The sequence below is a fragment of the Streptomyces luteosporeus genome (assembly GCF_039532865.1).
GTDB lineage: Bacteria > Actinomycetota > Actinomycetes > Streptomycetales > Streptomycetaceae > Streptomyces > Streptomyces luteosporeus.
In genome coordinates this window covers 283,851-399,193 of sequence record NZ_BAAASL010000003.1, presented here as the reverse complement: position 1 = coordinate 399,193, position 115,343 = coordinate 283,851, and the positions used below count along the sequence as shown (strand labels likewise).

General features: G+C 74.3%; 95 protein-coding genes and 1 riboswitch (2 of these 96 cut by a window edge). Of the genes, 43 read left to right on the top strand and 52 right to left on the bottom strand.

What is annotated here, in order from left to right; translation table 11 throughout:
* On the top strand, window positions 1-12 hold the final stretch of the coding sequence (locus ABD361_RS05705) for a peptidyl-tRNA hydrolase (RefSeq protein ID WP_344433616.1). The gene continues 705 nt to the left of window position 1, outside the view; 12 of the gene's 717 nt are visible here — the last part of the coding sequence; its start codon lies beyond the left edge, outside the window; the stop codon is at window positions 10-12.
* 39 nt (window positions 13-51) lie between these two features.
* Here the strand turns inward: ABD361_RS05705 and ABD361_RS05700 are convergent, their stop codons facing one another.
* Window positions 52-396: a MerR family transcriptional regulator gene (locus ABD361_RS05700; RefSeq protein ID WP_344433615.1), complete on the bottom strand. Its 345-nt coding sequence runs from the start codon at window positions 394-396 to the stop codon at window positions 52-54.
* Between the two features lie 693 nt (window positions 397-1,089).
* On the opposite strand from ABD361_RS05700, the gene ABD361_RS05695 reads away from it, so the two are divergent.
* From ABD361_RS05695 to ABD361_RS05680, 4 genes are all read left to right on the top strand, one after another.
* Window positions 1,090-1,293, top strand: a complete 204-nt coding sequence (locus ABD361_RS05695; protein WP_073934532.1) for a cold-shock protein — start codon at window positions 1,090-1,092, stop codon at window positions 1,291-1,293.
* Window positions 1,294-1,508: 215 nt separating this feature from the next.
* Entirely contained in the window at window positions 1,509-1,823 is a 315-nt protein-coding gene (locus ABD361_RS05690) for an SCO5918 family protein (protein WP_344433612.1), read from the top strand.
* Window positions 1,824-2,039: 216 nt separating this feature from the next.
* On the top strand, window positions 2,040-2,390 hold the full coding sequence (locus ABD361_RS05685; protein ID WP_344433611.1) for a MerR family transcriptional regulator: 351 nt from the start codon (window positions 2,040-2,042) through the stop codon (window positions 2,388-2,390).
* 155 nt (window positions 2,391-2,545) lie between these two features.
* On the top strand, window positions 2,546-3,727 hold the full coding sequence (locus ABD361_RS05680; RefSeq protein WP_425583155.1) for a polysaccharide deacetylase family protein: 1,182 nt from the start codon (window positions 2,546-2,548) through the stop codon (window positions 3,725-3,727).
* Window positions 3,728-3,765: 38 nt separating this feature from the next.
* Here ABD361_RS05680 and ABD361_RS05675 read toward each other — a convergent pair whose 3' ends face one another.
* The 8 genes from ABD361_RS05675 to ABD361_RS05640 form a co-directional block, all read right to left on the bottom strand.
* A complete protein-coding gene (locus ABD361_RS05675; protein ID WP_344433608.1) occupies window positions 3,766-5,832 on the bottom strand; it encodes a transglycosylase domain-containing protein in 2,067 nt (688 codons plus the stop codon).
* 95 nt (window positions 5,833-5,927) lie between these two features.
* Window positions 5,928-6,620, bottom strand: coding sequence for a nuclease-related domain-containing protein (locus ABD361_RS05670; protein ID WP_344433606.1), 693 nt, complete (start codon window positions 6,618-6,620; stop codon window positions 5,928-5,930).
* A gap of 177 nt (window positions 6,621-6,797) precedes the next feature.
* Window positions 6,798-8,927 (bottom strand): 3-hydroxyacyl-CoA dehydrogenase NAD-binding domain-containing protein, encoded by a 2,130-nt coding sequence (locus ABD361_RS05665; protein WP_344433605.1) that lies wholly within the window; start codon window positions 8,925-8,927, stop codon window positions 6,798-6,800.
* Window positions 8,924-10,144, bottom strand: coding sequence for a thiolase family protein (locus ABD361_RS05660; RefSeq protein ID WP_344433604.1), 1,221 nt, complete (start codon window positions 10,142-10,144; stop codon window positions 8,924-8,926). Before ABD361_RS05660 ends, ABD361_RS05665 begins: the two co-directional genes overlap by 4 nt.
* 294 nt (window positions 10,145-10,438) lie before the next feature.
* Window positions 10,439-11,056, bottom strand: a complete 618-nt coding sequence (locus tag ABD361_RS05655; protein ID WP_344433603.1) for a DsbA family protein — start codon at window positions 11,054-11,056, stop codon at window positions 10,439-10,441.
* 104 nt (window positions 11,057-11,160) lie between these two features.
* On the bottom strand, window positions 11,161-11,655 hold the full coding sequence (locus ABD361_RS05650; protein ID WP_344433602.1) for a MarR family winged helix-turn-helix transcriptional regulator: 495 nt from the start codon (window positions 11,653-11,655) through the stop codon (window positions 11,161-11,163).
* Window positions 11,656-11,723: 68 nt separating this feature from the next.
* On the bottom strand, window positions 11,724-13,313 hold the full coding sequence (locus tag ABD361_RS05645) for a DHA2 family efflux MFS transporter permease subunit (protein ID WP_344433601.1): 1,590 nt from the start codon (window positions 13,311-13,313) through the stop codon (window positions 11,724-11,726).
* Window positions 13,310-13,891, bottom strand: coding sequence for a gamma carbonic anhydrase family protein (locus tag ABD361_RS05640; RefSeq protein WP_344433600.1), 582 nt, complete (start codon window positions 13,889-13,891; stop codon window positions 13,310-13,312). Before ABD361_RS05640 ends, ABD361_RS05645 begins: the two co-directional genes overlap by 4 nt.
* Before the next feature lie 148 nt (window positions 13,892-14,039).
* Here ABD361_RS05640 and ABD361_RS05635 point away from each other — a divergent pair, with 148 nt between their 5' ends.
* Window positions 14,040-21,482: an SDR family NAD(P)-dependent oxidoreductase gene (locus tag ABD361_RS05635; protein WP_344433599.1), complete on the top strand. Its 7,443-nt coding sequence runs from the start codon at window positions 14,040-14,042 to the stop codon at window positions 21,480-21,482.
* A gap of 204 nt (window positions 21,483-21,686) precedes the next feature.
* On the opposite strand, the gene ABD361_RS05630 is transcribed toward ABD361_RS05635, so the two are convergent.
* Complete coding sequence (locus tag ABD361_RS05630; protein WP_344433598.1) at window positions 21,687-22,967, bottom strand: cytochrome P450; 1,281 nt, start codon at window positions 22,965-22,967, stop codon at window positions 21,687-21,689.
* 114 nt (window positions 22,968-23,081) lie between these two features.
* On the opposite strand from ABD361_RS05630, the gene ABD361_RS05625 reads away from it, so the two are divergent.
* The 6 genes from ABD361_RS05625 to ABD361_RS05600 all read left to right on the top strand — a co-directional run bounded on the left by ABD361_RS05625 (window position 23,082) and on the right by ABD361_RS05600 (window position 35,711).
* Window positions 23,082-25,262, top strand: coding sequence for a hypothetical protein (locus ABD361_RS05625; protein ID WP_344433597.1), 2,181 nt, complete (start codon window positions 23,082-23,084; stop codon window positions 25,260-25,262).
* A gap of 113 nt (window positions 25,263-25,375) precedes the next feature.
* Window positions 25,376-29,152: an nSTAND1 domain-containing NTPase gene (locus ABD361_RS05620; protein ID WP_344433596.1), complete on the top strand. Its 3,777-nt coding sequence runs from the start codon at window positions 25,376-25,378 to the stop codon at window positions 29,150-29,152.
* 7 nt (window positions 29,153-29,159) lie between these two features.
* Window positions 29,160-29,729 (top strand): hypothetical protein, encoded by a 570-nt coding sequence (locus tag ABD361_RS05615; protein ID WP_344433595.1) that lies wholly within the window; start codon window positions 29,160-29,162, stop codon window positions 29,727-29,729.
* 376 nt (window positions 29,730-30,105) lie between these two features.
* Window positions 30,106-30,591 (top strand): hypothetical protein, encoded by a 486-nt coding sequence (locus tag ABD361_RS05610; RefSeq protein ID WP_344433593.1) that lies wholly within the window; start codon window positions 30,106-30,108, stop codon window positions 30,589-30,591.
* A 57-nt stretch (window positions 30,592-30,648) separates the two neighbouring features.
* Window positions 30,649-32,253: a S1 family peptidase gene (locus ABD361_RS05605; RefSeq protein WP_344433592.1), complete on the top strand. Its 1,605-nt coding sequence runs from the start codon at window positions 30,649-30,651 to the stop codon at window positions 32,251-32,253.
* Window positions 32,254-32,315: 62 nt separating this feature from the next.
* Entirely contained in the window at window positions 32,316-35,711 is a 3,396-nt protein-coding gene (locus ABD361_RS05600) for a hypothetical protein (RefSeq protein WP_344433591.1), read from the top strand.
* Here the strand turns inward: ABD361_RS05600 and ABD361_RS05595 are convergent.
* A complete protein-coding gene (locus tag ABD361_RS05595; protein ID WP_344433590.1) occupies window positions 35,689-36,717 on the bottom strand; it encodes a hypothetical protein in 1,029 nt (342 codons plus the stop codon). The genes ABD361_RS05600 and ABD361_RS05595 overlap by 23 nt on opposite strands.
* Before the next feature lie 51 nt (window positions 36,718-36,768).
* Window positions 36,769-37,287, bottom strand: coding sequence for a hypothetical protein (locus ABD361_RS05590; RefSeq protein WP_344433589.1), 519 nt, complete (start codon window positions 37,285-37,287; stop codon window positions 36,769-36,771).
* A 215-nt stretch (window positions 37,288-37,502) separates the two neighbouring features.
* On the opposite strand from ABD361_RS05590, the gene ABD361_RS05585 reads away from it, so the two are divergent.
* Complete coding sequence (locus ABD361_RS05585; protein WP_344433588.1) at window positions 37,503-37,925, top strand: YchJ family protein; 423 nt, start codon at window positions 37,503-37,505, stop codon at window positions 37,923-37,925.
* Here ABD361_RS05585 and ABD361_RS05580 read toward each other — a convergent pair.
* Both ABD361_RS05580 and ABD361_RS05575 read right to left on the bottom strand, forming a co-directional pair.
* Window positions 37,870-39,150 (bottom strand): hypothetical protein, encoded by a 1,281-nt coding sequence (locus ABD361_RS05580; protein ID WP_344433587.1) that lies wholly within the window; start codon window positions 39,148-39,150, stop codon window positions 37,870-37,872. The genes ABD361_RS05585 and ABD361_RS05580 overlap by 56 nt on opposite strands.
* Window positions 39,151-39,269: 119 nt before the next feature.
* Window positions 39,270-39,719 (bottom strand): GNAT family N-acetyltransferase, encoded by a 450-nt coding sequence (locus ABD361_RS05575; RefSeq protein ID WP_344433586.1) that lies wholly within the window; start codon window positions 39,717-39,719, stop codon window positions 39,270-39,272.
* A 125-nt stretch (window positions 39,720-39,844) separates the two neighbouring features.
* On the opposite strand from ABD361_RS05575, the gene ABD361_RS05570 reads away from it, so the two are divergent.
* A complete protein-coding gene (locus tag ABD361_RS05570; RefSeq protein WP_344433585.1) occupies window positions 39,845-40,210 on the top strand; it encodes a DUF6355 family natural product biosynthesis protein in 366 nt (121 codons plus the stop codon).
* A gap of 63 nt (window positions 40,211-40,273) precedes the next feature.
* Here the strand turns inward: ABD361_RS05570 and ABD361_RS05565 are convergent, their stop codons facing one another.
* On the bottom strand, window positions 40,274-41,182 hold the full coding sequence (locus ABD361_RS05565) for a carbohydrate-binding protein (protein ID WP_344433584.1): 909 nt from the start codon (window positions 41,180-41,182) through the stop codon (window positions 40,274-40,276).
* A 905-nt stretch (window positions 41,183-42,087) separates the two neighbouring features.
* On the opposite strand from ABD361_RS05565, the gene ABD361_RS05560 reads away from it, so the two are divergent.
* The 9 genes from ABD361_RS05560 to ABD361_RS05520 all read left to right on the top strand — a co-directional run bounded on the left by ABD361_RS05560 (window position 42,088) and on the right by ABD361_RS05520 (window position 52,476).
* Window positions 42,088-44,250, top strand: a complete 2,163-nt coding sequence (locus ABD361_RS05560) for a hypothetical protein (protein WP_344433583.1) — start codon at window positions 42,088-42,090, stop codon at window positions 44,248-44,250.
* A gap of 68 nt (window positions 44,251-44,318) precedes the next feature.
* Window positions 44,319-45,836, top strand: coding sequence for a GT4 family glycosyltransferase PelF (gene pelF, locus ABD361_RS05555; protein ID WP_344433582.1), 1,518 nt, complete (start codon window positions 44,319-44,321; stop codon window positions 45,834-45,836).
* Entirely contained in the window at window positions 45,833-47,284 is a 1,452-nt protein-coding gene (locus tag ABD361_RS05550; RefSeq protein ID WP_344433581.1) for a hypothetical protein, read from the top strand. The genes pelF and ABD361_RS05550 overlap by 4 nt, the downstream gene beginning before the upstream one ends.
* Window positions 47,285-47,350: 66 nt before the next feature.
* Window positions 47,351-48,352: an SDR family NAD(P)-dependent oxidoreductase gene (locus ABD361_RS05545; protein ID WP_344433580.1), complete on the top strand. Its 1,002-nt coding sequence runs from the start codon at window positions 47,351-47,353 to the stop codon at window positions 48,350-48,352.
* Between the two features lie 75 nt (window positions 48,353-48,427).
* Window positions 48,428-49,141 (top strand): sugar phosphate nucleotidyltransferase, encoded by a 714-nt coding sequence (locus ABD361_RS05540; RefSeq protein WP_344433579.1) that lies wholly within the window; start codon window positions 48,428-48,430, stop codon window positions 49,139-49,141.
* A gap of 8 nt (window positions 49,142-49,149) precedes the next feature.
* The gene (locus ABD361_RS05535) at window positions 49,150-50,067 is read left to right on the top strand and encodes an NAD-dependent epimerase/dehydratase family protein (RefSeq protein WP_344433676.1); all 918 of its coding nucleotides are present in this window, start codon (window positions 49,150-49,152) and stop codon (window positions 50,065-50,067) included.
* Entirely contained in the window at window positions 50,064-50,771 is a 708-nt protein-coding gene (locus ABD361_RS05530) for a spherulation-specific family 4 protein (protein ID WP_344433578.1), read from the top strand. The genes ABD361_RS05535 and ABD361_RS05530 overlap by 4 nt, the downstream gene beginning before the upstream one ends.
* Window positions 50,768-51,625: an endo alpha-1,4 polygalactosaminidase gene (locus tag ABD361_RS05525; protein ID WP_344433577.1), complete on the top strand. Its 858-nt coding sequence runs from the start codon at window positions 50,768-50,770 to the stop codon at window positions 51,623-51,625. Before ABD361_RS05530 ends, ABD361_RS05525 begins: the two co-directional genes overlap by 4 nt.
* A 223-nt stretch (window positions 51,626-51,848) precedes the next feature.
* Window positions 51,849-51,999, top strand: a riboswitch (cyclic di-AMP (ydaO/yuaA leader).
* A gap of 3 nt (window positions 52,000-52,002) precedes the next feature.
* Entirely contained in the window at window positions 52,003-52,476 is a 474-nt protein-coding gene (locus tag ABD361_RS05520) for a C40 family peptidase (RefSeq protein WP_344433576.1), read from the top strand.
* 35 nt (window positions 52,477-52,511) lie between these two features.
* Here ABD361_RS05520 and ABD361_RS05515 read toward each other — a convergent pair whose 3' ends face one another.
* On the bottom strand, window positions 52,512-53,438 hold the full coding sequence (locus tag ABD361_RS05515; RefSeq protein WP_344433675.1) for an NADP-dependent oxidoreductase: 927 nt from the start codon (window positions 53,436-53,438) through the stop codon (window positions 52,512-52,514).
* Window positions 53,439-53,531: 93 nt separating this feature from the next.
* Window positions 53,532-54,071 carry an SRPBCC family protein gene (locus ABD361_RS05510; RefSeq protein WP_344433574.1) on the bottom strand — a complete coding sequence of 180 codons (540 nt, stop codon included), beginning with the start codon at window positions 54,069-54,071 and terminating at the stop codon, window positions 53,532-53,534.
* A gap of 135 nt (window positions 54,072-54,206) precedes the next feature.
* Here ABD361_RS05510 and ABD361_RS05505 point away from each other — a divergent pair, with 135 nt between their 5' ends.
* From ABD361_RS05505 to ABD361_RS05490, 4 genes are all read left to right on the top strand, one after another.
* Window positions 54,207-54,953 carry a DUF2334 domain-containing protein gene (locus ABD361_RS05505; protein WP_344433573.1) on the top strand — a complete coding sequence of 249 codons (747 nt, stop codon included), beginning with the start codon at window positions 54,207-54,209 and terminating at the stop codon, window positions 54,951-54,953.
* Window positions 54,950-56,032 carry a glycosyltransferase gene (locus ABD361_RS05500; protein WP_344433572.1) on the top strand — a complete coding sequence of 361 codons (1,083 nt, stop codon included), beginning with the start codon at window positions 54,950-54,952 and terminating at the stop codon, window positions 56,030-56,032. The genes ABD361_RS05505 and ABD361_RS05500 overlap by 4 nt, the downstream gene beginning before the upstream one ends.
* A gap of 211 nt (window positions 56,033-56,243) precedes the next feature.
* Window positions 56,244-57,509, top strand: a complete 1,266-nt coding sequence (locus ABD361_RS05495) for a serine/threonine-protein kinase (protein WP_344433571.1) — start codon at window positions 56,244-56,246, stop codon at window positions 57,507-57,509.
* A 31-nt stretch (window positions 57,510-57,540) separates the two neighbouring features.
* Window positions 57,541-58,698, top strand: a complete 1,158-nt coding sequence (locus ABD361_RS05490; protein WP_344433570.1) for a DUF6777 domain-containing protein — start codon at window positions 57,541-57,543, stop codon at window positions 58,696-58,698.
* Here ABD361_RS05490 and ABD361_RS05485 read toward each other — a convergent pair.
* From ABD361_RS05485 to ABD361_RS05470, 4 genes are read right to left on the bottom strand one after another with little or no spacing between them, the layout of a single operon-like run.
* Window positions 58,649-58,939 (bottom strand): hypothetical protein, encoded by a 291-nt coding sequence (locus ABD361_RS05485; protein WP_344433568.1) that lies wholly within the window; start codon window positions 58,937-58,939, stop codon window positions 58,649-58,651. The two genes, ABD361_RS05490 and ABD361_RS05485, sit on opposite strands and share 50 nt — an antisense overlap.
* A gap of 50 nt (window positions 58,940-58,989) precedes the next feature.
* Window positions 58,990-59,922 (bottom strand): serine/threonine dehydratase, encoded by a 933-nt coding sequence (locus ABD361_RS05480; protein WP_344433567.1) that lies wholly within the window; start codon window positions 59,920-59,922, stop codon window positions 58,990-58,992.
* Between the two features lie 54 nt (window positions 59,923-59,976).
* Window positions 59,977-60,522 carry a cupin domain-containing protein gene (locus tag ABD361_RS05475; RefSeq protein ID WP_344433566.1) on the bottom strand — a complete coding sequence of 182 codons (546 nt, stop codon included), beginning with the start codon at window positions 60,520-60,522 and terminating at the stop codon, window positions 59,977-59,979.
* A gap of 46 nt (window positions 60,523-60,568) precedes the next feature.
* Entirely contained in the window at window positions 60,569-61,786 is a 1,218-nt protein-coding gene (locus ABD361_RS05470) for a cytochrome P450 (RefSeq protein WP_344433564.1), read from the bottom strand.
* 206 nt (window positions 61,787-61,992) lie between these two features.
* On the opposite strand from ABD361_RS05470, the gene ABD361_RS05465 reads away from it, so the two are divergent.
* A complete protein-coding gene (locus ABD361_RS05465; protein WP_344433563.1) occupies window positions 61,993-62,997 on the top strand; it encodes a DUF6528 family protein in 1,005 nt (334 codons plus the stop codon).
* A gap of 147 nt (window positions 62,998-63,144) precedes the next feature.
* Here the strand turns inward: ABD361_RS05465 and ABD361_RS05460 are convergent, their stop codons facing one another.
* From ABD361_RS05460 to ligD, 3 genes are all read right to left on the bottom strand, one after another.
* On the bottom strand, window positions 63,145-64,353 hold the full coding sequence (locus ABD361_RS05460) for a hypothetical protein (protein WP_344433562.1): 1,209 nt from the start codon (window positions 64,351-64,353) through the stop codon (window positions 63,145-63,147).
* A gap of 114 nt (window positions 64,354-64,467) precedes the next feature.
* Complete coding sequence (locus tag ABD361_RS05455; RefSeq protein ID WP_344433561.1) at window positions 64,468-64,929, bottom strand: SH3 domain-containing protein; 462 nt, start codon at window positions 64,927-64,929, stop codon at window positions 64,468-64,470.
* Window positions 64,930-65,004: 75 nt separating this feature from the next.
* Complete coding sequence (gene ligD / locus ABD361_RS05450; RefSeq protein ID WP_344433558.1) at window positions 65,005-66,018, bottom strand: non-homologous end-joining DNA ligase; 1,014 nt, start codon at window positions 66,016-66,018, stop codon at window positions 65,005-65,007.
* 79 nt (window positions 66,019-66,097) lie between these two features.
* On the opposite strand from ligD, the gene ABD361_RS05445 reads away from it, so the two are divergent.
* Window positions 66,098-67,162: an ATP-dependent DNA ligase gene (locus ABD361_RS05445; protein ID WP_344433556.1), complete on the top strand. Its 1,065-nt coding sequence runs from the start codon at window positions 66,098-66,100 to the stop codon at window positions 67,160-67,162.
* Between the two features lie 95 nt (window positions 67,163-67,257).
* A complete protein-coding gene (locus tag ABD361_RS05440; RefSeq protein WP_344433555.1) occupies window positions 67,258-68,295 on the top strand; it encodes a glycoside hydrolase family 6 protein in 1,038 nt (345 codons plus the stop codon).
* A 24-nt stretch (window positions 68,296-68,319) separates the two neighbouring features.
* On the opposite strand, the gene glxA is transcribed toward ABD361_RS05440, so the two are convergent.
* Both glxA and ABD361_RS05430 read right to left on the bottom strand, forming a co-directional pair.
* Complete coding sequence (gene glxA, locus ABD361_RS05435; RefSeq protein ID WP_344433554.1) at window positions 68,320-70,248, bottom strand: radical copper oxidase GlxA; 1,929 nt, start codon at window positions 70,246-70,248, stop codon at window positions 68,320-68,322.
* Window positions 70,249-70,260: 12 nt separating this feature from the next.
* Entirely contained in the window at window positions 70,261-72,024 is a 1,764-nt protein-coding gene (locus ABD361_RS05430; protein WP_344433553.1) for a glycosyltransferase family 2 protein, read from the bottom strand.
* Between the two features lie 272 nt (window positions 72,025-72,296).
* Between ABD361_RS05430 and ABD361_RS05425 the strand changes: the two genes are divergently transcribed.
* The 3 genes from ABD361_RS05425 to ABD361_RS05415 all read left to right on the top strand — a co-directional run bounded on the left by ABD361_RS05425 (window position 72,297) and on the right by ABD361_RS05415 (window position 74,064).
* On the top strand, window positions 72,297-72,527 hold the full coding sequence (locus tag ABD361_RS05425) for a hypothetical protein (protein ID WP_344433552.1): 231 nt from the start codon (window positions 72,297-72,299) through the stop codon (window positions 72,525-72,527).
* 235 nt (window positions 72,528-72,762) lie between these two features.
* Window positions 72,763-73,092, top strand: a complete 330-nt coding sequence (locus ABD361_RS05420; RefSeq protein WP_344433551.1) for a DUF6233 domain-containing protein — start codon at window positions 72,763-72,765, stop codon at window positions 73,090-73,092.
* A 66-nt stretch (window positions 73,093-73,158) separates the two neighbouring features.
* Window positions 73,159-74,064, top strand: a complete 906-nt coding sequence (locus tag ABD361_RS05415) for a hypothetical protein (RefSeq protein WP_344433550.1) — start codon at window positions 73,159-73,161, stop codon at window positions 74,062-74,064.
* Between the two features lie 60 nt (window positions 74,065-74,124).
* On the opposite strand, the gene ABD361_RS05410 is transcribed toward ABD361_RS05415, so the two are convergent.
* Together ABD361_RS05410 and ABD361_RS05405 are read right to left on the bottom strand one after the other, a co-directional pair.
* Window positions 74,125-74,556 carry a hypothetical protein gene (locus ABD361_RS05410; RefSeq protein ID WP_344433549.1) on the bottom strand — a complete coding sequence of 144 codons (432 nt, stop codon included), beginning with the start codon at window positions 74,554-74,556 and terminating at the stop codon, window positions 74,125-74,127.
* Between the two features lie 124 nt (window positions 74,557-74,680).
* Entirely contained in the window at window positions 74,681-76,108 is a 1,428-nt protein-coding gene (locus tag ABD361_RS05405; RefSeq protein WP_344433548.1) for a HEAT repeat domain-containing protein, read from the bottom strand.
* 245 nt (window positions 76,109-76,353) lie between these two features.
* On the opposite strand from ABD361_RS05405, the gene ABD361_RS05400 reads away from it, so the two are divergent.
* Window positions 76,354-77,652 carry a PP2C family protein-serine/threonine phosphatase gene (locus tag ABD361_RS05400; protein ID WP_425583154.1) on the top strand — a complete coding sequence of 433 codons (1,299 nt, stop codon included), beginning with the start codon at window positions 76,354-76,356 and terminating at the stop codon, window positions 77,650-77,652.
* A 22-nt stretch (window positions 77,653-77,674) separates the two neighbouring features.
* Here the strand turns inward: ABD361_RS05400 and ABD361_RS05395 are convergent, their stop codons facing one another.
* Window positions 77,675-79,156, bottom strand: a complete 1,482-nt coding sequence (locus tag ABD361_RS05395) for a DNA-binding protein NsdB (protein WP_344433546.1) — start codon at window positions 79,154-79,156, stop codon at window positions 77,675-77,677.
* A 234-nt stretch (window positions 79,157-79,390) separates the two neighbouring features.
* Here ABD361_RS05395 and ABD361_RS05390 point away from each other — a divergent pair, with 234 nt between their 5' ends.
* The 3 genes from ABD361_RS05390 (at window position 79,391) to ABD361_RS05380 (ending at window position 83,995) form a co-directional block, all read left to right on the top strand.
* Window positions 79,391-80,494 carry an aminoglycoside phosphotransferase family protein gene (locus tag ABD361_RS05390; protein ID WP_344433545.1) on the top strand — a complete coding sequence of 368 codons (1,104 nt, stop codon included), beginning with the start codon at window positions 79,391-79,393 and terminating at the stop codon, window positions 80,492-80,494.
* A 305-nt stretch (window positions 80,495-80,799) separates the two neighbouring features.
* The gene (locus ABD361_RS05385) at window positions 80,800-82,812 is read left to right on the top strand and encodes an N-acetylmuramoyl-L-alanine amidase (protein WP_344433544.1); all 2,013 of its coding nucleotides are present in this window, start codon (window positions 80,800-80,802) and stop codon (window positions 82,810-82,812) included.
* 145 nt (window positions 82,813-82,957) lie between these two features.
* Entirely contained in the window at window positions 82,958-83,995 is a 1,038-nt protein-coding gene (locus tag ABD361_RS05380) for a serine protease (RefSeq protein WP_344433543.1), read from the top strand.
* On the opposite strand, the gene ABD361_RS05375 is transcribed toward ABD361_RS05380, so the two are convergent.
* The 7 genes from ABD361_RS05375 to ABD361_RS05345 form a co-directional block, all read right to left on the bottom strand.
* The gene (locus ABD361_RS05375; RefSeq protein WP_344433542.1) at window positions 83,992-84,492 is read right to left on the bottom strand and encodes a hypothetical protein; all 501 of its coding nucleotides are present in this window, start codon (window positions 84,490-84,492) and stop codon (window positions 83,992-83,994) included. The genes ABD361_RS05380 and ABD361_RS05375 overlap by 4 nt on opposite strands.
* Before the next feature lie 80 nt (window positions 84,493-84,572).
* Window positions 84,573-85,418, bottom strand: coding sequence for an aminoglycoside 6-adenylyltransferase (locus ABD361_RS05370; RefSeq protein ID WP_344433541.1), 846 nt, complete (start codon window positions 85,416-85,418; stop codon window positions 84,573-84,575).
* A 67-nt stretch (window positions 85,419-85,485) separates the two neighbouring features.
* Window positions 85,486-85,725, bottom strand: coding sequence for a DUF397 domain-containing protein (locus ABD361_RS05365; protein WP_344433540.1), 240 nt, complete (start codon window positions 85,723-85,725; stop codon window positions 85,486-85,488).
* Window positions 85,726-85,802: 77 nt separating this feature from the next.
* On the bottom strand, window positions 85,803-86,969 hold the full coding sequence (locus tag ABD361_RS05360) for a thiolase domain-containing protein (protein WP_344433539.1): 1,167 nt from the start codon (window positions 86,967-86,969) through the stop codon (window positions 85,803-85,805).
* Window positions 86,966-88,048 (bottom strand): lipid-transfer protein, encoded by a 1,083-nt coding sequence (locus ABD361_RS05355; RefSeq protein WP_344433538.1) that lies wholly within the window; start codon window positions 88,046-88,048, stop codon window positions 86,966-86,968. The genes ABD361_RS05360 and ABD361_RS05355 overlap by 4 nt, the downstream gene beginning before the upstream one ends.
* Window positions 88,045-89,001 carry a Zn-ribbon domain-containing OB-fold protein gene (locus ABD361_RS05350; protein ID WP_344433537.1) on the bottom strand — a complete coding sequence of 319 codons (957 nt, stop codon included), beginning with the start codon at window positions 88,999-89,001 and terminating at the stop codon, window positions 88,045-88,047. The genes ABD361_RS05355 and ABD361_RS05350 overlap by 4 nt, the downstream gene beginning before the upstream one ends.
* 31 nt (window positions 89,002-89,032) lie before the next feature.
* On the bottom strand, window positions 89,033-89,833 hold the full coding sequence (locus tag ABD361_RS05345; RefSeq protein WP_344433536.1) for a crotonase/enoyl-CoA hydratase family protein: 801 nt from the start codon (window positions 89,831-89,833) through the stop codon (window positions 89,033-89,035).
* 192 nt (window positions 89,834-90,025) lie between these two features.
* Here ABD361_RS05345 and ABD361_RS05340 point away from each other — a divergent pair, with 192 nt between their 5' ends.
* Together ABD361_RS05340 and ABD361_RS05335 are read left to right on the top strand one after the other, a co-directional pair.
* Window positions 90,026-91,666: an acyl-CoA synthetase gene (locus ABD361_RS05340; protein ID WP_344433535.1), complete on the top strand. Its 1,641-nt coding sequence runs from the start codon at window positions 90,026-90,028 to the stop codon at window positions 91,664-91,666.
* A 40-nt stretch (window positions 91,667-91,706) separates the two neighbouring features.
* Window positions 91,707-92,408: an alpha/beta fold hydrolase gene (locus tag ABD361_RS05335; protein ID WP_344433533.1), complete on the top strand. Its 702-nt coding sequence runs from the start codon at window positions 91,707-91,709 to the stop codon at window positions 92,406-92,408.
* A gap of 91 nt (window positions 92,409-92,499) precedes the next feature.
* Here the strand turns inward: ABD361_RS05335 and ABD361_RS05330 are convergent, their stop codons facing one another.
* Complete coding sequence (locus ABD361_RS05330; RefSeq protein ID WP_344433532.1) at window positions 92,500-92,934, bottom strand: peptidoglycan-binding domain-containing protein; 435 nt, start codon at window positions 92,932-92,934, stop codon at window positions 92,500-92,502.
* Between the two features lie 210 nt (window positions 92,935-93,144).
* Here ABD361_RS05330 and paaK point away from each other — a divergent pair, with 210 nt between their 5' ends.
* Window positions 93,145-94,443 carry a phenylacetate--CoA ligase PaaK gene (gene paaK / locus ABD361_RS05325; RefSeq protein WP_344433531.1) on the top strand — a complete coding sequence of 433 codons (1,299 nt, stop codon included), beginning with the start codon at window positions 93,145-93,147 and terminating at the stop codon, window positions 94,441-94,443.
* A gap of 87 nt (window positions 94,444-94,530) precedes the next feature.
* On the top strand, window positions 94,531-96,975 hold the full coding sequence (locus ABD361_RS05320; protein WP_344433530.1) for a penicillin acylase family protein: 2,445 nt from the start codon (window positions 94,531-94,533) through the stop codon (window positions 96,973-96,975).
* 33 nt (window positions 96,976-97,008) lie between these two features.
* Here ABD361_RS05320 and ABD361_RS05315 read toward each other — a convergent pair whose 3' ends face one another.
* The 4 genes from ABD361_RS05315 to ABD361_RS05300 form a co-directional block, all read right to left on the bottom strand.
* Window positions 97,009-98,562, bottom strand: a complete 1,554-nt coding sequence (locus ABD361_RS05315; protein WP_344433529.1) for an acyl-CoA synthetase — start codon at window positions 98,560-98,562, stop codon at window positions 97,009-97,011.
* A gap of 54 nt (window positions 98,563-98,616) precedes the next feature.
* Window positions 98,617-99,729 carry an NAD(P)H-dependent flavin oxidoreductase gene (locus tag ABD361_RS05310; RefSeq protein WP_344433528.1) on the bottom strand — a complete coding sequence of 371 codons (1,113 nt, stop codon included), beginning with the start codon at window positions 99,727-99,729 and terminating at the stop codon, window positions 98,617-98,619.
* Between the two features lie 111 nt (window positions 99,730-99,840).
* Window positions 99,841-102,090: a serine/threonine-protein kinase gene (locus ABD361_RS05305; RefSeq protein ID WP_344433527.1), complete on the bottom strand. Its 2,250-nt coding sequence runs from the start codon at window positions 102,088-102,090 to the stop codon at window positions 99,841-99,843.
* 161 nt (window positions 102,091-102,251) lie between these two features.
* Entirely contained in the window at window positions 102,252-102,704 is a 453-nt protein-coding gene (locus tag ABD361_RS05300; protein ID WP_344433525.1) for a DUF5997 family protein, read from the bottom strand.
* Window positions 102,705-102,762: 58 nt separating this feature from the next.
* Here ABD361_RS05300 and ABD361_RS05295 point away from each other — a divergent pair, with 58 nt between their 5' ends.
* A complete protein-coding gene (locus tag ABD361_RS05295) occupies window positions 102,763-103,515 on the top strand; it encodes a LysR family transcriptional regulator substrate-binding protein (protein WP_344433524.1) in 753 nt (250 codons plus the stop codon).
* A 24-nt stretch (window positions 103,516-103,539) separates the two neighbouring features.
* On the opposite strand, the gene ABD361_RS05290 is transcribed toward ABD361_RS05295, so the two are convergent.
* From ABD361_RS05290 to ABD361_RS05280, 3 genes are all read right to left on the bottom strand, one after another.
* Complete coding sequence (locus ABD361_RS05290; RefSeq protein WP_344433523.1) at window positions 103,540-104,727, bottom strand: acyl-CoA dehydrogenase family protein; 1,188 nt, start codon at window positions 104,725-104,727, stop codon at window positions 103,540-103,542.
* A 138-nt stretch (window positions 104,728-104,865) separates the two neighbouring features.
* Window positions 104,866-105,657 carry a phosphatase PAP2 family protein gene (locus ABD361_RS05285; protein WP_344433521.1) on the bottom strand — a complete coding sequence of 264 codons (792 nt, stop codon included), beginning with the start codon at window positions 105,655-105,657 and terminating at the stop codon, window positions 104,866-104,868.
* 144 nt (window positions 105,658-105,801) lie between these two features.
* The gene (locus ABD361_RS05280; protein ID WP_344433520.1) at window positions 105,802-106,860 is read right to left on the bottom strand and encodes a CapA family protein; all 1,059 of its coding nucleotides are present in this window, start codon (window positions 106,858-106,860) and stop codon (window positions 105,802-105,804) included.
* Between the two features lie 124 nt (window positions 106,861-106,984).
* On the opposite strand from ABD361_RS05280, the gene ABD361_RS05275 reads away from it, so the two are divergent.
* On the top strand, window positions 106,985-107,359 hold the full coding sequence (locus ABD361_RS05275) for a DUF488 domain-containing protein (protein WP_344433519.1): 375 nt from the start codon (window positions 106,985-106,987) through the stop codon (window positions 107,357-107,359).
* Here the strand turns inward: ABD361_RS05275 and ABD361_RS05270 are convergent.
* The 8 genes from ABD361_RS05270 to ABD361_RS05235 all read right to left on the bottom strand — a co-directional run.
* Entirely contained in the window at window positions 107,330-107,944 is a 615-nt protein-coding gene (locus ABD361_RS05270) for an HD domain-containing protein (protein ID WP_344433518.1), read from the bottom strand. The genes ABD361_RS05275 and ABD361_RS05270 overlap by 30 nt on opposite strands.
* Window positions 107,941-109,137: a M6 family metalloprotease domain-containing protein gene (locus tag ABD361_RS05265; RefSeq protein WP_344433517.1), complete on the bottom strand. Its 1,197-nt coding sequence runs from the start codon at window positions 109,135-109,137 to the stop codon at window positions 107,941-107,943. The genes ABD361_RS05270 and ABD361_RS05265 overlap by 4 nt, the downstream gene beginning before the upstream one ends.
* A gap of 40 nt (window positions 109,138-109,177) precedes the next feature.
* Entirely contained in the window at window positions 109,178-110,545 is a 1,368-nt protein-coding gene (locus ABD361_RS05260; protein ID WP_344433516.1) for an aldehyde dehydrogenase family protein, read from the bottom strand.
* Window positions 110,542-111,546, bottom strand: coding sequence for a proline racemase family protein (locus ABD361_RS05255; protein ID WP_344433514.1), 1,005 nt, complete (start codon window positions 111,544-111,546; stop codon window positions 110,542-110,544). The genes ABD361_RS05260 and ABD361_RS05255 overlap by 4 nt, the downstream gene beginning before the upstream one ends.
* A gap of 32 nt (window positions 111,547-111,578) precedes the next feature.
* A complete protein-coding gene (locus tag ABD361_RS05250; protein ID WP_344433513.1) occupies window positions 111,579-112,487 on the bottom strand; it encodes a dihydrodipicolinate synthase family protein in 909 nt (302 codons plus the stop codon).
* Entirely contained in the window at window positions 112,484-113,980 is a 1,497-nt protein-coding gene (locus tag ABD361_RS05245) for an FAD/NAD(P)-dependent oxidoreductase (protein ID WP_344433511.1), read from the bottom strand. The genes ABD361_RS05250 and ABD361_RS05245 overlap by 4 nt, the downstream gene beginning before the upstream one ends.
* The gene (locus ABD361_RS05240; RefSeq protein ID WP_344433510.1) at window positions 113,961-114,275 is read right to left on the bottom strand and encodes a (2Fe-2S)-binding protein; all 315 of its coding nucleotides are present in this window, start codon (window positions 114,273-114,275) and stop codon (window positions 113,961-113,963) included. The genes ABD361_RS05245 and ABD361_RS05240 overlap by 20 nt, the downstream gene beginning before the upstream one ends.
* A gap of 94 nt (window positions 114,276-114,369) precedes the next feature.
* Window positions 114,370-115,343, bottom strand: partial view of an NAD(P)/FAD-dependent oxidoreductase gene (locus ABD361_RS05235; RefSeq protein ID WP_344433509.1) — the 3' portion only. 175 nt of this gene lie beyond the right edge of the window; 974 of the gene's 1,149 nt are visible here — the last part of the coding sequence; the start codon falls outside the window, past its right edge — the gene reads right to left on this strand; its stop codon occupies window positions 114,370-114,372.

The window sequence follows — 115,343 nt, the reverse complement described above, 5'->3', positions numbered from 1 at the left end:
CGACGCCCGTAGCCGGGAGCCGGGAGCTCGCAGCGTCCTCGGCGGCAGCACTCAGGGTGAGGTCTTCGGCTGCGGCTCGGTGCCTTGGGCGCGCAGGTGCTCGTTGATGCGCCGGGCCTCGTCGAGTTGGTCTTCGAGGATGACGATGCGGCAGGCGGCCTCGATCGGGGTGCCCTGGTCGACGAGTTCGCGGGCTCGGGCCGCGATGCGCAGCTGGTAGCGGGAGTAGCGGCGGTGGCCGCCTTCGGAGCGCAGGGGGGTGATCAGACGGTGGTCACCGAGGGCGCGGAGGAAGGCGGGGGTGGTGCCGAGCATGTCGGCGGCCCGGCCCATGGTGTAGGCGGGATAGTCGTCATCGTCGAGGTTGTCGGCGGGGCGGGTACTGCGAGGGGGCATAGGCCTCTTCTTCCGAGGACGCGTCCGGGGGCCCGGGCGCCGTACGGCACCCGGGCCCCGAGCTTTCAACACCATCTACCGGCCTGCTGTGCCGGCCTTCTTTGTCCGCAGGGTCCGCCTGGGAGGGCGGGACTGCGGGGATCGCGTATGCGTAACCAGGGACCACCTTCCAATCCGGGCCTGCGGCACCCGGGCGGACACCTTCCTCGCCCGGGCGGTCCTGATGGCCTGCTCTTGTGGGTCGCGTTTCCGTTTGGCCTGCTCGCACGGCAGTTCGTCCTCTGCCGTGCCCACTTCGACTTCCTGGGTACAACGAAACCGTAGCCCCGCGACAGGCGACTGTCTACTGTCGCCACGACAGATTTGAGCCGACCTGCAGGGGTACCCGCAGGTACCCCTGCAGGTGCCCGCACCGGCGCGGGCTGCGGGCGGAAGGCCCGCAGGAAAGGCCGCACGCACGGGGGGTCCATATCTGTTCCCGCGACATGAGAAATAGGGGTGGGCTCCGGCGAGTATTCCTCAATCGCCGAACGGAGCGGAATTATTTACCGTGCAGGGCCGATCGCATCGTGCTACTGTCGATCGCGGTTGCAGGTGTGGTTGCCAGAAGGTTTTTCCGACGGGGTGATCATCACGGCGACACGGAATTCGCACAGGGTGAATTCCCGACACCGTCTCCCAAGGAGAAATGACATGGCCACCGGCACCGTGAAGTGGTTCAACGCGGAAAAGGGCTTCGGCTTCATCGAGCAGGACGGCGGCGGCGCCGACGTCTTCGCCCACTACTCGAACATCTCCGCCCAGGGCTTCCGCGAGCTCCTGGAAGGCCAGAAGGTCTCGTTCGACATCGCGCAGGGCCAGAAGGGCCCGACGGCCGAGAACATCGTTCTCGCCTGACATCGGCGCTGACGCATACTTCGCAGCTGGGGCCCGCACCTGTGGGGTGCGGGCCCCGGCTCGCTGCTTTTCGGGGCTCGGCCCACTTCGTATCCGGCTCGTCTCTCGAAATTCTCTGCGCCGCTCATCTGCCGCGGAACACGGGAATTCCTTGCTGCCCTCCTCGCCCCGGGCTCGCCCGTTCGGCCCGTCGTACATCTTCGCTGTGAGGCATCATGCGCTGTGTCATCGCCCGGTACCCGTTCGATCTGACCAAGAGCGGGGTGGTGGCCTCGATGAAGGGCGTCACGCCCGAGATCGTCACGGGTGAGTCCGTGACCATCGGCCGCCGCCGCTACCCGGTCAAGCAGGTGGGCCAGGTCATCACCCGGCAGGACCGCCGCGACTTCACCAGCGGCGAAGTCGTCCGGGCCATGACCCGTCTCGGCTTCACCTGCCACGAGCATCCCGAGGCTCTCCCGGCGGATGTCCCCACTCCGCTCGAAACCGCGTCGAGCCTGCTCGGTGGCATCGTCCCCCCGGAGGCGTGAGCAGGCGGAAGGCCGCCATCCGGGACCCGGCAAGGGCCCTGCCGACGCGCGTCGGCAGGGCCCTTGCCGCCGTTCCGCCTCCTTGCCGCCCGCAGCCGGGGCGAGAAGGCCGGCGCCGCGTGGGGGCCGGCCGATGGTGTTGAATTTCCTCCGGGGCCCTGGTGCCGCACGGCGCCGGGGCCCCTCGACGCGTTGCACAACGCACAACGAGGTGACATGACAGCAGACACACCGCTCAGCGATCGCCTGGACGACGACGACTACCCCGCGTACACCATGGGCCGGGCCGCCGCCGTGCTCGGCACGACCCCCGCCTTCCTCCGTGCCATCGGTGAGGCTCGTCTGATCACCCCGCTGCGCTCGGACGGCGGGCACCGCCGCTACTCCCGCTACCAGCTGCGGGTCGCCGCCCGCGCCCGCGAGCTCGTCGACAGGGGCACCCCGATCGAGGCTGCTTGCCGCATCGTCATCCTCGAGGACCAGCTCGAGGAGGCCCAGCGCATCAACGCCGAGTACCGCCGTGCCGCCCAGGAGGCGTCCGGCGATCGCGGTCCCGGTCCGGGCTGACCACCCTTCCCTGCGGGGTTGTCGCACCGGCCTGTGATACTGGCGGCCTGAACACCTGTACCGTCGCCAGGGAGTGCGAAGTTGTGAAGAGGTCTGTCTACGTTCCGACGGCTCTGGGCTCCCTGTGCGTCGTGACGGCCCTGGTGGTCGGCCTGATGCGCGGTGACGGCGACGGGGACGGTGCGCGTGCGGCGGGGGCGTCGGCCTCCGCGCAGCCGGGGGCGAACAGCGAGGCCAACGGGGGCAAGAAGCCGGAGGAGGTCTGGGACGGCAAGGTCCACGTCCTCGGTGACGGGTCGACGTCCTACACCGGCCCGCAGCCGAACGTGACCAAGCCGGAGAAGCTCAAGCCGGGCGAGAAACCGCCGCAGTTCGTGGTGTTCTCGTGGGACGGCGCACTGGAGGGCGACGACCACCTGTTCTCGCACTTCCGCCAGGTCGCCAAGGCGAACAACGCGCAGATGACGTTCTTCCTGACCGGCATGTACCTGCTGCCGAAGTCGAAGGCGACGCTGTACAAGCCGCCGCAGCACAAGCCCGGCGAGGCGGCGATATCGTACGCGACCGACGAGCACATCAAGGACACCCTGGGGGAGCTGCGCACGGCCTGGCTGGCCGGCAACGAGATAGGCACCCACTTCAACGGGCACTTCTGCGGCGCCAAGGGCGGCGGGGACTGGAGCCCGCAGGAGTGGAAGAGCGAGATCGAGCAGTCGTACGCGTTCGTGGAGAACTGGAAGACGAACACCGGCTACAAGGACCTGCCCCCGCTGCCCTTCGACTACAAGAAGGAGCTGGTGGGCGGCCGCGCGCCGTGTCTGGAGGGGCAGAAGAACCTGCTGACGGCGGCCAAGGAGTTCGGCTGGCGGTACGACGCGAGCTCGCCCGGCGACTTCCAGCTGTGGCCGTCGAAGGTCGATGGCATGTGGAACTTCCCGCTGCAGCTGCTGCCCTACCCCAAGAGCGACAAGCAGGTCCTGTCCATGGACTTCAACTTCCTCTTCAACCAGTCCGGTGACAACACCAAGGGCGATCCGGCGAAGTACGAGGAGTGGCGGAAGCTGACGCGGGACGGCTACCTCAACGGTTTCGAGCGCGTCTACAACGGCAGCCGGGCGCCCCTGTTCATCGGCAACCACTTCGAGGACTGGAACGACGGCATCTACATGAAGGCCGTGGAGGACGTCATGAAGTCGGTGTGCAGGCGGGACGGGGTGCGCTGCGTGTCCTTCCGGCAGGTCGCCGACTGGATGGACGCCCAGGACCCGAAGGTGCTGGCGAAGCTGCGCACCCTGGACCCGGCGCAGGCGCCGGACTGGAAGACGTTCCTGAAGTAGACCTGAAGTAGACCTGAAGTGGACCGCCCCGGCGAGCCCTACGGCTTGCCCATGCAGGCCGTCCAGATCTGCAGCGGGTACGGGCTGCCCTGTGCGGCCTTGACCCCGCCCAGCCCGTCCAGCGGCAGCAGCTCCTGGCTCTTGGGGTCGATGCGGGAGAGGGAGACGGCGGTGGAGACCGTGCCGCGGTAGCCGGCGAACCAGGCCGACTTGTTGTCCGGTCCGGTGCCGGCCTTGCCGGCCGCTCCGGGGCCGGCGGCCTTGGCGGCGACGGCGCTGCCGCGCTGGACGGACTCGTGCAGGGCGTCGTCCACGGCGCCGGCCGCGCTCGCGGGCAGGGCCCGCTGTGCGGCGGGCTTCTCCACGGGCACCGGGTCGCCGTTGCGGCTGAGCGCGGAGACGGAGTACGGCTCGGTGTGCATCCCCTTGCCGGCGAACGTGGCGTAGGCGCTGGCCATGCGGATGGCGCTGGGCCGGGTGGTGCCCAGGGAGAAGGCGGGCACCTGGGGGCCGAGGCTCTCGGGGAGCAGTCCGGCCTGGACGGCGGTGCGGCTGACGCGGTCGAGTCCCACGTCCATGCCGAGCTGCATGATCGGGGAGTTCACCGACTGGGCGACCGCCTCCTTCAGGGAGATCTTCCCCCACGACTTGCCGTCGTCGTTGCGCGCCTTGACGATCTTGCCGGAGCGGTCCCAGTAGGGGCCCTCGGGCGTGCGCACGGCGATCTTGTCGTTGCCGTCGTAGATGCTGGCGGGGGTCACGGGGGTGCGGGTGGCGCCGCGTTCGCGCTGGATGCCGTTGGTGAGGGCAGAGGCGTAGACGAAGGGCGCGAAGGCGGTGCCGGCCGGGACGACGGTGGAGTTGGCGTCGTTGAAGCCCTGCTTGAGGTAGTCCGGTCCGCCCTGGAGGGCGACGATGCGCCCGTCGGTGGTGACGGAGGCGGCGCCGATGCGCACGTCGCGGTCGGTCTCGCGGTTGGCGGGGTCGAGCTTCTCGCGCACCGCGGCCACCGCCTTGTCCAGCGCCTCGACCTTGGGCTTCTCGAAGGTGGTGCGGATCTGGTAGCCGCCGAGGTCGAATTCCGCGTCGGAGACGTCGCTGTGGGCGCTGACGTAGGCGCGGGCGGTGTCGACGAGGTAGCCGACCTGGCCGGTGAGCCCCTCCGGCCTGGGCGGCGCCTTGGGCTCGGGGAAGGTGGTGTAGGTGGCACGCTCGGCGGGCGAGAGCCTGCCGATGGCGACCATGCGGTCGAGGATCCACTTCCAGCGCTCGACGGCGCGCGCGTGGTTCTTCGGGCCCATGGCCGGGTCGTAGAGGGCGGCTCCCTTGAGGAGGGAGGCGAGGAAGGCGCCCTCGCTGGGGTTGAGCTGGGAGACGTCCTTGCCGTAGTAGGCGTGGGCGGCGCGCTGGATGCCGTAGCTGCCGCGCCCGTACCAGCTGGTGTTGAGGTAGCCCTGCAGGATGTCGTTCTTGCTCAGCTTGTCGTCGAGCTTGATCGCGATGATCATCTCGGTGAGCTTGCGGGTGAGGGTCTGCCGCTGGTTGAGGTAGGCGTTCTTGACGTACTGCTGGGTGATGGTGGAGCCGCCCTGGGTGTCGCCGCCGGTGAGCATGCGGGTGGCGGCACGGGTCATGCCGCTGACGGAGACGCCGTCGTCGGAGTAGAACGTCTCGTTCTCCGCGGCGAGCGCGGCCCAGCGGACCTTCTCCGGGATCTTCTCCAGGGCGGTGTCCTGGCGGTCGACGGGGCCGGTGCGGGCCATCTCGGTGCCGTCGGCCCAGTAGTAGACGTTGTCCTGCTGGGTGGCGAAGGCGTTGAGGTCCTCGGGTATGTCGGTGGTGGCGTAGAGGATGCCGAAAAGGGATATCGCGGTGCCGGCGAAGGCGCCGAGGAGCCCCAGGCTCTGACGCCACGACGGCACCCAGCGGCGGAAGCCCTTCTTCCCCGGGCGGGGGTAGGCGGGCCTGAGGCGCTTCCAGAAGCCCAGCGCGGCGAACCGTTTCAGCCACTGCAGTGCGGGCGGGTCCGTACGGGGCCGGGCGCGCCGGCCGCGCGAGCCGGTGGAGTGGTTGCGGCCGTGCGCCCTGCCCTGTTCTGCCACCACCGGTTGAACCTGCCCTCGCCCGAACATCCATCGCTGGATCTCTTACTCGATTTCGGGCCGAGTCTGCCACAAGCGGAATATGCGGGCCCCACCCCTCAGGCGGCGAACCACACCCGGCGGTTGCGCGCCACGGTGTGGATCCGGTCCACCCGGTCCGGGCGCAGCACCCCGCCCAGGCCGCCGAGGCCGGCCGCCACCTCGTCCTCGCGCAGCACCCGTACGTCCCGCAGCGCCGGCGCCACCCGCGTCTCGGCCGCCCCGGACAGCACCAGCACGGCCCGCACCGGCACCGGATAGCCGCAGCAGCGCGAGAGCACCGGGGCGCAGCGCTGCGCGCCGCGCCGGGCCCGCCGTACGCACGGGCGCGGCTGTCGCTCGCGCCCCACCCGTACCTCGTCCTCACCCACCTCGACGCGCGCCGCCGGCACCGGCTCGGTCTGGACGCAGAAGACGCCGCCGGGGCCGATCAGCAGGTGCGGGATGACGGCGTCCCCGGGCAGCACGATGGAGTGCACCACCTCCCAGCCGCCCGGTGTGAGCCCCTCCAGCTGTGCCCCGACCCGCATTTCGGCGGCCAGCGACCTTCGCCAGGAGTCCTCCACCGGCCGCCGGCCCAGCAGCCGGGCCAGGGCCAGGGACAGCCGGCCCCGGCGCGAGGCGTCCAGCCGGGCGCGCAGGGTCTCGCCCGGCCGGTTCGGGGCGAGGTCGTCGTCGGGTGGCAGGAAGAGCCTGTCCGGGTCGTAGGCCCTCCCGTTGGCGCTGCGCTTCGCTTCCGGCCGCTCTCGCACGCCCATCACCCCCACCCGCCATACTGCCGCAGAAGTGCGGGAACCAACCCATTCGCCCACCCGTTGAACGCGGTGAGGCCCCGCGGCATCCCCCCGACCGCGGGGCCTCACCAGTGTTCGGGTACGGGACGGGGCCCGGTCGCCGCGCGACCGGGCCCCGTCCGGGTACCACTTCGGCTACGCCGGGACGCTCGCCACGCCCTGCGGCAGGAAGCGCTTGCCGTTCACGCGCTCGGAGACGCCCTCGCGGTCCAGGTACGGCGTGACGCCACCCAGGTGGAAGGGCCAGCCGGCGCCGGTGATCAGGCACAGGTCGATGTCCTGCGCCTCGGCGACGACGCCCTCCTGCAGCATCAGGCCGATCTCCTCGGCGACCGCGTCCAGGACGCGCTCGCGGACCTGCTCCTCGGTCAGGACGACGTCGCCCTGCTGCAGCAGCGCCGCCACCTCGGGGTCCAGCTCCGGCTTGCCGGAGTCGTGGACGTAGAAGCCGCGCTTGCCCGCCTTGACGATGGCCGCCAGGTTCGGGGAGACCTTGAAGCGGTCGGGGAACGCGCCGGCCAGCGTCTCGGAGACGTGCAGGCCGATCGCCGGGCCGACCAGCTCCAGCAGCACCAGCGGCGACATCGGCAGGCCGAGCGGCTCGACGGCCTTCTCGGCCACCGCGACCGGGGTGCCCTCGTCGATGACGTTCTGGATCTCGCCCATGAAGCGGACCAGGATGCGGTTGACCACGAACGCCGGGGCGTCCTTGACCAGCACCGCGGTCTTCTTCAGCTTCTTGGCCACGCCGAAGGCGGTGGCCAGCGCGGCGTCGTCGGTCCGCTCGCCGCGGACGATCTCCAGCAGCGGCAGGATCGCGACGGGGTTGAAGAAGTGGAAGCCCACGACCCGCTCGGGGTGCTTGAGCTTGGAGGCCATCTCCGACACCGACAGCGAGGAGGTGTTGGTGGCGAGGATCGCGGTCTCGGGGACCACCGCCTCGACCTCCGCGAACACCTGCTGCTTGACGCCCATCTCCTCGAAGACGGCCTCGATGACGAAGTCGGCGTCGCCGAAGGCGGCGGCCTTGTCCAGGGAGCCGGTCACCGCGGCCTTGAGGCGGTTGGCCTTGTCCTGGTTGATGCGGCCCTTGAGCAGCAGCTTGTCGATCTCGCCGTGGACGTAGGCGACGCCCTTGTCCACGCGCTCCTGGTCGATGTCGGTCAGCACGACCGGCACCTCCAGGCGGCGGGCGAACAGCAGCGCCAGCTGCGAGGCCATCAGACCGGCGCCGACGACGCCGACCTTGTTGACCGGGCGGGCCAGCGACTTGTCCGGGGCGCCGGCGGGGCGCTTGCCGCGCTTCTGCACCAGGTTGAAGGCGTAGATGCCGCTGCGCAGCTCGCCGCCCATGATCAGGTCCGCGAGGGCCTGGTCCTCGGCGTCGAAGCCCTGGCGCAGGTCGCCGTTCTTGGCGGCGGCGATGATGTCGAGGGCCCGGTAGGCGGCCGGGGCCGCGCCGTGCACCTTGGAGTCGGCGAAGGCGCGGCCGCGCTCGACGGCCCGGTCCCACGCCTCGCCGCGGTCGACCTCGGGCCGCACGACCTCGGTGTCGCCCTTGAGGACGGAGGCCGTCCACAGCAGCGACTGCTCCAGGAAGTCCGCGCCGTCGAAGAGCGCGTCGGCGATGCCGAGCTCGAAGACCTGCTTGCCCTTGAGCTGGCGGTTCTGGTTGAGCGAGTTCTCGATGATGACCGAGACCGCGCGGTCCGCGCCGATGATGTTCGGCAGCAGGGTGCAGCCGCCCCAGCCCGGGACGAGGCCCAGGAAGACCTCGGGCAGGGAGAAGGCGGGGATCGCCTTGGAGACGGTGCGGTAGGTGCAGTGCAGGCCGACCTCGACGCCGCCGCCCATGGCCGCGCCGTTGTAGTACGCGAAGGTGGGCACGGCCAGCGAGGACAGGCGCTTGAAGACGTCGTGGCCGCCCTTGCCGATGGCCAGGGCCTCCTCGTGCTTCTTCAGCAGCTCGACGCCCTTGAGGTCGGCGCCGACGGCGAAGATGAACGGCTTGCCGGTGATGCCGACGCCGACGATCTCACCGGCCGCGGCCTCCGCCTCGACCTTGTCGATCGCCGCGTCGAGGTTGGCGAGGGACTGCGGGCCGAAGGTGGTCGGCTTGGTGTGGTCCAGGCCGTTGTCGAGCGTGACGAGCGCGAAGCGCCCGGCGCCGCCCGGCAGGTCGAGGTGGCGCACGTGCGCCTGGGTGACGACCTCGTCGGGGAACAGCTCGGCCGCGCCCTTCAGGAGCTCAGTGGTGGTGCTCACTTGGTGCCTCCGTCGAAGTGCGGGTTCTCCCAGATGACCGTTCCGCCCATGCCGAAGCCCACGCACATCGACGTGATGCCGTAGCGGACGTGCGGCTGCTCCTCGAACTGGCGGGCCAGCTGCGTCATCAGGCGGACGCCGGAGGAGGCCAGCGGGTGGCCGAAGGCGATGGCGCCGCCGTACTGGTTGACGCGCGGGTCGTCGTCGGCGATGCCGTAGTGGTCCAGCAGCGACAGGACCTGGACGGCGAAGGCCTCGTTGATCTCGAAGAGACCGATGTCCTCGATCGTCAGGCCGGCCTTGGCCAGGGCCTTCTCGGTGGCCGGCACCGGGCCGATGCCCATGACCTCCGGCTCCACGCCGGCGAAGGCGTAGGAGACCAGGCGCATCTTCACCGGCAGGCCCAGCTCGCGCGCGACGTCCTCGGCGGCGATCAGGGAGGCGGTGGCACCGTCGTTCAGACCGGCCGCGTTGCCCGCGGTGACCCGGCCGTGCGGACGGAAGGGGGTCTTGAGGTTCGCCAGGTTCTCCATCGTGGTGCCCGGGCGCATCGGCTCGTCCGCCGTGGCCAGGCCCCAGCCCGTCTCGCCGCCCTCGGGGGACGTGCGGCGGACGGAGATCGGCACCAGGTCGGCCTGGATCTTGCCGTCGGCGTACGCCTTCGCGGCCTTCTCCTGGCTGCGCACCGCGTACGCGTCGGCGCGCTCCTTGGTGAGGTGCGGCAGGCGGTCGTGCAGGTTCTCCGCGGTCATGCCCATGAACAGGGCGGACTCGTCCACCAGCTTCTCGGAGACGAAGCGCGGGTTGGGGTCGACGCCCTCGCCCATGGGGTGGCGGCCCATGTGCTCGACACCGCCGGCGAGGGCGATGTCGTACGCGCCGAGGGCCACGCCGCCCGACACGCTCGTCACGGCGGTCATCGCACCGGCGCACATGCGGTCGATGGAGTAGCCCGGCACGGACTGCGGCAGGCCCGCGAGGATGCCGGCGGTGCGGCCCAGGGTCAGGCCCTGGTCGCCGATCTGCGTGGTCGCGGCGATGGCGACCTCGTCGATGCGGGCCGGGTCCAGGTCCGGGTTGCGGCGCAGCAGTTCCCGGATGCACTTGACGACCAGGTCGTCGGCGCGGGTCTCGTGGTAGATGCCCTTCGGGCCCGCCTTGCCGAACGGGGTGCGGACGCCGTCGACGAAGACGACGTCCCTAGCGGTACGAGGCACGTTGGCTCTCCTCCAGGTGGATCGCTGCGCGCGGGCATGCCGATACGGCTCCGCCGCGGTGCGGGCTGACACCGTCATGCTACTTGCGGGTAACCACGCTGCACAGCCCCCCTGGCGGGGCGTCGAAGGTCACATTCCACGAGGCGGGGGCGGTGCCGCGACGCGAACGCCGGACGGGCTGCACCGCAGCCCGTCCGGCGATTGAGGACACCGGGCGAAGCCCGGTCCGGGGTCCGGGGCGGAGCCCCGGGGAACGGTGGAAGGGCGGGACGGGGGCCGGCCGCCCGCAGGGCCCTACGCCGCACCCAGCGCCCGCTCCACGGCGGCAGCCGTCGCGTGGCCCACGGCCAGCACCGTCACCCGGTCGCCGTCGACCGCCAGCAGCGTCGGGAAGCCCTGCACCCCGTACCCCGCCGCCCGCCGGAAGTCGGCCTGCGCCTCGGCCGCCGCGTCCGGGCCGGTGAACGCGGCCGCCACCGCCTCGGCCTCCTCGGCCGGCAGGCCGGCCCGCCCGGCGACGGTGCGGTACGTCGCCGCCTGCGACAGGCTCAGCCCGTCCACGTAGAACGCCCGCTGCAGGGCCGCCGCCAGTTCCGCCGCGCGGTCCGGTGCGGCCGCGCGCAGGGCGGCCATGCCGCGGGCGGCGGCCTCGGAGTCCATGACGAAGGAGCCGTCGGCGATCAGCCGCTCGTACGCGGGACCGAATTCCGCGCCCGTGAGCTCGGCGATCTTGGCGTTGGCGCCCTGGACGTAGCCGAACTCGCGGATCGGCACCCGCCGGGCGCCGGTGAACAGGCCGCCGGAGACGACCTCGACCGGCAGGTCGGGATGGCGGCGGGTGATCTCGGTCAGGGTCGGCGAGAAGCCGTGGGACCAGCCGCAGTAGGCGTCGAAGACGTAGACGAGCTTCATGGGGGGACCTGCCTCCGGGGGACGAGCCCGCCGGACGCGGGCATTCAGCTGAGACAACAGTATCTGCTCTCTCAGGTATTCCTGCAGCAGGCTTCCCGCCGCCCTCAGCGCAGCTTCGGCAGGGCGTCCCGCGCCGCATGGCTGAGGGTCTTGAGGTCCTCCGCGAAGCGGTCGCGGTGCTCCTGCGGCAGCGGTTCGAGGAAGTGGCGGCGGATGTTCTCGCGGTGGACGCGCGCGGCGCGCACCACCGTCTCCTCCCCCTGCGGGGTCAGCCGCACCAGGCGGCCGCGCCGGTCGCCGGGGTCCGCGGCCCGCCGTACCAGGCCGGCCGCCTCCATCCGGTCGACGAGCCGGGTGACCCCGCCGGTGCTGAGCACCCGCTCCTGGGCGATGGCCCGCATGGGCAGTCCCGCCTCCCCCGCCCGGCCCAGGATCAGCAGCACCTCGAACATCAGGTGGCTGATGCCGCACTCCTCCTCGATCGCCCGGCCCAGGATGTACTCGAGCCGGTTCGCGGCCCCCTGCAGGCGCCCGAACGCCAGCACGAGGCCGTCGTTGGCCGCCTGCTCTGCCGTCGCGATCTCCTTCTCCCGCGCCACGTGGCCTCTCGCCCCTCTCACCGCACCCGGACGGCGCCCTGCACGCCTCGCCAGGAGCCTACGCGCCGTCAGCCGCCGGGCAGTGGCGCCCTGTCGCGGCGCAGCAGCACGGCCACCACCAGAGCCGCAGCGGCAATGCAGCCGGCCCCGCACAGCAGTGCGGGGCCCAGGCCGTCGACGAACGCCCGCTCGGCCCACACCGGGGCCTGCCCGGCCGCGCCCGGGGCCGCGGCGGCCTGCCCGAGGCTCGCGGCCGGGCCGTGCCGGAGCACCGAGGCGGCCAGGTCGCGGGCGGCCGGCTGCGGTACGCCCTCGGCGGTGGCGTACGTCACGAGGGCGGAGCGCATCCGGGCGGCCAGGACGACGCCGAGCACGGCCACGCCGATCACGCCGCCGAGTTCGCGCAGGGTGTCCATCAGGGCAGAGGTCATGGCGGTCCGCTCGGCGGGGGCGCGCTGCACGGCGGCGATGACGGCGGTGACGAAGGTCAGCCCGACGCCGGCGCCGAGCACCGGCAGCAGCCAGCCGTACCCGGCGTAGGCGGCGCCGCGGCCGTAGCGGGAGAGGCCGGCGAGGGCGACGGCGCACAGGGCGAGCCCGCCCAGCAGCGGCAGCCGTGCCCCGCGCCGGGCGCACAGCAGCCCGGCGGCCGGGGCGGCGGGGACGATGACGCCGGAGGCCGTGAGGAAGACCGCTCCGGCGCCGGCGGCGGACCAGCCCAGGACGTCCTGCAGGTACAGGGTGAGGAAGAAGACCCCGCCGAAGAGGCCCAGGCTGGCGGCGAACAGGGCCAGGCAGGCGGCGGCGGTCACGCGGTCGCGCAGCAGCCATACGTCGAGCATGGGGGCGGCCGTGCGCCACTCGGTCACGACGAAGGCGGGCAGGGCCACGGCGGCCGTGGCCAGCGCGGCCAGGACGCCCGGTGCCGTCCAGCCGTCCACCGGCGCCTGGACCAGGCCGTACACCAGGCTGCCCAGGCCGACGACGGCGAGCACTTGACCGGCCGGGTCCCAGCGCGTGGGGGCGGGGGGCACCCGCGGCAGGGCGCGCAGGCCGAGCAGCACCATCGCGGCGCCCACGGGGAGGTTGATCCACAGGACGCTGCGCCAGCCGAGGGCGTCGACGAGGGGCCCGCCGATCGTGGGGCCGAGGGCGACGCCCAGGCCGCCGGCGCCGCCGCGCACGCCCATGGCCCGGGTGCGCCGCGTCCCGTCGGGGAAGGCGTGCCGCAGCAGGCCCATGCCGGCGGGCATGAGTGCGGCCGCCCCCGCGCCCTGCACCAGGCGCCCGGCGAGCAGCCAGGCCCAGCCGGGGGCGAGGGCGCCGGCGGCGGAGCCGGCGCAGAAGGCGAGCACGCCGGCGAGGAAGACCCTGCGCTGCCCGAACCGGTCGCCCAGGACGCTGCCGGAGAGCAGGAAGGCGGCGAAGACCAGGGTGTAGCCGGCGACGACCCATTGCAGGCCGCTGATGCCGAGGCCCATTTCGGCGCCGATGTGCGGCAGGGCGTTGTTGAGGGCGAGGTTGTCGAGCATGGCCATGAACACCGCGCCGGCGACGACCGCCAGCGCGCGTCGCTGCCGGGTCCGGGTGCGGCGGGGTCCGGGCACGGCCACCTCCGGCCGGGGGGTGCCGCGGGGGCGGGCGTGGGCGCCGGTCACGGCGGGCCCGTCCCGGAGGCCCCGGCGGGCCGGTACAGCCGCACGAGGGCCCGGTAGTTGCGGGCGTGGGCCTCGACGAGGGCCTCGTCGTCGGGGGTGAGGGCGCGCACGAGGTGGGCGTGCGGCCCGGCGACCAGGGAACCGGCGGGGACGGTCCGGTCCTGGGGGACGACGGTGCCGGCGGCGACGATGCTGCGCGCACCGATCCGGGCGCCGTTGAGCACGATCGCGCCCATGCCGACCAGGACGTCGTCGCCGAGGTCGCAGCCGTGCAGGACGGCGTTGTGCCCGACGGAGCAGCGGGCGCCGATACGGACGGGGAAGCCGGGGTCGGTGTGGACGACGACGCCGTCCTGGAGGTTGCTGCCGGTGCCGACGGTGATCTCGTCGCCGTCGGCGCGCAGCACGGTGTGGTACCAGACGCTGGCGCCGGCGGCGAGGTGCACCGGCCCGATGAGGACGGCGGTGGGGGCGACGTGGGCCGCCGGGTCGAGGACCGGTGCGCGTCCCAGGACGGGGACGGTGAGCACGCCGGGCGGCGCGGGTGCGGGCGGACCGTGTCCGGCGGCGGTGGTCATGGTGGCGCGGTTCCCCGGACGGCCGGCGGCGACACGCGTCCGTCCCCCACATGGATGGAGCGTGAGATCTTTCGCCCCGGGGCGGGCATCGACTGCCAAGAGAGCGCAGTGCGGTTTCTGCCGTCGCGAATTCGAGGAGTTGTTCGCCATGCCACCCTCCTCCGATGCCATCGCCGTCGTCGGTGCCGCGTGCAGACTGCCCGGCGGCATCACCACGCCCGCCGAGCTGTGGTCGGCCCTGACGGAGGGCCGCTGCCCGCTCGGGCCGGTGCCCGCCGACCGGTTCGACGCCGAGCGGTGGGTGGATCCGGATCCGGGACGTTCCGGCAAGACGTACACCGCCACCGGCGGCTTCCTGGCGGACGTGCGCGGTTTCGACTGCGACTTCTTCGCGCTCTCGCCGCGCGAGGCCCGGCACATGGACCCGCAGCAGCGGCTGCTGCTGGAGCTGGCCGTGGAGGGCCTGGACGACGCGGGGATCCCGGCCGCCTCGCTGGCGGGCTCGGACACCGCGGTGTACGTGGGCGCCTCCAACCAGTCCTTCGCCTTCCTGCAGGGCCTGGCGCCGCGGTCGGCCGACGCGTACACGATGACCGGCGGCGCGGTGTGCAACGTCGCCAACCGCGTCTCGCACTTCCTCGACCTGCGCGGGCCGAGCCTGGCCGTGGACACGGCCTGCTCCTCGTCCCTGGTGGCGCTGCACCACGCCTGCGAGGCGCTGCGCTGCGGCCGCAGCGCGCTGGCGCTGGCCGGGGGCGTCAACGTGCTGCTCAGTCCCTTCGAGTTCATCGGTTTCGCAAAGGCGTCGATGCTCTCCCCGACCGGGCGCTGCCGGCCCTTCTCCGCGGAGGCGGACGGCTACGTGCGCTCCGAGGGCGGCGGCCTGGTGGTGCTCAAGCCGCTGGGCGCGGCGGTGCGCGACGGCGACCGGGTGCTGGCCGTCGTCCTGGGCAGCGGCATCAACGCCGACGGGCGGACCCCGGGCCTGGCCCAGCCGAGCGCCCGGGCGCAGGAGAGCCTGCTGCGGGAGGTGTACGAGGCGGCCGGGGTCGACCCGCAGGAGCTGGTGTACCTGGAGATGCACGGTACGGGCACGCCGGTGGGCGACCCGGTGGAGTGCCGCGCGGTCGGCCGGGCGCTGACCGCCCGGCGGGCCGCGGACCGGGCCCTGCCGGTGGGGTCGGTCAAGGCCCACCTGGGGCACCTGGAGCCGGCGTCGGGCATGGCGGGGCTGCTCAAGGCCGTGCTCGTGCTGCGGCACGGCCGGGTGCCGGCCAACCCCGGTGCGCTGCCGCTGAACCCGGCCATCGACTTCGACGCCTGGCGCCTGGCGCCGGTCACCGAGACCCGCCCGCTGCCGGCGCCGTCCGGCGGCCGGGCGGTGGCGGGGGTCAACTCCTTCGGCTTCGGCGGTGCCAACGCGCACGTCGTCCTGGCGGCCGCGCCGGGGCCGGACGGGCCGAGCACGCCGCCCACCCGGGGCGGGCCGCTGCCGGTGGTGGTCTCGGCGCGCACGCGCACGGCGGTGGCCGAGGCGGCCCGGCGCATGGCGGACCGGCTGGAGGGCTGTGCCCCGGGCGACTTCTACGACGTGGCGTACACCTCCTGCCGGCGGCGCGGGCGGCACGAGGAGCGGATCGCGGTGCTCGCGCCGGACGCCGCGACGGCGGCCGAGCGGCTGCGCCGGGTGGCGGACGGCGAGGTGGCGGCGGGCGCGCTGACCGCGGGGGTCGAGGGCGGCACGGTGGCCTTCGTCTTCTCCGGCAACGGCGCGCAGTGGCCGGGGATGGGCGCGCGGCTGATGGAGGAGGAGCCGGTCTTCCGGCGGGCGGTGGCCGAGGCGGACGAGGCGCTGCGCCCGCTGCTGGGCTGGTCGGTCTCGGCGGAGCTGGCGGCCGCCCCCGGCGCGCGCCGCCCGGACACCACCGATGTGGCCCAACCCCTGCTGTTCGCGGTGCAGGTGGGGCTGGTGGCGCTGCTGCGGGCCCGGGGCATCGAGCCGGCCGCGGTGGCCGGGCACAGCGCCGGCGAGATGGCCGCGGCCTGGGCGGCCGGCGCGCTGGACCTGCCGGCGGCGGCCCGGGTGGTCGTCGCCCGGTCGCGGGCGCAGGCCTCGACCGCCGGCGACTGGGGCATGGCCGCGCTCGGCGCCGACCCGGTGCGGGCCAAGGCGCTGCTGGCGCCGTACGAGGGCCGGCTGGAGCTCGCGGGCGTCAACACCGCGCAGGACGTGACGGTCGGCGGGGACGCACCTTCGCTGGCCCGCCTGGGCGAGGACTGCCGCGGGCAGGGGGTGTACTTCCACGACCTGGGCCTGCCGTACGCCTTCCACAGCCGGGCCATGGACGGCCTGGAGGAACAACTGGCCGCCGACCTCGCGGACCTCAAGGCGCGGCGCGCCGCGGTGCCGTACGCGTCGGCGACGACCGGCGGCGTGCTCGGCGGCGAGGAACTGGACGCCGGCTACTGGTGGCGCAACCTGCGCCGGCCGGTGCAGTTCGCCGCGGCGGTCGGGCAGCTGGCCGACCTGGGCTGCGACCTGTACGTGGAGGTGGGTCCGCACCCCGTGCTGCGCGGCTACCTGCGCCGGCTGACCTCGGCCGGCCGGAGCCCGGCGCTGGTCGTTGCGACCCTGTCGCGGGAGCAGCCGGGCGCGGACGCGGTCGACTCGGCGGTGGCCCGTCTGCTGGCCGGCGGCGCCCGGCACCGCGACTCCGTCTTCTTCCCCCGCCCGGGCCGCGTGGTGGACCTGCCGGCCTACCCCTGGCAGCGTGAACCGCACTGGAACGGCGATCCCGGCGCGTGGTCGCGCACCTGCGGGGACGGGCGCGTCGACCACCCGCTGCTCGGCGAACGGGCGGCGACGGCCGAACCGGTCTGGCACGGCCCGTTCGAACCGGCGCGCGTGCCCTGGCTGGACGGGCACCGGGTCGGCGGCGCGGTGCTCATGCCGGCCACCGGCTACCTGGAGATGATGCTGGCGGCCGGGCGCCGGGTCCTGGACGGGCCCGTCGAGATCGGCCGGCTCGCGATCCCGGCGGGCCTGGTGCTGCCCTTCGACGAGGACCGGCAGATCGAGCTGCAGACGGCCCTGGCGCCGGACGACGGCGTGGTGCACATCGCCAGCCGTGGCGGGAGAGAGGACACCTGGCAGCAGCACGCCCGGGGCCGGCTGCGCCGGCTGTACGCGCCGGTGCCGCCGCTGACCGACCTCGACGCCCTCGCCGCGGCCCTGCCCGGGCGGCGCACCGCCGAGGAGCACTACCGCCTCGCCGGCGGCAAGGGCCTGGACTACGGCCCGGCCTTCCGGGTCCTGACGGACTTCCGGGTCGGCGACGACCAGGTGCTGGCCGACTACGCGGGCGGCGGCGACCTCGCCGGCTACGAGGCCCACCCCGCGCTGCTGGACGGCGCGCTGCAGGCGGCCTCCCCGCTGCTGGAGGACGCCACCGCGGACGGCGGCGCTCCCTTCCTGCCGGTGGCCGTCGAGCGCGTACGGGCCTGGCGGCGGATGCCCGCCATCGGGCACGTGCACGTGCGCGCCCGCACGGTCACCCCGCGCGAGGCCCTGCTGGACATCGCCGTCCTCGCCCCCAACGGGCTGACCTGCCTGGCCCTGGAGGGCTGCCGGATGCGGCGCGTCGAACAGCAGGCGCGCGTACCGGTGCGGCTGCACACCACCGTCACCCGGGCCGCGCCGCTGCCCGGCCCGGCGGGCACACCCTGCCCGCTGCCGTCCCCCGCCGACGCCCTGGCGGCCTGCGCGGCGGACCTGGTACGGGACCGGGAGCACGCCGACCGCGAGGGCATGGACCGGCTGCGGGCCCTGACCGCCCACTTCGGCGCGGCGGCCCTGGCGAGCGTGCTGGGCGACCGGCGGCAGGAGCCCTTCGCGGTGACCGACGTGCTGGCGGCGGGCGTGCCGGCCGACTACGCGCCGCTGGTCGAGACGCTGCTGCGGGCCGCGCACGACCACGACCTGGCGGAGGCCTGCGGCGAGGGCTGGCGCGCCACGGGCACGCCCGCGCCACTGGAACGGTTCCGTGCCGCGCTCGCCGACTGCCCGCACCTGGCGGTCGAGCTCGCGCTCGCCGGAGCCGGCGCCGGGCAGCTGGTGCAGATCCTGCGCGGCCAACGGGACCCGGCCGAGGTGCTGCCGGCGGAGGCCAATCGCCACCTGCTGGAGGAGCTGCGCACCGACGGCTGCACCAGCGGCTTCGCGGGCCGCGCCGCCCGCACCGTGCTGCGCGCCCTCGTCCGCGACTGGCCCGCCGACCGGCCGCTGCGCGTGCTGGAGGTCGGTGCCGGCACCGGCGGCACGACCGCACACCTGCTGCCGGTGCTGCCCCGCGACCGTACCCACTACACGTACGCCGACGCCTCGGCCGCCTGCCTGCCGCGGGCCCGCAAGCGCTTCGCCGGTCACGACGTCCTCGTCCCCCGCGTGCTCGACCTCGACCGCGACCCGGCCGGGCAGGGTTTCGCGCCCGGCTCCTTCGACGTCGTCGTCGCCCCCGCGGCCCTGCACACCGCCCGCGACGTGCGGCGCGCCCTGGAGCACGTGGCCGCTTTGCTGGACGACGGCGGGCTGCTGCTGGCCACCGAGCCGCACGACGTCACGGCGCTGGCCCTGCTCGACGGGCTGCTGCCGGCCTTCTGGCAGCGCGGGGACCACGAGGTGCGCCGCCGCGGCCCGTTGCTGCCGCCCGACGGCTGGCGGCGGGTGCTGGACGGTGCCGGCTGGCAGGAGGTGGCCGTCGCCGGCGACACGGAGGACGGCGCGCGCTGCGACGTCTCGCTGCTGCTGGCCCGGCGCCCGGAGCGCACCGGGCCGCGGCCGGCCGCGCCGGCCGCCCGGCACACCGGCACCTGGCTCGTGGCGGCCGAGCGGGAACAGGACGCGCTGGCGGGCGCCGTGGCCGAGCTGCTGACGGCCGCGGGCGCGAGCGTCCGGCGCGTCGCGCCCGGTGACGACCCCGGACAGTGGTCGGCGCTCCTCGGCAGCGGGGCGGGCACGGCCGGTGGGCCGCAGACGCACGTGCTGCTCCTGCTGGGCGGGGACGCCGGCGACGACGAGGGCGAGCTGGACCGTGCCGTGGGCCGTACGGCCGTGCTGCGGGCGCTGGCCGCCGCGGCGGGCGCCGGGGGCGTGTCGCTGTGGCTGGTCACCCCGCCCACCGGCGTCCTGCCCGCGCCGGAGCGTCCGCTGGCGCCGGGCACCGCCGCCGCCTGGGGCGTGGCCCGCACTCTGGCGGGCGAGCACCCGGACGTGTCCGTGCGGCGCATCTCGCTGGACGCCACGGGCCGCACCGGGGCGGACGCCGCCCGCCTCGTCGCCGAGCTCACCGGGGCGGGCGAGGAGGACGAGGTGCTGCTCACGCCGGCCGGACGGTTCGTCACCCGGCTGCGCGAGGACAGGGATCCGGACCCCGCGGCCGGTACGGAGCCCGGCGAGGAGCGGCCCTTCGCGCTGCGGGTGCACGACACCGGCCCCGCCCACCGGCTCGTGTGGGCCCCGGACACCGTGCCCGAGCCCGGCCCCGGCCAGGTCGTGGTCCACGTACGGGCGGCGGCGCTGAACTACCGGGACGTCCTGCAGGCCCTGGGCACCGTGCCGCTCGATGCGGGCGCGGGCGGGCACCGGCCCGGCATGGAGTGCGCGGGCGTGGTCACCGCCGTCGGCCCGGGCGTTGCGGACCTCGCTCCCGGCGACCGCGTCCTGGCCTTCGGCTCCGGCACGCTGCGCTCCCACGTCGCCGTCCCCGCGGCCACCGCGGCCCGGATGCCCGAGGGGATGGGCTTCTGCGCGGCCGCCACGCTGCCGGTGGTGTTCCTGACCGTCCATCACAGCCTGCACCACCTGGCCCGGCTGGCGCCCGGCGAGCGGGTGCTGGTGCACGGCGGGGCGGGCGGGGTGGGCCTGGCCGCGGTGCAGTACGCCCGGCGGGCGGGCGCCGAGGTCGTCGCCACGGCCGGCACTCCCGCCAAGCGCGAGCTGCTGCGCCTGCTGGGCGTCGCCCACGTGCTCGACTCGCGCTCGCTGCACTTCGCCGACCAGGTGCGGGCCGTCACCGACGGGCGCGGCGTGGACGTCGTGCTCAACTCCCTGGCCGGGGAGGCCGTCGCCCGCGGCCTGGAGGCCCTCGCGCCCGGCGGGCGGTTCGTCGAGCTGGGCAAGCGCGATCTGTACGCCGACGGGCGGCTGCCGCTCGGCGCGTTCCTGGGCAACGTCACCTTCAGCACCGCCGACCTGGCCCGGCTCGCGCACGAGCGGCCCGCGGCGTTCGCCGAGGAGTTCGCGGAGGTCGCCGCGTGCGTACGGGAGGGGGCGTACCGGCCGCTGCCGCACCGCGTGTACCCCGCCGACCGGGTGGCCGAGGCGTTCGAGGCCCTGCAGCACTCCCGGCACATCGGCAAGGTGGTCGTCTCCCTTCGGACCCCGCCCGTCCTGCCGCCCGTGCCCGCTCCCCTGCGCCTGGACCCGGCGGCCACCTACGTGGTCACCGGGGGCCTGGGCGGCTTCGGCGCCGCCACCGCCCGCCGACTCGCCGCGCGCGGCGCGCGCAGGCTGTGCCTGGTGAGCCGGCGCGGGGCCGAGGTGCCCGGGGCGGCCGAGCTGCTGGAGGAGCTGCACCGGCAGGGCGTGGCGGCCTCCGCGCACGCGTTCGACGCGGCCGATGCCCGGGCCATGGCGGCGCTGCTGGACTCCGTCGACACCCCCGCCCACCCGCTGCGCGGCGTCGTGCACGCCGCGATGGTCCTCGACGACGGCCTGCTGACGGAGGTGACGGAGGAGTCCGCGCGGCGCGTGCTGTCCCCCAAGGCGGCCGGCGCCCGGGTGCTGGACCGGCTCACCCGCGGCCGGGAGCTGGACTTCTTCGTCCTGTACTCCTCGGTCGCCGCCCTGCTGGGCAACCCGCAGCAGAGCACCTACGTGGCCGCCAACCTGTGCCTGGAGTCCCTCGTGCGGGCCCGCCGGCACGCCGGCCGGCCGGGCCTGGCCGTGGCCTGGGGCGCGCTCGGCGACGCCGGCTACGTCGCCCGCAACGGGCTGGACGGCTTCATGGAACACGTGGGCCTGGTCCCCGTCCCCGCCGAACGGGCCCTGGACGCCCTGGAGGAGCTCCTCGCCGGTGGCCGGGACGACGTCGCCGTCGTCGCCGGCATCGGCTGGGGCCGGGTGCGCCACGGCATCGGCGCCGTCGGCGCGCCCCGTTTCGCGCTCGTACGCCCCGAGGGCGAGGACGACGCGACGGGCAGGGCGGCGCGGGACATGGCGCAGGCCCTGGCCCGCGCCACGCCCGAGGAGGCGCTCGCCAAGGTGACGGAGGCCGTCGTCACCGTCCTGGCGGGCGTCCTGCAGACGACACCCGACCGCATCGCCCCCGACCGGCCCCTGAACCAGCTGGGCCTGGACTCCCTCATGGGCGCCGAACTGATGACGACGCTCCACCAGCGCCTGGGCTGCGACGTCCCGGCGATGGAGATCCTGGCGAGCCCCACGGTGGCCGCTCTGGCCGCCCGCTGTGTGCAGCGCCTGAAGCCGGTGCCGGACACGGGGGCGGAGCCGGCAGGGGCCGCCGCGCGCTGAGCCGCCCGGAGGGAGCCGTCCGGGCGGCACCACGGCGCCCCGTAAGGGGCGCGGGGAACTGCGCGACAAGCCACGATGCGCCCGCGGATGGAGCGCCGTGCTGCGCCCGGACCCCGGGGTGGGCCGCCGACTGCGGGCCGTCAGTGGCCGATCGCGCAGTTCCCCGCGCCCCTACGGGGCGCTGCATGATCCGCCGGACACGCCCTAGGGCAACCGGTCGTCGTCCGCCAGGCCCGCGGTCAGCATCACCGGCAGGCGTTCCAGGCCACGGCTGATCAGGGTCGGCTTGTGGCGCACCGGCTCGCCGGTGGGCACCGGGCGGCAGCGGGCCAGGGCCGTCAGCAGGGCGGCGGCCTGGACGCGCACCAGGCGGGCGCCCAGGCAGAAGTGCTCGCCCCAGCCGAGGGAGAGGTGCGCCGGGGTGCGGGTGGTGTCCAGGCAGTGCGGGTCGGTGAAGACGGCGGGGTCGCGGTTGGCGGCGCCGACGAGAAGGCCCACGACGGTGCCGGCGGGTACGGGCGTGCCCGCGACGGCGGCGTCGCGCAGGGCGACGCGGGTGATGAGCTGGATGGGCGGGTCGTAGCGCAGCAGTTCCTCGACGGCGCCCGGTACGGCCTGCGGGTGGGTGCGCAGGCGGTCGAGCTGGCGGGGGTGGGAGAGCAGGGCGTGCAGGCCGTTGCCGACGAGGTTGACGGCCGGCTCGTAGCCGGCCACCACCAGCTGGCCGACGGCCGTGACGATCCGGTCGACGGTCAGCAGCGAGCCGTCGGGGCCCGGGGCGACCAGCGCGCCGAGGACGTCGCCGGCCGGGGCGGCGCGGCGGCGTTCGATGAGGTCGCGCAGGTAGCGGGCGAAGTCCAGGCGGGCGCAGGAGATGCGGGCGGTGTCCTGCGGTGTGCGCAGCGCCTCCGGGTCGAAGCCGGCCGTCATCCACTTCAGGGCCTCGATCCACTCCCGGCGTTCGTCGAGGGGGACGCCGACCAGCGCGCAGATGACGTCGAGGGCGAGGGGTTCGGCGAGGTCGGCGATGACGTCGACCTCGCCGGCGCGGTCGGCGGCGGCCAGCAGGGCGGCGGCGCGGTGCTCGACGGCGGGCCGCAGCCGTTCCACGGCCCGCGCGGCGAACGGCGCGGCCACCCGGGTGCGCAGCCGCCGGTGCTCGGGCGGGTCGGTCATCAGGAAGGACTGCGTGCCGGTGTCGAGCGTGCCGAAGCCGAAGCGGGCGTCGCCGAGCACGGCCAGGCATGCGGCGTGGCCGGTCACCACCGTCACCTGCTCGTCCAGGCGCAGCACCGGGCCGCCGGCGGCGGTGCGCAGCTGCTCGTAGTGGCGGTAGGGGTCGGTGTGGAAGGCGGGGTCGCGGACGTCGAAGGGGAGCCGGTCCCACATGTCGCGGGTGACGGCGGTGACCGGGGTGCCCGGGGTGGTGGCGTCGTCCGGGGCGCCGGGAGGGTCGGGGATTGCGGTGACGGGGCCGGTGGTCACGTCGTTCCCCCTTGATTGGTGTGACGCCTGACGCCGGAAGGGTTTCTTCCGTGTTTCTTCCCCGCAGAATTCCCGGGCACCGTCAACAAAAACGCCGCCATGGAGGGGACAGTCATGGACATACCCGGTGGGTTGAGCCGGAGAAGACTCCTGAAGGCCGGCCTCGTCGCCTCGGGCGCCGCGTGGGCGGCCGGCCGGCTGCCGTCCGGCGGCCCCGCCCCGTCGCCCGCCCCGCTGCCGCTCGAACGGGCCGCCTGGGCCCGGCAGGCCGCCCAGGGCGCACGGACGCAGGCGGCCTTCCCCGACTGGAGCCGCTTCGCGCGCATCGCGGACGGCACCTTCGACGAGGACGCCGACCCCGTGCGCGACATGAAGCCGGTGGTCGACAGGCTCAAGAGCCAGAACGTGAGCGTGATCGAGCTCGACACCATCCTCTCCCACTGGCTGACCGACGCCGAGTTCGCCGAGCACATGACGAAGGTCAAGAGCTTCGCCCAGGTCGCCCGCGCGGCCGGGCTGCGCGTCGTCGTCTACTACCCGTCGCTGGAGGTCATCAGCCTCGGCGGCGAGAAGGGACGTTCCTTCTACAAGGACGGCGACGGCAAGAACTGGGTCCAGCGTTCCCTGGACGGCAAGCCCAACGTCTTCTACGGCAGCCTCGTGGTCTGGGTGGACCCCGGTGACGAGAGCTGCTGGGTCAGCCCCAACTCTCCCTGGCGCGACTTCTACCTCGGTCGCATCAAGCAGCTCGCCGCCACCGGTGTCGACGCCATCTGGCCGGACGTGCCCATCTACTTCGACGGCGCCCTCACCTGGTGCGACGCCTCCACCTGGGCCGCCGCCGCCTTCAAGGCCGACACCGGGCTCGCCCTGCCGCCCGCCGACAACTTCTCGGACCCGCGCTTCCGCCGCTACGTCGAGTGGCGCCACCGCAACCTCAACCAGTGGCAGCTGGACATCGCCGCCGCCGGCCGCTCCGTCAACCCCGACCTGCTGACCTTCGTCGAGACGGTGAGCATGGACTACCAGTACGCCACCCGCATCGGCCTGGACGGGGCGTACCTGCGCACCGCGGGCGGCGGCGTCAGCCACGTGTGGGAGGTCGACATCCTCGGCCTGCGCGACGGCATGCGACACGCCACCGCCAGCGACTGGACCTGCCTGATCTCGATGTACAAGTACGCCCGCGCGGCCAGCGGCACCAAGCCGGCCTGGGCGTTCTCCTACGGCTGGAAGGCCGACGACGCCTCGCTGGTGATGGCCGAACTGCTGGCGTCCGGCTGCAACCCGTACGAGGTCAAGAGCCCGTTCAAGGACATCAGCACCGACGTCGCGATGCGCACCCGCATGTACGCCTTCGTCGCCGCCCAGCAGGAACGGCTGTACGACACCGTCTCCGCCGCCACCGTCGGTGTCTACCACTCCTCCGCCTCGCGCGACTACGTCGCCCCGACGGCCGGCACCGGCATGTACGTCAACGCCAAGGCGCCCGCGGGCGTCGCCGACTGGTGGAGCGGCGGCGCGACGGAGGAGAGCTGCACCCGGCAGGCGTGGCTCGGCGAGTTCCGCGGCACCGTCAAGGCGCTGGTCTACGGCCACATCCCCTTCACCACCGTCACCAGCCCGGACCTGACGGCGGCCGACCTCGCCGGCTACCGCGTCCTGCTGCTGCCCAACCTGCAGGCCGTCTCGGACGCCGAGGCCGCCGTGCTGCGCGGCTACGTCTCCGGCGGCGGCACGGTGGTCGTCACCGGGCCGGCGCCGACCGCCCTGGACGAGTACGGCGCGGCGCGCGGCGAGTACGCGCTGGCCGACGTGCTCGGCTTCGGCAAGGCGGACGCCGCCCCGGCCACCAAGCGGCACGCCTTCGGGGCGGGCACCTGCCACTACGTCCGGGACCTGGCGGGGCTGAAGTACCTGACCGCCACCGACCAGGCGAGCGCGGACGCGCTGCTGGGCCCGGTGCGCGAGGCGGCGCCGCCGGCCGTGACGCTCGCCGCCGGCGACCGGCGCATCCACGTGGAGGCCGGCCGGCTCGGCGCCGGCGAGACGGTGGTGCAGCTGGTGAACTTCACGGGCTTCGGGGACGCGCCGGGGACGTTCCGTACGGTACCGGCGCCGTGCACGGTGGCGGTGCGGATCCCGGAGGGCAAGCGACCGCTCTCCGCGGCGGTCGCCTCCCCCGATGCGGCCTCGCCGGTGGCGCAGCCGGTGCCGTTCTCGGTGGCCGCAGACGTGGTGCACGTGGAATTGACGGTGAAACAGTATTCCTTGCTGAGCGTCAGTTTCGGCTGATTCGCTCACGTACGGCGCCCCCTGAGAGCATGACCGATGCATCGATCATTGCGGGGGGCGCCGTGCGGGGCGGGGCTCCTGCACGGACATCCGGGAAGAGGGGCCGCGCAGCGGTGGAAGAAGAAGACCTGGGCACCGGGGAACTGCTGCGCCGGCTGCGCCGCGACCAGGGGATGTCGCTGGCCGAGCTGGCCCGCCGGGCCTTCTACAGCAAGGGTTACGTCAGCAAGGTCGAAAACGGCGAGAAACCGCTGACCTTGGAACTGAGCCGCGTCTGCGACCAGGTGCTGAAAACCGGCGGCACGCTGCAAAAGGCCGTCCTGGCGACGGCCAAGGACAACGGCGGCAGGAAACGGGACACGGGCGTGTGCCCGTACCCGGGCCTGTCCCCGTTCGGTGTGCGGGACGCGCGGTGGTTCTTCGGCCGCGCGGACGCCGTGGCCGACCTGGTCGCCCAGCTGAGCGAGCGGCTGCGGACGCCGGGGCCCCTGCTGGTGACGGCACCGTCGGGCGCGGGCAAGTCGTCGCTGCTGAGGGCGGGGCTGCTCCCGGCCCTGGCACGCGGAGTCCTGCCCGCCGCCGGCTCACGCAACTGGCCCGTCGCGCTGCTCACTCCCGGGGAGCGCCCTCTCGACGCGCTCGTGGAGCGGATATCCGTGGCCACCGGGGCGTCCCGCCGGCTGCTCGAAGAGGCCCGCCGGCACGGCGCGGACGCCTTCGCCGCCGCGGTGGGCGCCGCCCTGCCGGACGAGGGAGCCGCGCTGATCGTCGTCGTGGACCAGTTCGAAGAGACCTTCGTGCTCTGCCCCGACGCACGCGACCGGGCGGCCTTCGTGGACGCGCTGACGGCCCTGACGGCGCCACGGGGCACCGGCGCGGGCGCCCTTCCCACCGCGCTCGTCGTCCTCGGTGTCCGGGCCGACTTCTACGACCGCTGCCTGGCCTTTCCCGCCCTTGCCGCGTCCCTGCAGCGGGGCCACATCACCCTGGGGCCGATGGGGGACGCGCAACTGCGCGACGCCGTCACCGGGCCGGCCCGGGAGGCCGGCCTGGAGGTGGAGCCGGGGCTGGTCGAGGTGCTCCTGCGCGACATCGGACACCTGCCCGGCCGGGCGGCACCCGGCCACGCCGCGCAGGGCGGAGCACTGCCCCTGCTCTCCCACGCCCTGCTCGGCACCTGGCAGCACCGGGAGAACTCCACGCTGACCGTCGAGGGCTACCGGTTGACCGGGGGCGTGTACGGCGCGGTGGCCGCCACCGCCGAGCGCGCCTACGCGTCCCTGCCCGCCCGGCAGCAACAGGCGGCCCGGCGCGTTCTGCTGCACCTGGTCCAGGTCGGCGACGACCGGGAGACGAGCCGGCCGGGCCGCAGGGCCGACCTCGTGGAGGCGGGCGGCGGCGCGGACGGTGACGCCGAGGCCGTCGTCGAGGCGTTCACCCGGGCGCGGCTGCTCACCGTGGACGCCGACCACGTCGAGGTGGCCCACGAGGCCCTGCTGCACGCCTGGCCCCGGCTGCGCCAGTGGATCGAGGAGGACCGGGCCGTCCTGCACGCCCGTCAGGCACTCGCCGAGGCGGCCGCCGCCTGGGAACGGGAAGGCCGTGACCCGAGCCTGCTCCACCGCGGCTCCCGCCTGGCGGCGGCCCTGGAGGTCACCGGACGCCCCTCCGGCGCGGCCGCCCTCACCGCGACGGTGCGCACGTTCCTCGAAGCCGCTGTCGAACGGGAGCAGTCGGAGAAGCGGACGGAGCAGCGCCGCCTGCGGAACCTGCGCACCCTCACCGCCGCCCTCGCCACCCTTCTGGTCCTCTCGCTCGTGGCCGGCGCCGCCGCCCTCCACCAGAGCCGCAGGGCCGAGGACCAGCGCCGCGTGGCGGAGTCCCGCGAACTCGCCGCCCGGGCCACCGGCATGCTGCGCGACCAGCCCGAGGCCGCGGTGCTCGTCGCACTGAGCGCCTACCGCCGCTCTCCCACCGCCGAGGCCCGCAGCAGCCTGCTGAGCACGTACGCGGCGTTCCCCGGCAACCAGCTCACCAGTCACACGGACGACGTCTTCGCCGTGGCGTTCAGCCCCGACAGCCGTACGGTGGCCACGGCGGGCGACGACCACACGGCCAAGCTGTGGGACACGGCCTCCCGCAGGCTGCTGGCGACCCTGACGGGGCACACCGACAGGGTCCGTGCCGTGGCGTTCTCCCCCGACGGGCACACCGTCGCGACGGCCGGCAGGGACCGGACGGTCAAACTGTGGGACGTGCGGTCCCGCCGCCCGATCGTCACCCTCACTGGCCATGCCGGCGCCGTCAACGGTCTGGCGTTCGGCCCGGACGGGCGCACCCTGGCGTCGGCGGGCGACGACGGCACCGTGCGCCTGTGGGACGTGGCCGCGCGTCGTGCCGCAGGCGTGCTCGACAACGGCAACGGCGCCGTCTGGCAGGTCGCGTACGCGCCCGACGGCCGTACGCTGGCCGCCGCGTACACCGATCAGAAGGTCAGGCTGTGGGACCCGGCCTCGCGCCGCGTCACCGCCACGCTCGGCGGCCATACGGCCGCCGTCACGGCGGTGGCCTTCTCCCCCGACGGCCGCACCCTCGCCACCGGGGGCCTGGACAGGACCGCGCGGCTGTGGGACCGCGCGTCCGGCCGCATGACCGCCACCCTGTCCGGGCACCGCGACATCGTCTGGTCGGTGGCCTTCGCTCCCGACGGCCGCACCCTCGCCACCGCCGGCTACAACGACGACACCGCGCGCCTGTGGGACACGACCACGCACCAGGCGGTCGGCGCGCTGACGGGGACGGGGTCGATCCCGGCGGTGGCCTTCAGCCCGGACGGGCGGAGCATCGCCACCACCTCGACCACCGAACAACGCGGCACCACGCCCGTCCTGCAGCTCTGGGACGCCTCCTCCCGGCAGAAGACCGGCACGCTCGTCGCAGGCGGCGGGACGGCGACCGCCCTGGCCCTCTCGCCGGACCGGCGCACCCTGGCCGCCGGTGACGCCCGGGGCACCGTCGTGGTGTGGGACATGGTCGCGGGCAGCGTCCTTGCCACCCTCTCCGGTCCCGCCGGCGCCATGACGAGTCTGGCGTTCTCCCCGGACGGCCGTGCCCTCGCCGGCACGAGCGACGACGGCACGGCACGGCTGTGGGAGACCGCCACTTACCGGGAGTCGGCCACCCTGACCGGCCACGCCGGTGCCGTCCTCGCCACGGCCTTCAGCCCCGACGGCCGCACGCTGGCCACCGCCGGCGCCGACCGCAGCACCCGCCTGTGGGACGTGCGCTCGCACGAGGCGATCGCCGTCCTCGACGGCGAACCCGAGGCCGTGGCCTCCCTGGCGTTCTCCCCGGACGGCCGCACCCTCGCCACCGGCAACCACGACGCGGCCGTCCGCCTGTGGGACCTGCGGACCCGCAAGGTCGTCGCCACCCTGACCCGCTCGGGCCCGATGTGCAGGACGTACTCCCTCGCGTTCAGCCCCGACGGCACCACCCTGGCCGCGACCAGCTGCGACGTCACGGTGTGGGACGTGGCGGCCCGGCAGCGCGTCACGAGACTGACCGGCCACACGGAAACCGTGAGCCACCTCGCCTACACCCCCGACGGCAACACCCTGGCCACAGCGGGATACGACCGCACCGTCCGCCTGTGGGACACCCGCGACCACCAGCCCGTCGCCACCCTGACCGGCACGGGCGGCTACGTCTCGGGGCTCGCCGCCTCCCCCTCGGGACACACCCTCGCCACGGTCAACACCGACCGCACGGTGCGCATCTGGGAACTCGACCCGGCGACCATCGCCGACACCGTGTGCCGGCTCAGCGCCGAACACCACTGGGACATGACGCTCACGAAACTCCCGACGAAGAACCCCTGTGGCGGATGATGAGACCGTGATCTCCAAGGAACGCGCCGTCGAGCTCATCGAGTCCTTCCTGGCCAGAGAACTGCCGACGCAGCCATGGAGGGGGTCCGCCCCTACGCCGGACGTCTACCACGTGGAGGAACGCGCGGTCGGCTGGCTCGTCTTCTGGCGCTCGGCGGAGCAGGCCCGGGCCCGTGACGTGCGCGGCAGCTTCGTCGGCGGCCACTACCTGGTGGACCGGCACGATGGGAGCATCCACTACGTGCCCGCTGTCGGGTGGGAGGACGAGGGCTGGGAGGAGCAGTACCTCCTGCAGACCAAGGGCATCGGACCGCGTGATCCACTGGCCTCCTCTGTGCGCGCGCTCGTCCACTCCGTAGGCGTCGCGGCCGCGATGAGCCACCTGCGCAAGCAGGCCCCGCGACTGAGCCTGCAGGAAGCAAAGGCCTACGTCACGACCGTTCAGGACGGCGCCGAACCACCGGAGGAGCTGGCAAGCCTGACCCGGAAGGAGACGAAATGGCCGCCTCTGCCGATCGAAACGCTCGCTGGTCCGGTCCAGCGGGCTGAACGGCGTGACGCCGGGGATGCCTCATAAGGCATCCCCGCCACCTTTACAGCGCACGACATTCGCTTGTGATGAACCCCCGTACCACCACAGCGGGCTGCATGGCTGCGCAGCACGCCCAGTCCACCGGGCGGCACATGCAGAACGCAAGGTTTTCCCTGTTTCCTACCGGCATCGGAAACAGGGCAACCCGCGCTCGCCCACACGGCAACCCCTGGGGAGAGCGGCCGGCGCCGTCGATCATCTGTGCAGGTCAGCGCCCGTTTCCCGCTTCCTTCGGCGCCGGGAAACCGGTAAACCCATTGACCGGCAAAAACCTTGGAACGAGTCTTCGGTCGGCGAGTGCATCCCTCATCGACACACTCGCTCTCCTTGCATCTACCCACAAGAGGACGGAAGCCGATCGATGAAGTTGCTTCCCCGTCTGTTCACCACCGGGGTGGTCGTTGCCGCGGCGATGAGCGGCTACACACCCGCGGTGGCCGCGGACGCCTTTCCCCACGGCGTGGAGGATTTCGAATACCCACAGGCCGACAAGATCTTCAAGGAACGTGGCATCAAGCTGAAGCGTGGCGACGGCCACGTGGTGCTCGCCACCTGTGACAGCCGCCCAGGGCTGGTCGAGGTGTACGCACGGGGCATGCAGACGACGGACACGGTCGGGCAGGGGAAGTTCTGCTTTCGCATCACCGGCACGTCCGGCTACCTGAGTCTGGAACTGCCGTCCGTCTACGGCGCCAAGGGGAACGACTATGCCGTTCGACTCAATATGGTGGCGGCGAACCAGGAGAAGTCCTTCGATCTCGAGAAGGACAAGTGGACCGGCGTCGGCGAGACGAGTGACCCTCAAGGCCGTGAGTTCGCTCTCCTCGAGATCGTGGCCAAGAAGTAATCCGCCGTTCCCACGGCTCCACGAAAATCACGGTCCCACGAGGAATAAGGAACGTTCATGTCCGAAAACAGTACGCGCGCCACGTGGATAGCAGGCCTCCTCGCCACGTCCGTCGCGGCGGGCATCCTGTACGGAACCCAGGCGCAGGCCGTCGTCGGTGACGAGGCCCGGGACGGGCAGTACCAGTTCACAGCCAAGCTCGACATCGGCAGCGGTAAGCGCGCCTGCACCGGGGCGCTCGTCGAGAGCCAGTGGGTGCTCACAGCCGCCAGCTGCTTCGCGGACGACCCCTCGCAGGGGTTCCGCATCACCGGCGGGGTACCCAAGCAGAAGACGACCGTCACGGTCGGCCGCACAAGTCTGTCCGGTACGGGCGGATCCATGGTCGGAGCGATCGAGCTCGTGCCGCGCGGCGATCGCGACCTGGTCATGGTCAAGCTCGCCAAGCCCGTATCCGGGGTCTCTCCCCTGGCCGTGGCCACCGACGAGCCCCGACAGGGCGAGGACCTGCGCACCGCCGGTTACGGCCGCACCAAGGACGAATGGGCCCCCGACCGCCTGCACTCCGCCTCCTTCACCGTCTCCTCCACGTCCACCGCCTCCCTCGATCTCGAGGGCAAGGGCGCGGACACCGCCTTGTGCAAGGGTGACGCCGGCTCCCCCCTCTTCCGGGAGAAGGGCGGCAAGGCCGAACTCGCCGCAGTCAACTCGGCCTTCCAGCAGGGCGGCTGCTGGGGCTCCGAGGCCGGCGAAACGCGCAGGAACGCCAGAAGCACCCGCGTGGACGACGTCGCCGACTGGGTCCAGGCCACTGCGGCTCGCGACCTGCTCTCCCGGGCGGACTGGAAGAACGCCGCGTACACCGCGTCCGGCCACTTCACCGGCCCTGCCGGCGGCAAGCGCTCCATGGACCTGTTCGTCGTCTGGAAGGACGGCTCGGCCAGCCTGTACCAGGGCTCCAGGAGCGGTGACCCCAAGACGCCCTTCTCCGCCGAGATCCCGATCGCCAAGGCGGACAGCATGTGGAAGTACGCACGGGCGATCACCGGCGGTGAATTCGCCGGTGACGGCACGGACGGGCTCTTCGTCCGTTGGAAGGACGGCGAGGTGACGGAGTACACCCATCTCGACGAGAAGGGCGTCCACGGCGAGAAGACCCTGCAGAAGGGTGAGAAGGACAACCCCAACCCCTTCTGGAAGAACGCCCGGTTGATCACTGCCGGGCGGTTCACGAGCAACGACCAGCGTGACGACGTGCTGGTGCTGTGGGAGAACGGGTCCACTTCGATGTACACCGATGTCCACAGCAAGGGGCTCAGCGGCCACGAGCAGTTGACCGAAGCGACGAAGTCCTGGGAGAACGCGGCGCAGATCAGTGCCGGGGACTTCACCGGTAAGAAGACGTCCGACCTGCTCATCCAGTGGCAGGACGGCGAGACGAGCCTCTTCCCCGGCGTCGACGCCAAGGGCTACCACGGCCGCACCAAGATCCGTGACGCCGGCTCGGCCTGGAAGAACATGCAGACCGTCACCACCGGCTCCTTCGCCAATGACAACAGTAAGGTCAACGACATCCTCATCAGCTGGAACAACGGCAACCTGGGCATCTTCCCCGCCGTCGACGCGGCCGGCACCCACGGCGGCATCGAACTCGTGAGCTGACGCGGCCCGGGGGTGCGGCGGCAGGTCGAGCCACGCATCCGGCCGAAAGGCGCGCCCCCGTCGTGTTCGCGAAGGTGCTGCCCCGCCAACTTGGCGAAATTCGAGGGGATACGATGAAGAAAAGACCGTTATTACAGCAGCGCCATTCATGGCGCCGGCACCCCGGGCTCACCGGGCTGGCGTCCCTGACGCTGGCGGTGATGGTGTTCGGCACCACCGTGGCCCAGGCCGTGCCGGCCGAACCGGACGGCCCCGCTCTGGCAGCGGATGCACGCGCACAGGTGGTCGAGGCCTGGAACCTCGGGGGAACCTCGACCAAGGAAGCCGCTGCGAAGGCCCTGGTCGGTTCGGACACCGACATCACAGCCTTCCTTCGGCAGGGCCTCGACCGGGCGCGGGCCGAGGACGAACGATTCGCTGTTCTGAAAATGTTGAGCTCGGCCGGAGCCGGTGTTCGCGAGGCCGCCTCGAAGGCTCTGAGCGGTTCCGATGCCGATATCCACGCATTCGTCGAGTCCGGCTACAAGGCCCCTTTGGACGACGATCGGCGTGTCCAGGTCCTGACCGCGATGAACAACGGGGACGACGCGGTTCGCAAGGCCGGTCAACAGGCCCTCGACGAGGGCTCTGCCAAAGCGCTGCAGGAATTCCTCGACAACGGCTGGGGCAAGGCCCAGGAGGAGGACGACCGGGTCGAGCTCCTGAAGGTCATGCAGGCCGGCGGCCCCGAGGTGAAGAAACAGGCGCAGCGCGCGTTGAACGGCTCGGCACAGGACGTCGCGGAGTTCTTGGAGGCCGGGCAGCACCTGGCTCGTGCACGCGACCAGGAGTCCTTGACGGTCGCACAGCTCGCCCGTGTGGCGGACGAGGCGGGCAAGCGGGCCAAGCGCGAGACCGACGCCGCGAAGGAGGCGTCGACGCGGGCTGAGGAGGCGTCGAAAAAGGCCAAGGAAGCCGCTCAGAAGGCCGCCAAGGAAAGCGCGGCCGCCAAAAACGATCTCCAGCGCGTCGGACAGGCCGCCAATCGCGCCGCCGCGGCGGCATCGGGCGCTGCGGAAGCGGCTCGCACGGCGATCCAGGCTGCCAATACGGCCATTGCCGCTGCTCGCACGGCTGCCGAAGCGGCTCAGGCTGCTGCTGCGGCAGCGGCAGCGGCAGCCGAGGCGGCCGCACGCGCCTATTCGGCCGCCTCCAGGGCCGCGGGCGACGCGAGCGAGGCAGCAGCGGCGCGGCAGGCCGCCAGTGCCGCACGCGATGCGGCGAGCGGAGCCCGTACCGCCGCCGATGCCGCCCTGCACGCGGCCGATGCCAGTGCCGAGGCAGGCAGGGCGGGCGCCGCCGCTGCCCGGGCCGCACAGAACGCAGCGGATTCGGCAGGTGCCGCAGCAGAAGCCGGCAGCGCGGCGGGCGAGGCCACCGAGCAGTCCCGACGGGCACGCGAAGCCGCCGACATCGCCCGCAATGCCGCAGGCGAGGCCACTGAGGCCGCCGGCAGGGCGCAGTCCCTCGCCGACCAGGCCGCCTCTGCCGCGCGCGACGCGCACAAGGCCGCCAACAGCGCTGCCGGGCACGCCGACCGAGCCGCCAAGGCCGCGGACGAGGCTGCCGCCCAGGCAGGCAAGTCCCAGGACGCGGCGAACAAGGCCACGCTGCACGCCAACGCCGCCATCGAGGCCGCCGGCACGGCGTCCGAGGCCGTCGCGCAGGCCCAGAAGGTCGAGAAGCTCGCCCGCGAAACCGAGAAGGTCGCCCTCGCAGCGGACATGAAGTCCGGTATCGAGGAGGCCAAAGCGCTCGGCAAGGCCGACCAGGACACACGAGACTGGTCGGACCGGCTGCAGAAGCGGGCGGGTGCCACCGAGGAGGCGGCCAGGCAACTGCTCGCCAAGGCCGCAGCACCGGGCACCGACACCAGGACGGCAGCCGAACTGGGCCGGAAGGCCGCTGTCAATCTCCTGGGAAGCACCGGCGTCTGGACACGAGCTGCAGCCGAGAACGCCCTTTCCGGGACCGACACCGCCGTTGTCCGCTGGGTGACGTCGGAGTACCAGCGCGCCGTACAACTGGACGACCGGGACAAAGTCCTGCTCCTCGCACAGGTGGGCAGCCCGGCTCTGGCCGAGGCGGCTCTCAAGGTACTGAAGAGCGGCGACCCCGGGCAGGTGGAGAAGTTCCTCGCCGAAGGCTCGTACGACGTTCAGGTCGACGACTATCGGGTCCAGGTCCTCAAACTCATGAAGGGTGCGGGCAAGAGCGTCAAGGAAGCCGGGAATGCCGCATTGAGCAAGGGCAACGCCAAGGCTCTCAACGCCTTCCTGGTGGATGGGTACCGAGATGCCCTGGTCGAGGACGACCGGGCCGAGACCCTGGCCGTCATGAACAGCGGCGGGCCCAACGTGAAGGCTGCGGCCCAGATCGCGATGGCCGGCCCCGCCTCGTTGCAGCACGACTTCGTCACGCGTGTCCAGTTCAAGGCGGCACAACGGGACCAGGACACGGCGACCCACGTGGCCTCCGTGCGCGCCCTGATCGCCAACGCAGCCCGCAGTGCGGCCGTCGCGAACCAGAACGCAGCCCTGGCGTACGAGGTGGCGGCAAAGGCCCGCAGCAAGGCTCAGGAAGCGATGCAGTGGGCCGACAAGGCGAAGGCTTCGGCGAAAGAGGCGAAGGGCTACGCCGACGAAGCGCAGAAGAAGGCCCGAGAGGCCGACGACTCGGCCGTCTCGGCTGCGGATTCCGCCCAGAAGGCCAAGAACGCCGCAGCCACGGCTCGCCAGGCAAGCCGCCAGGCCAACTATTCGGCCAACCAGGCTGCCGCGTCCGCCGGACGGGCCGTCGATTCGGCGACCGGTGCACAGGAAGCTGCTGCCGACGCGAGGACGTCCGCCGTCAGCGCGGGCAAGAGCTCCGAGGCGGCCTCTCAAGCCGCAGACGAGGCCTGGGGCATCACCGCGAAGAAGTACTACGAGGAGCAGGTAGCTGCCGTAACCAAGGCGTTGCAGGACGCGCTGGACAACGTCAAGAAGGGGATCGACCCCGCCGATGACCCCAAGAACGACGACGTGGCGGAACCCGGCAAGGACTCCGACTCGGGAAACGACCACTCGACCGCGAAGATATGGGTCAAGCGCCTCCGCTCCATCAGTGGATACGCGTCAAGCCTGGCGACCGTTGCAGGACGCGTTCCGTCGGGGATCCCTTACGTCTCCACAGGTGCGAAAGTCACCCAGAGGACTGCCCAGTTCGTCAATCTCGGTTCTCAACTCACAGCAGAAGGACTGGACATCTACGCCCATGGCTACTTCGACGGTTGGAGCACCGAGGCCTTCGTCAAGGGGGTCTACGACTTCGTCGCGCCGGACAGCATCCTTTTCCGGAAGCCGAACAAGAAGGTACGGGTCGTCCGGCGAGTCGTAGAAGGCGCCTATTCCGGGGTCAAGAGGTTCTTCGACTGGTGAGCAATCCCTCCGGCACCGGGATCCGCCACAGGGAGGTGGGTCTGTCCTCGTCGCCCTCGTGGGATTCGAAGGCGATCCAGCGGCCGTCCGGGGACCAGCTGGGGGCGCCGTCGTAGGTGGTGTCGTTCCTGGTGATCCGGACGGGGGTGCCGGAGCCGTCGGCGCGGGTGGCGAAGATCTGGGGCTGCTCCAGGCCGCCGGCCGTCGAGGAGAACACCACCCACCGCCCGTCGGGCGACCAGCTGGGGTCGGTGTGCTCCCCGGGGGCGGAGGTGATGCGGCGCAGTCCGGTGCCGTCCGCGCCGACGGTGTACAGCGCCCATGCGCCGCCGTCCGTCGCGCGCCGCTGGAAGACCAGGCGGTCGCCGGTGGGCGACCAGTTGGGCTGGCGGTTGTCGGTGCCGGTGGCGGGTCCGTCCAGGAGCTTGGTGGCGCCGGTGCCGTCGCGGCGCACCTTCCACAGGGAGCCGCGCCGGCGCGGGTCGCTCTCGTCGCTCTCCTGGAAGACCAGCCAGCGGCCGTCCGGGGAGAAGCTGGGCTCCAGGTAGCCGGAGGAGCCGTCGTGGGCGGTGATGCGGGTGGGGCGGCCGCCGGGGCGCAGGACCCACACCTCGTCCGGGCCGCCGGCGCGGTCGGAGGCGAAGGCGACCTCGCCGGAGCGGTTCCAGCTGGCGCCGGGCAGGTTGACGGCGGCCCGGTCGTCCTCGTCGAGCAGGGTGCCGGGCTTCTTCGGGTCTTTGGTCGCGCCGTGGGCGTCCAGCGGCAGGACGCGCAGGGCGGCGGCGCCCTCGTTGTAGCCGCCGTGGAAGACGGTGAACAGCAGGGAGCGGCCGTCCGGGGAGAAGGCGGGGTTCTGGGCGCTGGCCTTGGCGCCGCCGCGGAAGAGCAGGCGGGCGCCGTCGTCGCGCGGCGCGGGTGCGGGCCCGGAGCCGGAGTCGGAGCAGGCGGTGGGCAGGAGGGCGAGGGCGAGGCCGAGCAAGGCCGCGGCCAGGGGTCGTCTGCGCACCGGCCCGACCGTAGCCGAGCCGGACGCAGCGGAACAGAGGTACGACCCGCCCTACACCGGCACCGGTAGGGGCAGGGGCGCCGCGCCGGTGAGGAGTTTGGGCACGGAGGTCAGCAGGGCCTGCAGGTCGGCGACCACCTTGGGGACCAGGGCGGTGACCTTGGCGACGTCCTTGGCCTGGACGGCCGCGAGCAGGTCGGTGAGGTCCTTGACGAGGGTGTCGACCTGCGCCTTGACGTCGGAGACCGGGTCGCCGGCGGCGTCCCGCGCCGCGCGGGCGCGGACGTCGGCGAGGAGCCGGCCGGCGGAGGTGCCCAGCTGCCGGTGCAGGTCGCGCAGGAGGGCGAGGTCGGGGTGGGCGGTGCGGCACTCGTCGACGATGCGCGAGCCGAGCCGGAGCGTGTCGTCGAGGTTGCCGGTGGCGTCGGCCGGGGTGGCGGGCCGGGGTGCCTCTTCCCGCAGGACGGGGCGGGGTCGCCCGTCGGCGGCGAGGGCGGGGCCGGTGAGTCCCAGGGCCAGCGAGCCGCACACGACGGCCGCGGATATGGAGGTGAGCAGGGTGGTGCGCATGCGAACGGGCTCCCTTCGTCACCCCCCTTGGGCGTCCCCGACGGGGGACGGCACCACCGTCCGCCGCAGGGCGGGCAGGCGCAACCGCTCGGCCGTGTGGGCGAACGCGGCGCGGCGGGCGCCGGCACACCTGGTGAGCTGGGAATTCACCGGAAAGGACAGGGCCGGGCGGGGCCGGATGGCCCTGCGTCCGAAAGGGTAGGCAGAATCGGGGGGTGTCCAGAAGAAAAGCTGGCAACCGCCAGCAGCCGGCGGTGCTCGCCACCTCGCCCTGTCCCTGCGGCAGGCAGCAGACGTACGCGCAGTGCTGCGGCGCGTTCCACAGCGGGAGCGCGGCGGCGCCCACCGCCGAGCGTCTGATGCGCTCGCGCTACAGCGCCTTCGTCGCCCTCGACGGCGCGTATCTGTTGCGCACGTGGCACTCCGCGACGCGGCCGCGCACCCTCGACTTCGATCCCGACATCCGCTGGACGGGGCTGGAGGTCCTCTCCGCCACCGGTGGCAGCGCCTTCCACCAGGACGGGACGGTGGAGTTCCGCGCCCACTACGAGCTGCACGGCGAGGCCGGGTCGCAGCACGAGCTCAGCCGCTTCGTGCGCCAGGACGGTGCGTGGGTGTACGTGGACGCGGTGGAGTGAGCGCGCCGAGCAGCGCGAGTTCGCGGCTGCCGTGTTCGACCATGAGCCGCAGCGTCCGGTCCGCGCCGGGGGCCAGTGGCTCCAGGCTGCGGCCGTCGGGGGCGAGGCGCCGCAGGGTGGCGGCGATGCGCCGGCGGGCCTCGGCGTAGGGCAGGTGGCGCTGGGCCGCGGTCAGTTCGCCGAGCTCCGTCCAGGCGCCCAGGGCGGCCAGGACGGTGCGGACGGCCCGCATCTCGGCGCGCAGCTGCGGCTGCAGGAGGCTGTCGTGGGCGAGGGGTCCGGCGGCGACGCCGGCCGCTTCGCGTACGTAGCGGTCGAGCAGCAGGTGCAGCACGGCGCCGGGCGGGGGCGGGGGGTGGCCGGTGGCGGCGAGCACCCGGCCGAGCCGGGCCGTGAGCAGCCGCCCGGCGGGGGTGAGGCCGTCGCGGGCGGTGGTGGTGAGCCGGTCGCCGAGGTGGTGGGCGCGCTCGTACGCCGCGCGGCCGTCGGTGCCGCGCAGGGTGTGCAGGACGGCGAGGTGGACGTACCCGTGGAGGGCCGTCACCGCGCGGGCGGTGTCCCAGTGGCCGGCCTCGCACAGCCCGGGCGGCTCCCAGGGGGCGTCGACGGTGGCGCGCGCGGCGCGGGGCACGGTGAGGGGGTGGGCCTCGGCCACGTCGGCCAGTTTCTGCCGCAGAGCCTCGTCCAGCAGTCGTGCGGCGGCGGTCGCCGGGTCGCCGAGCGCGGCCCGTTCGACGAAGGCGGCGCCGGGTACGTACGGCCCGTCGGGCTCGGCGGCGACCGCGACCAGGCGGACGTGGCGCACGGCGCCGTCCCATACGCGCGGCAGGGTCGTGCGCAGCGTCCGCGCGGCATCGCGCAGCGCGGCGCGTTCGCGGGGCCCGGGCACGCACAGGGTGCGCTCGGCCAGGGCGGGCAGGTGCTCGTCGGGGCCGCGCCGCAGGCCCCACACCCGGGGCCCGGCCGCCGGCGCCGTCCCCGCCACGGTGTGCAGCACCTGTGGGGGCAGCGCGCCGCGCAGGGCGGCGCGCACGAGGGGGTCGGCGAGGACGCGCCAGCGTTCCTCGGTGTCCAGGGGCGCGACCGCGGCCAGCAGCATGCGGCCTTCGGGCGCGCCGGCGGCGAGTCCGCGCTCGATGTCTTGCCGTACGTGGTGCCGCGCCTGTCCACTGTCCCCGAAGGGCCGTCCCCATGCGAGAACGGCGTCGAACCCCTGCTCGTCCAAGGCAGCCTCGCTCCCGCACATCGCCGGTCCCGGGCCTGCGGTCCGCCAGGAACGTTGACACCATGTGTCATCGCGGTCAACGCGCGGTTCCGGCCGGATCCGGGGCCGGGGCCGGGCCGTCACCCGACGGCGAAGTGCAACTCCGGGCGGGCCCAGGTGACCTGAGGCGGCCTGGGCGGCACCGTACCCGTGCGGCGGGCGCCGAGGCGGCGGTAGAAGGCTTCGGCGGGCGGATGGGATACCACGCGGACGGTGCTCAGGCCGGCTTCGGCGGCCTGAGCGAGCATGTGGCCGATGAGGAGCCGGCCGACGCCCGCCCCCTGGGCGTCGTCGGAGACGAAGGCCAGGTCGAGTTCCGGCGGGTCGAGGACGAGCGCGTAGAAGCCCAGCAGGCGGTCGGTGGCGTCGACGGCGGTGAAGACCCGGTGCCGGGCTATGTAGTCGGCCGTCACGCGGTAGCCGGAGATGATCGAGGAGTACGGTCCCCGGTAGGCGCCCGACTCCCGGACCAGCCCGGTGAGGGCTGCAGCGTCCCGTGCGGTGGCACGCTTGATCGTTGCCTGGTGCATCCGCGGAGTATAGGCGGCCACCAGGGCTTCGAGGGTCGTCGAACGGGGTGGCCGGGGCGGCCGGGCCGGGCGCAGCCTGGCGGGGCGGGGCGGGAAGCGAACTCCCCGCGGACAAGGAGCAGATCATGAGCAACGACATGTCCTTCGCCACCCGGCGCCCCCGGCGCCGGCGCCTCGGCGCCCTGGCGGGTGTGGTGCTGGCCGGCGCGCTGACCTGTGCGGGGGTCACGGCCCCGGCGCGTGCGAGCGCCCCTGCCGCCGTGCAGTTGGCCGGTTGCGGCTGGAACAACCCCAGCGGGGAGCACCCGTACTACGAGCACTGCGCGACGAACACGAACGTCTGGATCCAGGTCACGCGGTGGGCCCGTGGCAAGTACCACCGCTGTGTGGGGCCGGGCCGGACGGTCCTGGACTTCGACGCGACGGGCGCCTGGTACGACAGCACCTATCAGGGCGGGCTGTGCGCCCACCCCGGTGACACCGGGCCCTGAGCCGCACCCGGGACGCGCAGGCGGCCGGCGCACCGCGCCGGCCGCCTCGTGGTGCGGGCGGGGCTACTGGCGGACGGTCCAGTGGTCGTTGGCGCCGGCCTGGAGGAACTTCAGCGGCGGGCAGAGGAAGTCGCGGCCGTCGGGGCGGGGTTCGGTCCAGGGGGCGTCGGCCGGGCTCGCGGCCTTCCAGGTGCCGTGGTCGCGCAGCCGGACGGCGCTGCTGTCGAAGACGGTGCGGCGCGCCTCGGTGCAGTAGTAGCCGACGCCGGTGGCGGGGTCGGTGCTGGCGTAGATCTCGAACATGTCCCAGCCGTGGTCGAGTGCGCTGAGGTCGTTGCCGGACTGCCGGTACAGCAGGCTCCAGGCGGCGGTGCGGTGGTTGTACAGGTAGGCCGACCAGCGGTTGGTCGCGGCGTCCTCCAGGATCATCTGCACGCTGTAGGCGCGGGTGCCGCCGGGGGCGGCGGTGGTGTAGGCGGCCAGGAAGTCGGCGTCGACGGGCAGGACCTTGGCGGGGCCGCCGGGGCTGCTGCACCAGTCCCAGGCCCAGATCTCGTTGCCGCTGTTCCAGTAGGCGGTGACGACCTCCATGCAGGACTTCTGGGCCTTGGTGGTGGGCGCGTAGGTGAAGTTGTCGGGGTCGGAGACCTTGTAGGCGGGGTCGACGGTGTGGGTGGCGGTGATGCCGTCGTGCGTGCCGGGCCGGGGGAAGACGCCCCACCAGTTGTGGGTGAGGTCGGCGTCGGGGGCTGCGGTGCGGGCGGCGCGGCGGCCGTCGGCGAAGGCGCGCACCGCGCGGTCGCGGCCGGGTGCGTGCCCGGGCGTGCGGGCCCCGGTGACCACGCCGTGGTGCGGCGCGTCGGGCGAGGGGGTCCGCGCGGGGCCGGGGGTGCCGGCGGTGGCGGGGGCGGGGACGAGCGCGGCCAGTGCGGTGAGCAGGACGGCGGCGAGGGTGATGCGGTGTCTGTTCACGTCTCCTCCAGGGCCGTTGGGCCCGTGGTCGGGGGGTGGGAGGACGTGCCTCACATCAAGCAAGGGAATGTCCATGACAATCTCGCCGGTGCCCTGGAGTGTCAAGAAACACAGGCGCCCCCTTCGCCCCTGACGCACACCCGACCGTTCGCCGCGGCTTTTCCGGGCGGCCGGGCAACCAAAGCCCTCGCGTTCCCGTCTGATGGACAGGCGGCACTCCACGCCCGGCGGGCAGGTCCGGCATCAGGCCCGGTGAGGGCTCCGGACGGCCCTGCGGACCCGTCGTCGCACATCCCGGTCACGACCGGGCGGACGCCGCCACAGCCCCCAAAACGGACAGCCGAGTTCCGGCCGATCTGGTGACGCCGTACGGCCCCTGGGGCGAATGTTCCGACGCCCGCCGTACACCCGTTCAAGGGCGTTGTATACAGGAGTTGACACAGGTCACGTCCGTCATGGGCACCGGCCCTGCCGCCCCGGCTCCGCCCGCGCCCCCGCGCACGGTGGGTGCGGTTTCGGCCAGGTGCCGCCGGCGGCCGCCGGGCACCTGCTCAGTGCACCCCGCACGACCTGCGGGCATGGCGCACTATATGGCTGAGCGGTCGGGGGGCCGCCTACGCCTCCCGCGACCGGGGTGTGCGCGTGCCCCGGCAGGCCGCGTCGACGCCGCACGCCCCCGGCTCAGGGCGGGCGGCGCGGAACGGGACGTGCGCGCCCGTTCCTCGGGGAGAGCACAGGGGAGAGCACATACGGCCGGGGTGGGGAGTCCGGCCGTCCGGTGGGGGCCGATCGGTGTTCCAGTTCAAGGTGCGGGACGTTCGAGGATTCCTGTCCCGCGCACACGTCATTCGTCCGGACGGCGGCGCACCCCACGCGCGGCTTCGTCCTTGGGGGGTAGTAAGCGCATGGGGCGTACAACCCGGCGGCTCGCGGCGTGGTCCGCGGCCGCACTGCTGGCGATGACGCTGCCGCAGGGCAGCGCGAGCGCGGCGGAACCGGCACCCCGCGTCGACCTGCGACTGCTGGTCGTCGACGACGGCGGCCCCGCCGTGCAGGCGATACGTGCCGAACTGGACACGGCCGGCACGCCGTACACACCGCTCGTCCTCGACGACGCGAAGCGGGCGCGCGTCGACGCGGGCTTCCTCAGTGACACCGTCGACGGCCGGCCCAGAGCGAAGTTCCAGGGCGTGGTGCTGCCCAACGACAATCCCTTCGGGGCCGGTTCGGCCGAGATGACGGCCCTCGCCGACTACGAGAAACGATTCGGCATCCGCCAGGTCGACGCCTATACCTATGCCCGCCCGGCCGTGGGTCTGAACACCCCCCAGGACGGCGGCTACGCCGGCCCGCTGGACGGGCGGACCGCCCAGGTGACGCCGGCGGGGGCCACCGGTCCCTTCGGCTACCTCAAGGGAAACGTTCCTTTCGAGGACAACGACCCGGCCGTGAACGAGAGCTACGGCTACGTCGCGACCCCCCTGGAACACCAGGCGGACGGTGCGACCTTCACCCCGTACGTCGACGCCGCGGTGCCCGGCGGCTCCGGGCGCGGCTCGCTCATCGGCCGCTACGACCACGACGGGCGCAGCGAACTGGTGGTCACCTTCGTGGCCAACCGCTACCAGACGCAGTTCCGCCTCGTCGCGCGCGGCATCGTCGAGTGGGTCACCCAGGGCGTCCACCTGGGCGCCGCCCGCAACTACTTCGGCGTCCACGTCGACGACGTCTTCGCCTCCGACGACCGCTGGGACACCAAGCTCAAGTGCACCCCCGGTGACGTCGACTGCCCCGGCAACCCCAGCCCCGAGAGCCCGTCGCTGCGGATGACGGCGGCCGACGCGCAGTACGCCCGGCAGTGGTCGCAGTCCCACGGCCTGACCCTGGACCTGGCCTACAACGGCGTCGGCAGCGAGGAGTACCGGGCCGACCACGGCGGCGCGCCCGACCCGCTGCTGCAGCAGCTGCTGGCCGACCAGAAGTCGTTCCGCTGGATCAACCACACCTACACCCACGCCTTCCTCGGCTGCGTGCAGAACACCACCGTCGTGCCCTGGAAGTGCGCCACCGACCTGCTGGGCCGGGTGCGCTGGACCGACGCCGCGACGATCGGCTACCAGGTCAACCAGAACCTGGCCTGGGCCGCCGGCAACAAGCTCGCGGTCGACCGGGACGAGCTGGTCACCGGTGAGCACTCGGGCCTGAAGACCCTGCCGCAGCAGCCCGACGACAACCCCAACCTCGCCCCCGTCCTGGCCGCCTCCGGCGTCGGCTGGATCGGCAGCGACACCTCCCGCGAACCGGGCCAGCGCCCGGTCGGCGGCGCGCTGACGGTGCCCCGGTACCCGATGAACGTGTACTACAACGTGGGCACGGCCGCCGAGCAGACCGACGAGTACAACTGGCTGTACACCAAGAAGGCCGACGGCGGCAGCGGCACCTGCGAGAAGTACCCCGAGACGACCACCTGCCTGAAGAAGCCGCTGGACGTCAAGACGGGCTTCGCCTCCTACATCGCGCCGCTGGAGGCGCGCATCGCCCTCGGCCACGTCCTCGCCAACGACCCGCGGCCGCACTTCATGCACCAGTCCAACCTCTCCGAGGAGCGCATCGGCTACACGGTGCTGGAGAAGGTCCTCGCCGACTACAACGGCCTGTTCGCCGCCGACACCCCGCTGGTGAACCTGCGGATGAAGGACATCGGCAGCGAGCTGACCCGCCGCGCCGCGTGGAACGCCGCGCTCGCCGCGGGCAAGGTCACCGCCTACCGCACCGGCACCGCCGTCACCGTCGACGCGCCCGCCGGAGTGCAGGTCAGCGCGACGCTGCCCGCCGGCACCACGCAGAACGGCACCGCCTTCGGCACCGCCTACGCCGGCGCCCGCTCCGGCTGGACGGCCCCCGCGGCCGGCGGCCGCGCCGACTTCACGCTGCCCGCCCAGGCCGCCGCGCCGCGCCTGCAGTCCGCCAGGGCCGCCCGCGTCCAGGCCCCGGCGCCCGCCGCCCGGGTGCCCCAGGGCGTCAGCCACCCGGTGGCGTACGGTCCGGGCGAGTCCGCCCGGCGCTGAGACCGGCCCGGAAGTTCCGTGCTGAACCACTCCACGTCCCACCGTCTACCGGAGAGATTCGACCTTTCATGCACGGACCGACAGCCGGGCCGGCCTCGGCCGCGCCCTCGGTGACCCTGCTCACCGAGGGGACCTACCCGCACAGCCACGGCGGGGTCAGCGTGTGGTGCGACCAACTCGTCCAGGGCATGCCGGACATCGACTTCCGCGTCATCGCGGTGACCGGCACCGGCCGCGAGTCGCTCGCCTGGCAGCTGCCCGGCCACGTCCGGGCGGTGCAGGCGCTCCCCCTGTGGGGGCCGCCACCGCCCGGGCGGGCGCCGCGGGGACGCGCGCTGCGCCGCTTCCTGACCGCCTACGAGCAGTTCCTGCTCGCCCTGCTGGACCCGGCCCACGCACACCACTTCTCCCGCAGCTTCCACCGGCTGGCCGAGTACGCGAGCGGCGGCACGCTCTTCCCCGCCCTGCGCGGCGAGGCCGCGGCCCGCCTGCTGGCCCGCCTGTGGAACCGCCCGCACCTGGCGACGGCCGCCGCCCGGCCCACGCTCCACGACGCGCTCGCCGCCACCGACCTGCTCGAACACGCCCTGCGCCCGCTCGCCGCCGAGGTGCCGGCCGAGGGCATCACCCACGCCGTCAGCGGGGGCCTCGCCACCCTGCCCGGGCTGGTCGCCCACCACCGCCACGGCACCCCCTTCCTGCTCACCGAGCACGGCATCTACCTGCGCGAGCGCTACCTGGGCTTCCGGGCCGAGCCCTACCGCTGGCCGGTCAAGGCCCTGATGCTCGGGCTGTTCCGGCTGCTGGCGATCGAGGGCTACCGCTGCGCGGCCCTGGTCACCCCCGGCAACCGCTACAACCGCCGCTGGGAGGAGCACGGCGGCACCCCGCCCGAGCGCATCCGCACCGTCTACAACGGCGTGGACCCCACCGCCTTCCCGCCCGCCGGGCCGGAGCCGGAGGTGCCCACGCTCAGCTGGGCCGGCCGGGTCGACCCCATCAAGGGCCTGGAGACCCTCATCCGCGCCTTCGCGCTGGTGCGGGCCGAGGTGCCCGAGGCCCGGCTGCGCCTGTTCGGCGGCACCCCGCGCGGCGGGGAGGGCTACCGCACCGCCTGCGAGGCGCTGGCCGCCGAGCTCGGGGTGGGCGGGGCGGTGGTCTTCGAGGGCCGGGTGGAGGACATCCGCGACGCCTACGCCGCCGGGAACGTGGTGATGCTCTCCAGCATCAGCGAGGGCTTCCCCTTCACCCTGATCGAGGCGATGTCCTGCGGCCGCGCCACCGTCTCCACCGACGTCGGCGGGGTGCGGGAGGCGGTGGGCGAGTGCGGCCTGGTCGTCCCGCCGCGGGATCCTAAGGCCATGGCCCGGGCGGCCCTGGACCTCCTGCGGGACCCGGAGCGGCGCGCGCGGATGGGCGAGGCGGCGCGGCTGCGGGTGATCGAGCAGTTCACCCTGCGCCAGACCATCGACGCCTTCCGCGCCATCTACCACGACCTGTCCGGCCCGAACCGGCCGGAGTCCGTAGGCGTCCCGGTCCACGAGCCCGTACCGGCCCTGGCCATGGCCGCCGGGGGTGCCGGATGAGCGGACTGCTGCGCCTGGTGCCCGGCGAGGGGGACCCCGTGCCGCTCGCGGCCGGCCCCCCGCCGGGCCGGTCGCGGCCGCGCTGGGCGGCCGACCCGATAGCCGAACTGGCCCGCGAGATGGCCGAGGTGTGCGCCGCGGCCGTGCACCCCGACGAGATAGCCGCCGTCCTGGAGGCCGGCGGCCTGACGGGGGAGCAGATAGCCGAGCGCTACGGCCGGCGCGACGCCTTCGAGCTGGCCACCGAGCTCTTCGCCCTCGTCCCGCGCGCCCATCCCGAGCCCGGTCCGCGGCCCGACCCGTGGCGGGTGTCCCCCGGCCGGTTCGGCCTGCGTTCGGTCGTCTTCACCCTGCCGGGCCTCGGCTACGCGCTCGGCTCGCCGCTGCCCGACGGACCCCACGAGCGCTTCGGGCAGCCCGCCGGCACCTCGGCCCTGGTGGCCTCCGCCCTGGTGGCCTGGGCCCTGAACCAGGCCCTGGCCCACCGCGCGTACGTGCGCCTGGCCGCCGGCGGAAGGGCGGCGGCCGCCCGCCGCCTGGCCGCCGGCGCCCCGCTCGCCGCGGCGCTGGCCGCCGCCGCGGCCCTGGCCCTGGCCGCGCCCGCGCGGACGGCGGCCTTCGCCGCGGGCCAGGCGCTGTACCTGGCGGCGGCCACCGTCCTGCTCGTCCTGGGGCACGAACGGCTGCTGCTGCTCGCGCTGCTGCCGACCGCGGCCGGCGGCGCGGCCCTGCTCGTGACCGACCCGCCGGCCGTGGTGGGCACCTGCCTGCTGCTGGCCACCACCGGCGGGGCACTGGCCGGCGCCGGGTGGCAGACGGTACGGGCCCTGCGCGGCGAGAAGGCACCGGCCGGTGTCCCGGCGCCGCCGCTGCACGCGTCCGTGCCGTACGGCCTGTTCGGGTTGGGCTGCGGGGTGCTGACGGTCATCGCCGCGCTCGGCGGGAACGTGGCCGACCACACGGCGAACCCGGCGAGCGGGCCGTCGGTGATCTCCCTGACCCTGAGCATGGGCGCCGCCGAATGGCTGCTGTACCGCTGCCGGGGCCGGGCCCTTGCGGCGCTGGGCGCGGTGACCACGCCGGCCGGCCTGCTGGGGCGGGCGGCACGGGTGCTGGCCGGGTGCGTGGGCGCCTACCTCGCCGTCCTGACCGCCCTGGTCGGGGTCGTCGGGGCGCTGTGGCCCGGCGGCGCACCGCCCACCGGGGCCGCCCTCGCCGCGCTGCTCGCACTCGGCGCGGTGCTGTGGACCGGGCTGCTGCTGCAGGCGTACGGCGCCGCCTGGTTGCCGGCCCTGCTGTGTACGGGCGCGGCCGCCGCCGAGGCGGCCGCGCTGGCGCCGGGGCCGCCCTCGCCGCTCGCCGGGCGGCTGATCGCCGGCGGCTGCGCGGCGGTGGTGCTGCTGGCGGTGGCCGCCGCCCGCCTCGGCCGGATCACCACCCACCGCTAGCGCGCCTGCGACCGCCGACCCCTGAACCTTCGATCGCTCGATCCTTCGATCCCGAGGAGACCGCTCGTGTCCGCACCGACTGTCGTCGCCGTCACCGGCGCCGAAGGCTTCATCGGCTCGCATCTGGTGGAGGCGCTCGTCGCCGACGGCCACCGGGTCCGGGCGATGGTGCAGTACAACTCCTTCTCGTCCTTCGGCTGGCTGGAGACGCTGCCGCAGGACGTCCTCGACCACGTGGAGATCGTCCTCGGCGACGTCCGCGACCCCGGCTCCGTACAGGGGCTGGTGACCGGCGCCGAGGTCGTCTACCACCTGGCCGCACTGATCGCCATCCCCTACTCGTACCGCGCCCCGCACAGTTACGTGGAGACCAACGTCACCGGCACCCTCAACGTCCTGGAGGCCGTACGCCACCTGGGCATCCCGCGCCTGGTGCACACCTCCACCAGCGAGACCTACGGCACCGCGCAGACCGTGCCCATCAATGAGGACCACCCGATCAACACGCAGTCGCCGTACGCCGCCTCCAAGGCCGGCGGCGACCGGCTGGCGGACAGCTACCACGCGAGCTTCGGCCTGCCGGTGGTCACGCTGCGGCCCTTCAACACCTTCGGGCCGCGGCAGTCGATGCGCGCGGTGATCCCCACCGTCATCGGGCAGGTGGCCGCGGGACAGCACACCATCACCCTCGGCGACCTGCGCCCCACGCGCGACTTCAGTTTCGTCAAGGACACCGTGGCCGCCTTCCGCGCGGTGGGCACCGCCCCCGCCGAGGCCGTGCTCGGGCGCACCTTCAACTCCGGCACCGGCGAGGAGATCTCGGTCGGCGACCTGGTCGCCCTCATCGGCAAGATCATGGACGCCGAGCTCGACGTGCGGGAGGACAGCGCCCGGGTGCGCCCGGCCGCCTCCGAGGTGATGCGTCTGGTCTGCGACTCCTCCCGGCTGCGGGCCGCCACCGGCTGGGCGCCGGCGCACACCCTGGAGCAGGGGCTCGCGCAGACCGTCGACTTCTTCCGCGACCCCGCCAACCTCTCCCGCTACAAGACCGGCATCTACAACGTCTGACGTTCTCGGCCCACCCACGCCGCACCACAACCGTGTGCCGCCCGCGGGGCGGCACAAGAGAGGAACGGCACCGACATGCACGCAGTCATCCTCGCCGGAGGCAAGGGCGTCCGGCTCCGCCCGTACACCACCGCACTGCCCAAGCCCCTGGTGCCCATCGGCGATCAGCACGCCATCCTCGAAATCGTCATGCGCCAGCTGGCGGGCGCCGGGTTCACCAGCTGCACCCTGGCCATCGGCCACCTGGGCCACATCATCCGCGCCTACGTGGGCGACGGCTCGCAGTGGGGCCTGCGCGTGGACTACACCACCGAGGAGAGCCCGCTGGGCACCATGGGCCCGCTGCTGACCATGGCCGACCGGCTGCCCGAGCGGTTCCTGGTGATGAACGGCGACGTCCTGACCGACCTCGACTTCGGCGACGTGCTGCGCGACCACACCGCCTCCGGGGCGCCGCTGACCATCGCCACCTATCCGCGCCGGGTCAGCATCGACTTCGGGGTGCTGACCACGGAGGCCGACCGGGTCGTGGCCTTCACCGAGAAGCCCAGCATGGACTACCGGGTCTCCATGGGCGTCTACGGCGTCAGCCGCGATGCGCTCGGCCGCTACACGCCCGGCCTGCCGCTGGGCTTCGACGAGTTGGTGCTGGACCTGCTGGAGGCCGGCACCCCGCCGCGCGCCTATGATTTCGACGGGTACTGGCTGGACATCGGCCGGCCGGACGACTACGACCGGGCGAACGCGGAGTTCGCCGTCCGCCGCGACATGCTGATCAAGGGAGCGTGACCGGCCCCGTGCGCATCCTCCTCCTCGGCGCGACCGGCTTCCTGGGCCGGCACGCCGCCGAGCGCCTGCGCGCCCTGCCGGGCGCGCTGGTGCTCGAGGGCGGCCGCTCCCCGCGCGCCGCCTTTCCCCTCGACCTCGCGGCCACGTGCCCGGACCGGCTGATCTCCGTGGTGCGCGGCGCGGCCCCCGACGCCGTGGTCAACTGCGCCGGGGCGGTGGGCGGCAGCGCGCTGACCCTCACCGGCGTCAACGCCCGCGGCCCCGCGCTGCTGTGCGAGGCCCTGCACGCGGCGGCCCCCGACGCGCGCCTGGTGCACCTGGGCTCGGCGGCCGAGTACGGGCCGGCCGACGGCCACCGGCCGGCGGCCGAGGCCGGCCCGGCGCGCCCGGCCGGGCTGTACGGCGCGAGCAAGCTCGCCGGCACCCTCGCGGTGACCGGATCCGGCCTGGACGCGGTGGTGCTGCGGGTGTTCAACCCCGTCGGCCCCGGCGCCCCGGCCGCCTCCCTGCCCGGCCGGCTGGCCGCCGCGCCGCGCGCGGCGGGCCCCGACGGCCGGGTGAAGACGGGCGACCTGTCGGCGTACCGCGACTTCGTCGACGTACGGGACGTCGCGGAGGCCGTCGCCCGGGCCGTGACCGCGCCCCGGCCGCTGCCCGCCGTCCTCAACGTCGGCAGCGGCACGGCCCGTCTCGTACGGGACGTCGCCGAGGGGCTGCTGCGGGCGGGCGGCTTCACGGGGGACGTGGGCGAGCGCGTCGACGAGCAGGGCGACGGTTCGCCGCGCTCGGCCGCCGTGCCCTGGCAGCAGGCCGACACCACCGCCGTCACCCGCAGCCTGGGGTGGACCCCGCGCCGCTCGCTGGAGGAGTCCCTGGCGGATCTGTGGGCCGAGGTGCGCGACCGGCCCGAGGAGTACGTCCGGTGACGTCCGGGCGGCTGCTGGTCCCGCTGTACGTCCATCCCGGCGAGGGGCCACAGGCGTGGGAGGCCCTGCTGCGCGAGGCCCCGCGCCTGCACGCGGTGGTGCTCAACGCGGCCGACGGTCCCGGCGACCGGCCCGATCCGGCCTTCCGTGCGGTGGCCGGACGGCTGCGCGCCGCGGGCGTCGCGCTGCTGGGGTACGTCGACACCGGGTACGGCCGGCGGCGCACCCGCGCCGTGGTCGCCGACGTGCGCCGGCACCGCCGGTGGTACGAGGTGGACGGGGTCTTCCTCGACCAGGTGCCGGTGCACGCCGCCCACCTGCCCCGCTACCGCCGGCTGGTGCTGGCCGCGCGGGTGCTGGGCGCCCGCAGCGCCGTGCTCAACCCGGGCACGCACCCGGACCCCGGGTACGCGGAGCTGGCCGATGTGCTGGTGACCTTCGAGGGGACGTGGGAGGACTACCGCCGGGCGCGGGTGCCGGCGTGGACGGCCGACCATCCGCCGGAGCGCTTCTGCCACCTGGTGCACGCGGTGCCCGAGGGGCGGGCGCACGAGGTGGCCCGCACGGCCGCGGTCCGCGGCGCGGGCGTGCACTGCGCCGTGCCGGGCACGGGTGCGAACCCGTGGCGCAGCGCCCCGCCGCCGGCCGGTGCGCAGGAGATGCAGGAACAGGAACGGGAACAGGAACGGGGAGGGACGCGGTGAAGGACCGGCGCCTACGGGCCGGGTTGCTGGGCGTGCTGCTGCTGGTGCTGGCGAGTTGCTCGTCGGCGCCGGAGGAGGACGAGGACGGCGAGCCGGACGGGAGGCCGACGGCCACCGCGCCGGCCCCCTCGGGGCGGCCCGGTGACCGCTGGCAGCCGCGCCCGGGCACGGCCTGGCAGTGGCAGCTCGGCGGGAAGCTCGCCGCGGCCGACACCTCCCTCGACGTGCCCGTCTACGACATCGACGGCTTCGAGAACACGGCGGAGACCGTGGCGGCGCTGCACGCCCGCGGCCGGAAGGTGATCTGTTACATCAACGCCGGTGCGTGGGAGGACTTCCGGCCGGACAAGGACGCGTTCCCCAAGGGGCTGCTGGGCCGCAAGAACAAGGGCTGGGACGGCGAGAAGTGGCTGGACATCCGCCGTCTGGACGAGCTGCGGCCGCTCATGGCCGCCCGCATGGACATGTGCCGTCAGAAGGGTTTCGACGCGGTCGAGCCGGATCTGACGGAGGGGTTCCGCAACGGCACGGGATTTCCGCTGACGGCCGCCCACCAGCTGGCGTTCAACCGGATGCTGGCGCGGCTGGCGCACGAGCGCGGGCTCGCGGTGGGGCTGAAGAACGACCTGGAGCAGATTCCCGCGCTGGTGGGCGACTTCGACTTCGCGGTGAACGAGCAGTGCGCGCAGTACAAGGAGTGCGAGAAGCTGACCCCCTTCATCAAGGAGAACAAAGCGGTCTTCCACGTCGAATACGACCTTCCGACGGACAAATTCTGCGGCACGGCGAAGCGGCTGGGGCTGAGTTCGATGCGCAAGAAGCTGGAGCTGGACGCCTGGCGCGAGCCGTGCTGACGGGCCGTCACCTACCCGCGGTAGCCCGCCTTCCGTCGCAGGACAGGCGGTCTGGACAGGTGATGGTTGCACCATTTCGCCCGAAGTGAAGAAGTTCACAATTGCCGCTCCGGGTACGGAATCCGGGCGGGCGATGGTGCAGGATCTCTCGTCGAACACAAGATCCCGTCACCGAGGCGGGCCACCCGGGCGGAACGCCGAGTCCTGCCGCCGCACCGGGTGCGGAATCGATTCGTCGATCGGCAGGAGCGGGAGACCCAAGCGGTACGGACCACGAACGCGGTGGTCCTTGGGGTGAAGCCAGATGCTGGCCGGGCAACTTCGCAGCCCGAACCCGACAGGTCATCTTTCGCAGGCGGATGCCGAAGGGCTGTGGCATGTCTGCGTTGCCTCGCATACCTGCACTCGTTTCCCGGGCCGCCACCGCGTCGGCCCTGACCGCCGCCACCGTCGCGGCATCGGTCCTCGTTCCCGGCCTCGCCCCCGGCGCCTCGGCGGCGACCACCGGCGAGCAGGCACTGAGGATCGCGGCCTCCAAGGCCGGCTCCCCCTACCAGTGGGGCGCCACCGGCCCCAACCGCTTCGACTGCTCGGGCCTGACCCTGTACTCGTTCAAGAAGGCCGGCAAGAACCTGCCGCGCACCGCCGCCGACCAGTACAACCGCACCCGGCACATCTCCGCCGGCTCCCGCACACCGGGCGACCTGGTGTTCTTCCACTCCGGCAGCAACGTCTACCACGTCGGGATCTACGCGGGTAGCAACACGATCTGGCACGCCCCCAAGCCGGGCACCACCGTGCGCAAGGAACGCATCTGGACCGGCAGCGTCTGGTACGGCCGGGTGGGCTGACCCCCGCCCCGGCCTCCCGTCCTCGCCGGCCGCCGTCAGGCGACGGCGAGGACGATCTTTCCGGTGAGGTGGCCGTGCTCGCTCTCCCGGTGCGCGTCGGCCGCCTCCTCCAGGCGGTAGAGGCGGTGGACGGGCAGCTGCAGCAGCCCCGCCTCGTGCAGGGCCAGCGCCTCGTTCAGCGCGGGCACCGGCCGTACCTCCCGGCCGCCCGAGCTGAAGCGGGCCCCGTGCAGCCGGGCGCCCTCGGCGTCGGCGATCGACACCACCCGGTCGGCGCCGCCGGTCACCTCGACGGACACCCACACGGCGTCCCCCTTGCCCACGGCGTCCAGCGCCGCGTCCACCCGGCCGGGCGCGGCCGCCTCGCGCACCCGCTCGGCGAGCCCCTGCCCGTACGTCACCGGGATCGCCCCGAGGCCGCGCAGGTAGGCGTGGTTGGACTCGCTCGCCGTGCCGATGACCCGCACCCCGCGGGCCCGGGCGAACTGCACGGCCAGGGTGCCCACGCCGCCGGCGGCGCCGTGGACGAGCAGCGTCTCGCCGTCGCCGAGGTCCAGCAGCTCCATCACCCGCCGGGCCGTCTCGGCGGCCACCGGCAGGGCGGCCGCCTCCTCCCAGGCGAGCGAGACGGGCTTGATGACGACCTGGTCCTCCCGGGCCAGCGCCTGCTCGGCGTAGGCGCCGGTCACGGTGCGCCCGAACACGGCGTCCCCCGCCCGTACCTGCGTCACGCCCTCCCCCACCGCCTCGACCAGGCCGGACGCCTCCACGCCGGGGACGTGCGGCAGCTCCAGGGGGAAGGTGCCGGCCATGGCACCGCTGCGCAGCTTGTGGTCGAGCGGGTTGACGCCGGCGCAGCGCACCGCGATGCGGACCTGTCCCGGCCCGGGGACGGGCAGCGGCACCTCGACCGGCCGCAGGACGTCGGCCGGTCCGTACGAGCTGAAGGAGATCGCCTTGATCGTCGTCATGTGATCACCTTGATCGACGACCGGCCGATTCGCCGCCAGGCCGGGCCGGACCGCCACCCGGATACCGTGCTCCGGTGCCGGCGCCTACGCCCCTTCCTCGGCGAGCCGCTTGACGCCTTCGAGGGTGGCGCGCATGCCCGCCTTGAACTCCTCCAGCCGCATGGCCACGAGCTCCTCCTCGCGATCGGGCATCCGGGCGATGGCCACGCTGATCCCCGAGGGCGCGGGGCCCATGCGCACGGACTGGCGCAGCAGCGTGGCCGCCCCCTCCGGACCGTCGGGCTCCAGTTCGAACTTCCAGGTGGCAATGGGGTGGGCCGGGTCGGCCTCGCCGCCGCCGTAGCGGCCGTCGGGGTCGGTGACCGCCCAGCTGAACAGCCGCTCGGGGACCAACCCGACGACGTGGGAGACCGTCCGCCACTCCCCCGCGTACGGGTGGCGGTTGAACCCCTCGAAGCGCGCGCCCGGCTCCGCACCGGTGGCACCGTCCAGCCAGGCCGTGCTCTGGAGCTCGGTGCTCAGGCGGGCGGGCAGGCCGATGTCCGTCACGAGCTTCCACACGACGGCCGCAGGCGCGTCGATGCGGATCTCCTCCTGTGCACCCGGGGCGTCCGCCAGACGCATGATGTCTCCCTCCCCAACTGAACATGACAAGCCGTTGGGCACAGTGTGCAACACCCCTCGGAGGCGGGTGCCACGGCGGGCCCGGTTCACCGCACGTCCACCGGCCGTGCGCACCGCTGGGGGATGCTGGACGGTGTGACAGCGCAATTCGTGGTCTCGGTGCACGACGTCGCCCCCTGGAGCTTCTCGCGGACCCGCGAGTGGGTGGCCGAGCTGGAGTGCCGCGACGTGCCGGCGACGCTGCTGCTCGTACCGGGCGCCTGGCGCGGGGTTCCGCTGGCGGACGACCCCGCCCTCGTCCGGTGGCTGCACGCCGCCGCGCGGCGCGGGCACGAGCTCGCCCAGCACGGCTTCACGCACCGGGCCGTGCCCGGCGGCCCCCGTCGCCGGCGCCTGCTGAACCGGCTCCTGGCCCGCGGGTGCGCCGAGTTCTGTGCGCTCGACGCGCGCGAGGCCGCCGACCGCCTCGCCCGGGGACGGGCGGAACTGGCCCGCGCCGGGATCCACCCGCAGGGCTTCACCCCGCCCGGCTGGCTCGCCTCCCCCGGCACCATGGCGGCCCTGCGCGCCTCGGGCCTCGCCTACACCACCTCCCACCTGGCCGTGCACGACCTGCGCACCGGCCGGCGATACCGCCTGCCCGCCCTGTGCCACCGCCCCGGCGGCCTCGGTGAGCACGCGGCGGCCCGCCTCCTGCCGTGGGCGGCCTGCCGGTGGGCCCGCCGGGGCCGGTCCTTCCGCATCGCCCTGCACCCGGCCGACCTGGCCCGGCCCGGGCTGCGCGAGAGCGCCCTGGCGGCGATCGACGCGGCGCTGGCCGCGGGGGCGGAGCCGCTGACGTACGCCGAACTGGTGGCGGTACGCGGACGGGGAACGCCGTGAGGATCGTGCAGCTCGCCAACTTCTACGGCCCGCAGTCGGGCGGCACCCGCACCACGCTCGACGCGCTCGGGCGCGGTTATGCCGCGGCGGGCCACGAGCGGGTGCTCGTCGTGCCGGGAACCCGTGCCTCCTGCGAGCGCGACGCGACGGGGCTGCGGTGCTCCCTGCCGGGCCTGCCCGTGAGCGGCGGCTACCGGATCGCCCTGCCGACGCCCGCCCTGCACCGTCTGCTCGACCGCCTGGCACCGGACGCGCTCGAGGTCTCGGACAAACTCACCCTGGTGGGCGCGGCCGCCTGGGCCCGGAAGCGGGGCGTGCGGTCGGTGCTGCTGTCCCACGAGCGGCTGGACGCGATCCTCGCCCCCTGGCTGCCGGCGTGGGTGCCGCTCCGTCCCGCCGCGGACGCCTGGAACCGCCGGCTCGTGCGGCTGTTCGACGCCGTGGTGAGCCTGTCGGCCTTCTCCTGCGCCGAGTTCGTCCGCATCGGCGCACCGGTGCTGCACCGGGTGCCGCTGGGCGTGGACCTGGACGTCTTCTCCCCGTCGGCCGCGGCGCCCGGGGCACCGGACGGCGTGCGGCTGGTGTACGTGGGGCGGCTGTCGCGGGAGAAACAACCCCACCTCCCCATCGAAACCCTCCGGGTGCTGCGGGAGCGCGGATTGCCGGCCCGGCTGGACGTCCTGGGCGACGGCCCGGAGCGCCATCGCCTGGAACGACGGGCGGCGGGCCTGCCGGCCCGCTTCCACGGCTACCTCTCGGACCGGCGCTCGGTGGCCGCACTCACCGCGGCGGCGGACGTGGCCCTCGCCCCCTGCCCGGCCGAGTCCTTCGGCCTGGCGGCACTGGAGTCCCTGGCCTGCGGCACCCCGGTGGTGACCGCCGACCGCGGCGCGGCCCGGGAACTGCTGGCCCCGGGCGCGGGCACGGCCGTACACCCGGAGGCGGAGGCGATGGCGGACGGGGTGCAGCACGTACTCACCCACCCGAAACCCGCACGGCGGGCGGCGGCCCGCGCCCGGGCCGAGGAGTTCCCCTGGGCACGGGCGGTGGCCCGGATGCTGGCGGTGCACGGCGCGTAGGGGGCGCCCCGTAGGGGCGCGGGGAACTGCGCGACAAGCCACGACGCACCCGCAGACGGGTGCCGTGTCGCACCCACACGGCCGGCCGGCAGGCGCACGCACACACCCTTCACGAACGGCGGGAACGCTCCGCACCAGCGGCACGTCCCAGCCAGTGTGGCCCGAACGCGCACGGCCTCGCGGCACCGTGCGCCGGGGGAGGGAGGGGCACATGGACGAGGCGGGGCGCCGCCATCCGCTGGTGGCCGGGCGCTACCGGCTGCTGGAGGAACTGGGCCGCGGCGGCATGGGGGTCGTCTGGCTCGCACTGGACGAGGTGCTGGACCGCGAGGTCGCAGCAAAGGAGGTGCGGGCGCCGGAGCACCTGTCCGACGACGACGTGCGCGTGCTGTACGCGCGGCTGAAGCAGGAGGCCAGGGCGGCGGCGCGGGTCAGTCACCCGAATGTGATCACGGTGCACGACGTGGTCGAGCAGGAGGGCCGGCCCTGGATCGTGATGGAGCTGGTGCGCGGCGAATCCCTCGACCATGTGCTGCGTCAGGAGGGCCCGTTGCAGGCCAAGGAGGCCGCCCGGGTCGGGGCTCTGGTGCTGCAGGCGCTGCGTGCCGCGCATGCCGTCGGGGTGCTGCACCGCGACGTCAAGCCCGCGAACGTCCTGCTGGAGGCCGGCGGCCGGGTGGTGCTCACCGACTTCGGGATCGCCCTGGTCGAGGGGGCGGGCACGCTGACCCGTACCGGTGACCTGATCGGTTCCGCCGAGTACCTGGCCCCGGAGCGGGCCATGGGCCGGCGCCCCGGGATCCCTTCCGACCTGTGGTCCCTGGGCGCCCTGCTGTACGTGGCGGTCGAGGGGGTCTCCCCGTTCCGCCGCGGTGACCCTCTGAGCACCCTGCGGGCGGTCGTGGACGAGGCGCCCGCCCCGCCTCGCCGGGCCGGGCCCCTGGCCCCGTTGCTGGAGGGGCTGTTGCGCAAGGACCCGGAGGCCCGCATGGGTTCGGCCGAGGCGGAGCGGCTGCTGGAGGCGGTGGCCAGCGGGCGGGTGACGGAGGCACCGGGATACGTGCGCACCACGGTGGACCGCCCGGCGCGGCCCCCGGCGCCGGACCCGACGCCCACGTACGTTCCGTACGTCCCCCCGCCGGCGCCGTCGCAGCCGGTCGCGCCCGCCGCGTACGGCGCCCCGTACCCGGCGCCCGCCGCACCTGCGCGCCGCATGGCGGCCCGGATCGTCGCGGCCGTCGTCACGCTGCTGCTCGTCGCCGGCGGCACGATCGCGCTGTTCGCCCTGCGCGGCGGCGGCTCGGGGGGCGGACAGTCGCCGGGCGGGGGCTCGGTGTCGGCGCCCCAGCAGGTGAGCTCCGACGACCAGGGCGCCACGGACACGGCCGAGCCCACGCCCACGCCCACGCCGACGTACGAAAACCCGACTCCCACGCCGCAGGGAACGTGCAACGGCGGCTGGGTGACTTCCTGTTGACAAGCCAGACCGGCCCACGGGGGTGCGTCCTGTGAAGCGCAAACGGATAGGTGTCCCGTCCCTGCTCGCCGTCTGCGCGCTGCTCGCCGGCGCGGGCGCGGCGGGCTGCTCGTCGGACTCCTCGGGGGGCGGCGGGCAGCGGATCTCCCTGGAGGCCGCGGGAGTGGTGGCGGCCAACCCCTTCCTCAAGGCCCCCGAGGCCGACCTCCGGGGCACCAGGCCCCTGCCCGGGGCCCGGGCCCGGGGCGCCTTCGGCGGCACGCCGGGGCAGACGCACTGCGACAAGCTCAAGCTGATCGCCCAGATCACCGCGGACCCGGTCGAGGCCGCCGCCTGGGCGAAGGTGCGCAACGTGCCGGTGGAGCGCATCCGCGAGCACATCATGGCGATGAACGAGGAGATCGTCCCCGAGGACACCCTGGTGAAGAACCACAACTACGAGGGCAACGGCAAGACGGTGGAGTACCTTTCCGTCCTGCAGTACGGCACCGCGATCCTGCGCGACGCCGACGACGACAGCCCGGCCGTCAAGTGCAACTGCGGCAACCCGCTGCTGCAGCCGGACCGGAAGGTCGACCGCGCCTCGGCCACGTACACCGGGACGCGCTGGCAGAGCTTCGAGGTCACGCAGATCACCGTCGTGGTGACCCGCGCGGTGGAGCAGGGGCCGCGCAAGACCGTGCCGTACGTCGACGTCCGGCACCCGGACCGGGGCTTCGACCGCCCGGCCGGCAGCAGCAACGGCGGGGAGGACAGCAAGACGTACCCGGTGCCGCTGCCGAAGACCCCGGCGCCGTCGGCGTCCGGGGCGTCGGGCACGCCGACCGGCACCCCTTCGGGCTCCCCGTCCGATTCCCCGTCCGATTCCCCGACGGGGACGCCGTCCGGCACGTCCTCCGGTTCTCCTTCCTCCGGTTCTCCTTCCTCCGGTTTGCCCTCGTCCGGTACGCCTTCCCACGCGCCGACGGGATCGCCCTCGCACCGGACCTCGTCGGCGCCGCCCACCAAGGTCCCGCCCACGACGCGGGTCCCGGCGCCGGTGACGTCCGAGCCCCCGCCGCGCACCCACGCCCCGTCGCTGGTGCCGACGAGCGGGCCTCCGCTCCGGGAGCACATCACCCCCGCTCCCCCGCGCTCGGTCAATCCGCCGGAGCACTCGGCCAACGGCCCGTCCGCCACAGGTGCGTGATGGCGTCGGCGATCCGGCGCGAGGTCTCGTCGGTGAGCCGTCGCGGGTCGCCGCCGACCGCCGCGAGGTCGGCCAGGAAGCGGCCGACCGCGGGGCGGCCCAGGCGTTGAAGGGTGGTGTCGTGGTGGGCCCGTACGAGGCCGGTGGCGCGGAGCCGGGCCTCGTCGAGGCCCGTGAGCCGTACGGACAGTTCGACGAAGCCCGGGTGGTCCTCGGGCGGTGCCGCATCGTGTCGTGTCATGGTCGCCTCCCCGCGGGGAACGACTGCCGTGCGGCGCCGCCCGGTTCCCGTCAGCGCTGCACGAGGTCGGCGGGGTCGGTGTTGGCGCCGCACAGCACCACCGCGACGCGCTCGCCGTCGGCGGGGGTGTAGGCGCCGCCCGTCAGGGCGGCCAGGGCGGTGGCGCCGGCGTGTTCGACGACGAGGCGGCGGTCGTCCCACAGGGCCCGGCGGGCGCGGACGATCTCGCCGTCCGGGACGAGGACGCACCGGACGCCGGGGTCGGCGGCGGCGTGCAGGGCGGCTTCGGAGACCCGGCGGGCGCCGAGGGCGTCGGCGGCGACGGAGTCGACGTCCACGTCGACGACGTGGCCCGCGCGCACGGCGGCGTGCAGGGCGCTGCTGTGCTCGGGCTCGACCGCGACGGTGCGGATGCCGTGCTCGCGGGCGGCGGTGGCCACACCGGCGAACAGGCCCCCGCCGCCGACGGCGACGACCACGGTGTCCAGGCCGGGGACGCGCTCGCGGATCTCCTCCAGGAGGGTGCCGGCGCCGGCGGCGATCAGCGGGTGGTCGTAGGCGTGGCTGGCCAGGGCGCCGGTGGTCGCGGCGAACTCCTCGCAGGCGGCCAGGGCCTCGGCGTACTCGCTACCCACCAGGCGCACGTCGGCGCCGTAGCCGCGCAGTTTGGCGACCTTGACGTGGGGGGCGTTCTCCGGGAGGAAGACGGTGGCCGGCACGCCCTGGTGGCGGGCGGCCCAGGCGCAGGCCAGGCCGGCGTTGCCGCCGGAGGCGATGGTGACCCCGGCCGCGGGCAGGGTGCCGGCGTCGCGGTGGGCGGCGAGGAAGTTGTGGGCGCCGCGCGCCTTGAAGGAGCCGGTGTGCTGCAGGTGTTCGAGGGCGAGTCGTACGTCGCCGTCCCCCTCGGCGACGGTGACCGGGCGGACGTGCCCGGCCACGCGGGAGGCGGCTGCGGTGACGTCGTCATAGGTGAGGCGGTACACGGGTGGACGGCTCCTAGCGCTGTGGCGGTCTGCCCTGCCAACGCCGTACTGCCGTCACCGGGTTCCCGGGGGCGCCATGCGCAACGGGGTGAGCTGTTCGATGTCGTAGCGCTTGCGCAGCTCGGCGACGGCCTCCTCGTCCACGGGGGGACCGGAGTTGAGGATCTCGAAGAGCTCGTCGAAGTAGCGCTCGTGGTCGGGCGGGGGCGCCGCCTGGAAGAACATGCGGGCGGGTTCGCCGGTGGGATTGGCGAAGGCGTGGGGGCAGCCCGGGGGGACGAGGATGACGGTGCCGGCCGTGGCCCGTACGCAGCGCTGCCCGGAGGCCGACTCCCACGCGCGCCAGCTGTCACGGGTGCGGATCCGCGGTTCGAAGGCGAGGACGTCCAGCTCGCCCTCCAGCACGTAGAACAGCTCCTCGCTGCGCGTGTGCAGGTGGGCGCCGACGTCGAAGCCCGGGGGGACGACGACCTCGAAGCTGGAGGCGGCTCTGGAGTGCTCGCCGGTGACCTTGAAGGTGACCTGTTGGGCGGGGGTGACCAGGGTGCGGCCCGATCCGGGGGGCACGACCAGGCCGTCGGGTGCGCTGAGGAGCGTCATGGTGCGGGGGCCCTTTCCGGCGGGTGCTTCACCAGCTTCACCAGCTTCACCAGGCGACGGGCAGGTTCTCCGGGCCGCGGATCAGGGCGCGGCGCTGCCAGCGGACCTCCTCGGGCGGCACCGCGAGGCGCAGCTCGGGGAAGCGCCGCAGCAGGGTGGAGATGATGATCTCCTCCTCCAGCCGGGCGAGCATCGACCCCAGGCAGAAGTGGGGTCCGTGCCCGAAGGACAGGTGGGGGTTGTTCTCCCGGTCGAAGTCGAGCTCGTGGGGACGGTCGAAGACGGACGGGTCGCGGTTGGCCGTCAGGTACGAGGAGTGGACGACCTCGCCCTTGCGGATGAGGACCCCGCCGACCTCGACGTCCTCCATGGCGATGCGGCCCAGGCCCACGGCGTTGCGGTGCGGGACGAAGCGCAGCAGCTCTTCGAGGGCCTGCGGCAGCAGGCCGGGCTCGGCGCGCAGGCGGGCGAGCTGCTCGGGGTGAGTGAGCAGGGCGTAGACCACCTGGGCGCTGTTGTTGCGCACGGCGTGGGCGGCGCTGGCCTGGATGAGCAGGGCGACGGCGACGGCCTCGGCGAGGGTGATGTTGCCCTGGTCGACGGACTGGGCGAGCTCGCCGGCCAGGTCGTCCCGGGGCTCGGCGCGCCGGCTTTCGAGCAGGTCGGTGAGGTAGCCGGCCATGGCGTTCTTGGCGTGCTCGCTGGCCTCGCGGCCGTGGCCGGCGGAGAGCTGGATCTCCGTCCACTGGGCCATCTGCGGCCGGTCGGCCGGGGGCACGCCCATCAGGTCGCTGATGACGGCGAGCGGCAGCGGGCCGTGGAGGTGCTGCACCAGGTCGGCGGGCGGCCCCTCCTGCTCCATCTCGTCGAGGAGCTCGTCGGCCGCGCGCTGGGCGGCCGGGCGCAGCCGGGCCAGGCGCGGGGCGGTGAACGACCGGGCGACGGACTTGCGCAGCCGGGTGTGCTCGGGCGGGTCGGCGAAGCCCACGGCCTCGTCCAGCGGGATGAAGTGGGGGGCGAGGCGGGTGATGGGGCGGCCGAGGACGGCCTGCCGGCTGAAGCGCGGGTCGGAGGTGACGAACTTGACGTCCTCGTAGCGGGTGACGAACCAGGCGTGGCCTTCGCCGTTGGGCAGCTTGATGCGCGAGACGGGCTCGTCGCGCAGGCACGCCTCCATGAAGGGGTCGAAGGCCAGCCCGTTCAGATCCGGTACGTCCCAGAAGCGTACGGGATGCTCTTCCGATACCGATTCGGTCGTCGTCATTGGCAGCACACCCACCCGTGTATGTGAACACCTCGTGTGAACACCTCGGTCCGAGAGTCAAATTTGCCCCGATTCGAGGGGATAAGCAGTGCCACGCCCGGGAATTCACCCGTTCGGCGCAGCCGGGGGCGCGGGGGCTCATCGATGGTGTGACGGACGGGCGTGGCGCCCCCGGCAGCGCGGGGCCCGGCAGCACGCTGTGGCGCGTGGATCTGCCCGTGAAACGGCTGTGCGCCGTGCTGCTGACGGCCTGCCTGGCCGGTGCGCTGCCCGGCCCGGCCGGTGCCCGGCCCCGGGACGGGCGCGCGGCGCGCCCCTCGCCGATCGTGGCCGCCGACCAGGCGACGCGCTCGGTGTACGTCCTGGACGCCGAACGCACCCGGTGGGACGCCGACGACGCCGAGGACGGCCCCGAGTCGGGCGTGCTGTGGTCGTGGACCGCGGACGGCCGCTCCGGCCTCGCCGACCTGGATCCCGCGACCACCTGGACGAACCCCAGCGAGGTGAAGTTCCGCACCCTGGACGGCAGGCGCTACCTGCTCGCCACGGCCTCGGGCGGCCTCGCGGCCGTGATCGGCTACCCCGGCCGCGGCGTGTACTGGGCGGCCGACACCGGCACCGGCAACGCCCACAGCATCGACCTGCTGCCCGACGGCAACGTGGCCGTCGCCGCCAGCACCGGCGGGTACGTGCGGCTGTACGCGGCGTCGGCCGGCTCGCGCGCCACCCGGCACGCCCAGGTGCCGCTGGCCGGGGCGCACGGAGTGCACTGGGACCCGCGGACCGGCCTGCTGTGGGCGCTGGGCAGCCGCCAGCTGCTCGCCCTCGACGTCGACGGCCCGGCGGACGACCCCGGGCTCACCGTGGTGCGTCGCGTGGCCCTGCCCAGCGGCGGCGGGCACGACCTGGCCCCGGTGCTGACCCGGCCCGGCCGGCTGTGGGTGACCACCGGGTCGGCGGTGTACCAGTACTCGACGACCGAGCGCGCCTTCGTGCCGTACGCGCAGCAGTCGCGGATCAGCGGGCCCGACGTCAAGAGCATCGGCGACGACCCCCGCACGGGCCGGGTGCTCGTCGCCCGGCCGGAGCGCGGCCACCCGTGCGAATGGTGCACCTCCACCCTCGTCCTGTACCGGCCCGACGGGACGCGGACGCTGCTGCACGGCGGCATGTACAAGGCCCGCTGGTGGACGACGGCCCGCGGCGGGTGAGCGCCCCGTAGGGGCGCGGGGAACTGCGCGACAAGCCACGACGTGCCCGCAGATGGAGTGCTGTGCTGCGCCCGGAGCTGGGGGTGGCGCGTTCGGCTGCGGGCCGCCGGTGGCTGATCGCGCAGTTCCCCGCGCCCCCTTGGGGCGCTACGGCACGCCCTGGAGGCGGGTGCGGACGTCGGCGGCGGCCTCGGCGCCGTCGGGCACCCGCTCCCACAGTGCGAGCAGGGCGGGGGCGAGGCGGTGGCCGCGCTCGCCGCTGTGCTGCCAGCAGTAGTGGGCCCGCTTGAGGGCGGCGAGCGCCTCCGTGTCCTCGGAGCCGCCGCGGTCGAGCCGCTGGGCGGCGGCGGACATCCACAGTTCGGCGGCGCGCGGATGGTCGCCCGCGAGCCGCGCGAGGTCGGCGCGCACCTCGATCCACAGCCCGGCCTCGGCGCTGTGCGGCCCGTGCCGGCGCAGCGTCAGCTGCTCCCAGGCGGCGGCCATGGCGGCCGCCTCGTTGTGCCGGCCCGCGTGCGCGGCGGCGAGGATGTCGGACAGGGGTGCGGGACCGGGAGCCGCGGCCTGCGGCCCGGCGGGCTCCGGCGCTGCGGGTTCCGGCCCGGCGGGCTTCGGTGCCGCCTCCACCGGAGCCGCCGGAATGACGGCCTCCACCGGGGCCGCCGGACGGGGCGCCGCGCGGTTGGCCAGGAGGGGGCCCGTGGCTCCGGACTGCAGCGGCAGGGCGCCCTCCGGCAGGGGTCCGCCGGTCAGCGCCAGTTGGTGCAGCAGGCCGGGGTCGAGGGTGGGCCCGGCCGTGGGGTGGCCGGCGGCCAGGGCGGCGAGGAAGGAGCGGGTGTAGGCGCTCGCCTCCGGGGCGGGCCCGGGCGGGCTCGGGGTGGCGATCCCGTACAGGGCCAGCCCGTCCGCGAGGCGGCCGTCGTGGGCCGCCGCGGCGACGTGCGGCCAGGTGTGGGCGTCGGCCTCGACGTCGAGCAGGAGGAGGGTCGGCCCCGGGTGTTCACGCAGGGTGCGCGTGAGCCATTCCCAGGGCAGGCCGGTGTAGCGGACGGTGGCGGGGGTGGACTCGCGCAGCGCCAGGTGGAGTTGGGTGCTGCGCCGGGCGGGGACCATCAGGTGTCCGGTGACCCATACCAGGAGCGGCCCGGGTACGGTGGCCGCGTCCTGCAGGTAGGCCAGGACGCTCTGCGGCCCCGCCATGGCGGGGAGCTGCACCACGTCGGCGGAGGGGGCGGCGAGGAAGTGGCGCGGTCGGGCACCGGCGACGGCGTGCGCCGTCGGGTTGGGGACGGCACCCCGCCGCCGGTCGGGAGTGCCGTCCAGCAACAGAACGCAACCGTGGGTCGGGTGGTCCAACGCGTCTTCCTTCCGGCCGTTTCGTCGAGCCCGTGACGCAACTGTAGGCGCCGGTGCGTCGGTGCCGGTAAGGAAGGGCGCAACGGGCCCGCCCGGGCCCGGTGTTACGCGGCGTTACGCCGGCGTCTTCTTGGGTTGCTGTTCCTTGCGGCCCTGGACGGCGGGCTCGTCGAGGGAGTTGCGGTCGACCGTCCGGCACACCGGCACGTTGCCGGTGTTCTCCACGTACTTCGCCGCGACCCAGGTGTTGCGTTCGCGCAGCAGGTACCAGACGGGGTTGCCGGAGACGTCCTGGGCGCGCGCCTTGCACCGCAGGGGGACCTGGGTGCGGTACTTCAGCAGGCCCTTGGGGGCGGAGTCGGTGGTGGGGAAGACCCGCTCGACGACGCCCGTGGTGGCGACGACGGCACCGTAGGGCCGGCCCGGCGGCGGGGCGGCGACCGGCTGGTCGGCGGAGTGGGCGGCGGGGGCGGCGGGGGCGGCGGGGGCGGCGGCCAGCAGGGTTCCCCCGAGGGCGGCGGCCGCGATCACGCCGGCGGTGATCTTCCTGGTGCGGATCGCGAGTGTAGTGAACATGGGAACTCCCTCGATGCGAAGTGGATCACGCATTGCCCAGGTTCCACATGAAATGTCGCCATAAACACAAATCCGTCAGTCGTCCTCCTTCCTGGCCCGGCTGGGCTGGACGCGCTTGGGTTCGCCCTTCATCTTGGGGTGTTCGGGCGGGTAGGGCAGGTCGCCGAGGCCGTGCTCGCGCTCGTCGCGGGCGGCCAGGTCGAGGGCCGCCTCCAGGCCGCAGGGCCGGTCGTCCATGCCGGCGTGCACGTCGCCGGCCTCGGCGAACCGGGCCGGCATGGTGGCCAGGTCGAAGTCCTCGGGCACGGCCCGCTCCAGCTCCTCCCAGCGCAGCGGCGCCGAGACCGGGGCGTGCGGGCGGGGGCGCACCGAGTAGGCGCTGGCAATCGTGCGGTCGCGGGCGGTCTGGTTGTAGTCGACAAAGATCTTTGCCCCCCTTTCCTCCTTCCACCACGCCGTGGTGATGCGCCGTGGGTCCTGCCGCTCCAGCTCACGGGCGACCGCGATGGCCGCCCGGCGCACCTGGACGAAGGTCCACTGCGGTGCGATGGGCACGAAGACGTGCAGGCCGCGGCCGCCGGAGGTCTTGGGCCAGCCGGTCAGGCCGAGGCCTTCGAGGACCTCGCGCAGCAGCAGGGCGGCGTGCACGGCGTCCGCGTAGCCGGTGCCGGGCTGCGGGTCGAGGTCGATGCGCAGTTCGTCGGGGTGGTCGGTGTCGCCCCGCCGTACGGGCCAGGGGTGGAAGGTCAGGCAGCCCAGGTTGGCCGCCCACAGCACCGCGGCCGCCTCGCCGGGGCAGATCTCGTCGGCGTGCCGGCCGCTGGGGAAGGAGATGCGGCCGGTGGGGATCCAGTCGGGGAGGTTCTTGGGCGCCCGCTTCTGGAAGAACGACTCCCCCGTCACCCCGTCGGGGTAGCGCTCCAGCGTGGTGGGCCGGTCCTTCAGGGCCCGTACGATGCCGTCGGCGACGCTCAGGTAGTACTGGGCGACGTCGTACTTGGTGTAGCCGCGCTCGGGGAAGTAGACCTTGCCGGGGTTGGACAGCCGTACCGTGCGCTCTCCGACGGTGAGCTCCATGGTCTCTGCCATGCGTTTCACGCTAGGCCGCACGGGCGTCCGGCGCCTGTCGGCGGGCGGGGGGCCGGGCCGCCCACCACAATCGGGGATCATGGACCTTCCGGTGATGCCCCCGGTCGAGCCGATGCTCGCCAAGCTCGCCCCCGAGATCCCCCCGGGGATGAGCTACGAGGCCAAGTGGGACGGCTTCCGCTCGATCGTCTTCCGCGACGGCGCCGAGCTCGAACTGGGCAGCCGTACGGGCCGGCCGCTGACCCGCTACTTCCCCGAGCTCGTGGCCGCGCTGCTTCAGCAGCTGCCGGAGCGCTGCGTGGTGGACGGGGAGATCGTCGTCGCCCGCGAGGGCCGGCTGGACTTCGACGCGCTGCTGGAGCGCATCCACCCCGCCGCCTCGCGGGTGCGGCACCTGGCGGAGGTGACCCCGGCCTCCTTCGTCGCCTTCGACCTGCTGGCGCTCGGTGACGCCTCGTTGATGCAGGAGCCGCAGCGCCGGCGCCGCGAGGAGCTGACGGGGGCGCTGGGCGGGGCGCACCCACCGCTGTTCGTCGCGCCCTCGACCGGTGACCTGGCGGTGGCGCAGGGCTGGTTCGAGCAGTTCGAGGGCGCGGGCCTGGACGGGGTGGTGGCCAAGCCGCCGGAGCTGCCGTACCGGCCGGGCCGGCGGGTGATGGTCAAGGTCAAGCACGAGCGCACCGCCGACTGCGTCGTCGCCGGCCTGCGGCACCACAAGAGCGGGCCGGTGGTGGGCTCGCTGCTGCTGGGGCTGTACGACGGCGCCGGGCGGCTGCAGCACGTGGGGGTGTGCGCGTCCTTCCCCATGGCCCGGCGCCGGCAGCTGATGACGGAGCTGGAGCCGCTGGTCATGCCGGACGCGACGGGACACCCGTGGCAGGAGTGGGCGAACGCCGAGGCCCAGGCCGCGGGGCGGCTGCCGGGCGGGCCGAGCCGCTGGACGGGCAAGAAGGACCTGTCGTGGATCCCGCTGCGCCCGGAGCGGGTGGTGGAGGTGGCCTACGACCACATGCAGGGCGACCGCTTCCGGCACACCGCCCAGTTCCGCCGCTGGCGCCCGGACCGGGACCCGGACAGCTGCACGTACGCCCAGTTGGTGGAGCCGGTGCGCTACGACCTGGCCGAGGTGCTGGGCGGGGCGTGAGACACGCCCGGCACCGGGCCGGGGAAATCCCGGCCCGAGGGGGCGGCATATCTCACGCTGGTACGACCATCGCACTCCAGCGGGAGGTGGCGTCCATGACCCGGATCCGTTCCCACCGCCCGGGCGCCGCGGCCCGGCGCGGCGCGGCCGCCCTCGTCTGCGCGGGCTGCGCCTGGTGGCCCGCGGCCGTCCCGGCCGTGGCCGGCGGCCCCGGCGGGGGCGGCGACTCGCCCTTCTGGGTCGAGCCCGACGCCCGGGCGGCCCGGCAGGCGCGGGTCTGGCAGGAGCGGGGCCGGGAGGCGGACGGCGAGGCGGTGCGGCGCATCGCCGAGCAGCCCACGGCGGTGTGGATGACGGGTGACGACCCCAGGGAGCAGGTGGCCCGCGTCACCGAGGAGGCCGAACGCGCCTCGCGCATCCCGCTGCTCGTGGCCTACAACGTGCCGCACCGCGACTGCGGCCAGTACTCCTCCGGCGGGGCGCCCACCGCCGAGGCGTACCGGGCCTGGGTCGCCCGGGCGGCCGAGGGCATCGGCGAGCGGCGGGCGTGGGTGGTGCTGGAGCCGGACGCGGTCGCCCAGTGGGCGTCGGGCTGCCTGCCCCGCGAGGCGGCGCAGGAGCGGCTGGGCCTGCTGGCCGAGGCGGTCGCGGCGTTCAAGGCGCGGCCGGGGACGTCGGTGTACGTGGACGCGGGCAACGCGGGCTGGATCAGCGACCAGCAGCTGCTGGCCGATGCGCTGCGCAAGGCGGGGGTGGAGCGGGCCGACGGCTTCGCGCTGAACGTCTCGAACTTCCACACCACGCCCGTCACTCGCGCGTACGGCGAGAAGCTCTCGCAGCGCCTGGGCGGCGCGCACTACATCATCGACACCAGCCGCAACGGCAACGGCCCGCTGCCGGCGGGGTCCGGGCAGGGCGGGGCCGAGTCGTGGTGCAATCCGCCGGGGCGGGCGCTGGGGGCGGCACCGACCACGCACACGGGCGACCCCCGGGTGGACGCCTTCGTGTGGATCAAGCGGCCCGGCGAGTCGGACGGCGCGTGCCGCGGGGCCCCGGCGGCGGGGCACTGGTGGGCGGAGTACGCGCTGGGGCTGGTGACGGCGCGCGGCGGGCAGCCGCTGCTGCAGTCGTAGCCGCCGGGGCGACCGGGGCGGCCGTCACCGTACGTGCACCCAGGCCGCCTTGGACGGGGTGCCGGCGCGGTCGGTGAGGAAGAGCATGTACCAGCCGGCCGGGACGAGTGCGGGATCCTCGGGGATGGTCACCTTCAGGGTGCCGTCGCGGGCCGTCAGGGGCAGGGCGACGGAGCGTTGCTCGACGTCGGTGGCGTGGGTGACGGCGCTCGGGCGCATCAGCCGGGCGGCGACCGCGCGGCGGGCGTCGGCTCCGGGCAGGGCGAGGGTCGCGCCGCGCCCGGTCTCCAGGGGGCCGGTGCGCAGGGCGGGGCGCTGGTCGCGGTAGAGGTAGGGCGGGGTGTAGACCTCGATGCGCTGTTCGAAGGTGCCCATGACGCTGTCGTCCTTGTCGGCGAACAGCGGGTTGGAGCCGAAGACGGCGATCCGTCCGTCGGGCAGCAGCAGGGCCTCGGCGTGGTAGTCGCGTCCGACGGTGGGCGCGGCCGCCCGGCGGAAGCTGTGGGTGCGCGGCTCGTAGAACTGGGCGCGCAGGATGTCGGAGCCGCGCTTGCCGCGGTAGTCGCCGGAGCCGCCGGTGGTGAAGACCCGGTCGTCGGGGGTGAGGACGGCGTTGAGGTAGCGGGTGCCCTGGGGCAGGTCGGGGCCGGGGGTGTAGCGGGGGGCGTCGGCGGTGAGGTCAGCGATGGCGGTGCGGCGGGTGGACGCGTGGGACTCCCCCACCCCGCCGCCGCCGAGGATCATCACCTTGCGGTCCTGGGCGGGGGGCAGCAGTACGGAGGCGGAGGTCTCGGTCATGTCCGCGTCCTCCAGGCCGGGGACGGGCAGGAAGGTGTTGGTCTCCAGGTCCCACACGCCGGGGGTGCGGCCCTTGTCGGCGGGCCCGTAGCCGGCGTTGGAGCCGGAGTAGAACAACTGCCCGGCGCCGGTGAGGAAGAGGGCGGGGTAGGTGGGGAAGTACCGGTCGGGGCCCGGTGACCAGGTGCGGCTCTCCGGGTCGTAGATCTCGTTCTTGCCGGGGATGATCTCGCCCATGTCGTCCAGGCCGGAGACGGTCAGGACGCGGCCGTCCTCCAGGGTGACGAGCGTGGGGTACCAGCGGGCCTCGGCCATGGGGTCGACGGGCACGTAGCGCTCGGCCACGGGATCGAACTCGTAGGCCTCGCGCAGCCCCTGGAAGTCCTTCTTGTCCAGCCCCAGCTTGGCCGCGAGCCCGTAGACGTCCTGGGCGGCGCGGCCGGCCAGGCCCTTGACGCGGTACTGGTCGGCGGTGTGGGTGATACCCGTCTCGCCCTCGGTGACGGCCTCGACGTAGACGCGTGCCTGGGCGGCGGTGACGGTCACCTGCTCGCCCTTGACCGTCTTCTTCGCCCGGGGCACCAGGACGGGGAACTGGGAGCGGTACTCCTTGCCGGAGGAGCCGACGAAGACGGTGCCGGCGGGCAGCGTGCGGGGGGCGTCGGGGTTCTCGTTCTTGACGAGCATCGCGCCGCCGGCCCGCTTGACGTCGCCGGTGAGCTTCTCGTAGCGGGCGGTGCCTCCGGCGACGAGCAGACGGCCGTCGGGCAGCTGGGCGTGGCCGGCGCAGAACATGTCCTTGGGGGTGCGCACGCTGGTGAAGGTGTTGCGCACCGGGTCCCACAGGACGCTGCGGAAGGTGCCGGCGCGGAAGTTCTTCTCGTCGTTGCCGGAGCCGGCGATCAGCAGCACCTTGCCGGTGCGCAGCAGGGCGGCGTGGATGGCGTTGATACGGAAGCCGCCGGGGACGTCGACGAGGTCCCAGTGCCCGTAGCGGGCCTTGTAGGAGGGCTGGTTGATGGTGTACTCGTGCCAGGCCCGCTCGGCGAAGCCGGCGGCCGCGGGGCCGTTGGCGGCGAGCAGCACCAGCACGCCGGTGGTGGCCAGCAGGGCCTTGCGCGTCCTGCGGTCGCGGATCCTCGCCTTCACGTCCATTCGTCCCACCTCTCATCCCGCCTCGTTCGCGACGCCCGTCCGTTCCTGCCGCAGTCCGGCCTGCCACACCAGGTAGGGGCCGAGCGCGGTGAGCATGGCCAGCAGGGCCCACAGGCGCATGGCGGGGTGGGCGTGGCCCAGCGGCCAGGAGGCGATCAGGGCCGCGAGGAACAGCGCCGCCCAGGCCAGGTGGGTGCGGAAGGTGGCCGGGCGGTCGGGGCTGGCGGATTCTCCCTTGGGGGTGACCACGAAGCGGGAGCGGCGGCGAAGCAGCGCCTGGCCGAGCGACTGGGCGTACACCGGCGCGGCGAGGGCCGACATCAGCATGCCCGCGGCGCCGGAGGAGCCGGCCGGTTCGTGGGGGCTGACGTTGTGGCGCCGGTTCCACAGGTACAGGCCCACCTGCAGGGCGGCGGCGTCGCAGTAGAGCATCAGCCACAGGGAGGACTCCACGGTGATGCCGGAGGCGCCCAGGACGAGGAAGAGGACGCAGGTCAGGGCGCCCAGCATCCAGGTGACGGCCGCCATGGGGTAATAGGCGACCATGAAGGCGTAGTTGAGCAGCCGGCCGGGTGACAGCTGCCACATGGCCTTCCAGAACTGGTGCATCAGGGTCTCGTAGGTGCCGCGCGACCAGCGCAGTTGCTGGCTGAAGAAGTCGGTCCAGGTGGAGGGGCCCTCGCCGACGGCCAGCACGTCGGGGGTGTAGACCGACTTCCAGCGGCGGCCGGTGGCGGGGTTGCGGCGGCGGTGGATCTCCAGGCCGGTGGCCATGTCCTCGGTGATGGAGTCGTACAGCCCGCCGATCTGCCGCAGGACGTCGATGCGTACGCAGTTGCTGGTGCCGACGAACATGGGCGAGCCGTAGGCGTTGCCCGCCCGTTGGATGAGGGCGTGGAAGAGGAACTGCTGGCTCTCGGCGGATTTGGTGACGGCGGTGGTGTAGTTGCCGTAGACCTGGGGACCGACCACGAAGGCCACGTCGGGGTCGCGGAAGTAGCCCATCATGCGTTCGAGGAAGTTGGGCAGCGGCACGTGGTCGGTGTCGACGCAGGCCATGAACGCGTAGTCGTCGCCGTGCGCGTCGAGCCAGGCGTTGTAGTTCCCGTGCTTGGTGCGGGCACGGTAGGCGCCGGAGGGCTGGTTCCAGCGGTCGACGCCCTTGCGGGAGAAGTGCCGTACGCCCAGGCGTTCGCACAGCCGCCGGGCCGCGGGGTCGTCGCCCTCGTCCAGCAGCCACACGTCCAGCGGCCCGTCGTGATGGATGCGCACCGCCCCCTCCAGCGTGGCGCGCAGCATGGACATGGGCTCCTTGCCGGGCACGAAGGTGGTCAGGAAGGCCACTCGCGTGCCGGGCTGGGGGCGTACGGGGACGGGGTCGCGGGCCACCCAGGTGGCGTGCGCGTTGGAGGCGACGTTGACGGTGCGGAAGAGTTCGATCAGGGCGACGGAGGCGAGCATGAGCCGGTCGCAGCAGTGCTCCCAGTCGCTGACGTAGGGCCGCTCCAGCCAGTGGCCGGGGGAGATCAGCCACAGCAGCAGGGTGAGGGAGAGCAGGGGGGCGGCCGCCACCAGCAGCCGTACGCCGATCCCACGGCCGGGGCCGTGGTCGAGCAGCCGCCGGTAGCGCACGCGGTAGCCGTCGGCGGGGGGTTCGGTCAGTTCTCCGGCCAGCCGGCTGAAGCGGGGATAGTCGTAGTCGGGGGCCGCGGCGTCCGGCGGCCGCTGCCCGGGCCGGCGCGTTCCGCGGCCCTGGCCGGCCCGCCCCGGAGGCACCTTCGTGAGCCGGGCCGAACTCGCCGGACGGGCCGGAACAGCCACCACGCACCCCCGGTCGCTGAAGACGGGCCGTGAATCGACACCGATGGGAACAAGTCCGGTGAACGTAACAAAGGGGACCTTAAATCATGTGATGAACACACCGAAGCGGATGTCACATCACCTGCACAGCGCAGGACTGGGGGCGTTCGCCCGGGTGGCCTAGAATTGCGGGATTCCTCCGTTCACCCCGGACGCGGGCAGCCGTACGGACCCAGGAGGGGACAGCCGTGAGTGCGTTCGCCGAAGCGATGCGGGAACGGGTGCGCAACGCCCGTGCCGCCCTGGCGGCCGCCCGGGCCGCCGGGGACGTCTATGCGGCGGCGGTCGCCGAGGACGAGCTCGACGACGCCCTGTGGCTGGCCCGCGCGCACGGCGTGGAGACCGGCCCGGCACCGGAAGAGGAGCCCGGCCCCCGGCCCGTCCCCCCGGAAAGCGGGGGCGTTCACGAGGACGGGTGATAACGGAATGGCCAAGGGCCGGACCGGCAGGGTATGGAGCGCGGCGCCGGGCGAGTAGACCACCGTCCTATGCCACCGCTCCCCCACGGCGCCGGAGCTGCGGTTCGTGCGACAAGCCGATCATTGCCTCGTGCAGCAACCGGCCGCTCCGGCCGGTCAACTCGCAGGTCAGCACCGCAGGCCAATGCCCGGAACCCGGTTCGCGGACCATGCCGCGCTGCTACTGTCGCGCGTCATGGAGACGCTCTTCACCCCTGAGGAACTCGTCCGAATCGAGGCAGCCGCTCAGGAAAGCGGCATCTCCCCGCGCGACTGGGTGCGCGAAGTGGTGCTCCAGCGCCTGAAGGGCGAGTGGCGCCACGACATGGAGGACGCCGTCTGGCCCGTCACCGTGCACCGCCGGCCCGGCGGCACCCTGCAGGAACTGCACCACGCCGGCTGCTGGGTGCCGCGCGGCGGGGAGGAGACCCTGACCACCGCCGAGGCCCGGGCGCGGGCCGCCGAGTACGACGTCCGCTTCTGCGACGCCTGCGAGCCCGAACGGTTCCTGGTCCCCTACGAGTGACCACCCCCGCCGCCCCCGTTACGCTGTCCATTTCAAGATCAACGAAGTGGGTGGGGGAAGTACGGCATGAGGATATGGACGCGCCTCACGGGGTGGGCGACCGTGCTCACGGGGTACGCGACCGTCCTGCTCGGCGTGGTCCCGTTCCGGGAACTACCGCCCAAGCGGCATCAGTTGCTGCTGCTCGGAGCGAGTGCCGCCTGCGCCGCGTGCTGGCTCCTCGCCTCGGCCCTGGCCCGCGCGCGCCGGCGCGCCGCGCTGCGCCGCAAGGCCTGGCGCCGGCGTTACGAGCCCGGGCCCGAGCCGCGCCCCTCCCGGCTGCTGTGCTGGGTCCTGGGCTTCGGCATCGCCCTGACCAGCGGTGCGGCGCTGTGCCAGGGGGTGGGCCCGGACGGGGCGGAGGGCAAGTGGCTGGCCCGCGCCCAGCGCGCGGGCGGCGGCACCCACGAGGTGGACGTCGTGCGCGTCGCCGGCCAACCCCGGCCCACCGGGCGGGAGATGAACGACATCGACGAGTACGCCACCACGCTCGTGGTCAGCGTCCCCTTCCCCGACGGCGACCGGGACGTCACCGTCCCCGACGTGCACACCAGCGGCAGGCCGGAGGCGGGCCGCACGGTGGAGGTCGTCTACGTGCCCGACCGGCCGGAACTGGGGGTCCGTCAGTCGCCCGGCAACGACCTGGACACCTTTGCCGGGCGCATGATCGTGCTGCCGGCGATCTGGACGCTCACCCTGGCCGCCGGCCTCGTCACGAGCATCGCGCTGTACCGCCGGGAGGCCGGGGTGCGCTACGCGCGCCGCTTCGAGCCCTGGGTGCACCTGCCCGCGGCGGTCGTCCTGCTGTGCGGCGCCGCCCTCGTCGTCCCGCTGCTCATCGGCTTCCCCGCCACGCAGACGGGCTGGTACCTGGCCACCGGCTCGGCGGCCACCCCGTGGCTCGCGCTGACCTGGGTGGCCAAGAGCAGCTGAACGCGCCGAGCCCCCGCCCGGGGGGCGGGGGCTCGGCAGGCAGCGGCCGGCGCGCGGCCGTCAGGTGCGGCGGCGCCGGAAGGCGCGGCGGATCAGGAAGATCGCGATCACGATCAGCGCCACCACGAACAGGATGGCGAGGATCACGATCACCAGCAGGGCCGTGCCCAGCCGCTTGAAGAAGCCCTTCTTTTTCTTCTTGTCCTTCTTCTTGTCCTTCTTCTCGCTCTTGCCGGCCAGCGTCGTGTGGTCGCCGTGGTGGGCCGAGGCGTGCGACGCGGCGGGAGCGCCGTGGTGGGCGCCGGCCTCGACCGCGCGGTCGCCGGCGGAGGCCACGGCGAGCGCCGTGCTCGCCTCGCGCGGCGCCGGCGCGGCGGCGGCCGCGGCGGGCGTGGCCAGCAGCACGGCCCCCAGGAAGAGGGCGAGCAGGGCGGAGACTCTGCGCGCCAGGCTCCCCCGGTACGGTCCGTCGTGCTTGCGGTCGTGCGTCATCCGCGCCCCCTGTGTCCGGTGCTCTGGCTGTGGTGCCGTGGGTTCGTGCCGCCCCGCGGGCGCGGGGCGGCCCCCATTATCGGCATACGGTCGCACTGCCCAGCAGGGCGCATGCCCGCACCCCTCACAGCGCCGGTGCGTCCGGCTCGAAGCGGCCCCGCACCGCGCTCTGCACCTCGGCCTCCTCGGCCGGGTCGGCCGCCAGGCGCCGCAGCTGCTCCACGACGCGGGCGTCGGCCGTGGTGGCGTGGTGCGCGGCGAGCTCGCGGGTGGACTCCTCGCAGTCCCACAGGCACTCGACGGCGAAGCCGGTGGCGAAGGAGGGGTCGGTGGCGGCCAGGGCGCGGGCGGCCCGGCCCCGCAGGTGCGAGGAGGCGGTCTCGCGGTAGACGTGGCGCAGGACGGGCGCGGCGCAGCCGATCTGCAGCCGTCCGGCGCCGTCGACCAGGTCGAACAGCACGGGCGCGTCGCAGCCCTCGGTGCGCACGGTGCGGCGCAGGGCGCCCAGGACGAGCGCGGCGTCGTACTGGGCGCCGCGGCAGGCGAGCATGCCGGCGGCGGCGGCGCCGAGCGCGTCGGGGCGGTGGATCCAGGCGCGGGCGCGCTCCAGGGCGGCCGCGCTGCGCATGCGCTCGAACGCGGTGACCGCGGCCCCGGCGACCAGCGGGGCCGGGTCGTCGGCGGCCGCCTCGATCAGGTCGAGGGCCTGGGGGTCGTGGTGCTCGGCGAGGTAGCGCAGGGCGGTGGCCCGGGCGGCCTCGCCGCCCCGGCGGGCGGCGTCGATGATCTCCTCGCGGTCCTCGGGGCCGGCGACGGCGGTCAGGCAGCGGGTGGCGGGCACGTGGCGATGCTGGGCGGGGTGCTGCTCCAGGCCCGCGTCGGCCCACTGCAGCACCTCGCGCACGCTCCAGCCCGGGCGCGGGCCGGAGGGGCGCAGCTGGCGCTGCCAGCGGTCGAAGGAGCCGCGCTCGCGGGCCGCGCGGACGCGGGCGGCCAGGGCCGGGAAGCGCTCGTCGTCGGCCCACAGCCGCCAGGGCCGCGGTTCGAAGGCGTCGCGGACGGCGGTGGTGAGCGCGGCCTCCCCCTCGGGGGTGTGCGGGAACCGGGCGAGGACGGGGGCGCACAGGCTCAGCAGCCCGGCGTCGTCGTCGCGCAGGGCCAGCTCGTCCAGGGCCCAGGCCCAGTTGCCGCCGGTGGCGGCGTAGCGGCGCAGGAGCGCGAGGGCGTCGGCGCGGCCGTAGGAGGCGAGGTGGCCGAGGACGGCCAGGGCCAGGCCGGTGCGCTCCTCGGCACCGTCCAGCAGGTCGCCGGGGGCGAAGAGGTGCTCCTCCAGCGCCCCGAGGTCACCGTCGAGGTCCAGATACAGGCGCGCGTAGTAAAGGGAGCGGTTCTCCACCTGCCAGTCGCGGCGGGGGTCGCGGAGCACGCACTGGTTCAGCGCCTCGAGTGCCTCGGCTCGGGAGGCCGCGAGGGCGTGCAGGGTCCCGTCGCCGCGGCCTCGCTGCAGGAGGCCGAGCAGGGTGCCACTGGGCGCTATGTCTGGATCGAACATGGGGTCAGCATCCGGTGCGGGGAGTCGGCTGGCAACGGGATTTCCTCACGGACGGCATTCTTGCCGCGCTCCACCGCCTCCATGCCTGGTGAGCTGTGGGAACCGTGGTCCTCCCGAGCGCCGCAGCCTACCCGGAGCTGGGCATTCCGCCGAGTGGCGCCGGAAATGTCACAGTGATACCTCGGGCATATGCCTCAAGCATCACCGGTACGGGTATTGCCAAAGGCCCCCCGGGCGCTCGCTCCCTGTGCCAGAGTCGTCACGTCGAGCCCCGCCCGGCCCCGGCCGGAAGGGGCCGACGCCACCCGGCAGCGCCGGCCGGGGGAGCAGCGCCCCGCTTCGTATCGGAGTACGTGATGCCGTCCCCACTGTCCGCGAACCGACCCGCCACCGCACCGCCCGGCGGTGGGGGCGGCGCGCCCGGCCCGCGGGCCGGCAGCGCCGAGTGGAACTTCCTCACCGACGAGGCCCTGTGGTCCGACGAGCTCTTCGAGCTCTTCGGCCGGCGGCCGGCCGAGGGCGCACTGACCCTCGATGAGCTGCCCTCCTGGCTCCTGCCGCAGGACACCCCCGTGCTCACCGCCATGATCACCGGTTGCCTGGTGGACGGCCGGCCGATCGACGGAGAGTTCCGCATCATGCGCGCCGACGGCGCCGTGCGCAGGATCCACATGCTGGGCGAGCCGGTCCTCGACGCCGACGGCTGCGCCGTCTCCCTGTGGGCGGTGCTGCGCGACCTCGGCGCCGCCCGGCGCGGCCCCGTGGAGGTGCCCGCCACCCGTGACCCGGCGCACCGCCCCCGGGCCGCGGCCGCGCCCCGCACCGAGCAGCACCGGCTCGCGGCCGAGCTGCAGGAGGCCGTGCTGCCCCCGTGGCGCGGCGCGCTGCGCCTGCCGCAGTGCGCGCCGGCCGCCGGGGCGCTGGAGGTGGCCGGGCACCACTTCGCCGCCGCCGGCGGCCCGGCCGGGGGCGACTGGTACGACGCCCTGGAGCTGCCCGGCGGGCGGACCCTGCTGACCGCCGGCGGCCTCGCCGGCAGCGGGGTGGCCACGGCCTCGGCCATGGCGATGCTGCTGGGCGCCGTGCGCGGCATGGCCGTCTCCGGGGCCGAGCCGGGTCCGCTGCTGGGCTGGCTCAACCACCTGCTGGAGGCGTCCGCCCAGCCCGCCCTGGGCACCGCGGTGTGCTGCCGCTACGAGCCGGACTCCGGCACGCTCCTGTGGTCCCGGGCCGGCCATCCCGCCCCGCTGCTGTTCCGCGACGGGGCGGCGCGCGCCCTGCGGCAGCCGGAGGGCGTACCGCTGGGTGCGGTGGCCGACGCGGCGTACGCGCAGTCCGAGGAGCACCTGCGGCCCGGCGACGTGCTGCTGCTGCACACCGAGGGGCTGGCGGGTGCCGCCTGCGAGGAGCGGCTGCGCGCCCTGGCGCCGCGGTTCGCCGCGGCGGCGGGTGCGCAGGAATGCCTGCGGGCGGTGCTGGAGGAGTTCGGCGGGGGGCAGCGCGAGGACGACGCCTGCGTGCTGGTCGCCCGCGCCGGCTCCTAGCGGTCTCCCACGGGGAGCCGTCTCACACGGGGAGGGTTCCCTTCCTGGCCCGGCCCGGCGCCTTGGGCAGCACCCGTTCGAGTTCCTCGCGCAGGTCCGCGATCGTGGCGTACCCGGAGTACTTGCCGGTCAGCCGGTACATCTCGCGCAGCCGGTCCCAGGTGCGGTGCGAGGAGTTCTCCTTGATCGTGCTCAGCGCCATCCGCGCGAAGGTGTCGGCCTGCTCCGGCTCGCCTCCGATGAAGCAGGCGGACGCCATGGAGATGTAGTCGAAGATCATGGACCGCTGCTGCACGGTGCCCGCCCGCAGCTCCAGGGCCCGCCGGGCGTGCTGCTGGGCGACCGCCGCGGCCGAGGGGTCGTGCTCGGCGAGGGTGCGGTAGGCCAGGGCCTGCATCCCGTGCAGGTCCGCCTCGTCGAACATCTGCATCCAGTCGGGCGGCGGCACGTCGCCCTTGTCGGCGACGAAGAGCTCCTCCGCCTCGCCCAGGGTGCGGCGCATGGCCTGGCCGCGCCCCATCGACGCCTGCGCCCAGGCCTCCACGGTGCACAGCATGGCGCGGGTGCGCGGCAGGGCCTCGTCACCGGCCCCCTTCTTCGCCAGCGCCATCAGGTCCAGCGCCTCGTCGGGCTTGTTCAGGTGGACCTTCTGGCGGGCCGCCCGGGAGAGCGCCTCCCCGGCCCGGGGCCGGTCCCCGCCCTCGCGGGCGGCGTGGGCGGCGATGAGGAAGTACTTCTGGGCGGTCGGCTCCAGGCCCACGTCGTGGGACATCCAGCCGGCCAGGACCGCCAGGTTGGCCGCCACCCCCCACAGCCTGCGCTGCAGGTGCTCGGGGTGGCGGTACTCCAGCATGCCGCCCACCTCGTTGAGCTGGCCGACCACCGCCTTGCGCTGGAGACCGCCACCGCGGGAGGCGTCCCAGACGCGGAACACCTGCACCGAGCGCTCCAGTGCCTCGACCTCCATGGAGCCCACCGGCGTGGCCTCGTAGCGGTCGAGCCCGGCGGGCTCGACGCGCAGGGGGTCGTCCATGCGGGGAGCGTCCGTGGCGAGGACGGGATCGTGGTGCAGCCAGTCGTGCATCGCGCTGCTGATTGCTGAGCCTGCGGCGAGCGCGGCGCCCGCGCCCACCAAGCCGCGTCGGTTGAGCATGAGGTCCATTCCCGTGAATTCGGTGAGGACCGCGGCGGTCCGCTCGGGCGGCCACGACAGTTTCTCCGAGGACTGGCCCCTGCCTGCCCGTCCGCGCCGACCCAGTCCGAGGTCCTCGATGGTCACGACACGGCCGAGTCGCTCGGTGAAGAGGGCCGCCAGCACCTTGGGCACGGGATCGCGGGGGCGTTCGCCCATGTCGATCCAGCGCCGCACCCGCGAGGTGTCGGTCGCCAGCTGCGGGTGGCCCATGGCCGCCGCCTGCCGGTTCACGAGCCTCGCGAGCTCGCCCTTGGACCAGCCGGCCAGGCCGAACAGATCCGCGAGGCGGGTGTTGGTTTCCCTCGTCACGTCAAGCCCCCAGGTTCCTCGGCTGACTTGACCGTACTCGCGCCGTCATGGGCCGGGCGAGTATTCGCCAGGCTTCGCCAGGGTGCGCCACATGGTGTGCCACCCGCGGTCGGGTGTGATGTAGAAATGCGCAACCCCGGCCACCCGGAAGCCCGACCGCATTCCCCAGGGTGCACGACGGCTCCGGTGCCGGAAGCGCGGCAATTCGCCGACACGAAGGGATCCGTAACGCCCATGTATGCAGCATCGGCCTCCGTGTCCGCTCCCTCCCGGCCGCCCCGCACCCAGCAGGGCGGCGGGCCGTACCTCGACCCCTCCCACGCCGTGGGAGCCGCGTTCGGGGGCGGCCGGGGACGGCGGGCCCCGGGGCTCGGCGCCCAACCGCTCAGCGGGAGAATCGACTTGTCCGGCCCCCAGGGCGCCCAGCTGCGCACGGTGATCTCATCGGTCCATCGGATCTGCCCGGAGTTCAATCCCGTTCAGGTGCTCCGGCGCAGTGCCCGCTCGATCCTGCTGGTCGGCACGACCGGGCGCAGCACAGCGGTGGCCAAGTGTTTACTGGACGAGTCGCCCGCGGCCGTCGAGCGGTTCCAGCAGGAAATAGCCGCGTACCGGGCGTTCGTCCGGCACCGTCCGCCGGTCCGGGTGCCCCGTCTGATCGTCGCCGACCCCGACCAGGGCGCGCTGGTCATGGAGCGGATGCCCGGGCGGCCGGCGGCCCTGCAGCGGCATCCGGTCGACACCCTGCCCCGGGCGGACGTCCGTGCGGCCCTGGGGGCGGTGTGCCGGGTCAACCTGTGGCGGCCCCCCGCCGGGTTGTTCGACATGCCGCTGGACTACGGCCGGCGCATCGCCCGCTACCACGAGCTCGGTCTGCTGACCGACCGGGACATGGGCGACCTGCAGAAGCTGCTGCACGGCCTGGCGCACGTGCAGGGGCAGTTCTGCCACGGCGACGCCCAGCTGTCGAACGTGCTGCTCTCGCCCGCCGGCCCGGTGCTCGTCGACTGGGACAACGCCGGCTGGTACCTGCCCGGGTACGACCTGGCCACGCTGTGGACCGTGCTCGGCGACGCTCCGGTGGCGCGGCGTCAGATCAGCCAGCACGCGCAGGCGGCGGGGCCCACCTCGCGGGACGCGTTCCTGGTCAACCTGATGCTGGTGCTCACCCGGGAGATCAGGGTGTACGAGACGGCGGTGCAGCGGGCCCTGCAGGAGCCCGCGGCGCCGGGCGCCACGCCGGAGTCCGGCGAGGAGCAGCGGCTGGTCCTGCGGCGTCTGCACGACGACTGCGCCATGGCCCGCCGGGCCGTCCGGGCGGCCGTCGGCACCCGCTGAGCGGCGGCTGCCCGGCGGCACCGGAACGCCGCACCGCCGACCTGCGGCGTGTCGCGCTCGCCCGTCCGGGCGAGCCGCCGGGCACCGTGCCCACCGACGCCCGCGCCGGGAAACACCCGGCGCGGGCGTTGACGCGTCCCCGGCCGCCGCCCCAGTCTGATGACCGCCACTCCCATGGGATTGACGGATCGTCTGCCGGGCCGGGGGCTCTTGATAGGTTCGGTCCGCAGGCTGATCGCGCACGCTTTTCTCCCGTTCCCCGTGCCCTGCCGGCCGCGGGAACGGCCCGTCTTGAGGAGGCCGCCATGCGAGGATCCGCCCCGGACGCCCCGACCGCCCTGCGCAGAGGCCGGCGAAGAAGCCGCCGTGCGCTGCGGGCGGCCGGCGCGGTGGCGTCGGCCGCCCTGTTGCTGCCGGTCCTGGCCGCGGGGCCCGCCGTGCCCGCGGAGCCGGGCGGTGCCGGCGTGCTCCAGGAGCAGTTCGCGGCCGCCGCCGCCAAGTACCACGTGCCGGGCAGCGTGCTGCTCGGCGTGTCCTATATGGAGTCCCGCTGGGACTCCCACGGCGGCGCGCCGAGCGTGACGGCCGGGTACGGGCCGATGCACCTGACCGACGCCACCACCGCACTGGCCGGTGCCGGGCACCCCGGCGATCCCGGGGAGGACGCCCGGGGCGACCTGGCCCGGCCGCGGTCGGCCGGCGGCTCGGCGGCCTCCGCGACGGCGCCCGCGGCCGGGCCGGCCGCGGTGCCGGCGCGGCTGCGCACCCTGGAGCGGGCCGCGGAGCTGACGGGGCTTGGGCCGCGGGCCCTGCGCGAGAGCACCGCGGCGAACGTGGAGGGGGGTGCGGCCCTGCTGGCGGCCGAGCAGAAACGTCTCGGTCTGCCGCTCAGCGGGGACGCCGCCGACTGGTACGCGGCGGTGGCCGGCTACTCGGGCGCCTCCGACACGGCGACGGCGACCACCTTCGCCACTGACGTCTACGACGTGATCCGCACCGGTACGCGGCGCACCACCGACAGCGGCCAGCAGGTCGTCCTGCCTGCCGCGCCCCGCCTCGCGCCGCGCACCGGGCAGCTGCGGCTGCTGGGGCTGACCGAGCTGCCGGCCGGGCAGACCGAGTGCCCGGCCACGGTGGCCTGCGAGTCGATCCCGGCCCCCTACCAGCAGCTGGAGGGCAAGGACTACGGCAACCACGACGTGGCCGACCGTCCGCGCTCGCAGAAGGTCGACTTCATCGTCGTCCACGACACGGAGGGCACCTGGGAGACGACGATCAAGCTGATAAAGGATCCGACGTACGTCTCCTGGAACTACACGATCCGCTCCGGTGACGGGCACGTCGCCCAGCACGTGGCCACCAAGGACGTGGCGTGGCACGCGGGCAACTGGTACGTGAACGCCAAGTCGGTCGGCATCGAGCACGAGGGGTTCCTGGCCCAGCCCACCGCCTGGTACACGGAGGCGATGTACCGTTCCTCCGCGCGGCTGGTGCGGTACCTGGCGCAGAAGCTGGGCATCCCGCTGGACCGGCAGCACATCCTGGGCCACGACAACGTCCCCGGCACCACCCCGGCCACGATCCGCGGCATGCACACCGACCCGGGCCCGTACTGGGACTGGGCGCACTACTTCGAGCTGATGGGCAGGCCGCTGCACGCCACCGCGAGCCCGTTCAGCGGGATGGTGACCATCGCCCCCGACTACGCCGCCAACAAGCCGGTCTACACCGGGTGCGCCAAGCCGGGCGAGACCTGTGCCGCGCACGGCTCGAGCGCGGTGCGGCTGCACACCGCGCCGCGCGACGACGCGCCGCTGGTCAAGGACGTGGGCCTGCACCCGGACGGCAGCCCCTCGACGACCGACGTCAACGACACCGGGGCGCGGGCCACGACCGGCCAGCAGTTCGCGGTGGCCGGCCGGGAGGGCGGCTGGACGGCGATCTGGTACCTCGGCCAGCGGGCCTGGTTCAAGGACCCCTGGTGGTCCCCGGCGGCCGTGGGCGCCCACGGCAAGCTGGTCACCCCGAAGGAGGGGCTGGCGCAGATCCCGGTGTACGGGCGCGCCTACCCGGAGGCCTCGGCGTACCCGCAGGGCGTACCGGTGCAGGCGGTGACCCCACTGCCGTACAAGCTGCTCGCCGGGCAGGCGTACGTGCTGGGGGCGACGTCGCCGAGCGAGTACCTGTGGGCGACGACCTTCGAGCCGGCGGGGCACAAGGTGATAAGGGGCAAGGACGTCTACTACGAGATCCAGTTCGGGCACCGGGTGGCCTTCGTCAAGGCCTCCGACGTACAGGTGCGCCCCTCGAACTGGTAACCGGCCGCCCCGTAAGGGGCGCGCTGCATCCGCCGGCCCGGGGGGATCTCGTCCTACGTCGCATACTGCCCGGCCGGGACCAGCCTGGACGAACTGATCCATTTTTGTTCGATGCCCCTGTCGTGGGGGAAGGATCACCGGTGACGTGGGGAAGATCCCCTCACAGGACGTCGACCGACCGGGGGTAACAGTTGAACCGATTATGGCCGGGCACCGCGCGCGCGGGCGGTGGACAGAGGTTCTCGCCCTGCTCGGGGCGGTGTTGGCAATGATGTGCGGCACGGTGTCGACCGCGTCGGCGGCCGCCACCGCGCCCAACCCGATCATCGGGGGCTCCCCGGTGACGGATGCCGCCGCTTACCCGTGGATGGCCCAGGTCCAGTTCGTCGGTCCCGACGGGCGGTTCAGAGGGGCGTGCGCGGGATCCTTGCTGGACCGGCAATGGGTGATCACTGCCGGGCACTGCATCGGACAGAAGACCACCATCCGCGTCCAGCTGGGCACCATCGCTCGCAAGACCAGCACAGAGGGCAGCATCGGCGTCGCCCGGACCATCCGTCACCCCGGCTTCCGTGAGTCGGACCCCATTCAGTACGACGCGGCGCTGTTGCGACTCGAACAGCCCGTCACCTTCACCCGGACCGTCCAGCCCATCGCCCTGCCGAGCAACCGGCTGGTGCGCTACCCCGGACGCCTGATCACCGCCGGATGGGGCCTCACCAACGAACAGGGAAAAACCCTCCCCGAGACGCTGCAACAGATCACGCAGCGGGAGGGAACCCACTGCTACCGAAGCCCCGGTATCAACCGCGGCATGCATGTCTGCACCCTGATACGGAACCACAAGGCCACCTGCTATGGCGACTCCGGCGGCCCTCTGATGCACAAGCACCACGGCCGACTTGAACTCGTCGGCCTCACCAGCGGAATCGTCGGCAAGTACGAGTGCGATTCAGAAGGACGCGAAGACTACTTCGCCCGCGTGTCCGGCATGGTCGACTGGATCCGACAGGTCACCGGCCTTCCACAGCACGAGGCGACGGCTATCGGGAAGCCACGTCGGCCGGTCTCGGGGGCCCGGCCAGGCCAGTCCTCACCAGGGGGAGAGAGCAGCTCACCAGCGCACGACCACACCAACGAGTCGACTGCCCACCCGTCACAGCAAACACCGTTGCAGTACTAGCCCGCCTGGAACATCTCCGCCGGCAGCGGCTTCAGCAGCTGGTAGAGGTCGTCGGTGATGGGCCGGTCCCAGCTGGCGATGGTGACCAGCACGCCGTCGCTGCGGTCGAACTGGGTGCAGGAGATCCGGCTCTCCGAGCACTTCAGGCGCCGCACGATCAGCAGGTTGTCCTCGTGCATGACCGGCACGTCCTCCGTGCCCACGACGTGCACCGGCTCGTCGTTGCCGAGGGCGGCGAGCAGCTGGGCGACCTCGAAGGGCACCTGGCCCTCGGCGAGCTCGCGGGCCGGGGAGCCCTCGGGCAGATTGCCGATGATCATCGCGGGGCCGCGTCCGCCGAACAGGTCGTAGCGGAGGAAGACCCCCTGGCAGCTGCCGTCGGGCGCGGGCAGCAGCCCGGCTCCGAGGTCGCCGGGCCAGTCCCCGGGATCCATGGCGAGGACGTCGAAGTCCGGCCCGGTGGGGGTGGCGGCGCTGCGGCGGCGGAGGAAGGACATGCCCACATCGTACGTGCCCCGCCCGCCCGTGTGCGGCGGGGGAAGGCCGTACGGCCGCCGGGTCGCACCGGCGGCGGTTCCTACAGCTGCGGGAGGGCGTCGAGTGCGGCGCGGACGGCGCGTTCCGCCGTATCGGGGTACGGGAAGCCGTGGGCCGCGGCCACCTCGCCGGCCAGCTCGGCGAAGAGGCCGGCGGTGGCGCGGGCGGCGCGCAGCATGTCGGGCACGGTGAAGGCGCCGAAGGTCTGCGGCAGGCGCTCCCATATCCCCGGCGCCGCCCATTGGCGCATGCGGGTGCCGCCGTACCAGACGTCGTGGCCGGGGCCGTACCGCGTCAGGGCGTGCCACTCGATCATGGTTTCGAGCAGCTCCTTGGTGGTGCGGTCCCGGGAGGCGGCGACCCACAGCTCGCCGCGGGCCAGGTACCGCGGCAGGTGCGCCGCCTCGAACCAGAACTCCTCGCACAGCTCGGAGAACTCCCCGGCCCCGGGCAGCGGCGCCGGTGCCCGCCCGGTGGGCGCGGGCAGGGCGGCGGCGGCCCCGTCGGGGTCGTGGAGCACCTCGTAGCCGCGTGCGTGCAGGTCGTCCAGGCCCTCCTCGGCCATCAGGGCCAGCCGGGCGACCGGCACGACCTGGAAGTCGGCCTTGGTGCCGTCCTCGAAGATCACCAGCCGGGCGGGGTTGTCCCACGGGCCCTCCAGCCCGACCGAGACCAGCACCGGCCCGAACGCGCCGGCCCAGTCGCCGGACCGCGCGTAGGGCTGCGGGTCGGTGGTGTACAGCTCGATGTCGTGGTCGGAGACGGCGTCCGCCGTCCCGTCGCGCCGGGCGCGGGAGCCCGTGCGCAGCACGGCCCGCACGTCGTCCCGTGCCCGCGCCCACTCCACCACGCGCAGGACGATCTCTTCACCGGCCGGGGATCCCATGCCCACGACCCTACGGGACGCCACCACAGCGCCCCGTAGCGGCCCGGCACGATCCGCCGGGCACGGCCTACGTGAGGTCGAACTCGCCGTCGCGGGCGCTGAGGACGAAGGCGCGCCACTCCCCCGGTGAGAAGATCACCGCCGGGACGCCCGGGTCCCGGCGGTCGCGCATGGCGACGAAGCCGTCGACGAAGGCGATCTGGACGTTGCTGCGCCGGCCCTGGCCGCTCGACTGCCAGGCGGCCCCGGCGAGGTCGAGCTGGGGCCGCGCGTCGCCTGCCAGTTGTTCAGTCGTGCTCTCCGCCACGTCCGCGCTCCTCCCGGCTCGTCGTCCGCTCCACACTAGCGAGCCGTGCGGGTGCCGCACAGGCCGCGCGTACGGCTTCAGGTCGTGGGGGCATCGGCGCCCACCAGCCACATGGCGAAGAACTGCGCGCCGCCGCCGTAGGCGTGGCCGAGCGCGCGACGGGCGCCGGGTACTTGGTGTTCGCCGGCGCGGCCGCGGACCTGCAGGGCGGCCTCGGCGAAGCGGAGCATGCCGGAGGCTCCGATGGGGTTGGTGGAGAGCACGCCGCCGGAGGGGTTGACGGGCAGCTCGCCGTCGGGGGCGGTGGCTCCGCCGGCGGTGAGCTTCCATCCCTCGCCCTCGGCCGCGAGGCCCAGGTTCTCCAGCCACATCGGCTCGTACCAGCTGAAGGGGACGTACAGTTCGGCGACGTCGATCTGCCGGCGGGGGTCGGTGATGCCGGCCTGCCGGTAGACGTCCGCGGCGCAGTCGCGGCCGGCGCGGGGCGAGACGAAGTCCTTGCCGGGGAAGAGGGTGGGCTCGCTGCGCAGGGCGCCGCCGTGCACCCAGGCGGGCGGGTGCGGGGCGCGGGCGGCGCCCGCGCGGTCGGTGAGCACCATCGCGCAGGCCCCGTCGGAGGAGGGGCAGGTCTCGGCGTAGCGGACGGGGTCCCACAGCATCGGGGAGGCCAGGACCTTCTCCAGGGTGATGTCGTGCTCGTGGAGGTGGGCGAAGGGGTTGCGCAGGGCGTTGCGGCGGTCCTTGAGGGCCACCAGCGCGCCGACGTCGGCGGGGGCGCCGGTGCGGCGGATGTAGGCGCGCACGTGCGGGGCGAAGAAGCCGCCGGCGCCCGCCAGCAGGGGCGGCTGGAAGGGCACCGGCAGGGACAGGCCCCACATCGCGTTGGACTCCGACTGCTTCTCGAAGGCGACGGCGAGGACGGTGCGGTGGACGCGGGCGGCGACCAGGTTCGCGGCGACGAGGGCGGTGGAGCCGCCGACGGAGCCGGCGGTGTGCACGCGCAGGACGGGTTTGCCGGCGGCGCCGAGGGCGTCGGCGAGGTGGAGTTCGGGCATCATGACGCCCTCGAAGAAGTCGGGGGCCTTGCCGATGACGACCGCCTCGACGTCGGACCAGGTCAGTGCGGCGTCGCCGAGGGCGCGGACGGCGGCCTCGCGGACGAGCCCGGCGAGGGAGACGTCGCGGCGGGCCGCGGCGTGGTGGGTCTGGCCGACGCCGGTGACGGCAACGGGTTCCTTGCTCACGGCCGTTCACCCTCCCCTTCCAGGACGGCGACGAGGTTGTGCTGCAGGCACGGCCCGGAGGTGGCGTGCGCGAGCGCGCGGCCCGCCTCGCCGCGGTGGACGCGGGCGGCCGCCTCGCCGATGCGGACGAGGCCGGTGGCCATCACGGGGTTGGCGCCCAGCGCCCCGCCGGAGGGGTTGACGGCGGCGTCGTCGGCCAGGCCGAGCACGTGACGCAGGATCACCTCCTGGTGGCTGAACGGAGCGTGCAGCTCGGCGACGTCGACGGGGGCGTCGAAGGCACCTGCGCGCCGGGCGGCGAGCCGGGTGGAGGGCGAGTCGGTCAGGTCGCGCACGCCGAGGGCCTGCGGCTCGATGCGGTGGTCGATGCCGCGGATCCAGGCGGGGCGCGGGCACATCCGCCGGGCGGTGGCGCCCTCGGCGAGGACGACGGCGGCGGCGCCGTCGTCGGCGGGCGCGCAGTCGGCGGGGCGCAGGGGCGCGACGACGTACTGCGCGGCGTCGCCGCCGCCTCCGGGCGCGGGGCGGGGGGCGACGTGCGGGTTGGCCCGGGCGGCGGTGCGGTTGCGGGCGGCGACGGCGGCGAGCTGCGCCTCGTCGGTGCGGCCGGCGTCGATGAGGGCGCGGGCCTGCAGGGCGGCCAGGGCGACGGAGTCGGGCCACAGGGGGGCGACGTAGTAGGGGTCGAGCTGGCGGCCGAGGACGTCGCGCAGCGGGCCGGCGGAGGGCTTGCCGTGGGCGTACACCAGGGCGGTGTCGGCCTCGCCGGTGAGGATCTTCACCCATGCCTCGTACAGCGCCCATGCGCCGTCGGTCTCGACGTGGGACTCGGCGACGGGCGGCCAGGCGCCGACGGCGTCGAGGGTGAGGGTGAAGGAGAAGGGGCGGCCGGCGAGGTAGTCGCTGGAGGCCGAGCAGGTGAAGTCGGCCTCGCCGGGGGCCAGTCCGGCGGCCCCGAGGGCCTCGGTCAGGACGGGCAGCAGCAGTTCGGCCTCGGACAGTTCGGGGACGGCGCCGCGGTGCCGGCTCTGGGCGAAGGCGACGACGGCGACGTGGCGGTCGTACGGGTACGGCGTCACAGGAGCCCCTTGTAGGTCTCGTACGCGGCGTCGGGCTCGCCGGTGGGCCGGTAGTGGTCGGGGTGGCGGCCCTCGCCGCTCCAGACGGCCTCGACGCGCAGGCCCATGCGGACCTCGTCGCAGGGGATGCCGGCGATGCGGCCGTGGAGGGCGAGGTCGGCGCCGTCGAGGGCGATGTGGGCGTAGACGTAGGGCACGTCGATGGGCAGGTTCTTGGCCTTGATGTCGACCACGCAGAAGGTGGTGACGGTGCCGCGGGGGCCGACCTCGACCGCCTCGGTGGTGGCCACCCCGCAGGTGGGGCAGGCGCCGCGGGGCGGCACGACGACCTTGTGGCAGGCGGGGCAGCGTTCGCCGAGGATCCGGTGGGCGGCGAGGGCCTGCAGGTGACGGCTCTGGGCGCGGCCGGGGCTGTAGGTGTAGGTGAGGCGGGCGGGGGCGGTGATGCCGGTGACGAGGTCGGGGAAGGCGCCGGTGTGCGGGCGGGGGACGGTCCGGTCCACGGGCTCGTCGCAGGGTTCGAAGCAGGCGATGTCGGTGATGGCGCCGGTGCGTTCGGCGGCCCACCGGACGCGGACGCGCAGGCCGGTGCGGACGGCGTGCGGGCCGGGGGCGTCGAGGGCGTGCAGCAGGGCGGTGTCGGCGCCGTCGAGGCGCACCAGCGCCCAGGCGAAGGGGGTGGACAGGGGCTGGCCGGGGCGGGGGTCGGGGTTCCAGGCCCAGGTGGTGACGGTGCCGGTGGCGGCTACTTCGACCAATGCGCCGAGGTCGCCGAGCTCCTCGGCGGTGTCCGGGTCGTACTCCACCGGCGGCACCAGGACCCGGCCGGCGGGGGTGCGCACGCCCAGGACGGTGCGTTCGCGCAGGCCGGTGAGGAAGGCGCGCTGGACGGGGCCGAGGGAGCGGGTGAAGGGGAACTCCACGACGAGGGGCGCGGTGAGGTGGTCGGGCACGGCCGTTGCCCTCCTTCTCTCGGGTGCGCGCTCAGGCGCGCCGGTAGACGGCGGGGCGCTTCTCGGCGAAGGCGCGGGCGCCTTCCTTTGCGTCGTCGGTGTCGAAGACGGGCCGGCCGTGGTCGAGTTCGAGGGCGAGGGCCTCGGGCTCGGGCAGGCCCTCGGCGGCGAGGACGGCCGCCTTGACGGCCTCGACGGCGAGCGGGGCGTTGGCGTTGACGAGGGCGGCGGTCTCCAGGGCGTGGTCGAGGGCGGTGCCGTCGGGGACGACGCGTCCGACGAGCCCGATGCGCTCGGCCTCCTCGGCGGTGTACGGGCGCCCGGTGAGCAGCATCTCCAGGGCGTGGGTGCGCGGGATCTGGCGGGGCAGGCGGACGGTCGAGCCGCCGATGGGGAACAGCCCGCGGCGCACCTCGAAGAGCCCGAAGACGGCGCTGCGGGCGGCGATGCGGATGTCGGTGCCCTGCAGGATCTCGGTGCCGCCGGCCACGCAGGGCCCCTCGACGGCGGCGATGACGGGCTTGCGGGGCCGGTGGTGGCGCAGCATCGCCTTCCAGTGCAGGTCGGGGTCGGCGCGGAAGCGGGCGCGCACGTCGTCGTCGGCGGGGCCGGCGCCGGCGAGGGCCTTGAGGTCCATGCCGGAGCAGAAGGCGCCGCCGGCACCGGTGAGCACGACGGAGCGGACGGAGTCGTCGGCGTCGGCTTCGAGCCAGCCGTCGTAGAGGCCGGCCAGCATGGGCAGCGAGAGCGCGTTGCGGGCCTCGGGCCGGTCGAGGGTGAGCACGAGGGTCGCGCCGACGCGCTCGACGGTGAGGTGTGCGGTGCCGGTCATGTCTCCTCCCGGTCCGTTGCAGCATGTTCCGGTGAAGCGTGTCCGTGGAGCGACTTCCGTGGAGCGACTTCCGTGGAGCGTGTCCGTCAGGGTGCAGGAGGCGGGGGCGGGGTTCAATAGTTTTCTGACACGACGTCAGATTCTTTGCCCGCCGCCCTTCCCGCCTGCCGCGGGCGGCGCTGTAATGACCGCGTGGACTTCAACCTCGCCGATCTCCTCGAATCGGTCGCGGGTGCGGTGCCCCGCCGGCCGGCCCTGGTCCACCTCGACCACCCGGGCAGCGGCGCCCGGCGCGCCCTGACCTACGCCGAGCTCGACGCGGCCGCCGACCGGCTCGCCCACCACCTGCGGGCCGCCGGCGTACGGCCGGGCGAGCACGTGGGCCTGCACCTGTACAACGGCGTGGAGTACGTGCAGACGCTGCTGGCCTGCCTGAAGGCCCGGGCCGTGCCCGTCAACGTCAACTACCGCTACGTCGAGGACGAGCTGGCCTACCTCTACCGGGACGCGGACCTGGTGGCGCTGGTCTTCGACGGCGAGTTCACCGGGCGCGTGGCCGCAGCGCTGCCGCGCTCCGGCGGACGGCTGCGGCACCTGGTACGCGTGGGCGAGGCGCCCCGCGGCGCGATGGAACCCGGCATCGCGCCGGTGCCGTTCGCCGACGCCGAGGCGGCACACCCGGACGGGGGCGGTTTCGGCCCGCGCTCCGGCGACGACCGCTTCATCATCTACACCGGCGGCACCACCGGCATGCCCAAGGGCGTGGTGTGGCGGCAGGAGGACCTGTTCTTCTCCGGGCTCGGCGGCGGCTCCCCCACGGGCACGCCCGTCCGGCGACCCGGAGAACTGGCCGTACGGGCCGTCGCCGCCGGCGAGGGCCTGGTGTTCTTCCCCACGGCACCGCTGATGCACGGCACCTCCACGCTCACCGCCCTCATCGCCCTGGCACTCGGGCAAAAGGTGGTGCTGCACCGCAAGTTCGTGCCCGAGGAGGTGCTGCGCACCGTCGCACGCGAACGCGTCACCAACCTCTCCCTGGTCGGGGACGCCATGCTGCGCCCGCTGACGGACGCGCTGGCCGGGCCGCTGCGGGGCACCGACTGCTCGTCCCTGACCAGCGTCAGCAGCTCGGGGGCGATCCTGTCGCAGACCGTGCGCGAGCAGTTCGCCGCGCTGCTGCCGGGCGTGCGCCTGGTCAACAACTTCGGCTCCTCCGAATCGGGCTTCAACGGCACCGCCACCGAGGACTCCGGCCCCCGGCGCGGCTTCCGCCTGCGCGTCAACTCCCGTACGGCCGTGGTCGACCCGGCGACGCGCCGCCCGGTCGCCCCGGGCGCCACCGGCCGCCTCGCCCAGCGCGGCCACGTACCGCTCGGCTACCACAACGACCCCGCCCGCAGCGCCGAGACGTTCTTCACCCTCGGCGGGGAACGCTGGGTGCTCCTGGGCGACCTGGCCACGGTCGGCGCGGACGGCGTGGTCACCGTCCTCGGACGCGGCTCCCAGTGCATCAACACCGGCGGGGAGAAGGTCTTCCCGGAAGAGGTCGAGGAGGCCCTCAAGGCCCACCCGGCGGTGTACGACGCCCTGGTCGCGGGCATCCCGGACGCGCGCTGGGGCCAGGCGGTGGCCGCGGTGGTCCAGCCCCGCCCCGGCGCCGAAGCCCCCACCCTCGCGGCCCTGCAGGCCCACTGCCGCACCCGCCTGGCCGGCTACAAGGTGCCCCGCACGCTGGTCGTCACCGACACCATCCGCCGCTCCCCCTCGGGCAAGGCGGACTACCGATGGGCACGATCGGTGGCCGCCCGCGGAGCCGGGCTTCCCGAGGGATGACAGGGGACTGCCGACGGAACCGCTCCGCTACCGTGCGGCCATGACGAATTTCGTACTGGTGGCAGGCGCACGGCTCGGGGCGTGGGCGTGGGACGAGGTGGTGCCGCACCTGCGGGCGGCCGGCCACGGCGCGCACCCCCTGACGCTGTCCGGCCTCGCCGAGAAGCAGGGTCTGCCGGCCGGGCAGCAGACGCACGTCCAGGACATCGTCGACGAGGTCGAGGGCAAGGACCTGCGCGAGGTCGTCCTGGTCGGTCACAGCTACGCGGGCATACCCGTCGGCCAGGCGGCACAGCGGATCGGCGACCGGCTGGCCCGCGTGGTCTTCGTGGACTCCGACGTCCCGGCCGACGGGGAGTCGTTCCTCTCCGGCTGGCCGGAGGGCGCGGAGGAGGTGCGGGCCTCGATCGCCGGGAACGGGGGATTCTGGCCGGTGGTGCCCGCAGCGTACTACGTGGGTCAGGGGCTGACCGACGAGCAGATCGCCCGGATCGTGGACGGCTCGACACCGCATCCCGGAACCACCCTGACCGAACCGGCCGTGCTGGCACGCCCGCTCGGCGACCTCCCGGCGACGTACGTCAAGTGCCTGCTGGACGGCCCCGAGCCGGGCGACGCCGTGGCCGAGGTGCTGAGCACCGGCGAGGACTGGCGGCTGGTGGAGATGGACACCGGCCACTGGCCGATGTTCTCGCGGCCGCGCGAACTGGCGCAGATCCTCCTCGGTGCGGCCGGGGAGTGACGGCGGTCCCGCTGTCGCCGGGCCGCGGATCCGGCCGGGCAGCCGAACGCGCTGCCCGACCGGATCCGCGTGCCGGCTCTTAAGCTCCGGTTCAGTCGTTGAAGTCCCAGAACGCGGCCTTGGTCTTCGGGCCGACGATCCCGTCGACGTCGAGCCCGTAGCCGAAGTCGTTCAGGAACCGCTGCAGTGCCCTGAGCGTGTTGGGGCCGACCTGCCCGTCGACGGCACCCGCTCTGTAGCCCCGGTCGTTGAACATCCTCTGCGCGGCCTTCCAGCTGTTGGGGCCCAGCTGCCCGTCGATCGTTCCGGGGTCGTAGCCCGAGTCGCGCAGGTAGGTCTGCCAGTTCTTGGCGTGCCGTGTGTCCAGGCCGAGGTTGTTGACGGCGAGGATGGAGACGTTCTGTGCGCTCGCCACGGGAGTGGCCGCCGGCTGCGTCGCCGCGAAGGCGGCGCTCGCACCCGCCAGCGGCAGTCCGAGAGCACTCACGGTCGCAGCTATGACGACCAGGTTCCGTGCACGCGTCATCGTGTTCAACCCTTCGTGGGACGGTGCGGCTGCCGTTGGCGCCGCGCTCCCTTGGAAGCTATGGGGCGGGGGCGAACCACGGCACCGACTTTCGGCTCTGCCCGAAGTTCCGCATCGGGCAGACCTTGACGCGCCGGCCACGGGGCTGGTTACGTCGGAGCACGCGACAGACCGAATGATCGGTCGGGGTTCTCGGAGCGAGGGGGACGCATGCAGGATCCGACGACGCCACAGCCCGACGCCGCCGAGCGCATGACGCGACCGGAGCTCGCGGACCTCCAGCTGCGGCGGCTGCGGCAGACCCTGCAGCACGCGTACGACAACGTGCCCTTCCACCGGGCGGCGTTCGACGCCGCCGGCGTGCGCCCGGAGGACTGCCGTACGCTCGCCGACCTCGCGCGGTTCCCGTTCACCACCAAGGCGGACCTGCGCACCCACTACCCGTGGGGCATGTTCGCCGTCGAGCGGTCGCGGCTGCGCCGCCTGCACGCCTCCAGCGGCACCACCGGCACCCCCACCGTCGTCGGCTACACCGACCGTGACCTCGCCACCTGGTCCGAGGTGGTCGCCCGGTCGCTGCGGGCGGCCGGCGCGCGCCCGGGCGATGCGGTGCACGTCGCCTACGGGTACGGGCTGTTCACCGGCGGCCTGGGCGCCCACTACGGCGCCGAGCGGCTCGGCTGCACCGTGATCCCGGCCTCCGGGGGCATGACCGCCCGCCAGGTGCGGCTCATCACCGACCTGCAGCCGCAGGTCATCATGGTGACGCCCACGTACATGCTCACCCTGCTGGACGAGTTCGAGCGCCAGGGCATCGACCCGCGCTCCACTTCGCTGCGCACCGGTGTCTTCGGGGCCGAGCCCTGGACTCAGGAGATGCGCCGGGAGATCGAGGAGCGCTTCGCGATCGACGCCGTCGACATCTACGGCCTGTCCGAGGTCATGGGCCCGGGCGTGGCGCAGGAGAGCGTGGTGACGAAGGACGGCCCGCACATCTGGGAGGACCACTTCTACCCGGAGGTCGTCGACCCCGTGACGGGCGAGGTGCTGCCCGAGGGCGCGGAGGGCGAGCTGGTGTTCACCTCGCTCACCAAGGAGGCCATGCCGGTGGTGCGCTACCGCACCCGCGACCTGACCCGGCTGCTGCCCGGCACCCTGGGCCCGTTCCGGCGCATGGCCCGCATCACCGGCCGGTGCGACGACATGATCGTGCTGCGCGGGGTCAACCTCTTCCCCTCGCAGATCGAGGAGCTGGTGCTGACCGTCCCGGGCCTCTCCCCACACTTCCAGCTGCGCCTGGCCCGCGAGGGCCGGCTGGACCGCCTCACCGTCCGCGTCGAGGCCCGGCCCGGCACGGCTTCGGACGGGCGTGCCGGCGCGGCCGGCGAGCTGATACGCCGGGTGAAGGAGGGCATCGGGGTCTCGGTGGACGTCGAGGTCGTCGAGCCGGAGTCGCTGGAGCGGTCGGTGGGGAAGCTGAAGCGCATCGTCGACGAACGCCGGGGATGACCTTCGTGATCGTCCCGGGCAACCCCGGGACGGGCCGCCTGCGTCACGAAGGTCACCAACCGTTCCTTCTCCCACAGGAGGATCCACGTGTCTGTCCGTCACCGCTTACGCGCGCTGACGCTCACGGCTCTGGCCCTGCTCAGCGGCGCCGGCAGCGTCCTGCCCGCGGCGGCGGCGCCCGGGGACGGCTCCGCGGCGCACCGGCCGTCCGGGGGCGGGCTGTCCGCCGTCATCCGCTACACCGAGTACGGAATCCCGCACATCACCGGCAAGGACTACGCCTCCCTCGGCTTCGGCGAGGGCTGGGCGCAGGCCGCCGACAACGTGTGCGTCCTCGCGGGCGGCTTCGTCACCCTGCGCGGCGAGCGCTCGCTGACCTTCGGGGCCGACGGCGCGAGCGACCACGACCTGTCCTCGGCGAGCGACAACCTCTCCAGCGACCTGTTCTTCCGCGGCCTGGCCGACGCGCACACCGTCGAGGGGCTGCTCGCCACCCCCGCCCCGGTCGGCCCCAGCCACCAGGCCAAGGAGCTGATGCGCGGCTGGGCGGCGGGCTACAACGCCTGGCTGCGGCAGAACCGCATCACCGACCCCGCCTGCCGCGGCAAGGACTGGGTCCGCCCGGTCAGCGCCCTCGACGTCGCCCGCCGCGGCTACGCGATCACCGTGCTCAGCGGCCAGGGGCTGATGGCCGACGGCATCACCGGCGCCCGCCCGCCGGCCCCGGGCACCCCGGCGCCGCGGGCCGCGGCAGGCCCGGGCAGTACGCCGGCCGGTGCGGCGTCCGCGGCCGTGCGCAAGCTCCTGCACCGCGACGACATGGGGTCCAACGCCGTCGCCTTCTCCGGCTCGGTCACCGCCGACGGGCGCGGCCTGCTGCTGGGCAACCCGCACTACCCGTGGGCGGGCGGCCGCCGCTTCTGGCAGTCGCAGCTGACCGTCCCCGGCGAACTCGACGTCTCCGGCGCCTCGCTGCTCGGCCTGCCCATCACCTCCATCGGCCACAACAGCGACATGGCCTGGAGCCACACCGTCTCCACGGGCACCCCGCTCGGCCTGTACGAGCTGCGGCTCGCGCCCGGCGACCCGACCTCCTACCTCGTCGACGGCAGACCCGAGCGCATGCGGCAGCGCACCGTCGCCGTCGAGGTGCGCGGCAAGGACGGCACGCGGCAGACCGTCCGGCGGACCCAGTGGCAGACCCGCTTCGGGCCCGTCGTCAACCGGCTCGCCACGGAAATGCCGCTGCCGTGGACGGCCGGCTCGGCGTACGTCCTGATCGACCCCAACGCGGCCAACCTCCGTTTCACCGACGCCTCGCTGGCCCTGAGCAGGGCGCACAGCGTGCGCGACGCCCGGGCCGCGCTCGGCCGCGTCCAGGGCCTGCCCTGGGTCAACACGATCGCCGCCGACTCCGGCGGGCACAGCCTCTACACCCAGGCGCAGGTGCTGCCGCGCGTCACCGACGAGCTCGCCGCCCGCTGCTCCACGGCCCTGGGCCGGCAGCTCATGGCCTCCGACGGCCTGGCCGTCCTCGACGGCTCGCGCGGCGCGTGCGCGCTCGGCAAGGACGCCGACGCCCTCCAGCCCGGCATCTTCGGGCCCTCGGCGATGCCCGCCCTCCTCGACGCCCCCTACGCCGAGAACTCCAACGACAGCCCCTGGCTGGCCAATGCCGACCGGCCGCTGACCGGCTACCCGCGCGTCTTCGGCGACACCGGCACCGCGCGCTCCCTGCGCACCCGCGGCGGCCTGCAGGACGTCGCCGCCATGGCCGCGCGCGGCCGGCTGACCGTGGACGACCTGCACAAGCAGCAGTTCGCCGAGCGGGTCCCCGCCGGTGACCTGGCCGCCGCGGACGCCGCGAAGGCGTGCGCCGCGCTGCCGGGCGGCACGGCCACCGGCAGCAACGGCCGGCCCGTCGACGTGTCGGCCGCCTGCGGCGTCCTGGCCCGCTGGGACCGCACGGCGACCACCGGCAGCCGGGGCGCCCTGCTCTTCGACCGCTTCTGGCACGCGCTGACCTCCGATCCCAAGGCGAAGGTGTGGCGCGTGCCCTTCTCCGCCTCCGCACCGGTGACCACCCCCCACACGCTCGACACCGGCGACGCGGCCTTCGCCCGCGCACTGGCCGACGCCGTGGCCGAACTGCGCTCCGCCGGCGTCGCGCTGGACGCGCCGCTGGGCGAGCACCAGTACGTCGAGCGGGGCGGCAAGCGCATCGCCGTGCCCGGCGGCAGCAACGAGATCGGTGTCTGGAACGTCGTCGAGGCCCGGTGGAACGCCGCCCGCGGCGCCTACGACAGCGTGTCGATGGGCACCAGCTACCTGCAGGCGGTCGGTTTCGACGGCAAGGGCTGCCCCGTGGCCCGTACGCTGCTCACCTACAGCCAGTCGACCGACCCCACCTCGCCGCACCACAGCGACCAGACCGGGCTGTTCTCCTCGGGCCGCATGGTGCAGGGGCGCTTCTGCGAGAAGGACATCCTCGCCTCGCCCGCCCTGCGGACGGTACGGGTCGCCGAGCACTGATCCGTAGGGTCCCGTGCGATCCCGTACGGTCCTTCAGACGAGCCGCCCCTGCCTGCCGTGCCAGTACGGCTCCCGCAGCCGGCGTTTGTACAGCTTGCCGTTGGGGTCGCGCGGCAGGCGGGCGGCGAAGTCGACCGAGCGGGGCCGCTTGTAGCCCGCCAGGCGGGCGGCGCAGTGGGCGAGGAGCTCGGCGGCCAGCTCCTCGCCCGCCGCGTGCCCCTCGGCGGGCTCGACGACCGCCTTCACCTCCTCGCCCCAGTCGTCGTGCGGCACGCCGAACACGGCGGCGTCGGAGACGGCGGGGTGGGCCAGGAGGACCGACTCCACCTCGGCCGGGTAGATGTTGACGCCGCCGGAGATGATCAGGTCGATCTTGCGGTCGTGCAGGAAGAGGTAGCCGTCCTCGTCGAGGTGGCCCAGGTCGCCGACGGTGAAGAAGTCACCGACCCGGTTGCGCGCAGTCTTCTCCGCGTCCTTGTGGTAGGCGAAGCCGCCGGTGTTCATCCGCAGGTAGACCGTGCCCACCTCGCCCGGCGGCAACGGCTTGCCCTCGTCGTCCAGGACGGCGAGCTCGCTGATGGGCCACGCCCGGCCGACCGTACCCGGCCGGCGCAGCCACTCCGCCGCGGTGGCGTACGCGCCGCCGCCCTCGCTCGCCGCGTAGTACTCCTCGACGCACTCCCCCCACCAGGCGATCATCGCCCGCTTCACGTGCTCCGGGCACGGGGCGGCGCCGTGCACCGCGTGCCGCATGGACGTCACGTCGTAGGCGCCCCGTACGTCGTCCGGCAGCGCGAGCAGCCGCCGGAACTGGGTGGGCACCATGTGGGTGTGCGTGCACCGGTACGTCTCGATCAGGCGCAGCATCTCCTGCGGCGTCCACTTGTCCATCACCACCAGCCGGTGCCCGAGGTGCAAGGACGCCGCGGCGAACTGCAGGACGGCCGTGTGGTAGAGCGGGGAACACACGAGGTGGACGTTGCCGTCGTGCGGCCTGATCCCGAAGATGCCGAGGAACCCGCCCAGATGGGCCTCCTCCGGCGGGATCCCCGGGAGCGGCCGGCGCACCCCGCGCGGGCGACCGGTGGTGCCGGAGGTGTAGTTCATGACCCAGCCGAGGGTGCGGCCCTCGGGCGGGGTGCCGGGGCGGCCCCGCAGGAGATCCGCGTACGGCCGGAACCCGGGGATCTCCCCCACCGCGTACCGGGCGTCCTGCGGCAGCCCCGCCCCGTCGGCGGCCGCCGCGGCGGCCCCCGCCCACCGCTCGTGGGCGATCAGCACCTTCGCCCCGCTGTCGGCGACGATCCAGGCGATCTCGTCGGCGAGGAGGTGGTGGTTGACGGGGACGAGGTAGAAGCCGGCCTGGGTGGCGGCCAGATGGGCGGTGAAGAACTCCGGCCCGTTGGGCAGCACGACGGCGAGGGCGTCCCCGGTACGCATTCCCGCCTCGCGCAGGGCGTGGGTGAGCCGGTTGGCCTCCGCGTGCAGACGCCCCGCGGTCCAGCCGTGCCCGTCGGGGGTCACGAGCGCGACGCGCCCGGGGTGCGCTGTGGCCTCGGCCCAGAAACCGTTCACTGCGTGCGGCATTGCGCTGCCTCCTGGTTGCTGCCGGACCTTCCCGTGGGCTCCGCCCCGGACCCCCTACGGATCCCCCGCCATGCGGCCCAGCCGGGCCACGGCCCGCTCGAAGCCTCGCGTCAGGTCGTCGACCACCGCCCGCACCGGCCGTACCGCCGTCATCGTCCCCACCACCTGCCCCACGGGCGTGCCCAGCAGTGCCTCCGCCTCGTACTCCTGAATGCGCGTCAGCGCCTCCGCCACCAGCAGCCCCTGCAGTGGCATGGGCAGGGGGCCCGGCCCGGCCGGGTCGTCCCAGGCGTCGGTCCACGCCGTCCGCAGCTGGCGGGCCGGCTTGCCGGTCAGGGCACGGGAGCGCACCGTGTCGCCGGAGCCCGCCGCCAGGAGTTTGGCGGTGAGGGCGCGCGAGCGCAGGGCCGCCTCCTCGGTGGTGAGCCAGACGGACCCGAGCCACACTCCCTGCGCGCCGAGCGCGAGGGCCGCGGCGACCTGTTCGCCGCTGCCGATGCCGCCGGCGGCCAGGACGGGCAGCGGGTCGACGGCCCGGACGACTTCCGGGGTGAGCACCATGGTCGCGATCTCCCCCGTGTGCCCGCCGGCCTCGTACCCCTGGGCGACGACGATGTCGACGCCCGCCCCGGCGTGCCGCCGGGCGTGCCGGGCGCTGCCGGCGAGGGCGGCGACGAGGGTGCCGTGCCGGTGGGCGCGGTCGATGACGTCGGCGGGCGGCGGGCCCAGGGCGTTGGCGACGAGGGCGAGCCGGTGCTCGAAGGCGACGTCGAGCTGGGTGCGGGCGACGTCCTCCAGCCAGCCGGTGATGCGCCAGCGGCTGCGTTCGCCCTCGGGCAGGGGTGGCACGCCGTGCCGGGCGAGGGTCTCGGCCACGAAGCGCCGGTGGCCGGCGGGGATCATGGCCTCGACGTCGGCCTCGGTCACCCCGGCGGCGCCCGCCGCGCTCGCGGCGGGCATGACCACGTCCAGCCCGTAGGGCCGGCCGTCGGTGTGGGCGTCGAGCCAGTCGAGGTCGCGGGCGAGTTCGCCGGGGTCGCGGTAGCGCACGGCGCCCAGGACGCCGAGGCCGCCGGCGCGGCTGATGGCCGCGGCGACGGCGGGGAAGGGGGTGAAGCCGAAGAGGGCGCATTCCATGCCCAGCCGCCGGCTCAGCTCGGTCCGCATGGGCGGCAGGATGCCGCAGCGGGCCCGGGGAGGGAAGGCGGATGCCCGACCTTTCTGATGCAGCGTCAGTTTGCTGCGTCGGTTTGCCGCGTCGGTTGGCTGCGGTGCCGGCTACGTCAGCTGACCGCGTCCGGCCCGCGTGCGCCGGACCGCGGCGACCTGCCGGTAGAGCTCGACGGCCTCGGCCGAGCGCCCCAGCTGCTCCAGGCAGTGCGCCTCGTCGTGGCGGCTGGCCAGCGCGTCGGGGTGGTCGGCGCCCAGCACCCGCTGCCGGGCCTGCGCGACGTCGCGGTAGACGGCGAGGGCGTCGCTCCAGCGGCCCAGCCAGCCGAGCGCGACGGCGACCTCCCGCCGGCTGACCAGGGTGTCGGGGTCGTCGGGGCCCAGCACCCGGGCCCGGATCGCGCACACGTCGCGCGCCTCGGCCAGCGCCTCCTCCCAGCGCCCGAGCCGGCCCAGGTTGACCCCGATCCCGTGCCGGGCCCGCAGGGTGTCGGGGTGGGCGGGGCCCTGCGCCCGGGTGCGGTCCTCGACCAGGGCGCGGTAGAGCTCCAGGGCCTCGGCGCTGCGGCCGAGCCGGCCCAGGCAGATGCCGGCCTCGTAGCGGGCGGCGAGCGTGTCGGGGTCGTCGGGGCCCAGCACGCGGGCCCGGGCGGCGGCCACGGCCTGGTACGTGTGCAGGGCCTCCGTCCAGCGGCCCAGCTGGCCGAGCGCGTAGCCGACCTCGTACCGGGTCACCAGCGTGTCGGGGTGGTCGGGGCCGAGCACGCGGGCGCGGGCGGCGGCGACGTCGCGGGCCAGGGCGTGGGACTCGGCCGCCCGCCCCAGTCTGCCGAGGTTGAACGCCAGGTTGTGGCGGCAGCGCAGGGTGTCGGGGTGGTCGGGGCCCATGACGCGGTCCCGGGCGGCCAGCACCGCGGTGTAGACCTGGTGCGCCTCGAAGTGCCGGCCGAGCTGCCCGAGGACGTACGCCGTCTCCTGCCGGGCGGCCAGGGTGTCGGGGTGGTCGGCGCCGAGCACCCGCTCCCGGCCGGCGGCGGTGCGGGCGAACTCGTGCAGCGCCTCGCGCGCCCGGCCCAGCCGGCTCAGGGCGAACGCCAGCTCGTAGCGGCTGGCCAGGGTGTCCGGGTGGTCCGGGCCGAGCAGGTGCTCGCGCTCGGCGACGACGGCCCGCTGCACCTCGCCGGCCTCGGCCCAGCGGTCGAGGCGGGCCAGGCGCAGGCCCTCGCCGTGCCGCCCGGCGAGCTCGGCGAGCGCCTCGGGCGGCGGCCGTTCGGCGGGCGGGGGCGGCAGCGGCCCGCCGGCGGGCCCGCTGGGGGCGGTGGGGCCGGCGGCGGGCGCCCAGGGGTGCGTCCAGCGCCCGGTCAGGGCGGCGGCCGGGCCGGGCTGCGGGGCGGGGCGGCCGCTGCCGGCCGCCTTGCCGCCGGTGGTCATGGAGCGGGCCCAGCCGGGCAGCCGGGGCGGCTCGGCCGTCCGGCCGGCCCAGGTGGGGCCGTCCGGCGGCAGCCGGTGCAGCGGCAGCCCGGTGATGCGGCGGACGAACTCCCCGGCGTCGGCCGGCCGGTCGCCGGGGTCCTTGGCGAGCAGGTCGAGCACGACGTCCTCGAAGGCCTCGGGCAGGGCGGGGCGCAGCTCGCGCGGGGGCCTGGGCGGGGTGTCGCGGTGGCCCACGAGCACGGACCAGGCGTCGTCCATGTCGAACGGCGGGGTGCCGGTGGCGATCTCGTAGAGCACGCAGCCCAGGGAGTACAGGTCGCTGCGGTGGTCGACGTTGCCGGCGCCGATCTGCTCGGGCGACATGTAGTGGGGGGTGCCCATGGCGATGCCGGTGCCGGTCAGCCGGGCGGAGAAGCCGATGTCATGGGCCAGGCGCGCGATGCCGAAGTCGCATATTTTCACCGTGCCGTCGGTCAGGCGGACGATGTTGGCGGGCTTGAGGTCGCGGTGCACCACGCCCTGCCGGTGGGTGTAGGCCAGGGCGGCGCCCACCTGGGCGGCGATCTCGATGACCTCGGGGACGGGCAGCGGGTGCTGCTTGTTGTCCTCCAGCAGCTGGCTGAGGTTGCGGCCGTCGAGGAGCTCCATCACCAGGTAGAGCACGCCCTCGGACTCGCCGAAGTCGTGGACGACGGTGATGCCCCGGTGCTGCAGCGAGGCCGCGACGCGCGCCTCGCGCCGGAACCGCTCGCGCAGCACCCTCAGGTACGACGGCTCGTGCTGGCGTCCCATGGGCTTGAGGCACTTGACGGCCACGTGCCGGCCCAGGGACTCGTCGCGGGCGCGCCAGACCTCGCCCATCCCGCCCCGCCCGATCAGGTCGAGCAGCAGGTACCGGCCCTGGATCAGCCTGGTGTCCGCCATCCTCCGCCGCCGCCCCCGTCGACTCGCAGTGCCCTCCCCGGCACCTCAAGTATGGCGGCCCGGCAGGGCGGCTTGTAGGGCGACGACGGCGGCCGGTGGTGCGGCGGGGACGGCCGGGGAAGAGCCGGGGGGCGTGCCGTGCGGGGGCGCGCCGGCAGGCGTCAGGAACGCGGGCGGCGCGGGCGCTCGTCGCGGGCCTGCTGCCCGGCCCGGGCGGCCTTCTCCTTGGCCTGCTCGGCCTCCTTGGCCTGCTTCTCCTTGATGCGCACGGTCTCCTTGCGCACCTCGGCCTGGGTGGCGCGCTCCTTGAGCAGCCACTCGGGGGACTCCTGCTTCAGGGCCTCGATCTGCTCGGTGGTGAGCGCCTCGGTGATCCCGCCGCGGGCCAGGCCGGAGATGGACACGCCGAGCTTGGCCGCGACCACCTGGCGCGGGTGCGGGCCGTTGCGGCGCAGCTCGCGCAGCCACTGGGGCGGGTCGGCCTGCAGCGCGTCGAGTTCGTCGCGCGAGACGACACCCTCACGGAACGCTGCGGGGGTGGCCTCGAGGTACACACCCAGCTTCTTGGCCGCGGTCGCGGGCTTCATGGTCTGGGTGTTCTTGTGCGACGTCATGCGGACAAGGATATCGAGCGTGTGCACGAGCGAAGACCACGCCCGGTAACCTGGCCGGGTGACAGGCTCGGCAGTACCTTCCCCGTTCCGGCTCGCGTACGTCCCGGGCGCGACCCCCGCCAAGTGGGCGCGGATCTGGCAGGAGCGCCTGCCGGACGTCCCCCTGGAGCTGCTCCAGGTGTCCGCCGCAGAGGCGCCCGAGGTGCTGCGGCGCGGGGAGGCGGACGCGGGTCTGGTGCGGCTCCCGGTCGACCGTGCGTACTTCAGCGCCATCCCCCTGTACACCGAGACGACGGTGGTCGTGGTCCCCAAGGACCACCTGTTCGTGGCCGCCGACGAGGTGGCCGTGGCCGACCTGGCCGACGAGATCGTCTTCCACCCGCTCGACGACACCCTGGGCTGGGAGCAGCCGCCGGGCCGGCCCGCGATCGAGCGGCCGGCGACGACGGAGGACGCCCTGGAGCTGGTCGCGGCCGGGGTGGGCGTGCTGGTCGTGCCGCAGTCCCTGGCCCGGCTGTACCACCGCCGGGACCTGACCTACCGGCCGGTCGCCGACGTGCCGCAGTCGAGCGTCGCGCTGGCGTGGCCCGAGGAGCGCACGACCGACGGGGTCGAGGACTTCATCGGCATCGTCCGCGGCCGCACCGTCAACAGCACCCGCGGCCGCCGCCAGGCCGCCCCGGCCGAGCAGCCGGCCAAGCGCGCCGCCGCCCCCCGCCGCAAGCCGGCCCCCGGCCGCCGCGGCGCCTCCGGCGGCGCGCAGCCCGCAAAGGGCGCCGCCCGCCGCGGCAAGCCGCGCCGCCGGTCGTAGCAGGGCGTAGCTGCGCCGGCGCGGTCACCGCCGTACGCGGGGCATGCCCAGGCCGATCCAGGAGATGATCTCGCGCTGGATCTCGTTGTTGCCGCCGCCGAAGGTGAAGATGACGGCGCTGCGGTAGCCGCGTTCGAGTTCGCCGTGGAGGGCGGCGCCGGCGGAGCCGTCCTTGAGGGGGCCGGCGGCGGCGAGGATCTCCATCAGCCAGGCGTAGGCGTCGCGGCGGGCCTCGGAGCCGTAGACCTTGACGGCGGAGGCGTCCTGGGGGGTGAGGGCGCCCCGCTGGAGGGCGTCGACCATGCGCCAGTTGAGCAGCTTCATCGCCTCCAGGCGCACGTGGGTGCGGGCGAGCCGGCCGCGTACCCAGCCCAGGTCGATCACCCGGCGGCCGTCGGCGAGCTTGGTGGCCGCGGCCCAGTCGCGGACGTCGCGCAGGGCGCGCACGGCGGTGGCGCCGTGGGCGGCGAGGGTGACGCGTTCGTGGTTGAGCTGGTTGGTGATCAGGCGCCAGCCCTCGTTCTCGGCGCCGACCCGGTGGGTGAGGGGGACGCGGACGTTCTCGTAGTAGCTGGCGGTGGTGTCGTGCGAGGCGAGGGTGTTGATGAGGGTGCACGAGTAGCCGGGGTCGGTGGTGGGCACCAGGAGGATGCTGATGCCCTTGTGCGCAGGGACGCCCTGCTCGACGGGGGTGGTGCGCACGGCGAGCCAGACCCAGTCGGCGGTGTCGCCGTTGGTGGTCCAGATCTTCTGCCCGTTGACGACGTAGTGGTCCCCCGCGCGCACCGCCCGGGTGGTGAGGGAGGCCAGGTCGGTGCCGGCGCCCGGTTCGCTGTAGCCGATGGCGAAGTCGATCTCTCCGGAGAGGATGCGGGGCAGGAAGGCGGCCTTCTGCTCCTCGGTGCCGTAGCGCATGAGGGTCGGGCCGACGGTGTTGAGGGCCATGAGCGGCAGGGGGACGCCGGCCTGGGCGGCCTCGTCGAAGAAGATGAACTGCTCCATGGGGCTCATTCCGCCCCCGCCGTACTCCTTGGGCCAGCCCACGCCCAGGCGGCCGTCCGCGCCGAGGCGGCGGATGGTGCGCCGGTAGAACCGTTTGCGCTCGGCGGCGTCGGTGTGGCGGGCGGCCGCCTCGTCGGGCACCAGCTGCGCGAAGTACTCGCGCAGCTCGGCCCGTAACCGCTGCTGCTCGGGGGTGTAGGTCAGGTCCACGGCCCCTCCCTGGTGGCCTCGCCGGCGTGCGGTGGCGCACACGGTAGAACGCGTTCCAGGAAGAGGGAAGGTGCACGCCGAAAGCCGCGAGGGCGGACTTCCCCCGGGGAAGCCCGCCCTCGACGAGCAGGTCGCGCCTCAGCGGCCCGCGTGCCGCCGGTGGCGTCCGCCGCCGCGGGAGCCGGGTACGGGGCCGGCGTGGGCACCGTACGGGTCGGTGTGGCCGGCGTACCCGCCCTCGGCCGCGGCGAGCTCCGCCCGCTCCTGCGCCAGGCCGAAGCGGTCCAGCAGCGGGATGCGGTCGAGGCGCGGCAGCAGCCAGGCGTGCCACACGCCGGTCACGAAGAGGATCGCGGAGCCGGCGATCAGCACCGAGCCGAAGGTGTCGGTCGGGTAGTGGGCGCCGATGTACATCCGGGAGAAGGCCACGAGCAGCACCGCGAGGACGCCGAGGACCGCGACGGTGCGGCGGTGCCGGGAGTTGCGGAAGAGGAAGTACGCGGCGATCGCCGCGGCCACCGTGAAGGCCGTGTGACCGCTGGGGAAGCTGTTGGAGCCGATCTCCGGGTCGAGGGAGAACTGCCGCGGCGGCCGGTTGCGGGCCACGATGGCCTTGGCGATCTGGGTGCTGTTCCAGCCCACCGCGACCACGAGGAAGGTGGAGACGGCGGCCAGCGGCCGGCGGCGGACGAAGAGCAGCCACCCGGCCCACACGGCGAGGATGATCACGCCCGCGACGGGCGAGGCGCAGTAGCTGACCAGCTTCATCGTGGTGTTCAGCCAGCCGGTGCGCGTGTTGGTCTGGATCGTGCGGTCCAGGTCCAGGTCGTGGGGCTGGATCAGCGAGGTGTGCGCGGCGACCAGCCCGAGCGCGATCGCGACGGCGAACAGCAGGATGGAGTTGCGCAACCAGTGGCGCACGTAGGGCATGCGGGGGCGTCCTTCGGGTGACGGGTACATGCCGTACAGATGTCATCGGCACGGCTCACGAACAAAAGCTACACGCGCCGCGTGCCTGCTCCGGGCGCACGGGCGGGTGGTGAGGGGGTCACCCGGAGGTCGATGTGACAGGCGTCACTCCGCTTGGTCCGAAGCTGTGTCCCGGCTGTCCGCGGTGTCCGTCTCCTCCCTCCCCCAGTGCACCACGAGCCGGTCCCCGTGTGCCGTCACCCGGGTGCCGAGGGCCGCGCTCGCCCGGGTGAACCGGTCACGGACCCACTCCCACTCGGCGCCGCGCGCGAGCTCGGTGCGGCAGTAGTCGAGCAGCAGCGGCAGCGCCTCCAGCCGCACCGGCCGCCACGCCCCGGGCGGCCCCGCGCTCCCGCCGGCGGCCGCCTCGAAGGTCACCAGGAAGAGCAGCCCCAGATCGTTGCGGAGCACCGGGTCCACGGCGTAGTCGTCGACGAAGTCCCCCATGTCGTGCACGATGCGCTCGCCGGCCCCGTGGAAGACGTGGGCCGAGTGCCCGGCCACCAGGGTGGCACCGCACTCCCGCAGCTCCGCCGCGGCCCCGCGCAGGTGGTGCGGGGGCGCCGATGTCATGTTCGGCCCCCAGTGCGGGGTGACCAGCACCGCGTCGGCCCGCCCCGCCGCCCGGGCCACCTCCTCGCGCAGCCACGCCGGGACGCCCCGGCGCAGCTCGGCCAGGGCCACGCCGGGCCGGCCGGCCCCGGCGGCGAAGTCCTCCGGGTGGTCGGTGGCGCCGACGACGGCCAGGCGCAGCCCGCCCGCCTCCAGCATGACGCCGGCGCGGGCCGCCGCGACGTCCGGGCCGGCGCCCACCGTCCGTACCCCGGCCCGGTGCAGCAGGCGGAGCGTGTCGGCGAGGGCGTCGTAGCCGTAGTCGAGGGCGTGATTGTTGGCGAGGGTCACACAGTCGACGCCCAGCTCGGCCAGGACGTCGGCGGCGGCCGGCGGGGCCCGGAAGAAGAACGGCTTGCCCGGCTGCGGCCACGGCTCGCCCCGCGCCGAGACACAGCACTCGAGGTTGAGCACGCACAGGTCGGCCCCGGCGATCACGTCCCGCACCTCGGGGGCCAGGACCGTCCCCGGCTGCGGGGAGCGCGCCAGCCGCTCGCCGACGCCGCGCCCCAGCATGGTGTCGCCCGCCATCGCCACGGTGACCGGCGTCATGGCTCGCCTCCCGCCTCGTACGGCTCTCCCTCCCCCTTCCATGGTCGCAGCGCGGCCGGCGGTACGGGGTGCGGGCGCGGGCCCGGAGGCGGACGATGGAGCCGGTTGCCGAGGAGGTGACGACATGGCGCCGACCGTGCGCGTGCGCAGGGTCTACGACCCGCCTTCGGAGGCCGACGGCAGCCGGGTGCTGGTCGACCGGCTCTGGCCGCGGGGCCTGGCCAAGGACGCGGCCGCCCTCGACGAGTGGTGCAAGGACGCCGCCCCCTCGCCGGGGCTGCGCACCTGGTACGGCCACGACGCGGCGAAGTTCGACGAGTTCGCCCGCCGCTACCGCGGCGAACTGCGCGACGCCGACCACGCCGAGGCCCTCCACCACCTGCGCGACCTGGCCCACGAGGGCCCGCTGACCCTGCTGACGGCCACCAAGGACCCCGGCATCAGCGCGGCGGAGGTCCTCGGTGACGAGCTACGCGCGCGGGGCGGCCGGCGCCGCTGAGGGCGCTCCCGCGCCCTGCAGCGCGGCGAGGTCCGGCTCGCCGTAGCGGGCCCGCAGGGCCTGGAAGGCGGTGACCTTCTCCTCGCCGAAGCGGGCCACGTGCGCGGCGTAGGCGTCGGCGGTGACGAACGCCGCAGGCGTGGTCTTGGTGTGGAACTTGTCGGCGTACATCACCAGTTCCTCCTCCGGCGTCGTGGCCACGTAGTCGGCCTCGGGCAGGTCGAGGTTCTGCCGGCGGATGTCGGCGCGGGTCACGCCCACGCCCGTGTGGCAGGAGCAGAAGCGGCACAGGGCCTCGGGCAGGCCCTCGGCGCGCAGCAGCTCGTGGCCGAGGATCCCGTGCCGGATGTAGGAGGCGTGGTCGAGCCGGCCGTCGCCGTCGAACAGCCGGTAGACGCCGATGTCGTGCAGCAGGGCGCCGGCCCGCACGAGAGCGGCGTCGACGGGGCGCCGGGAGCGGGAGACGAACTGTTCGGCGAGGTCGGCGACGATGGTGCAGTGGGAGTGCACGACCTCCAACGCCTGCGGCGTGGGGGCGTACTTCTCGTGCAGGGCGCGGATCTGCCGGTCGGTGGGGAGCCTCACCGCGGCAGCGTAGCAAGGCGTGCGACGCGCACGACGTCGCCGGTGCGGCCGCCGGCGAGCACCTCGATGCGGGTGCCGGTGGCCGGGTCGGTGAAGGTCTCGCCCGGGGCCCGGGCGGCCAGGTCGAGGGGGCCGCAGGGCGGGGCGCCGGACGACCGGGCGCCCACAACCCTCACCGGCCCCTCGCCGGTGGCCACGGCCGAGTCGACCTTGTAGATCAGCACTCCGGTCGAGCAGGGGGCCGCATCGTTGCCCGCGGCCCGGCGGGACTCGGCGACGTACGCGGTCGTGGGGCCCGTGCGCACCACGGCGATCTTGGTACCGCCGGGGCGTTCCACCGGGGTGAGGCGGACGGTGCGGCTGCCGCCGCGGGGCCCGGCGAGGCAGGCGACCTGCTCGTCGCGGGTCCAGCCGAGCTTCCAGGAGTGCCAGCCCAGGTACTGCGGGGCGGCACCGGCGATGTGGCCCATGACGTCCCAGCCGCCGACGAAGCCGTGCGTCTCGCCGGTGAAGGCGTACAGGTCGGGCAGGCCGAAGGTGTGGCCGGTCTCGTGGGCGGCGACCTTGTAGCCCCAGCGCCACATGTCCTGCCCGAAGGTGACGGCCCATTTGATGCGCCGGCCGTCGGCGGTGACGCCGGCCGTGACGGGGTCGAAGAGGTAGGTCGGCGAGAAGGAGATCGCGGTGGCCGTGCGGACGGGGACGACGTACACCATGTCGGCGGAGGAGAAGTCCTCGTACGGGTCGGCCGCGGTGATCGCGTCGCGCAGGTAGCGCTCGTGGGCCTCGAAGCTCAGCCCCCGCTGGAAGCCGTACGACGTGGACGCGTGCGGCATGCGCGCCCAGCGGCGGGAGGCGGTGACGTCCAGGCGCAGCCGTCCGTGGGAGGCGGTGCGCAGCCAGCCGGCCGCGGGGGCGAGGTGGGCGGCGTACGGTGCGGTGGGCCCGGTGGCGGGGGCGTCGGGGAAGTCGACGAAGAGCGTCAGGACGCGGCGGGTGCCGGTGGCGGGCTGGAACTGCACGGGGTCGGTGTCGTGTCCCTCGTCGGTCCAGCCGGTGCGGCCCGTAAGGGCGCAGTCCGCCGCGGCCGGGTGGGCCGGGGCCCGCCCGGCCGCGGTGGCGGCGGGGGCGGGGGCGGTGAGGGTTGCGGTGAGCGCGAGGACGGTGGCGAGCAGGCGTAACCGGGTTGGCATGTCGCTCCTTGTCGCGTAGCGGGCGGGTGGGGTTCGAGCGTCAGCCTCCGTGCGGCGTCAGGGTGTACGTGCGGCCCGCCGTGTAGAAGTCCAGGGCTGCCCTGCCCTGTTCGCGGGGGCCGTGGGCGGAGGACTTGGCGCCGCCGAAGGGGAGGTGGAAGTCCACTCCGGTGGAGGGCGCGTTCAGGCGGATCATGCCGGTGTCCAGCCGGTCCAGGCCGTGCAGGGCCGCGTCCAGGTCCGCCGTGTGCACCGACGTCACCAGCCCGTACGGCACCGCGTTGGTGATCCGCACCGCCTGGTCCAGGTCCTCGGCGGGCAGCAGGGCGGCGATGGGGCCGAAGACCTCCTCGCACAGCAGTTGATGGCCGGCCGGCACCTTGTCGAGCAGCAACGGCGGCGCGTACCAGCCCGGTCCGTCGGCCGCGGCGCCCTCCGCGAGGACCTGGGCGCCCTGCGCCGCCGCCGCGACACGGTCGCGGGCCGGGGCCGAGATGAGCGGACCGCAGACGGTGGCGGGGTCGGCGGGGTCGCCGACGGGGACGGCGCGCAGGGCCTCGGCGAGGGCCTCGCGCAGGGGGTCGAGGGCGGTGCCGACGGCGATCACCCTGCTGGTGGCGGTGCACTTCTGGCCGGCGTACCCGGCGATCGCCGCGGCGATGTGCGCGGCGGCCCGGTCGATGTCGGCGTCGGGCAGGACGACGGCGGCGTTCAGGCCGCCCATCTCGGCCTGGACGGGGATGCCGCGGTCGGTGGCGGCGCGGACCACCTGCCGGCCGGTGGCGGAGGAGCCGGTGAAGGAGACGACGTCGGCGGCGGAGACCAGTGCGCTGCCCTCGACGCTGCCGCCGGGGACGACGGTGAACACGTCGTCCGGCAGCGCCCCGCGCACGATCTCGGCGAGGCGCAGGGCGCTCGCGGTGGCCTCGGGGGCGGGCTTGAGGACGACGGTGTTGCCGGTCGCGAGGGCCGGTGCGGCCTTCCAGGTGGGGATGGCGAGGGGGAAGTTCCAGGGCGTGATCAGGCCGGCGACGCCGTGCGGGCGGCGGCGGGTGAGCAGCAGCCCGGCGCCGGCGGCCGGTTCGTGGACGGCGCCGGTGGGCTCGTAGGGGGCCTGGGCGTAGTAGCGCCAGATGGCCACCGTACGGGCCACTTCGGCGCGGGCCTCGGCGAGGGGCTTGCCCACTTCCCTCACGGCGAGACCGGCGAGCTCGCCGGCGGCGGCCTCGACGGCCGAGGCGATGGAGGACAGCGCCGCGGAGCGGGCGGCGGCGCCGGCCGCGGCCCAGCCCGTCTGGGCGGTGCGGGCGCGTTCGACGGCGTCGGCGACGGCGAACGCGCCGGGGGCCGGGAACTCGGCGACGACGTCGGAGGGGTCGGCCGGGTTGCGGGAGACGAGGGACGTCACAGCAGGAAGCCTCCGGGGAAGGGGTCGGCCGGGTCGAGGAAGTACTGGGCGGTGCCGGTGATCCAGGCGCGTCCGGTGATGGTGGGCACGACCGCCGGCAGTCCGCCGACCTCGGTCTCGCCGACCAGGCGGCCGGTGAACCGGGTGCCGATGAAGGACTCGTTGACGAAGTCGCGCTCCAGCGGCAGCGCGCCGCGGGCGTGGAGCTGGGCCATGCGGGCGGAGGTGCCGGTGCCGCAGGGCGAGCGGTCGAACCAGCCGGGGTGGATGGCCATGGCGTGCCGCGAGTGGTGGGCGTCGGAGCCGGGGGCGGCGAGGTAGACGTGCTTGAGGCCGGCGATCTCGGGGCGTTCGGGGTGGACGGGCCGGTCGTCGGAGGCGTTGACGGCCTCCATGATCGCCAGGCCCGCGGCGAGGAGGTCGTCCTTGCGGGCCCGGTCGAAGGGCAGGCCGAGGGCGTCGAGTTCGACGAAGGCGTAGAAGTTGCCGCCGAAGGCGAGGTCGTAGGTCACCGTGCCGTACCCGGGCACCTCGACCTTGCGGTCGAGGCCGACGCAGAAGGCGGGCACGTTGGTGAGCGTGGCGGAGGTGGCCGCGCCGTCCTCGACGGCCACGTCGACGGCGATCAGGCCGGCCGGGGTGTCGAGCCGTACGGTGGTGACGGGCTCGCTGACCGGGACCATGCCCGTCTCGACGAGGACGGTGGCGACGCCGATGGTGCCGTGCCCGCACATCGGCAGCAGACCGGAGACCTCGATGTAGAGCACGCCGTAGTCGGCGTCGGGCCGGGTGGGCGGCTGCAGGATCGCGCCGCTCATCGCGGCGTGGCCGCGCGGCTCGTACATCAGCAGGGTGCGCAGGTGGTCCAGGTGCTCGATGAAGTGCAGGCGGCGTTCGGCCATGGTGGCGCCGGGGATCACGCCGACGCCGCCGGTGACGACGCGGGTGGGCATGCCCTCGGTGTGGGAGTCGACGGCGTGGAAGACGTGGCGGGTGCGCACGGACGTCCTTTCGGGAGGCGGAAGCGGGCGGCTCAGTGGTGTCCGTCGGCGATCGCCTTCTCGGTGGCGGCGCGCACCGCGGCCTCCATCTCGCCGGTCAGCGGCAGGCGCGGGTGCCGGGTGGGTCCGCCGCGGCGGCCGGCCAGGTCCATGGACAGCTTGATGGCCTGGACGAACTCGGTCTTCGAGTCCCAGCGCAGCAGCGGGTGCAGCGACCGGTACAGGGGCAGGGCGGTGGTCAGGTCGCCGCCGACGGCGGCGTGGTAGAGGGCGGCGCAGGTGGCGGGGAAGGCGTTGGGGTAGCCGGCGATCCAGCCGACGGCGCCGGCGACGGCGAGTTCGAGCAGGACGTCGTCGGCACCGATGAGCAGGTCGAGTTCGGGGGCGAGCTCGGCGATCTCGTAGGCACGCCGGACGTCGCCGGAGAACTCCTTGACCGCCACGATGTCGCCGTCGGCGTGCAGCCGGGCCAGCAGGGCCGGGGTGAGGTCGACCTTGGTGTCGATGGGGTTGTTGTAGGCGACGACGGGTATGCCGGCCCGGGCGGCCTCGGCGTAGTGGGCGCGCACGGCCTCCTGGTCGGCGCGGTAGGCGTTGGGCGGCAGCAGCAGGACGGAGCCGCAGCCGGCCTCGGCCGCCTGGTCGGCCCAGCGGCGGGCCTCGGTGGCGCCGTAGGCCGCGACGCCGGGCATGACGCGGGCGCCGTCGCCGGCCGCCTCGACGGCGGTGCGCACGACGCGGGCGCGCTCGTCGGGGGTGAGGGTCTGGTACTCGCCGAGGGAGCCGTTGGGCACGACGCCGTCGCAGCCGTTCTCGAGCAGCCAGCGCACGTGCTCGGCGTAGGCGTCGTGGTCGACGGACAGGTCGTCGCGCAGCGGCAGTGCGGTGGCGACCATGATGCCGCGCCAGGGGCGCTCGGGGCTCCAGGAGTTGACGGTCATGGTGCGGTGGGCCTTTCTGTGGTCGGCCGTTCGGCCGGCTCGGCCGGTCCGGCGGGATCGGTGGGTACGGAGCCCAGGGCTCCGAGGGGTACGGGTACGGCGAGCGGCCTGCGCTCGGCGGACGGCGGCACGGTCCCCTCCGCCGTGCCCTCCGCCGCCAGGCAGGCCACCGCCTGCCCGCACATCCGCCCCTGGCACCAGCCCATGCCGGCGCGGGTGAGGAGCTTGACGGTGCGGGCGTCGTGGGCACCGAGGTCGCGGGCGGCCTCGCGGACGCGGCCCGCGGTGACCTCCTCGCAGCGGCAGACGTCGGTGTCGTCGCCGAGCCACTGCGTCCAGCCGGTGCCGGGCGCGTGGGCCGTGGCCATGGCCTCGGCGAAGGCGCGCAGCCGGGCCCGGTCGCGGCGCAGCGCGCGCAGCCGGGTGCCACCGGTGAGCAGCGGGCGGCCGCCGAGGCGGGCGGCGACGGCGAGGCCGGCCAGTTCGCCCTCGGTGCGGGCGAGTTCCCAGCCGCCGATGCCGCCGGGTTCGCCGGCGGCCCACAGGCCGGGCAGGGAGGTGCGCTGGAGGTCGTCGAGGACCAGCGCCGTGGTGCCGTCGGGGGTGCGCCGGGTGGCGCAGCCGAGGGCGGTGGCGAGCTCGATCTGCGGGACGAGCCCGTGGCCGGTGGCCAGGGCGTCGCACGCGATGCGCCGGCCGGTGCCGGGCACCGGCCGCCAGGTGCGGTCGGCGCGGGCGACGGTGACGGCCTCCACGCGGTCGGTGCCGTGCACCTGGGTGACGACGCTGCGGGTGTGCAGCGGTACGCGGTGGCGCAGCAGCGCGGAGCCGTGGATCACCGCTTCGCGGAGCTTGCGGGGGTTGGCAGCCAGGGCGCGCGGGTGGCGGGCGTAGCCGAGGTAGCCGGCGGCCTCGACGACGGCGGGCACGGTGGCACCGGCGGTGGCGAGCGAGGAGGCGACGGCCAGCAGCAGGGGTCCGCTGCCGGCGACGACGATGCGCCTGCCGGGCAGGACCAGCCCGGACTTGAGCATGGCCTGGACGCCGCCGGCGCCGACGACGCCCGGCAGCGTCCATCCGGGGAAGGGCAGTTGGCGTTCGTACGCGCCGGTGGCGAGCAGGACGGCGCGGGCCCGTACGGTCACCGGTTCGTCGGCCTCGCCGTCGGTGCCGGTCAGGGCCAGCACGGTCCACCGGTCCTCGGCCTGGCGGGTGACGGTCCACACGTGGTGGCCGGGCAGGTGTGCCACGCTGCTCGCGGCGAGGCGTTCGCGCAAGGAGGCGTAGGCGGGCCAGTCGTGGTGCAGGGCCTGCGGCCGGGCGGCGCCGAGGGCGGGGGCGGGGTGGCGGAAGTACTGGCCGCCGGTGTGGGCGGCGGAGTCCAGCAGGGCGACGGTCAGGCCCGCTGCGGCGGCGGTGACGGCTCCGGCGAGGCCGGCGGCGCCGGCACCGACGACGGCGAGGTCGTAGGTGTCAGACGGCGAGGTCGGCACGGCCGTGTCCCTCCTGGGTGGTGACGCGGTCGCCGGGGCGGGCGGGCACGAGGCAGGCCCGGCGGTTGGGGCGGCCGTTGACGGTGGCGAGGCAGTCGAAGCACTGGCCGATGCCGCAGAACGCGCCGCGCGGGCGGCCGCCGTCGCGGGTGGTGCGCCAGGCGAGGATGCCGGCGGACCACAGGGCGGCGGCGAGGCTCTGGCCGGGCAGGGCGGTGACCGTACGGCCGTCGAAGGTGATCTCGAAGGGCGGGCCGGGCTCCGCCTCGACCAGTCCGGCGGGGGTACGGGGCACTGCGGGCTCTCCTTGCGGGTGCGCGGGCGGGGGTCTTCAGGTGGAGGTCTTCGGGTGCGGGGTCTTCAGGCGCGGGATCTGTAGGTGGGGGTCTTCAGGTGGTCGCGGCGAAGCGGCCGGGGTCGAAGGGGCGGATGTCCAGTGCGGGTTCCTTGCCGCCGATCAGGTCGGCGACGATCGCCCCGGTGGCCGGTGCCAGGCCGATGCCGGCGCCCTCGTGGCCGCAGGCGTGCAGCAGTCCGGGCACGTGCGGGTCGGCGCCGAGGGCGGGCAGGTGGTCGGGCAGGTAGGGGCGGAAGCCCGCGTAGGTGCGCATCACCCGCACGCCGGCGAGGACGGGGAAGAGGGCGGTGGCGCCGTCGGCGAGGCGGCGCAGCGCCTCGGTCGACAGGGTGCGGTCGAAGCCGACGCGTTCGCGGCTGGCGCCGATGAGGACGGGGCCCGACGGCGTGCCCTCGACGACGGCGGAGGTCTGCAGGGCGGCGGAGCCGCTGGCGACGTCGGCGACGTAGTCGACGGCGTAGACCTTGTGCCGCACGACGCGCGGCAGCGGTTCGGTGACGAGGACGAAGCCGCGGCGGGGCATGACGGGCAAGTGGGATCCGGCGAGGCGGGCCAGTTCGCCGCCCCAGGTGCCGGTGGCGTTGACGACGTACGGCGCGTGCGTGTCGCCGGCCGGAGTGCGCACGCCGCGGACCTCGCCGTGGCCGCCGGTCAGGACGGCGGTGACCTGCTCGCCGGTGCGCACCCGGGCACCGGAGGCGCGCAGCAGGTGGGCGGCGGCGAGGGCGGGCTGCACCTGCGCGTCCTGGGGGTAGTGGAAGCCGCCGGCGAGGCCGGCGGCGAGGTGGGGTTCGAGGTCGTGCAGCCGGTCGGCGGGTATCTCCTCGGCGCTCACCCCCGTGGCACGCTGCTTGGCGGCGAAGGTGCGCAGCGCGGCCATGCCGCCCTCGTGCGCGGCGACGACGAGGCCGCCCTTGGGCTCGTACTCGGTGCCGGGCGGCAGCGTGTCGGCGAGGTCGCGCCACAGCCGGGTGGAGAGCAGGGCGAGTTCGAGCTCGGGGCCGG

Excerpts from the sequence above, each read along its gene's own strand:
- ABD361_RS05700 (WP_344433615.1), bottom strand. The coding sequence starts at position 396 with ATGCCCCCTCGCAGTACCCGCCCCGCCGACAACCTCGACGATGACGAC.
- ABD361_RS05695 (WP_073934532.1), top strand. The coding sequence starts at position 1,090 with ATGGCCACCGGCACCGTGAAGTGGTTCAACGCGGAAAAGGGCTTCGGC.
- ABD361_RS05690 (WP_344433612.1), top strand. The coding sequence starts at position 1,509 with ATGCGCTGTGTCATCGCCCGGTACCCGTTCGATCTGACCAAGAGCGGG.
- ABD361_RS05685 (WP_344433611.1), top strand. The coding sequence starts at position 2,040 with ATGACAGCAGACACACCGCTCAGCGATCGCCTGGACGACGACGACTAC.
- ABD361_RS05680 (WP_425583155.1), top strand. The coding sequence starts at position 2,546 with ATGCGCGGTGACGGCGACGGGGACGGTGCGCGTGCGGCGGGGGCGTCG.
- ABD361_RS05655 (WP_344433603.1), bottom strand. The coding sequence starts at position 11,056 with ATGAAGCTCGTCTACGTCTTCGACGCCTACTGCGGCTGGTCCCACGGC.
- ABD361_RS05640 (WP_344433600.1), bottom strand. The coding sequence starts at position 13,891 with ATGACCACCGCCGCCGGACACGGTCCGCCCGCACCCGCGCCGCCCGGC.
- ABD361_RS05635 (WP_344433599.1), top strand. The coding sequence starts at position 14,040 with ATGCCACCCTCCTCCGATGCCATCGCCGTCGTCGGTGCCGCGTGCAGA.
- ABD361_RS05625 (WP_344433597.1), top strand. The coding sequence starts at position 23,082 with ATGGACATACCCGGTGGGTTGAGCCGGAGAAGACTCCTGAAGGCCGGC.
- ABD361_RS05610 (WP_344433593.1), top strand. The coding sequence starts at position 30,106 with ATGAAGTTGCTTCCCCGTCTGTTCACCACCGGGGTGGTCGTTGCCGCG.
- ABD361_RS05605 (WP_344433592.1), top strand. The coding sequence starts at position 30,649 with ATGTCCGAAAACAGTACGCGCGCCACGTGGATAGCAGGCCTCCTCGCC.
- ABD361_RS05590 (WP_344433589.1), bottom strand. The coding sequence starts at position 37,287 with ATGCGCACCACCCTGCTCACCTCCATATCCGCGGCCGTCGTGTGCGGC.
- ABD361_RS05575 (WP_344433586.1), bottom strand. The coding sequence starts at position 39,719 with ATGCACCAGGCAACGATCAAGCGTGCCACCGCACGGGACGCTGCAGCC.
- ABD361_RS05570 (WP_344433585.1), top strand. The coding sequence starts at position 39,845 with ATGAGCAACGACATGTCCTTCGCCACCCGGCGCCCCCGGCGCCGGCGC.
- ABD361_RS05560 (WP_344433583.1), top strand. The coding sequence starts at position 42,088 with ATGGGGCGTACAACCCGGCGGCTCGCGGCGTGGTCCGCGGCCGCACTG.
- pelF (WP_344433582.1), top strand. The coding sequence starts at position 44,319 with ATGCACGGACCGACAGCCGGGCCGGCCTCGGCCGCGCCCTCGGTGACC.
- ABD361_RS05550 (WP_344433581.1), top strand. The coding sequence starts at position 45,833 with ATGAGCGGACTGCTGCGCCTGGTGCCCGGCGAGGGGGACCCCGTGCCG.
- ABD361_RS05540 (WP_344433579.1), top strand. The coding sequence starts at position 48,428 with ATGCACGCAGTCATCCTCGCCGGAGGCAAGGGCGTCCGGCTCCGCCCG.
- ABD361_RS05520 (WP_344433576.1), top strand. The coding sequence starts at position 52,003 with ATGTCTGCGTTGCCTCGCATACCTGCACTCGTTTCCCGGGCCGCCACC.
- ABD361_RS05510 (WP_344433574.1), bottom strand. The coding sequence starts at position 54,071 with ATGCGTCTGGCGGACGCCCCGGGTGCACAGGAGGAGATCCGCATCGAC.
- ABD361_RS05495 (WP_344433571.1), top strand. The coding sequence starts at position 56,244 with ATGGACGAGGCGGGGCGCCGCCATCCGCTGGTGGCCGGGCGCTACCGG.
- ABD361_RS05485 (WP_344433568.1), bottom strand. The coding sequence starts at position 58,939 with ATGACACGACACGATGCGGCACCGCCCGAGGACCACCCGGGCTTCGTC.
- ABD361_RS05475 (WP_344433566.1), bottom strand. The coding sequence starts at position 60,522 with ATGACGCTCCTCAGCGCACCCGACGGCCTGGTCGTGCCCCCCGGATCG.
- ABD361_RS05470 (WP_344433564.1), bottom strand. The coding sequence starts at position 61,786 with ATGACGACGACCGAATCGGTATCGGAAGAGCATCCCGTACGCTTCTGG.
- ABD361_RS05455 (WP_344433561.1), bottom strand. The coding sequence starts at position 64,929 with ATGTTCACTACACTCGCGATCCGCACCAGGAAGATCACCGCCGGCGTG.
- ligD (WP_344433558.1), bottom strand. The coding sequence starts at position 66,018 with ATGGCAGAGACCATGGAGCTCACCGTCGGAGAGCGCACGGTACGGCTG.
- ABD361_RS05445 (WP_344433556.1), top strand. The coding sequence starts at position 66,098 with ATGGACCTTCCGGTGATGCCCCCGGTCGAGCCGATGCTCGCCAAGCTC.
- ABD361_RS05440 (WP_344433555.1), top strand. The coding sequence starts at position 67,258 with ATGACCCGGATCCGTTCCCACCGCCCGGGCGCCGCGGCCCGGCGCGGC.
- glxA (WP_344433554.1), bottom strand. The coding sequence starts at position 70,248 with ATGGACGTGAAGGCGAGGATCCGCGACCGCAGGACGCGCAAGGCCCTG.
- ABD361_RS05420 (WP_344433551.1), top strand. The coding sequence starts at position 72,763 with ATGGAGACGCTCTTCACCCCTGAGGAACTCGTCCGAATCGAGGCAGCC.
- ABD361_RS05415 (WP_344433550.1), top strand. The coding sequence starts at position 73,159 with ATGAGGATATGGACGCGCCTCACGGGGTGGGCGACCGTGCTCACGGGG.
- ABD361_RS05410 (WP_344433549.1), bottom strand. The coding sequence starts at position 74,556 with ATGACGCACGACCGCAAGCACGACGGACCGTACCGGGGGAGCCTGGCG.
- ABD361_RS05405 (WP_344433548.1), bottom strand. The coding sequence starts at position 76,108 with ATGTTCGATCCAGACATAGCGCCCAGTGGCACCCTGCTCGGCCTCCTG.
- ABD361_RS05390 (WP_344433545.1), top strand. The coding sequence starts at position 79,391 with ATGTATGCAGCATCGGCCTCCGTGTCCGCTCCCTCCCGGCCGCCCCGC.
- ABD361_RS05385 (WP_344433544.1), top strand. The coding sequence starts at position 80,800 with ATGCGAGGATCCGCCCCGGACGCCCCGACCGCCCTGCGCAGAGGCCGG.
- ABD361_RS05375 (WP_344433542.1), bottom strand. The coding sequence starts at position 84,492 with ATGTCCTTCCTCCGCCGCCGCAGCGCCGCCACCCCCACCGGGCCGGAC.
- ABD361_RS05370 (WP_344433541.1), bottom strand. The coding sequence starts at position 85,418 with ATGGGATCCCCGGCCGGTGAAGAGATCGTCCTGCGCGTGGTGGAGTGG.
- ABD361_RS05345 (WP_344433536.1), bottom strand. The coding sequence starts at position 89,833 with ATGACCGGCACCGCACACCTCACCGTCGAGCGCGTCGGCGCGACCCTC.
- ABD361_RS05335 (WP_344433533.1), top strand. The coding sequence starts at position 91,707 with ATGACGAATTTCGTACTGGTGGCAGGCGCACGGCTCGGGGCGTGGGCG.
- ABD361_RS05330 (WP_344433532.1), bottom strand. The coding sequence starts at position 92,934 with ATGACGCGTGCACGGAACCTGGTCGTCATAGCTGCGACCGTGAGTGCT.
- paaK (WP_344433531.1), top strand. The coding sequence starts at position 93,145 with ATGCAGGATCCGACGACGCCACAGCCCGACGCCGCCGAGCGCATGACG.
- ABD361_RS05315 (WP_344433529.1), bottom strand. The coding sequence starts at position 98,562 with ATGCCGCACGCAGTGAACGGTTTCTGGGCCGAGGCCACAGCGCACCCC.
- ABD361_RS05310 (WP_344433528.1), bottom strand. The coding sequence starts at position 99,729 with ATGCGGACCGAGCTGAGCCGGCGGCTGGGCATGGAATGCGCCCTCTTC.
- ABD361_RS05305 (WP_344433527.1), bottom strand. The coding sequence starts at position 102,090 with ATGGCGGACACCAGGCTGATCCAGGGCCGGTACCTGCTGCTCGACCTG.
- ABD361_RS05300 (WP_344433525.1), bottom strand. The coding sequence starts at position 102,704 with ATGACGTCGCACAAGAACACCCAGACCATGAAGCCCGCGACCGCGGCC.
- ABD361_RS05285 (WP_344433521.1), bottom strand. The coding sequence starts at position 105,657 with ATGCCCTACGTGCGCCACTGGTTGCGCAACTCCATCCTGCTGTTCGCC.
- ABD361_RS05280 (WP_344433520.1), bottom strand. The coding sequence starts at position 106,860 with ATGACGCCGGTCACCGTGGCGATGGCGGGCGACACCATGCTGGGGCGC.
- ABD361_RS05275 (WP_344433519.1), top strand. The coding sequence starts at position 106,985 with ATGGCGCCGACCGTGCGCGTGCGCAGGGTCTACGACCCGCCTTCGGAG.
- ABD361_RS05265 (WP_344433517.1), bottom strand. The coding sequence starts at position 109,137 with ATGCCAACCCGGTTACGCCTGCTCGCCACCGTCCTCGCGCTCACCGCA.
- ABD361_RS05250 (WP_344433513.1), bottom strand. The coding sequence starts at position 112,487 with ATGACCGTCAACTCCTGGAGCCCCGAGCGCCCCTGGCGCGGCATCATG.